Origin of the sequence: Rhodococcus sp. 15-2388-1-1a, from assembly GCF_002259145.1 — a bacterium.
GTDB lineage: Bacteria > Actinomycetota > Actinomycetes > Mycobacteriales > Mycobacteriaceae > Rhodococcoides.
In genome coordinates, this window is the sequence record NZ_NPFP01000022.1 from 55,839 (window position 1) to 171,181 (window position 115,343).

The window sequence follows — 115,343 nt, forward strand, 5'->3', positions numbered from 1 at the left end:
GTGACTCGGGCCAGTCGCGTGCCTACCCCGTACTCGACGAGGTAGATGGCGACGAAGATGCCGATCGGGATGGAGATGACGGCGCAGAACAGTCCTTGCAGGAGCGTTCCGACGATGGCGTGGTACGCACCGCCACCTGCGATGAACTGGGTGACGCCTGCTTGCGAGTTCTGCCACCAGGTGGGAGAGACCACTGCCGACAGGCCGCGGGAGACCACCGTGTACAGCACCCAGACGAGAGGCACGAGTGCGACGAGAACCGAGAGGCTCACGAGGATCGTCGCCGAGAGGTTGGACGCCTTACGCCGAGCGCTGACGCCCTGGAACGTGGGTTCCTTGACGGGCTTGTCCATCGTTGCGGTCATGGGTCAGTCCTTCTTTCCGGCGATGGCGGCGCGGGCACCGGCGTTGACGACGAAGGTGAGGATGAAGAGCACCAGACCTGCAGCGATGTAGGCGCCGGCTTGGAGCGGGTTGTTGAATTCGCCCGCGGCCAGCGCGATCTTCGTCGCAAACGTGGAACCGCCGTCGAACAGCGTTCCGCCGAAGGTTGCCTGAGTGCTGCGGATGATGATGTACAGCGCGATGGTCTCACCGAGTGCGCGACCGAGACCGAGCATGGAGCCACTGACGTAACCGGACTTGCCGAACGGAATGACCGTGGTGCGCACGACCTCCCAGCGGGTGGCTCCGAGGGCGAGAGCTGCTTCGATCTGCCCCTTCGGCGTCTGCATGAAGACCTCGCGGGTGACTGCGGCGATGATCGGCAGGATCATGACCGCGAGCACGATGCCGCCGGTGAAGATGGTGCCGCCGCCGGCGATGGAGACCGAGCCGGTGCTGAAGAGCGGGAACCAGCTCAAGGACGAGTTCAGCCATTCCGCGAATGGGCTGATGGCGGGCGCGAGGACGTACAGGCCCCAGAGACCGAAGACGATCGATGGGACCGCGGCCAGCAGGTCGATGACGTAACCGAGCGGTCCCGCTACTCGCTTGGGAGCGTAATTCGTCAGGTAGATGGCGATGCCGAGTGCAACAGGCATCGCGAGGACGAGCGCGAACAGAGACACCGTGACGGTGACCAGGAACAGATCGAGAACACCGAACGCCATGGCGGAGGTGTTGGACGTGTCCCAGGCACCGTTGTAGGTCAGGAAGTTGACCGTGTTGTTCGACAGCGAGGGAATGGCACGCCAGACCAGGAAGATACCCACGGCGGCGATCAGGGCGATGATGAAGATGCCCGAGCCCGTGGCGAGGCCGGAGAAGATCCGGTCACCGGGACGTGTGACGGTCCCCGATTTTTTCTTGACTGACAATTGTGGTTCTTCCGGTTTGTGCGCGGAACCCGCGGAGGGCACGGTAGCCGCGGAGGGGACGCCGGTCATCGAGTGGGTGTCGCTCATACCGCTCACTGTCTCGTGTGGAGGTCGAGGACGGTCCTGCTTCGGCTCGCGTCACCACGAACCGAAGCAGGATCACGTCTCATCTAATCAGGCGATTGCTTCGATGGCGGTGGTCAGACGTTCCTTGAAGGACTCGGGGAGCGGCACGTAGCCGGCTTCCTCGAGGCCCTGCTGACCTTCGTTGGCTGCGCTGAGCAGGAACGACTTGACTGCTGCCGAGGTCTCGGGGTCGTAGCCGGCCGAGCAGACGATCTCGTAGGTTGCGAGAACCAGCGGGTACGTCTCGGCTTCGTTGCTGGCGTACAGCGCATCGATGTCGATGACGAGGTCGTTGCCCTCACCGGAGAACGTTGCCGCGTCGATCGCTGCGGCAGCCGACTCGGTGGTGAGCTCGACCGGTCCGTTGCCGAAGTCGACTGCAGCCGTGCCCAGGTTCTCCTGGTCGGCGAAGCCCTTCTCGACGTAGGTGACCGAGCCGGGAGTAGCTGCCACGGCCTGGGCTACGCCCGAGGATCCGTTGGCACCTTCGCCGACGCCGCCTGCCCAGTCGGAGCTGTGGTCCAGGGTCCACGCCTCGGGAGCCGAAGCGGCCAGGAAGCGCTGGAAGTTGTCGCTGGTGCCCGAGGAATCGGACCGGTAGACCGGGGTGACCGCGGTGGACGGCAGTTCGACGCCCTCGTTGAGTGCGGCGATGGCGGGATCGTTCCAGGTGGTGATCTGGCCGGTGAACATGCGCGCGATGACGTCCGGATTCAGCGCAACGCTGTCGACGCCGTCGAGGTTGTAGGCCACTGCGACCGGGCCGAAGACCAGCGGCAGGTTCCATGCCGGGTTGCTGGCGCAGCGGGTGGCTGCCTCGGTTGCCTGCTCGTCCTTGATCGCGGAGTCGGACCCTGCGAAGTCGACCAGTCCGGCGACGAACTGCGTGCGGCCGTTGCCCGAGCCGCTGGTGGTGTACTCGACGGCCTTGCCGGCGCACACGCCGGAGTAGATCGAGGTGAAGTTGGACATTGCGTTCTGCTGCGCAGAAGAGCCTTCGCCGGTCAGCGGAGACTTGCCCTCGCAGGTAGCCGAGGATTCGGATGCGCCGTCCGTGGTGGCGACGTTCGCGTCGCTACCGCATGCGGTCAGCAACATGGCACTGATGGCCACTGCACTCATGAGAGCACCGTTGCGCTTGAGGTTCACCTGTTTCCTCCGGGGAATCTGTAGGCCGTGTCCACGGCTCGGACCTGATCGGCCGCGCTGTGACTGTGTGGGTGCCGGCTCCTCGAGAGAACCTCGCACCAGGCGGCGCTGGTTGCCACCCATGGAGAAAGGTAAGGGCAGGTGGTAGACGTTTACCCCCGCGCGGGTGAACGGAAGATGAACACCCTGGCCGATATGTCCGTTCAGCTACTGCGCGCGTATGCGGCGTCCACGTGGTAATTCTCGAAACCCAGCTTGGTGTACGTGTGCACGGCAGCGGTGTTGTCGGCCTCGACGTAGAGCATGATCTGGCCCAGTTCTCTACCGCGCAGGTAGTGCAGGCCGGCCAGCGTGAGCACTCGACCCAGACCACGCCCCTGCGACTGCGGGTCGATCCCGACCACGTACACCTCGCCGATGGCCGGTTCCGAACCCTCGGCCGGGTGGACCTTCGTCCAGTGAAAACCGAGGAGGCGGTCACTGCCCTCCTCGAAAGCCAGGAACAGACCTGCCGGATCGAACCACGATTCGTCTCGTCGCGCGTCGATGTCGCGATCGGTCCAGCCACCCTGTTCGGGGTGCCAGGAGAAGGCCGCATTGTTCACGCGCAGCAGCTCGGCATCGTCCTGATGCCCCCGATAGGTTCGAAGTGAAACACCTTCCGGCACAACGACATCCGGAAGATCGGGACCAGCAGACGCGCGACGCATCTGCAGCAACTCGCGAACCACCTGCAACCCGAGGCGCGCCGCGACGGCCTGCGCAGCCGGCAGGTTGCCGTGCGCCCAGATTCGAGTCTCGGAGCCGATATCGAGTGCGCGAGAAACCAATTCACGTCCGACGCCGCGACCGCGGGCCGAAGGATCGACGACTGCCTCGGCCATCCCGTCGGCGATTCCGACGTAGCCCACGACACGATCACCCTCGGTCGCCACGAGACGAACGACCTCGTCACCGTCGTCGACGGCCTTCACGGCCTGCTCCGACAAAGGCGCGGTACCGTCGACTTCCGTTGCACGGGAGAGGATTTGATGAATCTCGTAGGACACACGGGAAGACGGTGCGCCGCCGTCGGTCGAATGGACGTCGAACGCAGGATCCGAACTCATCTACGAGAGAGTACTCTCTTGCTCGAACTCGAAATCCGCATCGTCGGAATCCCCACCGGCAGCGTCCGAGGCCACCGGTCCGCCCTTGGCGTTGCGCGCCGGCCGAACAGCCTTGTAGCCCACGTTGCGCACCGTCCCGATGAGCGACTCGTATTCGGTACCGAGCTTGGCGCGTAGGCGTCGGACATGGACGTCGACGGTGCGCGTTCCACCGAAGAAGTCGTAGCCCCAGACTTCCTGGAGGAGCTGGGCGCGAGTGAAGACACGGCCCGCATGCTGAGCCAGATACTTCAGCAGCTCGAATTCCTTGTAGGTCAGATCGAGTGGACGACCTCGCAGCCGTGCGGTGTAGGTGCCCTCGTCGATGACCAGTTCGCCGAGCGTGATCTTGCCCGAGGTCTCCGGGCTGGCAACTCCCCCACTACGGCCGACCAGCAACCGCAGTCGCGCGTCGAGCTCGGCGGGGCCGGTACCGGGGAGCAGGATGTCGTCGAGCCCCCAGTCGGAATTCACCGCGACGAGCCCGCCCTCGGTGAGCACCGCGACGACCGGGATGGCCGAGCCGGTACTTCCCAACAGGCGACACAGACCGCGGGCAGCAGCCAGGTCGGTGCGGGCGTCGACCAGTGCGATGTCTGCCGAACCGGCTTCGAGAAGCGAGGACACCTCGGTGGGCACCGGGCGTACGTGATGCGCCAGGAGAGCAAGGGACGGCAGAACGCCCTCCGGATTGGGATCGGAGGTCAGTAGTAGGAGCTCCACTGCGTCTCCATTCTTACTGCTGGCCGGTCCAGCCCAGGCTGGATTCGAGTGATCGTCAAGGACACAGACTAGCTTGTCCGTACAACCGGCCGAAGAGGGCAGTACGCGATCCGTCGGTCACAATGGACCGGTGCGCACACTTCTCATCGGACTCGCCAGCCTGCTGGCCCTCGCGCTCGTGGTGGATTTCGGCGCTGCGGCCTACTCGGAGTACCGAGTCTCCCGCGCGATCCGTGCCGGCGGCGAGCTCACCTCCGACCCTCAGGTGATCGTGCACGGCTTCCCGTTCCTCACCCAGGCGGCGGACGGCCGCTACCAGAACATCGAGATTCGAGCCCAGGACGTGCCGACCGAGTACGTCGGCTCGACGACGATCGAGGCCAATCTTCGCGGCGTGCACATCGAGCTGTCCGACCTGATCGACAACAACGTTCGGGCGATCCCGGTGGACGAACTCGACGGCCGCGTCCGTATCGAGGCGACGGACCTCGGCCGGTTCCTCGGCATCGTCGACCTGCAGGTTTCCGCGCCGCCGGCCGACAAGTCGGACGGTACCGGCGGTTCCGGTGGGTCGGGCAAGACCACGACCGGGGGCGTCGTGCTGACCGGAACGGTTCCGGTCGGCCCCCTCGAAACGACCGTGAGCGTCCAGGCCGACCTGTTGCTCGAAGGGGACGGCGTCGCCATCGTCGCGTCGGACTTCTATTTCGGCCCGGAGGGTCAAGCGGACTTCACGATTCCCGATTTCGCCAAGCCCACGGTGCTCGGTCTGTTCACCAGGACCATCGAGCGTCAGAGCCTGCCCTTCGGACTCCTGCCGACGGACGTCTACGCGGAGGGCTCGCAGATCGTCATCGAGGGCTCGGGCGAGAACGTGACCATCGACCTCAACGAGATCGAAAAGCCGTGACAGGGATCACAGTTCTGGTCGTCGTGGCGATCCTTGCCGTCGCTACCGGATTGTTCCTCCGCAGCCGATCCGGTGCCGTGCGGGCCGTACGGAACACCGACTCCGAGACCGACGCTCTGCACCCGCTCCTGCTCGACGCGGGTGCCACGACCGACGTCGCGACCGTCCTGCACTTCTCGGCGGACTGGTGCGGACCGTGTGCGGCCGTGCGACGCGTCGTCCAGCAGGTATTGAACGATCGAAGCGATGCCCGGGAGCTCGAACTCGACATCGACGCCCATCCGATCCTCGCCCGCGAACTGGGCGTGCTGTCACTGCCCACGACTTTTGTCCTCGACACCCGATTGCAACGACGCTCCAGAATCGCGGGTGTGCCGTCCGCGGCGGCGCTACGGTCGGCGCTCGACGCTCTGTGACCTCGCCTCTTCGGACCGGCGGTAGGACGCGCCGCTGGTAGAGGGTACGATGCTCTTCGTGTTCTCCCGCCGCGAGCTGATGCTCACCAGTCGTCGCACAGTTGATCTGTGCCGACTGGGCGGTTGTTGCTGTCGCTGCTGCTGATTTCCTTCTGCCGCCACGCCCATGCGTGATGTACGGCCCGATGATCGAAATCCACGTCCGAGCACTGCCGATGCGGCGTGCCCCGGCCTCGCACAGGAGTACCTCTCGATGTCGACACCCGACACCCGGATCACCACCCCCACTGCCACGATCGACCAGGTGGACGTTCGTGGTCCGCGCTTCGCAGCGTGGATCACCACCGCCGTTCTGGTCGTCGTTCTCCTCCTGACCACGTTCTCTGTCCCCGCGGCGGCAATCCTGCTCGGGCTACAGGCGATCGTCTTCGGAATCGGAGCCGTCCGCGGACCCAAGCGCAGTCCGTACGGCACGATCTACGCGACATTCGTCGCACCGCGCCTCTCCCCCACCAGCGAACGTGAGCCGGTGGCACCGTTGAAGTTCGCTCAACTGGTGGGCTTCGTGTTCGCCGCCGCAGGAGTTGTCGGCTTCGCGCTCGGCGCTCCGGTCGTCGGCACCGTGGCGGCAGGCTTCGCGTTGTTCGCGGCCTTCCTCAATGCCGCGTTCGCGGTCTGCCTCGGCTGCATGATCTACCCCCTCGCCGCGCGACTGCGCACCACTGCTTGACCCTCACCGATCCGTAAAGAAAGACCGAAAGGAACACCATGGCTCGCTCCGACGTCCTGGTCTCTGCCGACTGGGCCGAGCAGAACCTGAACGCACCGAAGACCGTCTTCGTCGAGGTCGACGAAGACGCAAGCGCCTACGACGGCGGACACATCGAAGGTGCGGTCAAGCTCGACTGGCGCAAGGACCTGCAGGACGCGGTTCGCCGCGACTTCCTCAATCAGGAACAGTTCTCGGACCTGTTGTCGGCCAAGGGCATCAGCAACGACGACACCATCGTCCTGTACGGCGGGAACAACAACTGGTTCGCTGCCTACGCCTACTGGTACTTCAAGCTGTACGGACACAAGGACGTCAAGCTCATCGACGGTGGCCGCAAGAAGTGGGAACTCGACGGCCGCGCGCTGTCCAAGGACGTCGTCAGCCGTGAGACCACGCAGTACCGCGCCGAGGCACCCGACCTGTCGATCCGCGCGTTCCGCGACGAGGTCATCGACGCCATCGGCAACAAGAATCTGATCGACGTCCGTTCGCCCGACGAGTTCTCGGGCAAGATCCTCGCCCCCGCTCACCTGCCGCAGGAGCAGGCTCAGCAGCGTGGCCACGTGCCGTCCGCGATCAACATCCCGTGGAGCACCACCGCCAACGAGGACGGCACGTTCAAGTCCGACGAAGCGCTCGAAGAGCTGTACAAGACCAAGGGCTACGACGACAGCAAGGCCACCATCGCCTACTGCCGCATCGGTGAGCGCTCGAGCCACACCTGGTTCGTCCTCAAGGAGCTTCTGGGCAAGGAAGACGTCAAGAACTACGACGGCAGCTGGGTCGAATACGGCTCTCTCGTCGGAGCACCCATCGAGCTGGAGGTTCACTGATATGTGTGGAGCACCCGTACAAGGCCAGACCATCCCCGCAGGCGTCGACGTCGAGAAGGAAACGGTCATCACCGGCCGTGTCCTCGCCGGCGACGGTGAGCCCGTAGCAGGGGCTTTCGTGCGTCTGCTCGACGGCAGCGGCGAATTCACCGCAGAGGTCGTCGCGTCGGGCACCGGTGATTTCCGGTTCTTCGCCGCTCCCGGACAGTGGACGCTGCGCGCACTGTCGGCATCGGGCAACGGCGACACCGTCATCGCTCCCGAGGGCGCAGGCGTGCACTCGGCGAACGTCACCGTCGGAGTCTGATCCGACCCGCTCGCATCGAACGAGACAAGAACCCCGCACCTGCTCGCCGGTGCGGGGTTCTTTCGGTTCGGTGGAGGCTGCTAGTTCGGGACGGGCACCGAGGCGCCGGGGTCGGGAACCGTCGAATATTGCGGCGGGAACATCCCTTCCGGTACCGGAATGCCCTGCGACTCGAGGAACGCTCCGAGATCGCTGACCCGAGTGACCGTTCCGGGCTCCGGCAGCAGGCGAGGTTCCGGTGCGGTCTCGGTCTCGGGGGCGGGGGTTTCCGGCGTCGACGTCTGTGGCCCGGTCGCGTTCTTCTTGTCGCGTTCGGTGCGTGCAAGGTCGGTTATCCAAGCGACCATCTTCTCGCTCTCCCACTCGTACCCGTCGTTGGGGTCGTTGTACCAGTACGACAGGTGCTGCAGGAAGCCGAGCGCCAGGTAGGGCCCGAGCACGACATCGGCGATGCCCTTGTTGTTCTCCTCGAACCCGGTGGCCTCGGCACGGAGCTTGGCTTCCACGGTCTCGGCACCGGGCCCCATCGCCCAGTTGAGATCGGCGAGGAGCTGCTCCGGTGTCAATGCGTCCACCGCCTGCTGATCAGCGACGGTGTAATCCACATCCGCCACCCTCACCAAGACCTGCAGCAGAGTCTCGTCGGAGGTGAACCATGATTTGTCGGTGGCGATATCGACGATCGCGCGCGAAGCAATGGTCGTCACTGCGCGCGCGAAGTCGGACACGGTCTGTACCGGGTTCAGGACGGTCAGCCGCATCTGCGAGATGACCTCGAGGGCGAGTTGCAGAAGTTCGATGTCGTCCGGAGCGTCGCATGCCAGATCCCACGGTCGGCACGACCAGGTGACCTTGTCGGTCAGCGTTCCGTAATCCCGCGGTGACTGGTCCATGAAGCCACCGAGCGATTCACCCGGCTCGTCACCGAAATTCGGCACACCGGCCGGGCGGTAAGGCGAACCGACCATGATCACGCCCGCGATGTCGTCGCCGTTCACCAGGGCACTCGAGTCACGCGCGCCGATCTCGGTGGACAAACGATCGAGTACCTCGCCGCCGACGCTGTATCCGAGGAGTACGAACTTGGTTCGGTCTCCACATTTGACCTTGTACTCGTCCATCAGACGATTGGTCGTTGCGACACCTTCCACGATCGACTCGTGGTAGGTCGGCACGTTGTCCAGAACGTCGAAGCCGTACGTCGAGGCGTACGGGACGTAGAGCCAGCCGACGGTGCCCGGGCTGTCGGCATTCGCCTCACCGACCGGGACCGTCACGTTCCCGACCCAGTTCGACGCGACCGTGGACGCCTGCTCGGCCAGAGGATTTCGGTCCGACGCCGAGTCGGTGGCACCGGACACCGCCAGCACCAGCACATCGGGGCAGTCCTGCGCGTAGTTGTTGGGGTCGATGTTCGGGCCCTGCGAAGACCCGAAGTCCGACGACCCCGAGTCGGAGGATCCCGAGTCCGCCGATCCCGAGTCCGGAGCGGCGAGCGCAGCTGCGGGAGCGGCGAGCGCCAACGCCAGAGTGACCACCCCGGACCTGAACAACACGGATCCGAACGACGATGTCAGAGCCCGTTTACGACGCAGCATTATTGCGGAGACCTCCCCAGCCTTCGTGACAGAACACAGTGAACAACGTCGGAAATTCACCCTCGAGCGCCCGACGCCCCCCGAAGAAGGTACCTGCTCTACGGGATTTTCCCACGAAGAAGAGTGATCCAGCGCACCCCCAGCCCTGAATTCGGTTATATGTCACCAAAGACACAGCCCGGATTCGGGCCGCTGTTCTCGACGACGATCGCAGCGGGTTAAACTCGCACTCGTGGTCATCTTCTTCGAGGTATTGCTGGCGCTTGCGGCAGTAGCCATCATCGCGTTCTCGCTGTATGTCGTCTACCGACTGGTCAACGACGAATCGTGACAGAACCGGTTGCGGGTCGACCCGGCAGTGCTGACGAGGGGCTCGACACCCCCGTCACCAGTGGCGACGAAGCAATAGCGGCTGCCGAGCAGAAGTTCGCCGACGCGTCGACGCGGAACGTTCCGGTCCTGCCGGACATCCCGCATCCCGACGACACGGCCAACCTCCGCCTCGGCCCCGATCTGCACCCGTCGATGCTCGCTCTGTTGCCGCTCGTCGGCGTGTGGCGCGGTGAAGGCGAAGGCCACGACCCCGAGTCCGGTACCGACTACCCCTTCGGTCAGCAGATCGTCGTCACCCACGACGGCGGTAGCTACCTGAGCTGGGAATCACGTTCGTGGCGACTCGATTCCGACGGTAACTTCGCACACCCCGATCTCCGCGAAACCGGATTCTGGCGCATGAGCGGTGGCAACGGGCTCAAGGGTTCCGAGGACGAAGAGGTCGTCGAGCTACTGCTGACACACAGCACCGGCGTCGTCGAACTGTATTACGGCCATGCACTCACCAAGTCGTCCTGGGAACTGGCCACCGATGTCGTCATCCGCAGCACATCGGGTGCGTTGGTCGGCGGAGCCAAGCGGCTCTACGGCATCGTCGAAGGCGGGGATCTCGCGTACGTCGAAGAACGCGTCGTCGCCGACGGCCCACTGGCACCGCGGTTGTCCGCGCGCCTGACTCGCTACATCGGCTGACTCTCTCTCACCACCCACTGCACGCGAACGGCCCCCGAGCCATACCTGATTTCAGGTCCCGACCGGACAGGTCGGGGGCTCGGGGGCCGGGTAGCTGCCTGGGATTCGCCTGCCGCTCGCGCGGTCTTCGCACTGAATCCGTCAGCGATTGCGGCTAGCTGACAGCCACCTCACGCGTCCTAGAGTTCATCAACTTCAGACCACCTCCTCTCTCGTGTACTTCACAACGTACGCCCGAGTTTCCGAGTCGGCAAAGGGTTTTTTCTCACGGTCCGAGCCGAGGTCGATCACCTGGTCGGCGTCGGTGTTCTCCGGTAGTTGATGGGTGACGACCACCACGGTTCGGTCGGCTCCGAACAATCCGCCGTCGGTGGTGAGCAGCTCGCGCAGTATCGATTCGCCGGAGATTCGGTCCAGATGCTCGGTCGGCTCGTCCAGCAGCACGATCGGTGCCGTACTGACCAGAGCGCGCGCCAACAGCAGTCTGCGGCGCTCTCCCCCCGAGACGGCCTGCGCGCCGCCGACCAGGGTGGTGTGAACGCCGAGAGGCAGGGTGTCGAGCCACGAGCCGAGGCCGACTTTCCGCAGCGCCTCTGCTGCTTCCTCCTCGTTCACGTCGCCGCGGACCACCCGCAGGTTCTCCAGAATCGAGGTGTCGAACAGATGCGCGTCCTCGGCGAACAGCGCTGCGTCCGAACCGCATTCCTCGGCGAACTCCCGCAGCATCGTGCTCTTGCCCGATCCGCTGGGCCCGATCAGTGCGCTTCGCGCAGTGGTGCGGTCGAGTGCCTCGGAGGGCACATGACCACGCCGCTGCGGCGGAGCCGCATCGAGCATCGCCATGATTCGGGTGGCCGCGATTCGGCCACGCATCAGGGCGATTGCCGCTCCGGGCAGTGCCGCGGTCGCCTCGAAGGCGGCCAGCGGAACCAACACGATGATCGCCAGGGCCATCGGTGTCATCCCGCCTACGGTGCCTCCGGTCGGTCCGTACAACCCGATGCCGACGAGCAAGGACCCGATAACCGATGCACCGATCGACAGCGGACCGGCGGCATCGGCCAGCGCCGACGGCCGCGCCGCGCGGTCGCGGGCAACCACCGAATCCTGTGCTGCCCCGCGGGCTTCGGTGAGCGTCGCGTCGAGGCGTCCGGCGACCCGCAGTTCTGCGGCGTGGTCGAGTGCCCGGACGGCTGTCTCGGCGAACCGCGCGTCGGCGTCGGCTCCGGCCTCCTCGGCGATCCTTGCGGCCCGCGCCGCCAGAGTCGGTGCGCCCACCCCGGCGATCAGCAACGACACCGCCAGGATCGACGCGGCAGCAGGCGCGATTCCTGCGAGCAGGCCCACGGCTGCGAGCATCATCACGACGCTGACGCAGATGGGCACGATCGCGCGTACGACGACGTCGCCGAGCACGTCGACGTCCGCTCCGGTGCGAGCCAGGACGTCCCCGCGCCGCAGTGCGAGCGCGCCGGGTCCGTTCGCCAGTTGCTCGTAGATCCGGGTGCGCGCTGCCGTCGTACCGCGCAGTGCCGCGTCGTGCGTGGTCAGTCGTTCGAGGTAGCGGAACACCCCGCGGGAAATGCCCAGCGCCCGAACGGCTACCACGGCGACGGTCAGGTCCATCACCGGAGGCATCTGCCAGGCTCTGGTGATCAGCCATGCCGACAGTGCGGCGAGGGCCAGTGCGCTGCCGAGGGTTGCCACGCCGGCCGCCACGGCCAGTGCCACCCGCCGCGGGGAGAGCTCGAACAGGGCCAGTGCGCGTCGTAGGTCAGACATGATCGAACTCCCGTACCACCGGTGAACTGCTTCGTACCTCGACCACGCGATCTGCGGCGTGCAGCACCGAGCGCCGATGACCGACCATCACCACGGTGACGCCTCGGTCGGCTGCGTCTCGAACGGCCTGCAGCACAGTCTGTTCACTCGCCGCATCCAGGTGCGCCGTCGGCTCGTCCAGCACCATCACCGGAGCGTCGGAGACAAAGGTTCTGGTCAGGGCCAGGCGTTGCAGTTCGCCGAGGGACAGCCCCACTCCGCCCTGCCCGACGCGAGTGTTCCAGCCGTTCGGGTGATCTCGCAGTACGGCATCGAATCCCGAAGCGCGGCAGGCTGCGTCCAGTGCATCGGGGTCGGGCACCCCGTGAAGGGTGACGTTCTCGTAGAGCGTGCCGGGAAGCAGTACCGGCCGCTGCGGCAGCCAGGCGACCTGCGCCCACCAGCGGTCGAGATCGAGATCGGCCACGGGCGCGCCACCGACGAGAACCGCACCGCTCGTCGGCGTCGTGAGTCCGAGAACCGCCTGCAGCGCAGTCGATTTCCCGGAGCCGTTGGGGCCGGTCAGTACCGTGATGGTGCCTGTTCGGCACAGCGCACTCAGTTCTGCCGGAGCGTGACCGTCCCGGCTCGCGACGGTGAGTCCGAAGAGTTCGATGTCCGCGGTCGTAGCGTCGACGGTCCGGCCACCGGTCGGCTGTGTGGTGCGCCGATCCAGGACTCGGAATGCTCGGTCCGCGGCCTCGACGCCGTCCTCTGCTGCGTGGAACTGGGTCCCCACGGCGCGCAGCGGAAAATACACCTCGGGGGCGAGAATCAACGCGATGATGCCTGCTTCGAGCGTCATCTCCCCGAAGACCAAGCGCAATCCGATGCCGACGGCCACCAGCGCGACACACAGGGTCGCAAGCAGCTCGAGCACCATCGACGAGAGGAAGGCAACCTTCAACGCGCGCATGGTGGTTCGTCGATGTGCGTCGCCCAGTGCGCGGATGCGAGCAGCCGGTCCCTGTTCGCGGCGCAGCGCGCGCAAGGTCGGCAGACCGGCCAGTAGATCGAGCAACTGCGCGGACAACCGGGTCATCGTGGTGAGCGTCGCCGCGGCTCGCCCCTTGGTCAGTAACCCGATCAGGATCATGAAGATGGGGATGAGCGGCAACGTCACCGCGATGATCACCGCCGAGGTCACGTCCTGGGTGACGATGACGACCAGAACGAGCGGGGTGACGATGACCGCGGACACCAGCGCCGGTAGGTATCCGGTCAGGTACGCCCGCAGCCCCCCGATGGCTCGGGTCACGACGACGGCCAACTCTTCCCGTTCGCGGTCGAGCTCCCGAGGCTCGAATCGAGTTGCTGCCGTGAGCACCTCGACCTCGAGCTCGGCAACCACACGCGACGCCGACCGGTGCGCGTAGCGGGACTGGGCTCCGGTGGCGAGCACACGTACGGCCACCGCGCCCGCCAGCACAGCCAGTTCCGTCGTCCACGCGGACAGTGATCTGGCCGTCGGGTCGGTGATGACGCCTGCCAGTACCCGGCCGATCGCAAGCGCGCCGACGATGATGCAGAGCGTGACGACGGTCGACAGAGCGACAGTGACGATCAGGTAGCCCCGCGCAGAGCTGGAGTATTTCCACAGGCGGGGATCGACCGGTCCCCGCGAACGAGCGGGCGCGGTCACGATTTCACCGTCAGTCCGATCGAGTCCGGGATCTGGGCACTCGAAATGCGCTGGCGGAAGACCCAGTACGTCCAGGCCTGGTATCCGAGGACAACAGGGGCGGCGAAGGCTGCAGCCCACGTCATCACCTTCAGCGTGTACGCACTGGACGACGCGTTCGCGATCGTAAGGTCGAAGGCGGCGTCGGTGCTCGACGGCATCACGTTGGGGAACAGGGAGGCGAACAGCAGCGCGACGACGGCCACGATGGCAATGCTGGTGAAGACGAATGCCCAGCCTTCGCGCACCTTCGCCGTCAGCGCGACGACGAGGAGCAGAGCGACAGCGGCCACCCCGACGAGTAGCCACGTCCACGTCTTGCCGTGTGCGAGCTGGGTCCACAGGGCAAATGTGCCGCCGACGAGAACTGCCGGAACGGACAGTCGCGCTGCGATTTTCGCCGAATCCTCGTGCACGTCGCCGGAGGTCTTGAGTGCGATGAACACGGCGCCGTGCAGGGCGAACACCAGCGCCATGGTGGCACCGCCGAGCAGGGCGTAGGGGTTGAGCAGGTCGAAGAAGCCTGCGGTGACCTTCTTGTTCTCGTCGATCGCGACGCCGCGCACGATGTTGGCGAACGCGACGCCCCACAGCACCGCTGGAACCCGGGACCCGATGCCGATGCCGATGTCGCAGCGTCGACGCCATATCGGGTCGTCGATCTTTCCGCGCCATTCGATGGCGCAGATACGCAGGATCAGGGCCACCAGGATCAGCAGCAGCGGGAGGTAGAAGCCGGAGAACAACGTGGCGTACCACTCCGGGAAGGCCGCGAACAGCGCGCCGCCCGCGGTGATGAGCCACACCTCGTTGCCGTCCCAGACCGGGCCGATCGTGTTCAGGACGGCACGCCTGCGCTTCTCCCCCGTGACAGCGTCGGGATGCCTACCCAGGATGGGCATGAGCATGCCGACGCCGAAGTCGAAGCCTTCGAGCACGAAGTAGCCGACGAAGAAGAAGGCGATGACGAAGAACCAGAATTCGGGCAGTGACATGGTTGTTCCCCTAGTACGCGAACGAGAGCTGTTTGGGCTCTTCGTCTTCCGATTCCGGTGGATCGACGTGCGGCTGCGCGTCGTGGTCGAGAGGTCCTTCGATGACATAGCGGCGAAGGAGGAAGAACCAGACACCACCGAGGGCGGCGTACAGCAGTGTGAACGTCACCAGCGAGGCGAGGACGAGGCCGACGGGATGGTCGGACACACCCTGGTCGACGGTGAGCCTGATCTGGTCGACGCCGGACAGGTTGGGTGCGACAACCCATGGCTGCCTGCCCATTTCGGTGAAGATCCAGCCGGCGCTGTTGGCCAGGAACGGAGTCGGGATGGCCGCGAGGCTCAGCCACGAGAACCACTTCTGGTCGGGTACTCGGCCGCCGCGGGTGACCCACAGGCCGGCCAGTGCCAGCAGAGCGGATCCGGCGGCCAGTCCGATCATCATTCGGAATGCCCAGTAGGTGACGAACAGGTTCGGCTTGTAGTTACCCGGCCCGAACTGCTGCTCGTACTGCTCCTGCAGTTGGTTGACGCCCTGCACGGTGGCACCGAAGTCGTTCTCCGCCAGGAACGAGGTGAGGCCGGGGATCGAGATGAGGTGCACCACGGACTCGCAGTTGTTGTGTGTTCCGACGGTCAGGAGCGAGAAACTGGCTCCGGTCTCGGTGTCGCACAGCGATTCCGCCGAGGCCATCTTCATCGGCTGCTGCTCGAACATGAGCTTGCCCTGGATGTCTCCGGTGATGGCCAGCGCGCCACCGGCGACGATCATGATGACGAAGGACATCCGGGCAGCAGGGCGAAACATGCTGCGCGAGTTGCTCTCCTGGAGTGGAGCCTGCGGATCGACCCCGGCCTTGTTCTTGCGGGCCTCACGGACCATCCACCAACCGGAGATTCCGGCCACGAAGGTGGCAGCGGTGAGGAACGCTCCGGCGACGGCGTGGGGAAATGCCGCCAGCGCTGTGCTGTTGGTGAGCAGTGCCCAGATGTCGGTCAGCTCGGCGCGCCCAGTCTCTTCGTTGTAGATCGCGCCCACGGGATGCTGCATCCAGGAATTGGCCGCGATGATGAAGAAGGCCGAGGCGTTGACGCCGATGGCGACGAGCCAGATCGTGGCCAGGTGAACCAGTTTCGGAAGTCTGCTCCAACCGAATATCCACAGTCCGAGGAACGTGGACTCGAGGAAGAAGGCAACGAGGCCTTCGAGTGCGAGAGGAGCGCCGAACACGTCACCGACGAAGCGGGAGTATTCGCTCCAGTTCATGCCGAACTGGAACTCCTGGACGATTCCGGTGGCGACGCCGAGGGCGAAGTTGATGAGGAACAGCTTGCCGAAGAACTTGGTCAGTCGATACCAGGAGTCCTTGCCGGTGATCACCCACATGGTCTGCATGGCGGCCACCATCGGCGCGAGGCCGATCGTGAGAGGTACGAGAATGAAGTGGTAAACGGTGGTGATACCGAACTGCCACCGCGAGACATCCAACGCGTCCATCGATACTCCGAACTCTCACACCCGAGCTGTGACGGGCAACACCGCAGGTCAGGGCGTTGGCCCGCGACAAACTCGAATGTACTACTACGAGTAGTAGTAGGGAAGAGTCTTTCGGCAGGGTCGTTCGGCTCCTATCGAGTTTCGACCGTCTCCACGGCCGCATCGACCATCGATCGAACATCGTCGGCACGCCTCTGAGTGCCGAGGGGAACGCCGTTCATCTCCGTGACCCGAGCCGCGAGAGTGACGCTCGAGACCAGCCAAACACCATCTGCTGCAATGAGATCCGCCGGATACAGGTTCCCGTGCTCGCACGTCCAACCGGCGGACTCGGCCACGGAGAACAACCCGGCGACCGTGGTTCCGGCCAGGATGCCCTGTTCCACCGACGGTGTGACGAGAGTCTTACCGCGCGCGAGCACCACCGTCGAGCGCGGACCTTCGAGCACCCGACCCTCACTGCTGAGATAGATCACATCGTCGACGCCCTGAGCGGCGGCGTGCCGCAGCGCGGCCATGTTGGTCGCATACGACAACGTCTTGGCCCCCGCGAGCTGCCACGGCGCTCCCGACGAGAAGTCCACCGAGTAGCCGCGATCGAGCGTGATCACCGACACCCCGTCGGCGCGCGCGGCCCGCACCCGCTCGGGCAGCGGTCCCACCGTCACGTACGCGGTGGGGTCACCACCGCCCTCGCGTCCGCGACTGAGGACCAGCCGAAGCACACCCTCGTCCTCGGACTCTCGCGCCCACAGACCGACGGACTGTTCGATCACAGTGCGCCACTGCTCGAGATCGGGAACCGGCAGGTCCAGTGCCCTCGCCGACGCCACCAACCGGGCCAGGTGCAACTCGACCGCACAGGCCGCGCCGCCGCGCACGAGCAGCGTCTCGAACACCCCGTCCCCGCGCACCGCGGCCAGGTCGTCGGCGAACAGCAACGGCCGATTCGCGTCGTGCACTCGGCCGTCCAACGTCACCACTACCGACTCCGACATGCCCGCCACCCTAGATGGGGGCGGACGCGTTCGATCAATCCGCTCGGTCGGCCGTGGCCATCGCGTCGGCGTACTCGTCGAGGTCGAGATCCTCCGCGACGACGACCTTGGTGCCGTTGTACACCTCGCGGTCGATCTCGTCGTCGGCGTTGGCGACGAGCATCGCGACGAACGTGTCTCCGTTGACGTTGAGGAAGGTGCGGAAGATTCCGGCGAACCAGTCCACGGCGATCAGCAGGCCGACGGCCTCGAAGGGAAGGTCGAGCGAGGTCGCGAGGAACATCGCGACGACGGGGAATCCGCCGGGCACGGTGATGGTGCCCATGTTGAGCAGAACCGCCAGGCCCATGCCCAACACGATCTGCCCGAGAGTGAGGTCGATGTCGCCCGCCTGCGCGAGGAACATCACCACGATCATGTAGTTGAGAACGGCACCGTAGGAGCCCATCGTCAACCCGATCGACAGCGTGAAGTTGGCGACCTTCTGACTGACGCCCACCTTCTCGACCGTGTTGCGCAGCACCGTCGGGAACGTGACGGCCGAGCTCGTGGTCGTCACCGCGACGGCCGTCTGTTCGGTGAGCTTGCTGGGCAGCTTCCACGGGTTCAATCGGGTCCGCATCGTCACGACCACGACGAAGAGCGCGAACAGAATCAACACCCCGAGCAGCGTCGTCCCGAGGTAGCTCAGCGCGGTGGACACCACGGAGAAGCCGACGTCTCCGGCGAGCGCGGCGAGCAGGCAGAACACACCGACCGGCGCGATGACCATGACGAGCCGGATCATCGTCAGGACGATCTGCTGAATCTGGTCCATGAACGAGAGCACCTGGGTGTTGCCGGTCTTGGTGATGTGACTGCGCAGCGCGATGCCGAAGAGCAGCGAGAAGACGATGATCGGCACCATCGTCGCCGTGGACATGGCGTCGAACACGTTGGTGCTGACGAAGTTGAGCAGCGTGTCCTGCCAGCCGAGTGCCTCGCTCGCCGACTCCTCGAGCGACGGATCGAGCTGCTGGGTGAACACCATGCCCGCACCCGGCCGAATGATGCTGCTCAGTACCCAGGCCAGCACCGCAGCGACGATCGAGAACCCGATCATCCACTTGAAGGTGCGAAACGCGATCTTGCCGGTTCCCGCCCCTGCCATCGATCCGGTTGCGACGATGACCGAGGCCATCACCAGCGGAACGATCGACATCTGGATCAGTCGGATGAACAGATCGCCGATGAACTTCAGGTTCGCGGCCCACTCGCCGACCACCAACCCGAACACGATGCCGCCGATCGCCGCGAGGCCGATCTGCGCGGCCGGATGCGCCAGTTTCTTCATGGATCGAAACGCTAGGTCCGTGTCGTCGCAGCGCCGTGTCGTCGTCGTTTCGAGGGTGTAAAGGGACCGGTCGCCGAGTTGCTGCGCCGACGGGCTCCTACTATGGGGTGGTGTCCGATTCCGTGACGATCAGCCCGAGTCCTCTTCTCACTCTTCCCAACGCAGTACCGTCCCCGGACGACAGCATCGACGCCGGGGTGGCCTGGCACTACGGCAATCCGTTCGGCGAGCAGCGGGACGCCGCGAGCGCAGCTGCCGTCATCGATCGGTCGCACCGGTTCGTCCTTGCCATCAGCGGAGACGAACGCCTGAGCTGGCTGAACACGATCTCGAGCCAGCTCGTCTCGAACCTGCCCGACGGCAGCTCCGCCGAGAACCTGAGCCTGGACGTCAACGGCCGTATCGAGCATCACTTCGTGCAGACCGATATCGACGGCGTGACGTACATCGACACCGAACGTGCAGCCGGACCCGGTCTGCTGTCGTTCCTGCAGAAGATGGTGTTCTGGGCCAAGGCCGAACCCCGCCAGGCCGACGAACTCGCCGTTCTCACCGTGCTCGGATCCGACGCGGCGGCGGTGCTCGCGAAGGCCGGCCTGCCCGCTCCCGGCGAGATCTACGGGGCGTCGCCGATAGACGGCGGCGGTTTCGTTCGGCGGATGCCCTGGCCGGGCAAGAATTCGTACGACGTGATGATCCCCCGCGCGAACTCGACCGACTGGTTTCTCCGACTGCGTGACGCCGGTGCCACCCCGGCCGGAACCTGGGCGTTCGACGCGTTGCGGGTGGAATCGCTGCGTCCGCGAGTGGGCGTGGACACCGACGAGAAGACCATTCCGCACGAGGTTCGCTGGATCGGCAGCGCCGCCGAGTTCGGCGCGGTGCATCTGGAGAAGGGCTGCTACCGCGGGCAGGAGACGGTCTCGCGCGTACACAATCTCGGTCGCCCGCCCCGGCATCTGGTCCTGCTGCATCTCGACGGTTCCGCGGACGGTCGACCCAACACGGGTGACGCGGTGACCGCGGGCGGACGGTCCGTGGGGCGTCTGGGCACCGTCATCGATCACTTCGAGCTCGGGCCCATCGCTCTGGCGCTGGTCAAGAGATCCATTCCGGTGGACACCGCCCTGGAGGCAGGTCCGTGTGCGGCGTCGATCGATCCTGATTCGATCCCGTCCTACGACGACGTCCAGGCCGGTCGCGCTGCGGTGGACCGCCTGCGCGGCCGGTGACCGGCACAGTTCTCGCTGTCTGCGTCGTGCACGCCGATGTTCCGTTCGGACGCCGCGCGGTGGTCGACAGCGGCATCGACAAGCGACCTGTCGACGGGCCGGTGGATGTCCACGAGCTCGGCGTCGGCGGCGATCACTGCCGGGACACGAAGTTCCACGGCGGACTCGATCAGGCCGTCTACGCCTACGACGAGAACGAAGCGCGGTACTGGGCCGATCAGCTGGGGACACCCGTTCCTCCCGGACGGTTCGGCGAGAACCTCCGTACCACCGGCGTACCGGTGACCGACGCGGTGATCGGTACGCGGTGGCGAGTGGGCAGTGTGGAGTTGGAGGTGACGATCGCTCGCAAGCCCTGCGGCACGTTCGCGCGGTGGATGGCCGAGCCCGGGTGGATCCGTCGATTCACCGCGCGCGGTGATGTGGGTGCGTACTTCCGAGTTCTCGAACCCGGGGTCTTCGGCGCCGGGGACGCCGTGACTGTGACGTCGGTCCCCGAGCACGGGGTGACGGTGCGGATGCTCTTCGAGGGGAGGGACACAGCTGCGATGCAGACTCTGCTGGACGCGCCGGGATTGGCGCCCAAGGTCTACCGCGATGCGGCGGCAGCGCTGAAATCCTCGCGCAACTGACCCCGATGAGCTCCGGTCCCCATGACGCGCAGCACGTAGTTCTCGTGTCGTGGAACGAAGATAGTTTGCCTGTGCACGGATATCTGCAGGTACAGGCAGCGCCGACCCCTACCCCGGGCGTGTCGCGCCGGTGCGCCCGCCACCGACACGTGGTGCCGTATGCGCATCGCGGCGATTCGCGCGCTAGAGTGTGTGCCAGGAAGAAATACCAACTCTAACGGGGCCGCCAAATTTCCCCAGGCCGCCCCGCAAGTCCGCGAGGGGGCACCGCCATGGGCCGAGGCAGGGCTAAGGCAAAGCAGACAAAGGTCGCTCGTGAGCTCAAGTACAGCTCGCCGACAACGGACTTGGAGAGTCTGCAGAAGGAACTCTCCGGTGGTTCGTCCAACTCCCATCGTGGCATCCACTCTGACTCGGATGTGCATTCCCGAGTCGAGGAAGACGAGTACGAGGACTGGCGACGCTAGTACTGTGCACTGAACGACTGAGGGGGAGCCGCGGTGCGGCTCCCCCTCACTTGTTTGCCCGGTGCTCGGGCGATCAGAACCTCGGGTGGTTACCCAGCAACAGCGCACGCTCGTCGGCGACATCTTTACCGGTCGCCTTCTTCACCGTGCCCAGCGTCCAGCAGTCGATGTGGCGTGCGGTCAGCACAGCGAGTGCTCGGTCGACGTCCTCGGGTGCCACGATGGCGACCATGCCGACACCCATGTTGAACGTCTGCTCCATCTCGGCCCGCTCGACGCGTCCGCGCTGAGCGATCAGCGAGAAGATCGGAGCCGGGCTCCACGTGGTGCGGTCGAGTTCGGCGACCAGTCCCTCGGGCATGACCCGTGACAGGTTGTTTGCCAGTCCGCCGCCGGTCACGTGGCAGAAGGTGCGGACGTCGGTCTCCGCAGCGAGCGCGAGGCAGTCCTTGGCGTAGATCTTGGTGGGTTCGAGCAGTTCCTCACCGAGAGTGCGGCCGAACTCCTCGACGTGTCCGCCGAGGTCCATGTGGTTGATCTCGAGCAGCACCTTGCGAGCGAGGGAGTAGCCGTTGGAGTGCAGGCCCGACGATCCCATGCCGATGACGACGTCACCGGGACGCACCCGCTCGGGTCCGAGGATCGAATCCGCCTCGACGACGCCGATGCCGGTGGCCGAGAGGTCGTAATCGCCGTCGGCCATCAGCCCCGGGTGCTCGGCCGTCTCGCCGCCGAGCAGTGCGCAGCCGGCGATGATGCAGCCTTCTGCGATGCCCTTGACCAGCTCGGCGACCTGCTCGGGAACCACACGGCCCACGGCGATGTAATCCTGCAGGAACAGCGGCTCGGCACCACAGACGACGAGATCGTCGACGACCATGGCGACCAGGTCCAGGCCGAGGGTGTCGTGCTTGCCGAGGGCCTGTGCCACGGCCACCTTGGTGCCGACGCCGTCGGTCGAGGCGGCCAGGACGGGCTCGCGGTAGTCGCCCTTGAGCGCGAAGAGACCGGCGAAACCACCGAGACCGCCCATGACCTCGGGCCTGCTGGCCTTCTTGGCGAGCGGCGCGAACAGTTGCACTGCTCGATCTCCTGCGGCGATGTCGACCCCGGCCGCCGCGTAGGAGGCACCGCCCGAGTGAGTTGCGCTCGTGGGTTGGGATTCCTCGGTCATTCGGCTCCAGCCTGTGTACTCGATCATGTCAGCGCCCATAGCGGCGCAGATAGCGCCCTAACGGTACCGGAGTGCCCGGTGGCGAGAAGAATTCACGTGTGCAGCCGCTTTCCCGGGATCGCCGCCAACAGCTTCTTGGTGTAGTCCGCCTCCGGCGATCTCAGGATCTTCCACGGTGTCCCCTCTTCCACGATCGCCCCGTTGCGCAGCACCACCACGCGGTGCGCAACGCGGTCGACCACGGCGAGGTCGTGGCTGATGAACAGGCACGCGAAGCCGAACTCCTGCTGCAGTGCCTCGAACAGGTCGAGCACGGCTGCTTGCACCGAGACATCCAGTGCGCTGGTCGGCTCGTCCGCGACCACCAGATCGGGTCCCAGCACCAGTGCCCGCGCCAGGCTGACGCGTTGCCGCTGCCCACCCGAGAGCTCGTGTGGGTAGCGCTTGTCGGTGCCCGACGGCAGTTGCACGGCGTCGAGCAGTTCGGTCGTCCTCGCGGCGATCGCGTCCTTGGAGCCGTACTTGTGCACGATCATCGGCTCGGCGATGCACTGTCCGACGGTCAGCCGGGGGTTCAGTGAGGCCGACGGGTCCTGGAAGACGAACCCGAATCGCTTGCGCAGCGGCTTGAGCTTGCGTTCGCTCACCCCCGCGATGTTCTGCCCCATCACCGTCACGCTGCCGCTGGTCGGCTTCTGCAGTGCTGCGACGCATCTGCCGATAGTGGACTTGCCCGAGCCGGATTCGCCCACCAAACCGAGGGTTTCGCCGCGGTGGATGGTCAGCGAGACGTCGTCGACCGCCCGGAAGGCGGGCGAGCCGACGCCGCCGGAGAACTGCACCACCAGACGTGAGACGTCGAGTACCGGTTCGCCCGAGGTGTCGACGGTCTTGTCGGACTCCACGGCGGCGAGAGTGGGCACCGCGGCCAGCAGCTTCTTGGTGTAGTCGTCCGCGGGTGCGTCGAAGAGCTGCGCCACCGGAGCTTCCTCGACGACGCGACCGTTCTGCATGACGACGACGCGGTCCGCCAGATCGGCGACGACGCCCATGCTGTGGGTGATGAGCACGACGGCGCAGCCGAGCCGGTCCTTGAGATCGCGGAGCAGCTCCAGGATTTCGGCCTGCACCGTGACGTCGAGGGCCGTGGTCGGCTCGTCGGCGATGATGACTTTCGCCTCGCACGAGATGGCGATCGCGATCATGACGCGTTGCTTCTGCCCACCCGAGAGCTCGTGTGGGTAGTACGAGAAGCGCTGCTCGGGGTTGGGCAGACCCACCATCGTCAACAGTTCGACGGCCCGCGTCTTGGCATCCTTCGCGGACATCCGCTTGCCGTCACTGCCCGAGTGCGCGCGCAACGCTTCGACGATCTGATACCCGATGGTGAAGAGCGGATCGAGGGCGCTGCCCGGCTCCTGGAACACCATCGAAATCTTGTTGCCGCGCAACTGCGCCCACGCCTTGTTGCTCAGCCTCGTCACGTCCTGGCCACCGAGCACCACGTGGCCCTCCACGCGTGCGGTGTCGGGTAGCAGTCCGATGGCGGATCTGACGCTGACGGATTTACCCGATCCGGACTCGCCCACCACGGCCAGGACTTCACCGGGATACACCTCGAACGAGACCTCGGTGACGGCATCGACCTCGCCGGCATCGGTGAGGAACGTGACGGACAACGACTTCACCGACAGTGCCGACTCGCGTGGAGTTGCAACGCTCGATGTCATACCTTCACCGCCTTCTTGAACTTCTTGCGGGTGCGCAGCAGCGGATTGAGTGTCTCGCTTGCACTTTCGCCCACCATGGTCAGGCCGAGCACAACGAGCACGATGCCAAGGCCGGGGAACACCGACGTCCACCAGATGCCGTTGGAGATATCGGGCAGCGCCTTGTTGATGTCGTATCCCCACTCCGAGGCGGAGGTGGGCTCGATGCCGAATCCGAGGAATCCGAGTCCGGCGAGGGTCAGGATGGCCTCGGCACCGTTGAGGGTGATGATGACCGGCAGCGTCTGCACCACGTTGGCGAGGATGTGGCGGAACAGGATTCGCGGAGTTCCGGCCCCGGTGACCCGTGCGGCGTCGACGTACGGTTCGGTCTTGACCGCCACAGTGGCGTTGCGTACCACGCGGAAGTACTGCGGCACGAAGATCGCCGTGATGGCGATTGCCGCGGACGCGATACCGCCGAAACTGGACGACTGTCCGCCTGCGACGACGATCGAGATGACGACCGCGAGGAGCAGCGATGGAAAGGCGTACATCGCGTCCATGAACAGCACGAGCACGCGGTCGAACCAACGGCCGATGTAGCCCGAGGCGAGGCCGAGCGGAACGCCGATGATGAGCGAGAGAATCAACGACGACGCGATCACCATCAATGCTGTTCTCGCACCGTAGATCACGCGCGAGAACACGTCCTCGCCGCGGACCGAGGTGCCGAACCAATGCTGCGCGGACGGGGCTGCCTGGCGGGCGAAATCCTGCCCGGCATCGCTGGTCTGCGAGAACCCGTACGGCGCGAGAAGCGGAGCGAACACTGCCGCGATCACGAACCCCACCATCAGGGCCAACCCGACGATCAGGGTGACGCGTTGCAAGCCCGACGTGGACTTGACGAACGCGACGCCGGGAAATCCCCGACGGTGCGGGCGGGTCGGAGGAACGTCGGACAGCACGACTTCGGTGCTCATCAGAACCTCACTCTCGGGTCGATGAGTGCGACGATCGCGTCGGTGACGAAGCTGACGACGGCGACCACCACGGCCAGGAACGTCACGATGCCCTGCACCGCAACGAAATCGCGAGCCTGCAGGTATCGGGCGAGTTCGTAGCCCAGGCCCTGCCACTCGAAGGTCGTCTCGGTCAGCACCGCGCCGCCGAGCAGTACGGCGATCTGCAGACCGATGACGGTGACGATGGGAATCATGGCGTTGCGGAACGCATGCCGTCGCGTCACCGTGCCCTCGCTCAATCCGCGAGCGCGCGCGGCGTCGACGAAGGGTGCCTGCAGGGTCTGAATCAGGTTGACGCGCACCAGTCTCAGGAACACTCCGGCCGTCAGCAGACCCAGGGCGAGAGCGGGAAGTACCGCATGCTCGAGCACGTCCACGATGTAGCTCGGCTCGCCGTACAGGAACGAATCGACGATGAGAATGTTGGTCTTGGGCGAGACGTTCTGCAGTGCCAGTTCCACATTCGTGCTCGCTCGTCCCGCCACCGGCAGCCAGCCGAGCTTGACCGCGAACAGCAACTTGAGCAGCATGCCGACGAAGAACACCGGAGCCGCGTACGCCAGGATCGCGAAGATCCGCAGCGAGGCGTCGCCGAATCGGTCCCGATGGGTGGCGGCGAAGAAGCCGAGCGGGATGCCGACGGCGAAGGCGACCAGCAGTGCCCAGAACGCCAATTCCAGTGTGGCAGCGCCGTTGACGAGCAGAACGTCACTGATTGCGCGATTGTCGGTGGCCGAGCGGCCGAAATCGCCGCGCAGCAATCCGGTCAGGTACTCCCAGTACTGCGTCAGGATCGGCCGGTCGTACCCGGCCTCGGCCTTGCGCTGAGCGATCTGTTCGGCGGGCAGGCGGCCACCGAGGGCCGCGGTGATCGGATCACCGATCACCCGCATGAGAAAGAACACGACGGTGACGAGAATCCAGGCGGTCGGAATGATCAGCAGAAATCTGACCCCGAGATAACGGGCGAGCGCGCCGTACCGTGACGGCGCGCTCGCCTGCTGTGCTTGCTTCTCGCCCTCTACCGTCGTGCTGTCGGTAGTGGGCACGCCGTCAGCTCTTGGCGAGAGTGACGAAACGGAACTTGAACGAGGCGTCGAGAGTCTCGTCCACACCGCTGATCTCGTCGGTGGCGACGGCGATCTGCTTGCCTTCCAACAACGGAAGCGTCGGCAGGAAGTTCGTCGCGAGCTCGGTCTGAATCTGCCCGATGATCTGCATCCGAGCATTCTCGTCGGCGGTCGTGCGTTCGAGATCGAGCAGCGAGGTGATGGCCGGGCTCTCGAAGTGCGACTGCAGGAAGTTGTCGGGCCCGAAGAACGGCGTCAGGTAGTTGTCTGCATCGGGGTAGTCCGGGAACCAGCCCAGCTGGTACACCGGGTAGGCGTCGGCGACGCGTTCCTTGGTGTACGTGCTCCACTCGGTGGACTGCAGGTTGACATTGAACAGGCCCGTCGCGTCGAGCTGGCTCTTGATCGCGGCGTATTCCTCGCTCGAGCTCGAACCGTAGTGGTCCGGGTTGTACTGCAGGTTGAGCTGCACGGGAGTGGCGATGCCTGCGGCAGAGAGGAATCCGGCCGCCTCGTCACGATTGGGCGTGGTGCCGTAGACGTCGCCGAAGGCGGTGTTCGCGCCGGCCAGACCGGTGGGGACCACGGAGTACAGCGGGGTGTACGTACCCTTGTAGACGCCGTCGGACAGCGCCTGACGATCGACCGAGGCCGCAATTGCCTTGCGCACGGCCAACTTCTGCTCCGGGGTGTCGCCGGGCATCGTGTTCATGTTGAACACCATGTAGCGCGATTCACCGCCGGGTCCCTCGTGCACCGTCAGACCGTCCACGCTGCCGAGCGATTCGACGTCCGTCGGGGTCAGCGAGCGCCATGCGACGTCGATGGCCTTGTTCTGCACGTCGAGCTTGAGGTTGTCGGAGCTGGTGTAGTACTTGACGTTGATCGACGACGTCTTCGGGGCTCCGAGAATTCCCTGATAATCGCCGTTCGCGGTGAAGCTGACGAGGGAGTTCTTCGCGTAGCTCGCGATGGAGTACGGGCCCGCGAACGGCGTTGCAGCCACGATGGCGTCGTCGTCGAGAACGGAGTCTGCCGGGAACACGGTCTGATCGACGATCGGGCCTGCCGGAGTCGCCAGAATCTGCGGGAACGTCTGGTCGTTCGCTGCCTTCAGCGTGAACTCGACGGTCTTCTCGTCCGGCGTCGCGATGCTGTCGAGGTTCGTCAGCAGCGATGCGGGCCCGTTGGGATCGTTGATGGCGACGATTCGATCGAAGGAGAACTTCACGCTCTCGCTCGTCAGCGGGTTGCCGTTCGCGAACTTCAGATCGTCCTTCAGCGTGCACGTGTAGACGGTCGGCTCGGCGAAGTCGCAGCTCTCGGCGACGTCGGGCTCGAGCTCGGAGCTACCGGGCGCGAAGTTCATCAGGAAGGGATACGTCTGGTTCATCACCATGAACGAGCCGTTGTCGTACGAGCCGGCCGGGTCCAGTGACGTCACCTGGTCGGTGGTGCCGACCGTGATGGTCTCGCCGCCGCCGCTGTCGCCGGATCCGCCGGCGTCGTCGGTGCGGCCCGAGCCACAGGCTGCCGCAGTCAATGCGAGTACCGACAGTGCTGCCACTGCAGCGGTCTTCTTGCCGTGCTTGCGCACGGCCCTGATGGGTCCAGCGGTCTTCGATGCCGCGCTGTAGCGCTGCATGCGTCCGTCGTCGGGCGACAGGGTCATCTGAAAGCCTCTATCCAATCGGTGTGTCCTATGTAACTCGGGACAGTACCGACGGACTGTTTCCAATATGTGGCATTGAGAAAACCCCGCTGTTCCCTCGCGGGAACGCCCAGCTCACGGACGACTCAGAGCACTCACATTCGCGTCGTTGTCCACCGGCTGCCCGGCGGCCGAAGCCAGCAGACCCTCGAGAACGTGCTTGCCGAGCGCATTGTCGGCAGGCAGATCGATCGGGTACTTGCCGGTGAAACATGCTGCACACAAGCGCGATTCAGGCTGCTCGGAGGCAGCGATCATGCCGTCGATGGAGATGTATCCCAACGAATCGGCTCCGATCGCCTGCCGAACGCCCTCGAGAATCCCGTCCTCGGAGTCGACACCGTTGGCGATCAGCTCTGCGGGAGAAGCGAAGTCGATGCCGTAGAAGCAGGGCCAGCGCACCGGTGGCGACGCGATCCGCACGTGAATCTCCAGCGCACCGGCCTCACGCAGCATCCTGATCAGGGCGCGCTGAGTGTTGCCGCGAACGATCGAATCGTCCACCACCACCAGCCTTTTGCCCCGAATGACCTCTTTGAGAGGATTGAGTTTGAGCCGGATGCCGAGCTGGCGAATGGTCTGCGACGGCTGAATGAACGTGCGCCCCACGTAGGCGTTCTTCATCAGGCCCTGGCCGTAGGGGATGCCGGAGCCCTGCGCGAAACCGACCGCAGCGGGAGTTCCACTCTCGGGCACGGGGATAACCAGGTCGCCCTCGGCCGGATGCTCCTTCGCGAGGCGTCGTCCGATCTCGACTCGCGTCGAGTGCACCGAACGACCACCGATGACGCTGTCGGGCCGAGCGAGGTAGACGTACTCGAACACACAGCCCTTGGGCTCGGGGGCTGCGAATCGCGAGGACCGAACACCGTCGGCGTCGATCGCGAGCAGTTCACCCGGCTCGATGTCGCGGACGAACGCGGCACCGACGATGTCGAGTGCCGCCGTCTCGCTGGCAACCACCCAGCCGCGATCGAGGCGGCCGAGGCACAGCGGGCGCACGCCGTGCGGGTCACGCGCGGCGTAGAGGGTGTGCTCGTCCATGAACGTCAGACAGAAGGCACCCTTGAGCAGCGGCAGCAGTTCCATCGCCGCCTGCTCGATGGTGCAGTCGGCAGCCTTGTGCGCCAGCAGCGCGGTCACCACGTCGGAATCCGACGTGCCGTTGCCCTGCAGCCGGTCGCTGATCAACCCTGCGTCGCGCGCCTTGGTGGCGAGCTCGGCGAAGTTCACCAGATTTCCGTTGTGGCCGAGCGCAATCCCGGTGCCGGCGGTGGTGGTGCGGAAGATCGGCTGCGCGTTCTCCCACGTGACCGATCCACTGGTGGAGTAGCGGCAGTGTCCGATGGCGACGTGCCCGGGCATCGCGCCGAGTGTCTGCTCGTCGAACACCTGGCTGACGAGACCGAGATCCTTGAACACCAGCACCTGGGAGCCGTCGGACACTGCGATGCCTGCAGCCTCCTGACCACGGTGTTGCAGCGCATAGAGACCGTAATAAGAGAGCTTGGCCACATCCTCGCCCGGTGCCCATACTCCGAACACTCCGCACTCCTCGCGCGGCTCGTTCTCCGGTTCGTCGAGCGGTTTGCCTACCAGAAGATTCGGACTGTCGACCGACAAATCGGCGTTGGTCACGGGCATTGCTCCCTTGGGGGTACGGGGCGGGGGGCCGTGCCCGAGTCTACGGGCACACGGCCGGAGTCAACGCATCGTGTGTACGGGAGATTCCCAGCAGGTGAACCCGTGTCCGATTTCGAGCGAATCACCTGATGGACAACAGTGGCAGCCAGCGACCCACTTCGGCTGCTCTGCTGCCCGACGCATCGATCGAACCGTCGGCGAGAGCCTCGGCGAAATCGCGGATTCCGGTGACCACCTGCAGCCACGTCAGCGCATCGGTTTCGACCACGTTCGGCGGGGTTCCCCGCGTGTGTCGCGGCCCCACGATGCACTGCACCGCGACGAACGGCGGCACCCGCACCTCCACCGAGGATCCGGGCGCATTCTGGCCCAGAGTTCTGGCCGTGGTGCGCACCGCGGCGGCGATCTGTGCCCGCGCCGGCTTGTCCGCCTCACCCCTGATCCATTGCTCGACGGCCAGAACGGCGTCGCGCACCTCGGCGGGGCCGACTTCCTTGTGCGGTGGCATGGTCGATCAGCCCCTCTCTTCGTCGACGGACGCCAGATGCGCCAGCACGGCACCGCTCGCGTTGAGAAAGTAATGCAGCAGCGCCGGGGCGAGCACACTCCCGCTGCGGGCTCGCAGCCACGAGAACACCACACCGGCCGCCGCCGTCGCCGCGACCGTTCCGAGCACGGTGTCACCCGCAGCACGAGCGGGGTGAATGTGCCAGAGTCCGAAGAAGATCGGCGACAGAGCAGGGGACGCGGCGTCGAGCACACCGCGGAAGAGCAACTCCTCGGTGACGACGGTCCCCACCGGAATCCGAAACAGGACCCACTCGGCCAGTTCGTCCTCGGACGGCCGGACCCGGCGTCGCAACGCGGGAACTGCGGCCACGACGGCGGATCCGAGCACCGGCACCGCCGCCGCCGCAGCGCCCCACTTCAGGCCGGCGGCAGTGTTGCGCAGACCGAGTTCCGCCGCGCTCGTTCGGGACAGTGCAGCAACACCGACGGCGAACGAGGCGTTGGCCACCGCCCGCCGACGTGCGTCGAGACCGAGCGCGGGAAGGAGGTAGGTACTCCACGCCGTCGTCGCGAGTCCGATCAGAACGGGTCGTCCCGCAGGCTCAACTCCGGCCGTCAGTGCGGTTCTCACTTCTCCGGACCGTCCCGGCCGGCGAACTGCTCCATGACGCCGCGAACTCGTTCGGTGTCGCGCTCGGTCCACCCCTCGGGCGCGGCGACGGCCACCCAGCCGTCGAGCACGAGGGTTCCGTAGTTGTGGCCGTGCCCGTCGGGGACGCCTGCGGCGTTGGTCAGATCGGCGGCCACCTGCCAGAAGGTGACGACCGGGAACCAGCGCATGCTCGGCAGCCGGTCCGGTCCCGGTGGCTCGGACAGCCAGTCGGGGCGCTCGAACAGCAGGTCCGGTGACCACCACACCACCGGATCCGACGCGTGCTGCACGTACAGGATTCGCGGCTCGTACCAGGGCTGATCCTCCGGCGGGATGCCCGACGAGTTGTCGGCGAATCGGACCGTCAGTCCTTCGGAGTAGACCGGCCGAACCTCCGGGCTTCCCGGGTCGCGTCGGCTGACGAACTGACTCCAGATTCGGTTGTTGTTCGGCGGCCCCACCCACAGCACGCCGTCGGCGGTGGCCCTGATGTCGGCCAAACCGTCGAAAGCGCCCTCCCCCGCCTGGGTACCGAGGCTCTCGCCGTAGACGTAGAACTTGGGGCGAGTGGACTCGGGTTCCTGCAGCCACCGGTCGTGCACCTTGTCGATCAGCGCTCTGCCTGCCTGCGCGGCCTTGTCCCCCTCCGCAATGAAGGAGATCCAACTCGGCAGGTACGAATACTGGGATGCGACGGTGGCGACATCGCCGTCGAACATCAGCTCTTCGGCTTCGATGGCGGTGGGATTGACCCATCCGGTTCCGGTGGTCGGGACGACCACGAGAGCCGCTCGCTGGAATGCCCCGGTGCGTTCGAGTTCTGCGACCACGATGTTCAGTCGCTCGTCCTGGGTCTCTGCGGTTTCCAGGCCTGCGTATGCCCTGATCGGCTCGAGGCTCGGACGGCCCGTGGCCCGCTCCATCTCGTCGGCACGCAGCCCGCTGGAGACGAAGTTGCGACCCTCGAACCCGAGGGTGTCCCACGGTGCCAACGAGTTCGGGCTGCCGGAACGTTCGTCGGCAACGGGTTGCTCTGCGCCGTCCCGGGTTTCGTCGTTCTGCAGACTGAACGCGGAATTGGTGACCTCGGAGACCGCGCGCAGCAATACGCCCTGGACCAACGCGACGGACAGCACCACGAGGACGACGACCCCGAGCGCATTGGCCACTTCGCGTGGCATCTTGACGATGCGGTTGATCTGACGGGCGAGCAGGCGAACGAGGTCACGCAACACCCGCCACACCGAAATCAACAGCGCCGCAATGGCGATACTGAGCGCACCGGTGCGGAAGTACCCCGTCGTGGTGGTGCCCTCCGCGTCCATCAGTGCCGCCAGCTCACGCTGCCATTCCGCCGAGATCGCCAGCATGATCATCGATGCCGCGATCGCCAGGACGGGTACGGCGACCTTGACGGCCAGCTCGACCTTGCGCGGCAACGGCCACCACGATCGGGACGAGAGCCACCAACGGGTCACGGCCCAACCCACCGCGACGCCGAATGCGTAGCCGATGGCCGCGTTGATACCGCCGATGATGCCCTGGAACAACCATCCGCGAGGGAGCAGGGACGGAGTCAGCGACCAGCAGAAGAACAACGCGCTGAACGCGATTCCGGTGAAGTCGAGGCGCAGCAGGCCCCAGGCCCACATGACGAACGGGTGCTTGGCGGATGAGGGGACGGAGAACTCGACCGAGGGCAGGTGGTACCGATGATGCTGGTCCTGCTCGAGTGTCGCGTCGACCTCGCCCCGGCGCTGCTCCGATGTGCGTCCCCCCACCTCGGTCAGCCGAAGAGTCTGGGAAGAGTGCTCTCGAACGTCTCGCGCAGCTCCGTCATCGGGACGGAGAACTGCCCTTGGACCTCGATCGAATCCGAGCCCTCGTCGACGACGCCGATGCGCGCCCACGGCAGACCGCGGGCGGTGCACATGCCGGTGAAGCGAGTTTCTTCCGTGCGCGGAACGGCGACCAGTACGCGACCCGAGGACTCGGAGAACAGCGTCACGAACGGATCGGCACCCTCGGGAAGGATGATGCGGCAACCGGTTTCACCGGCCAGAGCAGCTTCGACGACGGCCTGCGCGAGACCACCCTCGGACAGATCGTGTGCCGCCGAGACCAGTCCGTCACGCGAAGAGGAGAGCAGAATGTCTGCGAGCAGTTGCTCGCGAGCGAGATCGACCTTGGGCGGAACGCCGCCGAGGTGATCGTGCTCGACCTGCGCCCAGATGGATCCGTCGAACTCGTCGTGGGTGTCGCCCAGCAGAATCAGCGTCTCGCCGGGTTCGAGGCCGAGACCGGTCGGGATGCGGCGATGCACGTCGTCGATGACGCCGAGAACACCGACGACGGGCGTCGGCAGGATCGGCTCGGCACCGGTCTGGTTGTAGAAGCTGACGTTGCCACCGGTGACGGGAATGCCGAGGGTGACGCAGCCGTCGGCCAGGCCGCGCACGGCCTGCTGGAACTGCCACATGACGCCCGGATCCTCGGGTGAGCCGAAGTTCAGGCAGTTGGTGACGGCCTTGGGGGTCGAGCCGGTGACAGCGACGTTGCGGAACGCCTCGGCCAACGCGAGCTGCGCACCCTGATACGGGTCGAGTGCGGTGTAGCGACCCGATGCGTCGGTGGCCAAAGCGATTCCGCGACCGGTCTTCTCGTCGATGCGGATGACGCCGGCGTCGGCGTTCTCGGCGAGGACGGTGTTGCCGCGCACGTAGCGGTCGTACTGCTCGGTGATGAAGCGTCGGCTGCACAGCTGCGGTGAGCCGATCATCTTCAGCAACGTCGCCTTCAGCTCGTCACCGGTTTCCGGACGCTTCAGCGACGCCGTGGTGTTCGCGACCAGATCGTCCTGGGTGGCAGGTCGCTGCACGGGACGGTTGTACACCGGGCCCTCGTGCGCGACGGTCTTCGGCGGAACGTCGACGACGGTGTCGCGGTGCCAGGTGATCTGCAGGTGCTCACCGTCGGTGACCTCACCGATGACCGTGGCCAGAACGTCCCACTTCTTGCAGACGGCCATGAATGCATCGACGTTGTCGGGAGTGACCACCGCGCACATGCGCTCCTGGGATTCGCTCGACAGCACCTCGGCAGGAGTCATGCCGGTGGCGCGCATCGGCACCTTCTCCAGCTCGATGTGCATGCCGCCACTGCCCGCGGACGCCAGTTCCGAAGTGGCACAGGACAACCCGGCGCCGCCGAGGTCCTGGATACCGACGACGAGCTTGTTGGAGTACAGCTCGAGGCAGGCTTCGATGAGCACCTTCTCGGTGAACGGGTCGCCGACCTGCACGGCCGGCAGCTTCTTGCGGCCCCCGCCGGTCTCGTCTCCGTCGAAAGTCTCCGACGCGAGTACGGACACGCCGCCGATACCGTCGAGACCGGTGCGTGCACCGAACAGAATGATCTTGTTGCCCAGGCCCGACGCGAACGCGAGGTGCATGTCCTCGACGCGCATGACGCCGGCACACAGAGCGTTCAGCAGAGGGTTACCGGCGTAGGAGGCGTCGAACACCGTCTCGCCGCCGATATTCGGGAGGCCGAGGGAGTTTCCGTAGCCGCCGACGCCTGCGACGATGCCGCTCAGGACGCGGCGCGTGTCGGGTGCATCGGCAGCACCGAATCGCAGCTGGTCCATGACGGCGATCGGGCGCGCGCCCATGGCCATGATGTCGCGGACGATGCCGCCGACACCGGTGGCTGCACCCTGGTAGGGCTCGACGTACGACGGGTGATTGTGGCTCTCGACCTTGAACGTGACGGCCCAGCCGTCGCCGACGTCGACGACGCCCGCGTTCTCACCGATACCGGCGAGCATGGGCTTACGCATCTCGTCGGTGGTGGTCTCACCGAAGTACTTCAGGTGCACCTTCGAGGACTTGTACGAGCAGTGCTCGCTCCACATGACGGAATACATCGCCAACTCGGCGTCGGTGGGCCGACGGCCGAGGATTTCCTTGATGCGGACGTATTCGTCGTCCTTGAGTCCGAGTTCCTTGTACGGCTGCGCTACGTCGGGGGTGGCGACGGCGTTGGAGACAGTGTCTGTGGGTACAGAGCTAGCGGACACGAGGAATAGGTCCCTTCGATGGAGCGAAATGCCAGGGAGAGTCTATCGGGACCCTGCGACATGTACGGCATCGGTCGTGCAGGGCTGTGATTCGTTCGTGCGAACATCACCTGATGGACATCGCGCTGACCGAGAACGATCTGGACGAAACGGGCGTCATCGACCCGTCGATGGTGGCCAAGGGAGTCGACGTACCACCCAAGGCCGTCGTCTGTTTCTTCTCCGAGGTGATCGACAGCATCTGCGCGAAGGGCGACGCCAGAGTCGTCTCGATCATGCGCTCCGAGCACGGCGAACACCCCGTCTACGAGATCGAACGGAACGGGGAGAAACTTGCCGTCTTCCACCCCGGCGTCGGCGCTCCGCTGGCCGCACTGTTCCTCGAAGAGGCCATCGCGATGGGATGCACCCAGTTCGTGGCCGTCGGCGGCGCGGGGGCACTGTCCGACGACCTGGGCATGGGACACGTGATGGTGGTCGACAGCGCCGTCCGCGACGAGGGCACCTCGTTCCACTACCTGCCGCCGGGACGGGTCGTCGACGCCGATCCCGCCGGCGTGGCCGTGCTGCAGTCGGTGCTGACCGACGCCGGAGTCGACTTCGTCACCGGCCGCTCCTGGACGACCGATGCCCTCTACCGCGAGACCCGTGCCCGCGTTTCCCGCCGCGTCGACGAAGGCTGCCGAACGGTCGACATGGAAGCCTCGGCCTTCTGCGCCGTCGCCCGATTCCGCGGCGTGCGATTCGCGCAACTGCTGTACGCGGGTGACTCCCTCGCCGCCGACTGGGATCACCGCGGCTGGACCAAGGCCACGACAGTGCGCGAACAATTGTTCTGGCTCGCGGCCGATGCATGCCTGCAATTGAGCCCGGTCTAGCCGAGCTCGGGTCTTCGATATACGGGTTCACGGATCCCGGGTCACTGGCTCACCCCCCTCCGGCCCCGCAAACGCGCGCGCGTTTGCCATACGCGCGCGAAATCGCCCCCGCACAGGTCACGAATCCACGCGCACCTGACGAATGCGCGCGCGTTTGCGATCGCCGATCGGACTCAGGCAGGGGCGAGGAATGCCGCCAGCGCGTCGGCGTAGGACTTCACGTCACTGGCTCCCATCAACTCTCGCGACGAGTGCATGGCCAGCTGCGCTGCTCCGACGTCCACCGTCGACAGGCCGGTGCGCGACGCGGTGATGGGTCCGATGGTCGAGCCGCAGGGCAGATCGGCGCGATGTACGTAGCGCTGCAAGGGAACTCCGGCCTGATCGCAAGCGAGCGCAAAGGCACCGGCACCCGCGGAATCCGTTGCGTAACGCAGGTTCTGGTTGACCTTGAGCACCGGTCCCCCACCGAGTTCGATGCGATGCGCGGGCTCGTGCCGGTCCGGGTAGTTGGGATGCGTCGCGTGCGCCATATCGCCTGAGGCACAGATGGATCCGGCCATCGTGCGGAGGAAGTCCTCACGGCCACCGCCGCGTCCGAGCACGATGCGCTCGAGCACGGTGTTCAGCAGATCCGAGAACGCGCCGCGATCGGACATGCTGCCGACTTCCTCGTGGTCGAACAGTGCCAGCACCGGCGTGACAGCGGTCGGATTCTCCACTGCCGCAAGCAAAGCCTGGGTCCCGGCATAGCAGGTGCCCTGATTGTCCAGACGCGGCGCACTGACCAATTCCGACTCGACACCGACGACGGCACTGGGCGCGAGATCGTGCGTCATCAACTCCCAACCCAGTACCGAATGCGGGTCGACGCCTTCTCGCTCGGCGACGTATGCAATGAACGATTGTGGCGAATTACCGACGCCCCAAATGGCATTGACGTGTCGCTGCGGGTCCAGGGTGACGCCCTTGCGATCCTCGGAGAGGTGGATCGCGAGCTGCGGAACTCGCAGAATCGGCTCGTCGACCTTCACCAGTACCTCGCGCACCGCGTTTCCGTCGCGCACACTCAGCCGGCCGGAAATACCCAGATCGCGATCGAGCCAGGAGTTCAGCCAGGCACCGCCGTACGGTTCGAGGCCGACCATCTGCCAGCCCGCGGATTGCAGATCGGGATGTTGCTTCACGCGAAGGTTGGGGCTGTCGGTGTGTCCGCCGACGATACGGAAAGGGCCATCAGGAGTGGAGCCTGCGGAACGACCCGAATTACTGCTCTCGGTACTCCATGCGACCAGCGATCCGCCGCGAACGAGGTAGTAGCGGCCCGGCTCCGTCGGCCAGGCATCGGTCTCCTCGAGGCGCACGAAACCGGCGTCCTCGAGTTGCACCGAGACCGTGTTGCAGACATGGAACGGAGACGGCGAGACGTCGACGAAGTTGCAGAGACCGGTTGCGGAGGCGTGAGTCGACATGGGAACCATTGTGGCAGCCGCCGCGTCGAACACCTCGAGAGCACACACCGACCGGGGGGACAACGTCATGAAATTTCATTCTTCACCTGACTACGGCGCAGTTCATGCGACCACATTCGCCATCGTGCGGATGAAGACGATCGAAGCATTTCGCAAGCGCGGGGTGGTGGTTCACCGCGAGGACGCGACGACTTTGGCGGTGGGCTCGGGCGTTCGCATGTCACTGAACAATGTGTTCGCCCGGTGCTCCGGGGTGAGTCGATCGGCGTGGGACGGCATCATCGCCGGCCATGTCGATCTCATGATCGAGACGATGCGCGAGGCGGATCCCACGTTCATCACCGGACTGTCGGACGACGAGTTCCACTCGAGGCTGCGCGAGCGCGTCATCGCTCCGTCTGCCCTGGCGGCCATGGGTGAGCGCGAGTACGAGTATTCCGTCCCGCTACTCGACGTGCCGGGCGCACCGCGACGGGTACTGAACCTGTCTTCTCCGAATCGCGCTGTGACACTGGCAGATCGGCATCTCGTCGGCCGAGACCTGAACGCCGCCTGGGCAGCCGGCCGAAGGAACACCGCAGCGCTGAAGTTCGAGGACGGCCGAATTCTCAGCAGAAACAGCATCGACATCGAGGTCCTCAGCGGCGATTCGATCTACCTCGCGTCGAAGGTCGCCGATATGTCCACGCTGATCTCCGCACACCTCGGCGAATGTCTGTACGGCGTAGTGTTCGTCGTTCCCAATGCCTATGAGTTCATTTTTCACCGGCCGCGCAACGCCGACAGTGCACTCACGGCAGCGGCCGCACTCGCCGAACTGGCGGACGTGTTCTCACGTGACACACCGAGCCCACTGTCACGCTCGGTGTTCTTCTGGCGAGACGGCGAGTACTGCGACGTATCGCACGGCCCAACGGGCATCTTTGCCTCTACCTTGGCGGAGCTGCGAGCGTGTGCGGCCTGACCGCGATCACGTGCCGGTAGACCCGCTATTCGGGCGGCGGAGTGGTGGGCCGTCCGGCGGCAGCGTCGCGAATCCAGTCGGGGACGGGTTGATGATCGCGTTCGGCCATGGTGATGTACGCGCGGGCAGCGGCAGCGGCGACCGTTGGACGTGGTGCTTTGATGTTGCGTTCGTCGGTGGTGGTCATCGCGGGTCCTCCTGCTCGCTCTCGCCGTCAGTGTCCTCGGTTTCGCGCGGTTGCGCCAGTGCGCGACGTGCAGACCGGCCCGCAACGGCCAGTAGCACCTTGCGTTCGGTGCTGGTGATGAGCGGGGAGTCGGTGACCGTCGCAAAGACGTCCCAGCCGAGTTCCGCTTCGTCATCACTGTCACTGACGGTGTGGTCGAGGCACCAGGCGATCCGCTGCCAGGCCTGGGCCCGTTTGTCGGCGACGGTGCGCTGACGAATGGTGAGAGCGACTCCGACGACGGCGAGGACTCCCACGACGAGAGTCACCCACGCTTGGGCGGGCATCCGCTACTCAGTGCGAACCGGACACGCAGAACACGTTGCCGTCGGGATCGGTCAGGGTCACCCAGCGAAAGTCGCCCATGGTGTGTTGCGCAACCTCACGTGCACCCGCCTCGATCAGGCGCGCGACCTCACCGTCGAGGTCATCGGTAGTCATGTCGAGGTGGACGCGATTCTTGCCGTGCGTCGGGTCGTCGATCTTCTGGAAGGCCATTCGATATGGTGCCGCAGCGAGCGCGACGACGTAGAACCAGCCGTCGTTCTCCTCCACGATCGTGCCGTCGACCTGCGCCGCCCACCAGTGAGCGAGTGGTCCGGGATCGGTGGTGTCGAACGTGATCATGCCCAGCGTCAGTGTCATGGCGGCACGATATCGGCGACCACCGACAGGTTGGGGTCAGGCGTTGACAATCGTGTCCAGTGCCGAGTAGAAGATGCCAATGCCGTCGTCGCTCGGTCCGGTCAGTGGCTCGGTGGCGTGCTCGGGGTGCGGCATCAAACCGACGACCCGGCCGTTGGCCGAGGAGATGCCGGCGATCCCGCGCTGCGATCCGTTCGGGTTGCTGCCGCTGTATCGGAAGACGACCCGGCCCTCACCCTCGAGCTCGTCGAGCACGTTCTGCGGTGCCTGGAACCGACCTTCGGCATTCTTGACCGGGATCAGAATCTCGGCACCGGGCTCGTATCGCGACGACCACGCGGTATCGGTGTTCTCCACTGCCAGCCACTGATCACGGCAGACGAAGTGCAGGCCTTCGTTGCGAGTCAGCGCGCCGGGGAGCAGTCCCACCTCGCAGAGAACCTGGAATCCGTTGCAGATACCGAGAACCGGCATACCGCCTTCGGCAGCCTTGACGACGGACTCCATCACGGGGGCGAATCGGGCAATAGCACCGGCTCGCAGGTAGTCACCGTACGAGAATCCGCCCGGGACGACGATCGCGTCGACGTTCTTCAGGTCGGCGTCGGCATGCCACAGGCTGACGGCTTCTCCGCCGGCGAGGGCGACCGCGCGGGAGGCGTCGACGTCGTCGAGGGTCCCGGGGAAGGTGATGACCCCTACGCGGGCGCTCATGCGGCGGGCTCTACCGACACGCGAGTGACCGTCCAGTCCTCGATGACCGTGTTGGCCAACAGCGATTCGGCGATCTTCTCGAGCTCGGCATCGTCGACGGTGTCGTCGACCTCGAGCTCGAAACGCTTGCCCTGACGGACGTCGGACACGCCGGAGATCCCCAGACGTCCGAGCGCTCCTGCGATCGCCTGACCCTGGGGATCGAGAATCTCGGCCTTGGGCATGACATCGACAACGACTCGGGCCACGAAAGCGCTCCTTGAAATACGTACAGCAAGACAGTTACCGGCAGGTGGGAGTCTACGCAGCCCTGGCGGGAGGCGCGAAACCGCGCTTACTGTGGAGCCCATGCGGCTGACACACTTCGGACATTCCTGCGTTCTCGTCGAACTCAACGGCACCACCGTGCTGTTCGATCCCGGCACGTTCTCCCACGGGTTCGAGGGCATCACCGGACTCGACGCGATCCTTGTCACCCATCAGCACCCGGATCACGTCGATCTGCAACGTCTTCCCGCTCTGGTCGAGGCAAATCCGCGAGCGGCACTGCATGCCGATCCGATGACCGCGGGCCAATTGGGCGGCCAGTGGGCGGCAGCTCCCGCAGGCAAGGCATTCACTGTCGGCGGCATCACGGTCACCGGCGTGGGCGGCACCCATGCCGTCATCCATCCCGAACTGCCGGAGATCGACAACACCGGGTACCTGCTCGGCACACCGGAGAATCCGGGCCAGCTGTTCCACCCGGGTGACTCGCTGTTCGTCCCCGAGCATCAGGTCGAGGTTCTCGCGCTGCCCGCAGCCGCGCCGTGGTCGAAGCTCTCCGAGACAGTCGAATTCCTGCGTGCGGTAGCGCCGAAGATGGCGTTCCCCATCCACCAGGCCATCGTCGCGGAGCAGGCGAGGGGCATCTACTACGGCCGCTTCAAGGAGATGTCCGACGCCGAAATCCGCGAGCTTCCCGAAGAATCGTCCGTCTCGATCTAGCCGGTGACCTCGGGCGGAAGGGTGCCGATCATGGTCACCTGCGTCCCGTCCCACGCGTAGTCGATCGTCACCGGGCCGCCGGTGGGATTGGCATTCGCATCGTTCGCGAGCGGCCAGCGGTAGTTCACCGTGACGGTGTCGGCGGATTGCGCCGCAACAGAGGTGAATCCGTACGGCTCGAGCGTGGCGGTGCCCAAGTACTCGGCGTCGTGGAAGAAGAGAAGGTGCGTCGGCGAACTCACCGTCGCGCCGTACGGCAGGGCTTCGACCCAGGTGAACGACGCACACGGATCACCCATGTCGGTGGCGACCCACGGTGAGTCGGCGAACACGAGCGGCAGCGAGTCCACGGCCCGTGTCACCGGTGCCGACGCCAGATCGAGGCACTGCGGCTCGGCGTCCGTCGGGCCCATCGGAACCAGGTCGCCGGCCTCCTCGGGTGGGGTCCGCTGTGGCTGCGTTCCTTCGGTGACGGTGGCCGGGTCGGGTGTCACCGGTGCAGGGCTTGCCGCCGTGGTCGCCGGAACGGCCGAGGACGGTGCTGCCGAGGGCGTTCCTTGCTCCGCTCCCCCGCAGGCGACGAGGGCCGATGCACCGAGAGCGAGGAGCAGAAGTCGTTTCATGAAGACCGCCTGGTTCGTATTGTCCGACGCCAGGTATGTCGCCCGCAAACGTGTTCCGTTACATCACGTTTCAGTCAAGAGGGCGTTACCTTCGCAGCGACTGCATTTTTCGCACCACTACGCGCACTTTTGCGACATTCCCGCGGATATTCCGGCACCGTGGCGCACCAGCTGCGCACTGGAGCGCGCGTCATTCAGGCCAGCCGATGTCGAGCCGAACCAATTCACGAATTGCCGACTCGTCAACCGTGTCGAGTCCGTCGAGGAACGCGGCTGCGAAAGACCCCGGCCGCGACGTCGACCGGGCCGCGATCTCCGACGCGACCGCGACGTGCGCGTGCGCCGCGACGGCACCGATCAGTGCAGTCGGTGACACCGAGCAGTAGGCAGCCGTCAGTGCACCGAGCGCACACCCGGTAGCCGTAACCCGTTGCAGCAGTGCGCTTCCGCCGCCTACCTTCACCATGCCGTCGGGGCCGAGAATGTGATCGGTCTCCCCCGATGCCGCCACGACCTCGGCCCGGTCGAGCAGCGACCGGGCCGCATCGACCGAATCTGCTACGTGTGCAGACGAATCCACCCCACGCGATCCACCTTCGGCACCCGCCAGTCCCATGACTTCCGACGCATTTGCACGAATAACGCTGGGCCGGTTGGCAAGTAGCTCAACGGCCACCTGGGTTCGCCACGGCAGACCGCCGGCTCCCACCGGATCGAGCACCCACGGCTTCCCCGCTGCCCTTGCTGCGGCCGACGCCAATCGAGAACTCTCCACCTGGGCAGCTGTCGGAGTTCCGAGATTGACCAGGACCGCGTCGGCGATCTCGGCGAACCCTGCCGCTTCCTCGGGGTTGTCCACCATCGCCGGCGCGGCACCCGCGGCCAACAGTGCATTGGCGACGAACTGCACCGACACCGTGTTGGTCAGACACTGCACCAACGGATTGCGTTCGCGCAGAAGTCGATGTGCGGCAACGATGTCGTCCAGGGTCACAGTCGAGGCACTCATTGTTGCGAGTCTACGACCGCACTCACCCCGTTCGCGTCAATGGACCACTGCATACGTCTGAGCGGTGCAATGGCACATTCACGCCGCAACCCCGTACGCGTGAATGGCGCATTGCATACGTCTGAGCCGTGCAATGGTCCATTGACGCGGGGCGGGTGGGGGTGCAGCGAGGAGCTAGGCCACGCGGGATTTGGTTCGCGGGATCCATTCGTACACGCCCGCCTCGGCTCCGTGGTGCAGGGAGAGGTCTATGGCGTCGAGGATTGCCTGTCGCGGTCCGGGTCGTCCCAGTTGCTTTGCACTGATGGCCAGGCGCACCACTCCATCGCGTCGGGCCGTGCGGCCTGCGCCGAGTACCAGTGCCTTGAACCACCAGGGCTCGGCTTTGAATCCTTCGCCGATTCCCCACACTCGGGCGCGGACGACGCCGTCGCGTTCGAGGTCGTGAATGCCGTTGAGTGCAGCCAACATTCGGAAGCCCGCGTCGGGGAGGGCTTCGACGGCACCGGGTGAGGCGATCCAGCGCGGAGCGGCGAAGATGCGGGTGCGCAGGCCGGTCTGTTCCATGACGCGGTCCGCTGCCATCAGTCGCAGTCGGGCTTCGTGACGCGGCAGTGCGGAGAACTCGGAGCGTCGACGCTTCGTCGCGGCCTGGTCGTAGCCGTGCAGAACGATCGCGTCGCCGCCGTCGCGCCGCGCCCGCAGCCATTCCTGGGTCGGCACGTCCGCTGCGAGTCGGTATTTGTCCTTCAACCGAGGTGCGACGAGCAACGACAGCGGGACGCCACGTCCGTCGAGGATGCGCGCGAAATCGGCGGCATGCTCGTAGGTGTCGTTCTTGATTCCGCTCACCGACACGATCAGGCGTCCAGACATGACTCGAGCCTCGCACACCAGCGTGAACGAGGCTCGAAGTCGATGCAGACAGAAGCTAAACGGCCATCGTTTCCTTCGGCAGGATCTTGTCGATAGCGGCGAGCACCTCGGGTGCGTCCGGCTCGGTGCGCGGACGGAAACGATCGGTGACGACGCCGTCGGGCGAGATCAGGAACTTCTCGAAGTTCCACTGGACGTCTCCGGCCTTTCCGTCGGCGTCCTCTGTCTTGGTCAATTCGGCGTACAGCGGGTGCCGGTTGTCACCGTTGACGTCGACCTTCTCGGTCATCGCGAACGTGACGCCGTACGTGGTGGAGCAGAACGTTTCGATTTCTTCGGCGGTGCCGGGCTCCTGGCCACCGAACTGGTTGCACGGCACGCCGACGACCGACAGGCCACTGGCCGCGTACTCGTTGGCGAGCTTCTCGAGCTTTTCGTACTGCGGGGTCAGTCCACACTTGGAGGCGACATTGACCACGAGGATGGCTCTTCCGGCGTACTCGTCGAGCGAGGTGGGCGCACCACCCAGGGTGTTGATGCCGATGTTCTGAACTTCAGTCATCACCCGAACTTACCTGTGAGTACCGACAGAATGGAACCGACGTACAAAAGCAAGTACGACCCCGCTGGTGGCGGGGTCGTACTTGCGTTTTTCCGAACCGGGCGACGGGGGGATGCGCGGCGCCCGGCAGGCACTACGCCTTGGCGGCGTGCTTTTCGATGATGACCTGCTTGTCTGCAGGCCGATCGTCCTCGGGGAGGTGGTCGTCGACCATGGTCTCCTCGTCGAACGGCAGGTTTCCGTCGAGGACGGTGTTGACCCGGTCCTTGTCGATCGTCTTGGTCCAGGTGCCGACCAGCAGAGTGGCGACGGCGTTACCCGAGAAGTTGGTCACTGCGCGGGCCTCGGACATGAACCGGTCGATGCCGATGATGAGGCCGACACCGTCGAGCAGCTCGGGACGATGGCTCTGCAAGCCACCGGCCAGGGTGGCCAGGCCGGCTCCGGAGACTCCGGCTGCACCCTTGGAGGCGATGATCATGAACAGCAACAGCGAGAACTGCTCGGGGAGCGAGAGCGGCAGGTTCATCGCGTCGGCGATGAAGATCGAGGCCATCGTCAGGTAGATCGCGGTGCCGTCGAGGTTGAAGGAATAGCCGGTGGGGACGACGATGCCGACGGTGGTGCGCTCGACGCCGACGTGTTCCATCTTGGCGATCAGACGCGGCAGGGCCGACTCGGAGGAGCTGGTGGCGACGATGAGCAGGTATTCACGGGCCAAGTACTTGACCAGTTTGAAGATCGAGAACCCGGAAACGAACTTGAGGATCAGGCCCAGGAAGAAAAAGACGAAGATGAAACAGGTGATGTAGAAGGCCAGCATCAGGGTGCCGAGCTGCACGACGGCATTCCAGCCGGTTGCGCCTACAACGCCGGCGATGGCACCGAAGGCGCCGATCGGAGCGACCCACAGGATCATGGTCAGAACGCGGAAAACGAGCTTCTGTACAGCGCCGATGCCCTTGATGATGCCCTCGCCGCTCTTGCCCATGGCCTGCAGCGCGAAACCGACAAGGATGGCGACGAACAGCGTCTGGAGCACGGAACCCGCCGTCAACGCGGACACCAAGGTCTCAGGGATGATTCCTGCAATGAAGTCCATGGTCCCGCCTGCACCCTCGGCCTGGTCCACGTACTTGTCGACTGCGCCGGAGCTTGGGATGTTCAGCCCCGTACCCGGTTGAATCAGGTTGCCGACAACCATGCCGATACCCAGAGCGATGGTCGACATCGCGATGAAGTAGCCGAGAGCAAGGCCACCGACCTTGCCGACACTGGCCGCAGCCCGCACCGCACCGATGCCGAGGACGATCGTGCAGAAGATGACCGGGCTGATCATCATCTTGATCAGGCTGATGAACAGCGTGCCGAGCACCGCGAGTTCCTTGCCGACACCCGGAGCGGTCAGTCCTACGATGACGCCGGCGACGACGGCGATGATCACGGCGATGTAGAGCCAATGAGTCTTGTCGCGCTTCTTCTTGGGCTCGGTGGGCGGATTGTCGAACCGCTCCGCATCGATGGTTGTCATGAATGTTCCTTCTGGGTTCCGGTGAAGCGCGAGTCGAACTGCGGACTTCGTGACTACTGGGAGTGGAGTGAGGTGGATCACCCCTGCTGAGAGATGATGTTGCTGCACCGGGTGACAGGAGTCACCTATACGTTCATTTCGTTCACGTCCGATGTATTGCACGAAGGGATTGCGTTGTCCTCGAAGCGCCCACTGAGCGTCGCCGGCCAGGTGTTGGTGCTGCAGCTCGTCGTCATGGCGGTCGTCGTGTTCGCCGGCGGCATCCTGACGGTGCTCAACGAACGGTCCAACAGCGACGACGCCACCCGACGCGAAGTCACGGCGATCGCGGTGAGCATCGCCAACGAACCGTCGACGCCCATTGCGATCGAGTCCGACGACCCGACGTCACGTCTGCAGCCGGAAACGGAGAAGATTCGTCAGGTCACGGGTGTCGATTTCATCGTCGTCATGGCACCGGATCGCACCCGATTCACGCACACCACCGTCGACCTGATCGGTAAGCCGTTCAGCGGCAATATCGACCGCGCCTTGCTGGGCGAGACGTTCACCGAGACGTACGTGGGTTCTCTCGGGCCGTCGATCCGGTCGGTCACGCCGGTCACCGATTCCTCGGGCGAGATCGTCGGCCTCGTCTCGGCGGGCGTCACTCGCCAGAAGATCAGTGATCAGTTCTTCCAAGGCTTGCCTCTCATCATCGCGGTGGTGCTCGCCGCCTTCGTCGTCGCCGCAGCGGGATCGACGTTGCTCAGCCGTCGGCTCCGGCGTCAGACACTGGGAATGGCACCGGCGGAACTGCGCACCATGTACGAGCATCACGACGCCGTCCTGCACTCGATCGGCGAGGGACTGTTGGTGTTCGGCCGCGGGGACGAGGCGGAGTTGGTCAACGACGAGGCCCGACGCCTCCTCGATCTACCGGAGGGCCCGGTCTCTTTCGAGTCGTTGCCGGAGTCGATGCAGCAGATGGACACCGGCATAGTGCGTGGCGAATTGCATCTGACGAAGGATCGCGTACTCGTCGTCAATCAGGATCCGGTGATGTGGGAGGGCCGACGCCTGGGCAATGTGCTGACGATTCGTGATCAGACCGAATTGCGTTCGTTGATGGGTGAACTGGACTCGGTGCGCAGTTTCGCGGAGTCGCTGCGTTCGCAGGCTCACGAGTCGGCGAACAGGCTGCACACCGTCATCACGATGGTCGAGCTCGGCCGACCCGAGGAGGCCGTCGAGTTCGCGACGGCCGATCTGGAACTCTCGCAGGCGCTCATCGACCGTCTGATGAACGCGGTCAGCGAACCGGCACTCGCTGCGCTGCTGCTGGGCAAGGTCAGTCAGGCCGCCGAGCAGGGCGTGGAGCTGACGATCACCGACGACACAGCGATGGAGCACGAGGGTGTGCTCACTGCGCGTGAATTGGTCACGCTGGTAGGCAATCTGATAGACAATGCCATCGATGCCTCGAAAGAATCCGACCAGCCGTGGGTCGAAGTGACGGTCCGCGACGCCGATGGTGAACTCGTCGTCAGGGTCGCCGACAGTGGTCCCGGAATGCCACCGGAGACGCTCAAAGCCGCTCTGCGGCGCGGCTACTCGACCAAGTCCGGCTCACGCGGCCTCGGCCTCGCCCTGGTGACTCAGGTGATCGGTCGCCATCGCGGCACCTTGACCTCGGAAGTGACGTACGGGTCGGTCATGGTTGCCACCATCCCTGGATCGGCGTCATGATCCGCGTCCTGATCGTCGACGACGAACCACTGATCGCCGAGGCACACAAGACGTACGTCGAGCGCACCCCGGGCTTCGAGGTGGCCGGGGTGGCGCACACCGGAGCGTCGGCCATGCGTTTCGCCAGCACCGAAGCCGTCGATCTGGTGTTGCTCGATATCGGTCTGCCCGACGCGAGCGGCATCGACGTGGCAGCAGCTCTCGGCGGTCTACGGCCGAGTCCCGACGTCATCGCCATCACCTCCGAGCGGGATCTGTCGGTGGTGCGTTCGGCAGTGGCGCACGGCATCGTGCTGTATCTGCTCAAGCCCTTCACGTTCGCCGCGTTCCGCGACAAGCTCGAGCGCTATCGCGAATTCCACGCTGCGTTGCCGGCCGGGGAGAACGCGTCGAGTCAACGCGACATCGACCGCGCCATGGCGCACCTACGGACGGCCGACGAACGCGTCTCGACACCCAAGGGTATTGCCCCGCAGACGATGGACGGCATCACCGCGAGCATCAAGGAAGCGGCCGACGGACTCAACGCGTCCGAGGCCGCCAAGGTCGTCGGGGTCTCCCGAGTGACGGCCTGGCGATATCTCGAGCGACTGGCCGACGACGGCCTGGTCACCCGGCACACCGAATACGGTAAAGCCGGGCGACCGCAGGTCCGTTACATGTGGCGTTAGAGCGCCGCCGCCGCACCGGTCTTCTCGACGATCCACGCGTACTCGAAGGCCGCTTCCTTCCACTTCTCGTAGCGCCCGCTCACTCCCCCGTGTCCGGCGCTCATTTCGGTCTTGAGCAACAGGTCCGAGTCACCGGTCTTCGTTGCTCGCAGTGCAGCAACCCATTTCGCGGGCTCGACGTAGAGGACGCGAGTGTCGTTGATGGACGTGATCGCCAGGATCGACGGGTAGTCCTCGGCTTCGACGTTCTCGTAGGGGCTGTACGACTTCATGTAGTCGTATACCTCCTTGTCAGCCAACGGGTTTCCCCATTCGTCCCATTCGATGACCGTCAGCGGCAGTGACGGATCGAGGATGGAAGTGAGCGGATCGACGAACGGAACGTTGGCGAGGATGCCGTTGAACAGCTCCGGAGCGAGGTTGGCCACCGCGCCCATCAGCAGTCCACCCGCACTGCCGCCGTCGGCGACGAGGTGCTTCGGCGAGGTGCGTCCGGTGTCGATGAGATGCTGTGCGGCAGCGATGAAGTCGGTGAAGGTGTTCTTCTTCTTCAGCGTCTTGCCGTTGTCGTACCAGTGCCGACCCATTTCGCCGCCGCCGCGAACATGTGCGACGACGAAGACGATGCCGCGATCGAGGAGCGAGAGCCGCGCCACCGAGAACGACGGGTCCATCGACGCCTCGTACGATCCGTAGCCGTACAGCAGCGTCGGCGCGGGGCCGTCGGGCACGTCCTTGCGCGCGATGACCGACAGCGGAATGTGCGTGCCGTCCGGCGCGGTGGCCCATTCGCGGTGCTGCACATAGTCACCGGCATCGAACTTGCCCAGAACCGGCTGTGATTTGCGGAGCAGCAGTTCGCCATTGGCGATGTCGAGGTCGTAGACCTGGCCGGGAGTGATGAACGAGGTGTACACCATCCGCAGCAACGGCTGATCCCACTCGGGGTTCGAGCCGGCTCCTACCGAATAGAGCTCCTCGTCGAACTCGAGCTCGCGGTATTCGCCGTATCCCTCGTCGGTCAGCGGCCAGATCGCCATGCGGGTCAACGCTTCTCGTCGGTACGTGAAGATCAGGTGGCCGGCGAAGGCGTCGATGTCCTCGACGCGGACGTCGTCGCGATGCGGAACCAGAGTGCGCTGATCGAGTGGGTCCGAGACCGGTGCCTCGGCGAGCAGGAAGTTCTCGGCCTTCTCCCCCTCGGTGCCCCAGCCGTTGACGGAGCCGTTGTGGGTGATGAGGAAGCGATCCTCACCGGCCACGACGGCATGTTCGATGCTGTATTCGACGCCGTCCGTGCGCGGCAGTACGACGCGGAACTCGCCCTCGGGATCGGTGGATTCCAGAACGAGGCATTCGGAGGTGATCTTCGAGCCGACCCAGATCATCAGGTACTTCTCGCTGCGGGTGGAACCGAAGCCGACCCAGTAGCTCTCGTCTGGTTCGTGGAAGACCTTGACGTCTCCGGACTTGCCGAGCGTGTGCCGCCAGACGGTGTCGGGACGCCAGGATTCGTCGACCGTCAGGTAGAACACGTGGGTGGCGTCGGCCGTCCAGGTGGCCCCGGGCGCGACGTTCTCGATGGTGTCGGCGAGCAGCTCGCCGGTCTCGAGGTTCTTGAAGCGCAGTGTGTAGCGCTCGTCGCCCTCGGTGTCGGTGGAATAGGCCAGCAGCGTGCCGTCGAGGCTGATGGAGAACGCGCCGAGGGAGAAGAAGTCGTGTCCCTTCGCTTCTTCGTTGGCGTCGAGCAGGATCTGCTCACCGGGGACGTCCACGTCGGACGACAGCGTCGGCGGAGTCCAGTCGTCGGGAGAGTCGACGGGGCAACGGCATTGGAGACCGTACGACTTGCCCTCGACGGTGCGCGAGTAGTACCACCACTGCCCCATGCGCGTCGGCACGGACAGGTCGGTTTCCTGGGTTCGCGACTTGATCTCGTCGAAGATTTTGCCGCGCAACGACTCCAGGCCTGCGGTCTGCTGCTCGGTGTAGGCGTTCTCGGCTTCGAGGTAGGCGATCACCTCGGGATCTTCCTTGGCGCGCAACCACTCGTAGTTGTCGATGAAGGTGTCGCCGTGATGGGTGCGCTCGAGTGGCACCTTCTTGGCAACGGGTGGGGTGATCGTCATGGCGTGACCCAATCGTCGAAGTTCAGGCCCGAGATGCGCTCGTAGGCCTCGATGTAGCGGCTGCGTGTGGCTGCGACGATGTCGTCGGGCAACGGTGGTGGCGGGGTGTCGGAGTTGCGGTCCCAGCCGGATTCGCCCGTCAGCCAGTCGCGGACGAACTGTTTGTCGAAGCTGGGCTGGACGCGACCTTCCTCATAGGAATCGGCAGGCCAGTAGCGCGAGGAATCAGGGGTGAGCACCTCGTCGGCGAGCACGAGGTTGCCGTCTGCGTCGGTACCGAACTCGAACTTCGTGTCCGCGAGGATGATTCCGCGTTCCAGAGCGAAGTTGGCAGCGCGTGAGTAGATCTCGATGGTGTCCTCGCGCAGCTTGAAGGCGAGTTCGGCACCGATCTTCTCGACGACCTGATCGAAGGTGATGTTCTCGTCGTGGTCGCCGAGCTCGGCCTTGGACGCGGGCGTGAAGATCGCCTGGCCGAGCTTGCTTGATTCGATCAGCCCCGGCGGGAGTTCGACGCCGCACACCTTTCCGGTCGCGTTGTAATCCGACAGACCCGAACCGGTGAGGTAGCCGCGTGCGACGCATTCGATCGGCACCATGTTCAGCTTCTTCACCACCAGGGCGCGGCCGAGCAGTTCGGCGGGAATGCGTTCGTCGAGCGGATCACCGGCCAGGTGGTTGACGCCGCCGAGCTCCTCGAAGAAGAACACGCTCATGGCCGTCAACACGCGTCCCTTGTCCGGGATCGGGGTGTCGAGGATGTGGTCGTAGGCCGAGATTCGGTCGCTCGCGACGAGCAACAGATGCGCGTCGTCGATCGTGTAGAGATCGCGGACCTTGCCGCCGGCCAGATGCTCGTAGCTACTCAGTGATGGTCGCACGGTGTTCAACACTATCTGGGCCGGTGGCGGCGGGGGTGCCGGCAGGCATCAGACTGGTAGCCGTGGCAACGAACAACACGACGTCGGCTGTCGGATTCCGCTCCGAACGCGGGCCGATACTGATTGCGTTGATGCTCAGCACGTCTCTGGTCGCCCTCGACGCGACCATCATCGCGACCGCGGTGCTGTCCATCGTCGACGACCTGGGCGGGTTCACGCAGTTTCCGTGGCTGTTCTCCATCTATCTTCTGGCGCAGGCAGTATCGGTGCCGCTGTACGGAAAACTGGCCGACCTGTTCGGCCGCAAGAAGATCATGCTGTTCGGCATCGCGGTGTTTCTGCTCGGCTCGATACTCTGCGGCCTGGCCTGGAGCATGCCCGCCCTGATCGCCTTCCGGGCAGTCCAGGGGCTCGGCGCGGGTGCCGTGCAGCCGATGGCCATCACCATCGCCGGCGATATCTACACCCTGGCCGAGCGCGCCAAGGTGCAGGGCTACCTCGCCAGCGTGTGGGCGATGTCCTCGGTACTCGGCCCGGCCCTCGGCGGTATCTTCTCCGAGTTCCTGACGTGGCGTTGGATCTTCTTCGTCAACATTCCGCTGTGCGCGCTGGCCGCGGTGATGCTGTGGCGCAAGTTCGACGAGGGAGCCGTGGAACGCACCAAGCCCAAGATCGACTACCTCGGTGCCGGTCTGCTGACGGTGGGCGCGGCGATGGTGCTGCTCGGGCTGCTCGAGGGCGGACAGTCCTGGGCGTGGAACTCCCCCGTCAGCATCGCCATCTTCGTCGCCGGACTCTCGCTGCTCGCCGCTTTCGCAGTGGTTCAGACCAGAGTCGAAGAGCCGATCCTGCCGTTGTGGGTGTTCACACGTCGAGTCCTGGTGGTCAGCAGTTTCATCTCGCTGCTCGTCGGTGCGTTGATCCTCGGCCTGACGTCCTACGTTCCGACGTTCGTGCAGGGCGTGCTCGGCACCGGCGCGATCGTCGCAGGCTTCGCACTGTCCACCCTCACACTCGGCTGGCCCATCGCGGCCTCCCTCTCCGGGCGGGTGTACCTCCGGTTCGGTTTCCGCACCACCGCGCTGATCGGTGCCTCCATCGCGGTCGTCGGAGCGGCATTCGCCACTGGCCTCGGTTCCGGTTCCCAGGTATGGCAGGTGGGCGCGGTGTGCTTCGTGATCGGTCTCGGTATGGGCCTGATCGCGAGCCCCACCCTCATCGCAGCCCAGTCGAGCGTCGAATGGTCCGAGCGCGGCGTCGCCACCTCGACCAACATGTTCGCCCGCTCCATCGGCAGCGCAGTCGGGGTCGCGGTGTTCGGTGCGATCGTCAACTCACGCATCTCCGACGACCCGAGTCCCGAACAACTGTCCGACGCCATCCACCCGGTCTTTCTGGGTGTCCTGGCGGCAGCAGCGGTGATGGCCGTCGCGGCACTGTTCATGCCCAAGCGTGCCGCGGAATAGGGTCGGGCCTGCCGAACCGAATTCGAGGAGGTGACGCCGGTGCCGTCGGTCGGGTCCGAGGGCTACTCTTCCGTGCTCCGAATACCCTGGGCTCGCGGAGTTTTCGCAGCAGCCCTGCTCGGTAGGTTCGCCTTCGCGCTGATTCCGCTGTCCGCGGTGTTCACCTTCCACGAACGAACCGGGTCTTTTTCGACTGCCGGTCTCGCGATCGCCGCCTATGGCCTCACCACGATCACGCTCCCGTTCAAGGCTCGTCTGGTGGATCGCCACGGCCAGTTCCGGGCTCTCCTGCCGTTGGCTGCGCTCTCTGCGCTGTGCATCGGTGGCGCGGCCTCGATCACCGGTTCTACCGACTTCCCGGTACTGCTATCCATCGCCCTGTTCGTCACGGGTGGAGCAGCCGTGCCGCCGTTGGGCCCGGCGATGCGGTCGAACTGGCGGGCGATGACCGCTGACTCCCCCGACCGCAAGCAAGCGGCCTACGCCCTCGACTCGACGTGCGAGGAGGTGTTGTTTCTCGCCGGCCCGCTCACCGTCGGAATCCTCATCACGGTGCTCCCCGCATGGGTCGGTCTTGCCGGTGCAGCGGTGGTGCTGGTGGCGGGCACCTCGGCGATGATCGCAGCCGAACCGATAAGACGGGGCACGTGGGAAGTCCACGACACCGCGCCGACGCGCCGTCGAATTCGCACCGTCACGGCCCGCCCGATCCCGGGACTGTTCGCGGTCCTGGTCGCGATATCGGCACTCGCCGCCGGAGTGAGCATCGTCTACATCAGCGTGGCCGAACTTGCCACCGCACAGGGCCACCCCAGCGCGGCGGGATATATCGAGTCCGGCATGGTCGCGGCCAGCGTTGTGGGCGGGCTGATCTGGGGAAAGCTGAACCTCGCTACGTCGTCGCGGCCGGTTCAGCTCGGCAGTCTGTCGGCCGTGCTGGCCGTCGCGGTATCGGGAACGGCAGCCCTGGCAGACACGCTCTGGGGAGTGGCCGCCGGGTTGTTCGTCGCCGGTCTCGCCGTCGCGCCCTCGTTCATCACCGCATACCTGGCCGCCGACGAACTCGCTCCCGAAAGCCGACGCTCCGAGGCGAGCAGCTGGGTCAACACCGCCTACAACCTCGGCGCTGCATTCGGTGCGGCTGGGGCCGGTCTGCTGGTCGACAGGGTCGGTGGACAGTCGGGATTGGTGCTCAGCGCGGCGATACTCGTAGTCGGTGTACTCGCCCTGACGCTGTTGTCGACGCCCGGACGGTGGTGATTTCGGTAGCCGCGTCACTCCGCCGAATCCGGAAACCAATGCACCGGAGACGTCACGGAAACGTCGACGGCGGTACCGGGGGCGAATCGGTCCGCGGTTCGGGCGATGGCTCGAAGCCGCAGCCCGGTGCCACTGTGCCGCAGGGTCACCGAGGATTCGGGGCCGGTGAAGAACTCGTGCTCGACGACGAATGCGCCGTCCTCGCGCTCCGAGACCGACAGCTGCTCGGGACGGAGCAACGCCTGCCCATTTCCCGTCGCTCGGGTGGTGGATTCGAGACGCCCGAGGACGGTGTCGACGTGGCCGCCCTGTGCTGCAGCGTCTATGAAGTAGGCGTCGCCGACGAACCGCGCGACGGCTGGTGTGGCGGGTCGCTCGTACACCTCACGCGGAGTGTCGATCTGGGCACAGCGACCACCCAGCAACACGGCGACCCGATCGGCTGTTCCGAGCGCTTCGGCTCGGTCGTGGGTGACGAGGATAGAGGCGGTCTTGCTGGACTGCAACAACTCTCGCACGTCCTGCCGGATCGAGGTACGCAGCCCCGCGTCGAGGGCGGCGAACGGCTCGTCCATCAACACCACCGACGGAGCCGGTGCGAGCGCTCGCGCCAGCGCGATGCGCTGCTGCTGACCGCCCGAGAGTTCGCTGGGCTTCACCCCGCCGGCATCGGGTAGTCCGACCAGCTCGAGCATCTCGTCGACGCGTCGGGTGCGCTCTGCGTGACCGGACAGGTAGGGCCGCAGAAACCCTGTACGCAAACCGAATTCGATGTTCCTTCGCACCGTCAGGTGTGGAAACAGTCCACCTTCCTGCGGCATGAGGCCTATCCCTCGCTTCTCCGGTGGCACCTGAATCTGCCCCGCAACCGAGATGTCCCGCCCGTCGGAGGTGATCCGGCCCGCGTCGATGCGATGCAGTCCCGCGATGGATCGCAACAGGGTCGTCTTACCGCAACCGGAGGGGCCGAGAACAGCAAGCATCTCGCCGTCACCGAGGTCGAGATCGATCCCGTGCAGGACCGCCGTACTGCCGTACGAGGCAACGAGACCGGAAATCACCATGCTCATGGCAGTGCTACTCGCTTCCGCGTCGTGCGCCCCAACGCTCGTGTCAGAACGACCGTCGGGACCACCGAGATCAGGATCAGGGCCAGGGCGTAGGGAGCCGCCTCGCCGTATCGGAACGCCTCGGTGGTGGACCACAGCGTGGTCGCGAGCGTGTCGACTCCCCGAGGGCGCAGCATCAACGTCGCAGGCAGCTCCTTGGCGACGGTCAGGAAGACCAGCGCGGCCCCGGCTGCGATGCCGGGTACGGCGATCGGAATGGTCACTCGGAGGTCGGTGCGCAACCGGCCCGCGCCCAGGGTCCGTGAGACATCCTCGAGGACAACGGGAGTGGCGTCGACGACCGCCCTCGTACTGCCGACGGCCAACGGCAGGAACAGCACCACGTACGCCAGCACCAGCAGAACCGCCGTCTGGTAGAACGACGGCAGAAACCTGATACCGAGAAAGACCGTGGCGAGCCCGACGGTGATACCCGGTAGTCCGTGCGCGATGTAGGTGGACAACTCGGCACCGCGGGCGGCCCTCGACGTGGATCGGGCCGCGAACAGCGCGACCGGCAACGCGAGCAAGGCCACCACAAGAGCGGCCGTCGCGGAGTACTGGACGGTCTTGGCCGTGACGGCCAGTACGTCCGCCCAGTCGACGGTGAAGCGCAGCGATCGACTCAGCCACCGTGCCAGGGCCAGAATCGGTACCAGCACCGAAACACCGAGAGCAGCAACGACAACGGCCAGAGCAGGCACGCGCCACCGGCCCAGCACCACAGGCTCGGCCATTCGGTCGGTTCCCGATCCCACCCTCGCCGTGGCGCCGCGTCGGGCACGCCGTTCGAGGAGGGTGAGCACCAACGCGCCCACCACGAGCACCAGCCCGAGGACTGCGGCCGCGGTGCGATCGAGTCCCCCGCGGTACGCGCTGTAGATGCCGAGCGTGAAGGCGTCGTATCGCATCAGAGCAACCGCCCCGAAGTCACTGATGGTGTACAGCGCGACCAGAAGTGCGCCCGCCGCCGCGGCCGGAACGACGCGACGGCACTCGACGGTCAGCGCCGTGCGTACAGCGCCTCGACCGAGGGTTCGCGAGACCTCGGCCAACGAAGGGTCCGCGGTGGCGAACGCCGCCGATACCGGCAGCATCACCAGCGGGAAGCAGGACAACGTGAGCACCAGCGCTGCACCGGAAAAGCCGGCCAGCGAGGGGAATTCGGCGATCCACAGGTACCCGGAGACGTAGGACGGGATGGCGAGTGGGGCTGCGAGGACCATCGCGAAGAAGCGTCGCCCCGGTAGATCGGTACGGACGGTCAACCACGCCAGCAGCGTCCCGACCACCACCGACGCGACGAGCACGGTGAGAGTCAGTGTTGCCGTACGGACGGCGAGGTCGAGTGTGCGTTGCCGCAGGAGCAGTCGCAGAACCTTCTCGGTTCCTCCGTCGAACGCTCGAACGAACAGGTACACCAAGGGTGTCAGCGTCAGCGCTCCCACGCACAACGCGGTCGTCCCGAGAACGGGACGACCGCCGAAGTGACGCCGCCGAAGCGGCTGGAGTGCAGACACGAGCACCGACTAGATGATTCCGACGTCGGTGAGGAGGGTCTGGGTGGCCTCGAGAGACGAGAGCCGGCCCAGATCGAGATCGGTCGAGCCCAGCTCGGACAGCGGCGGCAGGTCGTAGTCGGAGGTGACTCCATCGATGACGGGGTATTCGGCTGTCTCGTTCGCGAAGTACGTCTGCGATTCGGTCGAGAGCAACTCGCGCACGAAATCGAATGCCGCTTCCTGGTTGTCCGAGGCAGCGAGCACACCGGCACCGGCGACGTTGATCAGCGCGCCGGGGTCGCCGGGCTCGAAGTAGTGCAATTCGACCGGGGCATCGGCACCGTTCTCGTCCTTGAAGGGGTACCAGTAGTAGTGGTTGAGCAGGCCGGTGGCGACCTGTCCGTCGTTGACGGCGGTCAGCAGCGGACCGTTGCCCTCGAAGGCGACCGGCTCGTTGGCGACGAATCCTTCGAGCCAGGTGCGAGCACCGTCCTCGCCGCGCTGCACCCGCAGAGCGGTGACGAAGGCCTGGAACGACGCGTTGGTCGGTGCGTAGCCGATCTGTCCGCGCCAGCGCGGGTCGAGCAGTCCGTCGATACCGGTGGGCAGGTCTGCTGCCTGCACCGAATCGGAGTTGTAGGCCAACACGCGGGCCCGCGCCGAGGTGGCGACCCAGGTGCCGTCGGTCCCGCGGTACTGCTCGGGAACGAGGGAGAGGATGTCCTCGGGCAGCGGTGCGAGAGCGCCCGCTTCGTCCAGGGCACCGAGTGCGCCCGCGTCCTGACCGTAGAAGACGTCGGCCGGGGTCGCGTCGCCCTCTTCGAGGATCTTTGCGGCCTGTGCGTTGGTGTTGCCCGAGTAGTCGACCTCGATACCGCCACCGATTCGCTCGATCAGCGGGTCGACGAGCTCTTCACCGCGGCCGGAGTACACCACGAGTGCGGACTCCGAGGTGGCGGACTCGGAGGTGGACGTGCCTTCGTCGGACGAGCCGTCCGAGCTGCATGAGACGAGACCGAGGGCGAGGGTTGCGCTGAACGAGAGCAGCGCCAGACGGCGAACGGTGAACACGGTTCTCCTGACGAAAACGGGTCATTCGGACAATTCGATGAAAGTACACCACAAAGGTGAGGCTCAGCTACTTTCCCTCCGGGATTGAACGGCCGGACGCTCGGGCACTCCCACTCCATGACTTCTCGTGTACTCGTCACCGGTGCGAGCATCGCCGGTCCCACCGCGGCGTTCTGGCTGGACCGAGCCGGCTTCGAGGTCACCGTCCTCGAACGCTCACCGCAACTGCGACTCGGCGGCCAGAACATCGACGTTCGCGGCTCCGGCCGCGAGGTGCTGCGTCGCATGGGTCTGGACGCGACCCTCCTCGCGAACGGCACCACCGAGAAGGGCACCCGATTCGTCGACGACGCCGACGCCACCATCGCGGCCTTCCCGGCCGGCGACGGAACCCACGACGGACCTACGGCGGAGTTGGAGATTCTGCGCGGCGAGTTCGCCCGGATCCTCGTCGAATCCGCCGGACCGCGAACCGAGTATCGCTACGGCGATCGCGTCGTCGGCGTGGCCCAGGATGCCGACGGAGTCGATGTGACGTTCGCGTCGGGACCGGCCGAGCGGTTCGATCTGGTTCTCTTCGCCGACGGAATCCGCTCCAGCAGCAGGGAACTGGTCTTCGCCGGGGAGGCCGAGACCACACCCGTCGGCCTGTACACCGCCTACGGCGTACTGCCGAAGGGACCGAGCGACGACGGGTGGTGGCGTTGGTTCAACGCCCCCGGATCTCGCGTGGCGAATCTACGACCGGACAACCTCGGCACGACGCGATTCAGCCTGTCCTGGGTGTCCGACGACAGCGGCTACGAGGGCGCGTCCACCGAACGCGTCGTCGCCGCCCTGCGTTCGACGTTCGCCGACGTCGGTTGGGAAGTGCCCCGGATCTTGGACTCGCTGGGACCGGACTCGGAACTGTACGTCGACTATCTGGCGCAGGTGAAGGCCCCGCGCTGGTCCGACGGCAGAATCGGCATGCTCGGCGATGCCGCCTGGTGCGCAACGCCGTTGAGCGGCATGGGCACCACGCTGTCGGTCACCGGCGCGTACGTTCTCGCCGGCGAGCTCGCGCGAGCGAGTGATCATCGCGCCGGGTTCGAGGCCTTCGAGGCGCGTATGCGTCCGTTCGTCGAGCAGGCTCAGAAACTCCCACCCGGGGTGCCTCGCGTCGCCCATCCGAAGACCTCGGCGGGAGTGGCCGCGTTCCGCACCGTACTTCGCCTGGCCGGATCGAAGCCCGTACAAGCCGTGACCAGCAAGCTCCTCGGCCCCGACGCAGCGACACTGGAGCTGCCGGACTACGAGTTCGACAACGCCGGCTAGAGCCCTACCCGCTCGAGCAGCGCATCGAATGCCTCGCTGGCTTCTTGCTCGGAGCGGCCGGATTCGATGACGCCGTTGTACACCGCCAGCGCCTCCTCCTGGTACTGCTTGTATTTCTCGAGCCACTTCTCGGAGTCGGCGCGCCAGTATCCGATGATGTCGAAGTACGCGATGTCGTAGCCCAATTCCTTGCGGAAGTACTTGCGCACCCGACGTGAGGACGACGCCTCGCCTGCGAACCACACGTACCCGCGGCCCTCCGGCAACGGATACGCCAATGCTGCATCGTCGAGAACGCTTGCGCTGTCGCCGTTTCCGGATCCGATGCGCCAGTCGAACGTGACGTCGGCCTGGGTCTCGAAGGATTGGATGTCGCCGCGTTCGAGAACCTCGACGATCGCGTGGGCCTTGGCCCCCGCCGGCAACTGTTCGACGAGTCGGCCGAGCGCGGGCAACCCGGTCATGTCCGCGATCAACAGCAGCCATTCGACGTCGGCGGGCGGTGAATACCAGGATCGTGGGCGGGTGAACAGCACCGTCTGCCCCGGGACGGCCTGTTGAGCCCAGGTGGATGCAACACCGCCCTCGTGCGCGAAAAAGTCGATGGTCAGCTCACCACGCTCCGGGTCGAGGCGACGAACGGTGTAGTTGCGGCCTTCGGGGGCATCGTCGAGACCGTGGAACCACCAGAACCCGTCGACCTCGGTCATCGGCGGCGGGATCACCTCGCCTGCCCTGGGGAAATAGACTCCGACGCATTCGTCGGGCACCCCGAGCGTGCGGTAGTGGGCGACGTGCTCGCCGCCGAAGGTCACACGCACCATGTGCACCGTGAGTCGTTCCACCGCAACGACATCGGCGTAGTAGTAACCACGCGGTTGTTGGTTCATCTCGATCCTCGATGCATATCTCGTCGTAACTCTTGCGAGAACGTTCTGGCCGCCTCGGCGGCCACTCTCCCCCGATTCTAAACTAAGGCTTGCCTAGCCTGCGACCGACCACCTTGGGGATCACCAACGGCGTGTGCGATTCCGGATCGTCGATGATGCGGCACGGCAGCCCGAAGACCGCCTCGACCAGCTCGGCGGTGACGACGTCGGCGGGCGCGCCCTCGGTGACCACCGCGCCGTCCTTCATCGCGATGATGTGATCGGCGTACCGGCAGGCGTGATTGAGGTCGTGCAACACGGCGACGAGAGTGCGGCCGTTCTCGCGGTTCAGCGTGGCCAGCAGGTCGAGAAGCTCGATCTGGTGGGCGATGTCGAGGAAGGTCGTCGGCTCGTCCAGCAGCAACAGCGGCGTCTGCTGCGCGAGAACCATTGCCACCCAGACGCGTTGCTGCTGTCCGCCGGACAGTTCGTCCACCGGACGGGCGGACAGCGACGTCACTCCGGTGGCGTTCATGGCCTCGATCACCGCAGCCTCGTCCGTCGTCGACCACTGCCGGATCAGCTTCTGATGCGGATAACGGCCCCGCGCAACGAGATCGGCCACCGAAATACCGTCGGGCGCGATGGAGGTCTGCGGGAGCAGGCCGAGGCGTCGGGCAACTTCCTTCGCCGGGTACGAGGAGATCGCCTTCCCGTCCAGCAGAACGGTTCCGCGAGAAGGCTTCAGCAGCCGCGAGAGTGCCCGCAGCAGAGTCGATTTACCACAGGCATTCGGTCCGACGATGACGGTGAACTTGCCGTCGGGAATCTCGACGGTCAGGTTCTCACTGACGACGCTCCTGTCGTATCCGACTGTGATGTCGTCGGTGTGCAATCGAGGCTTCGTCACTGCTTCCTGCCTTCCCGCGCCAACAACCACACGAAGTATGCGCCGCCGACCGATACGGTCACCACACCCACCGGCAGCTGTGTGGGTGCGAAGACGCGCTGCGCAGCAACGTCGCTCACGACCAACAGCAGCGCCCCCATGCACGCGGCAGGCACCATCGCCACTCCCGACGTGCCGGTGAGGCGGCGCGCCAACTGCGGCGCGGCCAGCGCGATGAAGGAGATGGGCCCTGCAGCCGCGGTGACCATTGCGATCAGCGCAACCCCCAGGAACACCAGCATCAGCCGGGTCGGCTCGGCGCGCACACCGAGCGCCCTCGCCGCATCGTCCCCCATCTCCAACATCGGCAGCCGACGCGAGAGCACCGCCGAGCACGACGCGATGACGACCGACACGGCCAGCACGGGTCCCACCTGCGACCACCCCAGGCCGTTGAGGGTGCCCGCACCCCACACGGCGGCCGCGATCGCGTCGTCCAGGTCGGCTCTGATCACGAGCCAGGTGTTGACGGAGGCCAGAACGGCGCTGACGGCGATCCCGACGATGATCAACCGAAAGCCCTGCACCCCGCGCCGGTACGCGAGCAGGTAGACCACAGCAGCCGTCGCGAGTCCACCGATCAGCGCGCCCGCTCCGGTCCGGTAGTAGCCACCACCGAGAGTGAGGATGACCACGAGCGCACCGGTGTACGCGCCGGTGCCGAATCCGATGATGTCCGGGCTGCCCAAGGGATTTCGCGTCAAGGATTGAAAGACCGCGCCCGATACCCCGAGGGCGGCTCCGAACAGGAAGGCCAGTGCCACTCGGGGAAACCGCCACTCCATCACCACGATCTCGGTCAGGCGTGGCGCGTCGCCGAATACCGCGGCGAGCACCTCGTTCGGCGGAATGTAGTAGTCGCCGGTACCGACCGCGACGACGGAGACCACCACCGTCACGAGGAGCAACGCCCCGCAGACGCCCACCGTTCGGATGTCGATGCGGCCGTCCACCCGATCCCGCATGCGCACGACCCACAGCTTTCGGCCGAAATCGATGTCGCCGCCGCGTTGTCCACGGGTCACAGTCCGCTCGCCTTCTTGCGGCGAACCAGCACGATCAGCACCGGCGCACCGACGAACGCGGTGACGATGCCGACCTGCAGCTCCCCCGGCCTGATCACGATGCGTCCGACCACGTCCGAGAGCAACAGCAGGCCCGGTGCCGCGAACACCGTGTAGATCAGAATCCAACGCTGGTCCGGTCCGACGAACCACCGCACCATGTGCGGAATCATCAATCCGACGAATCCGATGGGCCCGGCCGCCGCCGTCGCAGCACCGGCGAGCAGAGTCACAGCAACGACGCCGACGATTCGCGTACGAATCACGTTCGCCCCCAACGACTGGGCCAGATCATCGCCGAGTGCGATCGCATTGAGGGGACGAGCGATCAGGGCCGCCAGGAAGACTCCGAGCGCGATGAACGGGGCGACTTCGGATGCGATGTCCAGACCTCGACCGGCCAACGACCCCGCTCCCCAGAACCTCATCCTGTCGAAGGCATCCGGATCGAGCAACAGCATGCCCGAGGTGACGCCGCCCAGTACCGCACCGAGCGCAATTCCGGACAGTGTCAACCGGATCGGAGTGGCTCCCGCTCGCCCCAACGACCCCAGCGCGTACACCACGATCGTGGCGACCACCGCCCCGGCGAACGCGAACCAGATGTAGGACCGAATGTCGGTGACACCCAGCACGCCGACGGCGATCGCGACGAAGAATGCCGCCCCGGCATTGACGCCGAGAATTCCCGGGTCGGCCAGCGGGTTCCGCGTCATCGCCTGAATCAGTACACCGGCAACACCGAGGGCGATTCCGACGAGCAACCCCAGAACGGTACGCGGAAGCCGTAGTTCGCGGACGATCACGGATTCGGTGGATCCGTCGGCGACGAACAGCCCGTGCCACACCTCACCGATCGGGATGTACTCGGTGCCCACCGAGATGCTCACCAGGCACAGCGCTGCCAGAACACCGAGGACGACGAACAACCCCGCGGCCCGACGCGCATCGGTGCGAGCGAGACCACCGACTTCGGCCGGAACATCTCGCTGTTCCGGCTCGTCGCCCGTCCTCGTGCTCACCCGATTCACACCACCGATCGCACCCTCGCGCTCACAGCGGACTTCACGATCTCACCGCTGCGAACAGCGATGTTCGACAGCAACGACGAGGTCAGGCCGTGCGTGTGTTCCGTGCCGCCCTGCAGGTAGATCGAACCCGCGCTCGGTTCACGCGTCACGAGTCGGTAGTCACGCGTCACGCGAGGACCGCGAGAGTCGTATTCGACGGCGTCGAACAGCGGACCGAGGATCTCGGGTAGATCGAGGGACGTGAAGCCGGTGGCATAGACGACAGCGTCGCACAGTATGTCCTCGGCCAGACCCGTCGGGCCGTGCTCGACGGAGGCACGCACGCCCGTCGGCTCTTCGGTGGCTCCGATCAACCGGGTTGCTCCGTGCACGAACAACCGTCGCTGCCCGCTGACCCGCTCGGCGTACTCGCGGGCGTACAGCTCCTCGATCAGAGGCAGGTCGACGGCGGAGTAGTTGGTGCCGCGGTGATACTGCAACAGCTGCTCGCGCAGAGTGTGCGACGACGAATAGAAGTCGTCCACGGCCGTCGGATCGAAGATGCGGTTGGCGTAGGGGCTGTCGTCGGCCGGGCTGTACCCGTACTTGCGCAGCACCGCGTGCACCGACGCATCGCTGTACGTCGAGTGCAGGTAGTCCACCACCTCGGCGGCGCTCTGCCCGGCACCGACGACGACGAACGTGCGATGCGACCGCGACGGCAACCGATCGAGATGGCCGAGGAGATCGTGGTTGTGGAACTGCCGCGCCGACGCCGTGACTCCGTCGGGCAGGGTGGCGGTCAGCCCTCCGGCAAGCACGATGTTGCGCCCCCGCACGGTCCCGGTTCGTCGGCCTTCGGTTCGGACGCCGTACCCGTCGCCGGTGTCGACGACGTCCACCGCCCTGGTGCCGTAGTGCACCATCGCGTCGACCTTGCCGGCGGCCCACGCCAGGTAGTCGTGGAACTCGAGCCTGCTCGGGAAGAACGTCTGCAGGTTGATGAAGTGATTGAGCCGGCCCTGCTCCGACAGATAGGCCAGAAAGGTGTACTCACTGCTGGCGTTGCGCTGGGTCGCCAGGTCCTTGAGGAACGAGATCTGCATCGACGTCCCCGGCAACAACATGCCGGGGTGCCAGGCGAACTCGCCCTTGGACTCGACGAAGCAGGCCGTCAATCGTTCTGTCGGAGTGCAGGTTCGGTTGTGCTCCTCGATCGCGATGGCCAGTCCCAGATTGGAGGGCCCGAATCCGACACCGACGATGTCGTACTCGCAGTCTTCGGTGAGGTCGTATTCTCGCGAGTTGTCGTCGACAGTCATCGTGCAAGCGCTCCTGACAGTGAATGGGTCCATGACCGCGTTTCTGCGCGCAACGAAAGTGCCTGAGCATCCGCGCACGCCTTCGGTAGGCAACGCTAACCTAACCTTTAACGCAGCACAACGACTCGATCGGTGTCAGGGAACACGTTGTAGATCGAACTCGATCTGATTTTCCGTTGTCGGCCAGCCCCGTTGACGCACTGCCCACGGTCCCCGAGGTCGACGACATCACGCGCGACCGTGCCGCACATTCTGAAGCTAGGCTAGGCTACCCTCGCTGAGGCGTCGGGTCCGTCTGTTGCATGAACATTCGTGGCCGGACTCCCGTGACCGACGTTCGATGTAACCGTTCCGAGGAAAGGCTCGTCATGCGAGTGGTGATGTTCGGCTATCAGACCTGGGGTCACAAGACTCTCCAGGCGCTGATCGAGTCGCGGCACGAGGTGGTGGGCGTGGTAAGTCATCCCACCAGTGATCAAGCGTACGAAAGCATTTGGGCCGACTCGGTCGAGGACCTGGCCCGCCGACACGACGTACCCGTACATCTGGCCCGACGGCCCGACGACGCGCTGATCGACCGGATTCACCGGTGGGCCCCCGACATCATCGTGGCCAACAACTGGCGCACCTGGCTTCCGCCGGAGATCTTCGATCACCCGCCCCACGGAACGCTCAATCTTCACGACTCGCTCCTTCCGAAATTCACCGGATTCTCACCCATCGCATGGGCCCTGATCAGCGGCGCACCCGAGGTGGGTCTGACCGCCCACCGCATGGACGGCGAACTCGACACCGGCGACATCCTCACTCAGGCCGCAGTGCCGATCGGCCCCCGTTCCACCGCGACGGAGTTGGTGCTGGCCACGATAGATCTCATTCCCGAGGTCCTTCTCGAGTCACTCGACAGCATCGAAGCGGGCACAGCCGGGTGGCGCCCACAAGACCTGTCGGAGCGCACGTTCTTCCACAAGAGACACGAGACCGACAGTCTGATCGACTGGTCCTGGGACGCGACCGACATCGACCGGTTGATTCGAGCGATGTCCGACCCGTACCCGAACGCGTTCACGCATTATCGCGGCGAACGCATTTCCGTCGTGGAAGCTCATGTGTCACAGGGGATCTACGGAGGCACTCCAGGCCGAGTGTTCATTCGCGAAGGCGACGGCATGGCCATCGTCGCGGGCCCGAATGCCCACCGCGGCACAAATCGGGCACTCGTCATAGACCGCGTCCGAACCGACGACGGCACCGATCACGCTGCTCTGGAGTACTTTCCGAGCGGTGGCGGCTACCTCACCACCACCCCGTGACCGCCCTCACCGCGCAGGCGAACCCCGCAGCACCGTTGACCGCGCGCCGCATCGTTCGTCGCACACTGACCCGCAACAGAGGACGACTCGCAGTCGGAACTGTCCTGCTGTGCGCGCACCAGATCGCCGAGACGGCAGTGCCGTTGGCCCTCGGCGTGATCATCGACCGCGGGATCGCCGAACGCGGGCCGGTGCAACTGGCCTGGTCCATCGCCGCCCTGGCCGTGCTCTTCATCGCACTCACGACGGCGTTCCAGGTCGGCATGCGCCAGCTGAACCTGGCCCTCCAGCGCGAAGCACACCTGGTGCGCATGGAGGTGTCCGGTCGCGTCCTGTCCACCTGCGGGGTGCGCACTCCGTTGTCCGACGGCGAGATGCTCACCGTGTCGAGCAGCGACGCCGAACAGGCAGCGTGGTTCCTCGATCTCTTTCCGCGCATGGCAGCAGCAGCAACTGCGGTTCTCGCGACAGCCGTCGCCTTGTTCGTCATCGACGTCCCACTCGGCCTCGCGGTACTGCTGGGCACACCCCTGTTCATGGCACTGCTCCGACTCGCGACGCCGCTGATCACCGCACGCACGGTGCAGCAGCAATCTCGCGTGGCCAAAGCAACCGCGATGGCCGGTGATCTGGTCGTCGGCCTGCGGTCTCTCCAGGGAATCGGTGCCCAACATGCCGCGTCTGCTCGTTACCGCGCGGCGAGCACAACAGCACTGAACGCAGCCCTCGCCACCGTCCGGTCACTCGCGCTCCAGCGAGGTGTCACGACGACCGTGAGTGCGCTGATCGCTGCCTGCGTCGCATCGTTGGCCGGATGGTTCGCACTCGACGGGCGGATCTCCATCGGGGAGCTGATCGCGGTGGTCGGTCTCGCCCAGTTCCTCATCGAGCCGCTCACCCTGCTGACCTCCGCGCCCGCAGTGGTTGCGCGTGCGCGCGGTTCCGCAGAACGCGTGTCGACCGTGCTCTCGGCCCCTTCCCTTCTGTCCGACGGACCCGAATCGGTACCGGTGCCGACGGGTTTGTCGGTGCGGAACGTGACCTTTCGATCTCTTGCCGGCATCGACATCGACGCCCGTCCAGGCGAATTCGTCGCGGTGATCGCGCTCGATCCCTCGGATGGAGACGCTCTTGCCACCGTTCTCGGCGGCCAAGTCGCCTCCGACGAGTACTCGGGGGACGTGATGTTCGCCGGTGTGTCCATGCGCGAGGTCTCGCGCGAGTCGTTCCGGACGAGAGTGCTGGCCGAGCCGCACACCACCGATCTCTTCGCCGGCTCGCTGATCGAGAACATCGTGGGATTCGAAACCGACACGGATCGAGGGCACCTCGACGCGGTGCTGTCGGCTTCGGCTGCCGACCAGGTTGCCACCGTGCACCGGGACGGACTCGAGCACCGAGTGAACGACCGGGGACAGAATCTGTCCGGTGGGCAGCGCCAACGCCTGGCACTCGCCCGAGCGCTGTATGCGCGTCCACCCGTGCTCGTGCTGCACGAGCCGACCACTGCAGTGGACGCCGTGACCGAACAGGCCATCGCCGACGGCATTCGAGGAGTGCGACATTCGGCAGATCGTGACGACGTCACTGTCGTCGTCACGTCGTCACCGGCGCTGCTCGCAACGGCAGACGTCGTCGTCGTATTGCGCGACGGGCACGTGAGCGACACCGGGACACACGCCGATCTGATCGCAACCAACGCCGAGTACGCAGAGGCGGTTCTACGATGAACGCGAACGTGCAGGATCGACACCGCTTGCCGATCGCGGAGGCCCGTCGGTCCCGGCAGTGGCTCGGCGCACGGATTCGTCGGCATCCCGGCGCTCTCGTCGGTGCCCTCGTGACCGGGATCGTGTCCTCGCTGGCCGCTCTGGTGCCGTTCTTCGTTCTCGGTCGACTGGTGGACGAAGTGACCGACGGCGGCACGCCTCGGTCCATCCTCCCGATCGTGGCCATCCTCACGGTGGCTGCAGTACTGGCCGGAACGTTCTCCGGTGGGACGAGTTATGCCGTCTCCCGGCTCGGCGAGACCATCGTTGCGGGACTTCGTGAATCGGCTCTGGAACGTGTTCTGAACCTTCCCCCCGTCACGGTCGAATCAACCGGGCGCGGCGACCTCCTGTCTCGGATCGGAGACGACGTTGCTCGGATCACCCGTGCTGCCGGAGACGTTGTCCCGTCGATGATCTCGGCTGCTCTGCTCGTCGCGGTATCGGTGGTGGCCATGTTCGGTCTCGACTACCGCCTCGGTCTCGCCGGAATGCTCGCACTGCCGCTGTATCTGCTCGCACTTCGCTGGTACCTGCCGCGGAGCGGCCCCCTGTATGCCGCCGAGAGGGCGGCGATGGGCGACCGATCGGAAGCACTCACCAGCAGCATTCACGGACTTCGCACGGTGCGGGCATACGGAACCGAGAACATGCGGCTCGCCGAGATCGAATCGGCATCGAACCAGGCACGCACACTGGCCATTTCGGTCTTCCGATTGTTCACACGCTTCGTCGGCCGAGAGAACCGAGCCGAGTTCTTCGGCCTGTCGATCCTGCTCGTCGTCGGATATTTCTTGTTCTCACGTGACGAAGTGACGATCGGTGCCGTCACCACGGCGGTGCTGCTCTTCCACCGGTTGTTCAACCCCCTCGGCACCATCCTGTTCCTGTTCGACGAAATCCAATCCGCGGGTGCAAGTCTGAATCGACTCGTCGGAGTCGTGGACATCGCTCTACCCGATCGCCCACAGGTTGCCGCCCCATCGGAGTACACGCTCACCCTCGACGGGGTTCGGTACTCGTACGTCTCCGGCGACGAAATTCTGCACGGCATCCGCCTCACGGTGCCCGCCGGGACATCGCTGGCACTGGTCGGTTCCACCGGTGCCGGCAAGACCACCGCTGCACTCGTCGCAGCGGGATCCATCGAGCCGGACTCGGGAACGGTGACCATCGGCGGAGTGCCGCTGCACGATCTCGGGACAGCGAAACTGCGCCGCTACGTGTCGATCCTGAGCCAGGACGTCCACGTCACCGCCGGGCCGTTGATCGACGACCTCCGTCTCGCGCTCGGTGACGTCCACGACGACGACAGGATCTGGAACGCACTCGACGTCGTCGGTGCGGCGTCGTGGGTGCGCGAACTACCGGACGGCATCGACACCGTCGTCGGCGACGACGGGTATTCGCTCACCGCTCATCGCAAGCAACAGTTGGCCCTCGCCCGACTCGTGTTGGTCGATACCCCGGTCGCCGTCCTCGACGAGGCCACGGCAGAAGCAGGCAGTTCGGGAGCGCGCGCACTCGAACGAGCCGCGCACGCCGCAACGCGCGGGCGAACGACACTCGTCGTCGCCCACCGGCTCACTCAAGCCGCCGCAGCCGATGCCATTGCCGTCCTCGACGCGGGGCGGGTGGTGGAACACGGCACCCATGAAGACCTGGTGAACGCAGGTGGGCCGTACGCACAACTCTGGCGTGCGTGGAAGGGCTCGGACGCGGTCGGGGTGCAGAACCCGGGCTGACCGACTCCCGAGATCAACAGTCCACCGGATCTACAATGTCGAGGAGCACACCGAATGCACAGCGCCCGTGGAGAATCGCTGGACCTGACGCCGTCGCAGCTGGACGTGTGGACGGCCCAGCAGCTGCGCCCGGACAGCGCGGAGTTCAACATCGGTTGGGTCGTGGACCTGATGGAGATGTCCGACGCCGATGCGGCGCGATTGGTGCACAGCATCGACACGGTGCTCCGCGCGGCCGACAACCTGCACGTGCTGTTCACCGACGACGGGTCGCAGGTTCGTCGGATTTCCACACCTCCGACGGTGAATGTCCAACGCGTCGAATGTGATCCGGCCGCCGCCGACGAGGCGATCCGATCCGACCTCGACACGGTCAGATCGCTCGACGGCCCATTGTTCACGCACACGGTGTTCGATCTGGGCGACGGCCACCTGCGCTGGTATCAGGGCTACCACCACATCGTCGTCGACGCGTATGCGGTGCGCGCACTCACGCGCGCGGTCGCGGACGTGTGGAACGGCGGTAAGACTCCGACGTGGTCGTCGAGGATGCTCCTGGACGAGGAACTGGAGTACCGCGGTAGCGACCACGCGCGCATCGATTCCGAGGAGATCGCACGTCGAGCCGATCGCGTCGAGAACGCCGTGGCCCTGGCGGACAAGGCAGATCCGACGGAAACAGGGTGTTCCACCTTGGATTTCGCACAGTCGGACATCGATCTACCCGCCGACGCGCGCACACTGACCGCGGCGGTCCTGATGTACGTGTACCGAGTGTCGGGCCGCAGAACCGTCACTGTGTCGACGGCTCTGCACACACGGTCCAACTCGGTCCGGCGAGAGCAGCTGGGAATGCTCTCCCGTACCCATCCGATGCGCGTGACGATCGAGCCGTCCGACCGGCTGTCCGACGTCGAAGCAGGGCTCATCCCCGAACTCGACGCGTTACGCGCTCATGGTCGAGCGGCAGGCTCGCCCACACACTGCGCGAGCATCAACATGATGGTCTGGAAGAGTCCGATCTCGTTCGGTGATCAGCAGATTCGGATGCGTGGAGTCCGCCTGGGCCCGGTGGACGACATCGACTTCGCCGTCGAGAGCGAGCCGGGTCTCGGCACCGTGATCGACGTACGGGGTCCGCGAGCCGCGGCGCGAGTACACCGTGATCGGCTCCGGTCGTTCCTGCGCACCTTTCGGTCCGACACTCCCGTGTCGGCACCGAACATTCTGTCCGACACCGAATACGAGTCTGTCGTGCACTCGTTCAACGACACGGCGGAGCCGACGCAGGAGCGTACGGTGCCCGCCGTGTTTCGCGAATCCGCGCGTCTGCACTCCGAGTCGGTCGCGGTGGTGGACGGCCCCCGCCGTATCACCTACGCCGAACTGCAACGACGGGTCGACGAGTTGGCGACCGAATTGTCCGCCCGTGGACTGACATCGGAACAGACGGTCGGTATCGGCATCGCCCGCTCCGCCGAGACCGTCGTCGCGGCCCTCGCGGTGATGACAGCGGGCGGAGCCTTCGTACCGGTGGATCCGTCGTGGCCCCTGGCCAGGCGCCAGGATGTGGCCGCGCAGGCCCGAATCGGCCTCCTGTGCATCCGGTTCGACAGCGATGCGCTCGACTCCGTCGCATCGGTGCCCGTCGATCTCGAGAACTGGGTGCACGCGCACCACGCACACACGATGCCCGAGGCGGACATCCACGGATCTTCGTTGGCGTACGTCATGTTCACGTCGGGATCGACTGGAAAGCCCAAGGGCGCGATGATCCGCCACGACGCAATCTGCGCTCGGATGGACTGGCAGATGAATCGACTGCTGAACTTCCGGAGCGACGACGCTGCCCTGTTCAAAGCACCACTGTCCTTCGACATCTCGGTCAACGAATTCTTGCTTCCGCTCGTCAGCGGTGGACGGGTGGTCATCGCAGGCCCAGGTGACGAACGCGATCCGGACAGATTGCTCGACCTGATCGCGAACGAGCGCGTGACGTTCGTGTACCTCGTGTCGTCGATGCTCGACGTCCTGCTCGACATCGACGCCTCCGCCACCGGAGACCGTGCGGGGCGGCTGACTGGACTGCGGCACGTCTGGTGCGGCGGTGAGGTGCTCACGCCCTCACTGTTCGCGCGCTTCAGACAGCAACTGGACACCACCCTGTACCACGGGTACGGGCCCGCAGAAGCGACGATCGGCGTCTCGCACGTCGTGTATTCCGACACCGCCGACCGGATCGCGACATCCATCGGTGCACCGAACCCCAACACTGCGCTGTACGTGCTGGGCGAGGACCTTCGCCCGCTTCCGATCGGGACCGACGGCGAATTGTACGCAGCGGGTTACCTTCTGGGCCGCGGCTACGTTCACGCCCCAGCGTCGACCGCGTCCCGCTTCGTCGCGAACCCGTTCTGCGACAACGGCAGCCGTCTCTACCGCACCGGCGACAGGGCACGCTGGACGCCGGAGGGCACTCTCGAGTTCGCGGGCCGCGTCGACAACCAGGTCAAGATCCGCGGGATGAGACTCGAGCTGGAGGACGTCGAGTCGGTTCTCGCCGGTCATCCGGACGTGCGCCACTGTGCGGTCACGGTGCGCACCACGCCCGCGGGTTCGGCCTACCTTGCTGCATACGTGGTCCCCGTCGCCGGAGCCGAAACCGACGCGCAGCGAATTCGATCCTGGGCCGCGGACAATCTGCCCGAATACATGGTTCCGAGTGGAGTTCTCGTTCTGGAGTCATTCCCTCTGACTGCGAACGGAAAGCTCGATCGTCGTGCGCTCGGGGAACCGGAACTCGCCGGAAGCGAGGACTACCGCGCTCCGTCCACCCCGCGTGAAGCGACGGTGTGCAGTGCGTTCGCCGATGTGCTCGGTCGAGATCGGGTGGGAGCCGACGACGACTTCTTCTCCCACGGCGGCGACTCGCTTCTCGCGGTGCGCCTCGGCCAGTCGCTGGCACGACGCACCGGTCAGAGCGTCCCCATCAGTGCCGTGTTCGATCACCGGACCCCGTCAGCGCTGGCTCGTTGGCTCGTCGACGCGGCACCCGCGACCGTGCCGCTCATGCCGAGAGACGCTGTGTCCGAACCGGTTCTGTCGGACGCACAACGCAGAATGCTGGCCCTGCATCAGTGGGCACCGCACAGCGCGTCGTACACGGTTCCTGTCGAGTGGCAGTTCGACGGCCCGATCGACAGCACGGCACTCGGTGCGGCTCTGCTCGACGTGGTGAATCGACACGCGATACTCAGAACCGTCTACCCCGATCACGAACGGCCGGTCGTACTCGACACGGTCGATTCCGTGCTCGACGTCACCGAGGTGTCCCCGGCACCCGAGTCGATCGTGTTCGACGTGACCGAGGAGCCACCCGTCCGAGCCTGGTGGAACCGGACGAACAACCGCCTCACCGTCGCGTTCCATCACATCGCCACCGACGACCGATCCGAATCCGTCTTCCGCTCCGATCTCGCAGCCGCATACGCCGCGAGAGCGAACGGCGTAGAGCCCGAGCTACCTACGCTCGCAGTGCAATACGACGACTTCGCCTCCTGGTCGCGCGACGTGCTCGGGACGTCCGACGACCCCACGTCCACGGCGTCGCGCATGCTCGCGCACTGGAAGCGGACCTTGGCCGAGCCCCCGGTGTCGCCGCTGGCACGAACCGGAGCGGTGGGTGACGCCGGCGAGACGCTTCACTTCGCACTCTCGTCCGCAGACGCGGATGCTCTCCGCCGTGCTGCAGCCGACGCAGGAGTGAGCCTGTTCATGATGTGCCACGCGGCCACCGCACTTGCGGTGTCCGCCATGACCGGTGCCACCGACATCCTGGTGGCTGCTCCCGTGTCGCTACGCACCGATTCCGCGCTCGACGCCTCGATCGGATGTTTCCTCAACACGCTGATATTGCGCACCCGGATGGTCGGAGACGAGACTCTCGATCGATTCCTGCACGGCGTCCGATCCGCGGATCTCTCCGCCTTCGATCACCAGGCACTCGCGTACGAGGACGTCGTCTCGCAGTGCGGACTCTCGGACACCACGGTCCCGTCGGTCATGACGGTCCTCCTCTCCGACACCGGTGAGGACACCCGCCTACAGCTGGGCACGCAGGCCGGTCGCCGGGAGGCACCGAGCACCGCGACCGCCAAGTTCCCGATCACGTTCACCGTCGACGATCGCGGATCGTCGATGGCGTACTCGGTCGAATATGCAACCGCCGTACTGGACGCGGACCTCGCAGAACAGTACGCGCGCAGCTTCTCCCACGCTCTTCGCACACTTGCGGACGATCTGTCGGTCCCGGTGTCGAGACGCACCCTCACCGACCCCTCCGTCACCGGTCTCGTGGCCGACACCTGGGCACACGGTGAACCCGCACCGCTGGCTGAATCCGTGCTGCCCCAGCTCGTTTCCGACACCATCCGCACACACCCCGATCGCGTTGCGGTGGTGCACCGTGATCGCACGGTCGATTTCGCGCAACTCGACCGCGATGCCGATGCACTCGCAGGCGCGCTCCTCGACGCAGGTGTCGGACCGGACGACGTGGTGGGGGTTCATGTGCCGCGCTCGTACGAGCTGGTGCTGTCACTGGTGGCCGTGCACCGCGCGGGCGCTGCATATCTTCCGCTCGACTCGGGGTTGCCCGAGGAGCGGCTGAGATACATTGCCGCGGATGCCCATCCACGCGTCGTCCTCAGCACCGAACTTTCGCTTCCGTTCACCGACGTCGCCGCCCTCGACCCGTCGAACACATCCGCCACCGGCACCCGGCCGGTACCTGCACCGCTGCGACCGGACAACACGGCCTACGTCATCTACACCTCCGGTTCCACCGGAAAACCGAAGGGCACCGCGGTGTCTCATCGCGCGGCGGTGAACAGACTGGAGTGGATGCGCGATCGATACGACGTCGGAATCGACGACCGCATTCTGCAGAAGACGCCTGCCGGTTTCGACGTGTCGGTGTGGGAGTTCTTCCTGCCCTTGATCACCGGCGCGACCCTGGTCGTCGCCGATCCCGACGGTCACACCGATCCCGAGTATCTTCATCGCCTCATCGACGATGCCGGGGTCACCATCGCCCATTTCGTTCCGTCGATGCTCACCGAGTATCTCGCCGGTACTCCCCTCGACAACGCGCCCAACCCCACACTTCGCCTGCTCGTGTGCAGCGGAGAAGCTCTGCCGCGCAGCACTGCCCGACGGGCTCTCGACGCACTGCCGCACGTCAGGTTGGACAACCTCTACGGCCCCACCGAAGCTGCTGTCGACGTCACGGCGCACCGGGTACGCCGTGACGACGAGGCCGCGTCGGTGCCGATCGGAGCGCCGGTGAGAAACACCGGCACGTACGTCCTCGATCACGCGCTGCGACCGGTTCCACCCGGCGCACCCGGCGATCTCTATCTCGGTGGAGTACAGCTGGCACGTGGCTACACCGGTGCGCCTGCCCTGACCGCCGGGCGATTCGTCGCCGACCCGCACTCCGAAGACGGGCGCAGGCTGTATCGCACAGGCGACCGTGCCCTCTGGTCGGCCACAGGTGAATTGGTGTACCTCGGACGGGACGACGACCAGGTCAAGTTGAACGGCATGCGGGTCGAACTCGGCGAGATCGTGGACGCGTTGGTGACCGTGCCCGGGATCGACAATGCTGCCGTGCTGGTCCGTGACGGCTCGCTGATCGCGTACGTGGTCACGAGTGCGGGTGCCGATCTCTCCGACGGCGACGTCGTCCGATCGTTGTCCACCACGCTTCCGCGACACATGATTCCAGCCACCTGTGTGCGTCTCGATTCGCTTCCGACGACCTCGAACGGAAAGCTCGACCGGCGTGCGTTACCCGACCCGGTTCGGGTCGAGGCCGCCGACGAGCCTGCTCGAACCGAGACCGAGAGGGCGGTGGCGGCGGCGTTCGCCGACGCACTGGGCATCCACAGCGTCGGTCGCACCACCGACTTCCTGGCTGCAGGCGGTCACTCGATGGGTGCCATCGCCGTGCTCGGCCGAATCCGCCGAGAACTGGGTGTTCGGATTCCTCTGGGCGGGTTCATGTCCGAGCCGACCGTGCACGCCGTGGCCCGGTTGTGTGAGTCCTCGTCGCCGTGCGACATCCGGACGACCGAGAACGTCGCCCGGCGTGATCGATCGGCGCTCACACCGGGCCAGTTCCGCATGTGGATGGACTGGAACGTCCGTGGCACCGGAGCGACCTACAACGTTCCACTCGTGTGGCGCAGATCCGAGTCGGTCGACACCGGGGCGCTCGGTGCGGCGCTGCGAGACGTGGTCGAGCGGCACGAGATTCTCAGGACGGTGTATCCGAGTCCGGCCGGAGAGCCCACTGCGAGGATCGTGCCGGTACCCGAGACCATCATGGTCTCCACCGAGGAGAGCGTCACCGATGTCGTGCGGACGGCGTTCGACCTCGGTACCGACATCCCGATCCGCGCATTCACCACCGCTGAGCACTTCGTGATCGTGGTGCACCACATCGCATTCGACGAGTGGTCACGTGATGTGCTGCTCGACGACCTGACGTTCGCGTACTCGGCGCGCTCGGCGGGACACCGTCCCTTGTGGCACTCCGACGCCACCCAGTACGCGGACGTCGAAGAACACGTCGACATCGATTCCGGACTCGACTCGTGGATGCAGGTACTGAACGGGGCACCCGAATCGACCGAACTGCCCCTCGATCGGCCCAGACGAGCTCGCCGAACCGACACCCGAACGGCGGGCAGCGTGCAGCGGCACCTGCCTCGGGGCGCAGTTGCGGGTCTGAAGTCCGTTGCGGTACGAACCGGTACGACGATGCCGATGCTCACCTCGGCCGTGGTTGCAGTGACTCTCGCCGGCAGTGGGGCCGGTGACGACGTCTGCATCGGTCTGCCGGTATCCACCCGCGCCGGCGCTCCGGACACCATCGGCTACTTCCTCAACACCGTCGTCCTCCGCGTCGACCTGTCCGGATCACCGAGCCTTCGGACCGTCGTCGACCGTGTGCGCGGCGCAACGCTGAACGCATACGACCTCGCTCATGTGCCGTTCGAGCGCGTGGTCGCCGCATCCGGCTCCGAGTCACTGTTCGACGTGATGGTGGTGCACCAGGTGCCACCGCGGAGGTCTTCCGAACTGACGCTGGGAGATTCGGTACTGGAACCGGAGGCCGTGTCGACGCACACCGCCAAATTCGACGTGCTGGTGGAGTTCGCCGAGAGCGTCGACGGCCTTGCCGTGACGATCGACTACGCCACCGACGTGTTCGACGACGACACTGCCCTCGCTCTGCTGGAACGGCTGGTGAACAACGCCACCGCTCTGGCAACCGATCCGGCGGTCTCGATCGCCGAGTTGGGCGGTCCCTCGACCGCCGAGGCAGACGCCGTCGCGCACTGGAACGACACCTCGTTCCCGACCGACGACGCCACCCTGATCGATCTGCTCGACGGCGGTGCAGCACACCGGCCGGACGCGGTGGCAGTTCGGTTCGCCGGGATCGACCTGACATTCCGTGAACTGACCGATCGCAGTGAGGCTCTCGCGCGTCGACTGTCCGAGTTCGGAGCGCGGCCCGGCTCGGTGGTCGCCGTCGCCGTTCCCCGATCGCTCGAACTGGTGGTCTCGATCATGGCCGTGATCCGTTCCGGGGCGGCGTATCTGCCTCTGGACACGAGCTACCCCGAGGACCGGCTTCGCTTCACCGTCGAGGATGCTCGGCCGATAGCGATCGTGGGCCGACCCGGCAACGTCGAGTTCGCAGACGGCACAACACCGGTGGTGGATCCGCTCGATTCCTCGACCGCAATGCCGTCGACGACGCTTGTTCGCCCGGCACCCGACGATGCCGCCTACGTCATCTACACCTCGGGGTCGACGGGGCGCCCGAAAGGCGTTGTCAACACACATCGGGCCATCGTCGGACACCTTCGATGGATGCAGGACGAGTACCGGCTCGGCCACGACGACGTGGTTCTGCAGAAGACTCCCGCGGGCTTCGACGTGTCGGTGTGGGAATTCTTCCTCGCTGCGACCGTCGGTGCATCGACCGTGGTGGCCGAGCCCGATGGGCATCGTGATCCGCAGTACATCGGCCGGGTGATCCGAGAAGAAGCGGTGACCACCATCCACTTCGTCCCGCCCATGCTCGACGCGTTTCTCTCTGCCACCGATGCGTCCGCGTGCACCTCGCTTCGTCGGATCATCTGCAGCGGAGAAGCATTGCTCCCGGATCTGGCGCGTCGCGCTCGGGAAGCTCTTCCCGGCGTACGACTGGACAATCTGTACGGCCCGACGGAGGCCGCGATCGACGTGACCGCGTACACCGTCGCCGACGTGGACCCCCGGTCCTCGGTCCCGATCGGAACGCCGGTGTACAACACAGGTATTCGTATTCTGGACTCTCATCTTCGGCCGGTTCCTCTCGGTGTGGCGGGAGATCTGTACATCGCGGGGATACAACTCGCGCGGGGATATCACCGTCGCCCGTCCCTCACCGCATCGCGATTCGTCGCCGATCCACACGGGTCACCGGGTGTTCGGCTCTACCGCACGGGTGACATCGCCCGGTGGCGGCGCAACGGGGACATCGAATTTCTCGGGCGAGCCGACGACCAGATCAAGATTCGCGGCCAGCGGGTGGAGCTCGGCGAGGTTGCCGCCGCCATCACCGACGAATGCCCCGACATCGAGTCCGCGGTAGCCGTGGTGCGCGACGGTTCGATCGTCGCGTACGTGGTGGCTCGCGTATCCGGCTCTCTGCCTGTCGATATCGACGATCGACTCCGGCAGCGTCTGCCCGAGCACATGGTTCCGGCAGCGATCGTCCCGCTCGGTGCGATACCCGTCACCGTCAACGGCAAGCTGGACCGCCGCGCGCTTCCGGAGCCGGCCGTCGAAGCTCGTGATCATCGCGCACCCGATACCGATGCCGAACGCGCACTGCTGCACATTGCCGAGAACGATCTGGGCCTGCGTATCGGCCTCGACGACGACTTCTTCCGATCGGGCGGAGACAGCATCAGCGCGGTTCTGCTCGCCGCCAAAGCAACTCGAACGGGTCTGACGTTCACCGTCCGCGATGTGTTCGAACTCCGCACGTTGGCCGACATCGCCCGGCGCAGCGCTGCATCCGCGCAGTACCGCTCCCCCGCACGCACAACGACGGCATCGCCGGGTACCCCGGTGCCACTGCCCACCGGGGTACGCGCAGCGAAGAACGCCGGGATCGTCGAACACGTGCACACCGTCAGCACGCCCGTTGCCCGCCCGCTGTCCGCCGACGACCTCGTCGAGATCGAACGGTCGCTTCGGGAACGCAACGAAGGGCTGCGGTTGGCGATCGACACACGGCGAAAGACGTTGTGGCGCGCCCGTATCGTGCCGCCGGACGGACCATCGGCCGAACCTCTCGACACGTCCTCGGGACGGGGATACCGCATCGAGTCGGTGGCCTCGTCCGACGGCCCACACGTCGAGGTGACGGTCCACGCACTGATCGGCGACGACACCACAGCGCGCGACCTCGCCGCGGCCGTGGCGGCTGTGGCCGCCGGCCGGTCGCCCGAGGACATCCGCTCGCACCACCGCCCGACCTCCGACGAAGGAGCTCAACTCCGTGCATGACACCACCTACGCAGCTCGTTCGGTCGGCACGACACTGTCCGCCGCACAAACGGACATGTGGATAGCGCACCAGGCCGACCCGACCAGCGCCGCATTCAACATCGGCTTCGAGATCTCCTTTCCCTCGGACCTCGACGTCGACAGACTGCTCACGTCCATCGATTCGGTCCTCGACCGATACCGAGGCGGACGGTCCCGCTTCACCACCGATCACGACGGCAGGCCCGTCCGCATCTCGTCCGACGCTCGAATCGTCACCACGCTGGTCGACGGACGTGGACAGGATGCAGTAGCGACGACGGCGGTCCTCGCCGCGAAGGATCTGAGCACCCCGCTCGATCTCGAATTCGATCAGCTGATGAGCTCGGTACTGGTGTCGAGCGACAACGGTCACGTGTGGTACTTCCGCGCACACCACATCGTTCTCGACGCTGCGGGTGCGGTGCTGCTCGCGACCGCTGTCACCGACACGTACGTCCACGGCGGCACCGACCGCAGCCCCTGGCTCGCCGACAGTGCTGTGGCCGAGGATCTCTCGTACCGGGAGTCCGAGCAGTTCCTGTGCGACCGCGAGTTCTGGCGCACGCGGCTCGCAGCGGCCGCACCTCCGATCACGTTGCTACCGATGCCTGCAGCCCCCACCGGGTCGGTGTACGAGAGAAGGACGGACCTGTCCGCCGACCTGGTCGGTGCGCTGGGCGGCCTCGCCGAATCCGCTGGGGTACGGCCGACGCACGTCTATCTCGCCGTCTACGCGGCGTTCGTGCACCGCTGGTCGGGAGAACGAGACGTGACCCTGACGTTGCCCACCGCTGCACGGACCACGGACCTGTTGCGCTCCGAACCGTGCACCGTCTCGACGACTCATCCGTTGACGGTGCGTATCGAGCCGCTCGACAGCGTCGCCGACGTCGCACGAAAAATCAGGAGTTCGCTGGCCGAATCGCATCCCCACCGCCGCTACCGCGGCGAGGACATGATCCGCGATCGCGCGCTCGGACAGCCGAGCACAGCCGGACGCTCGTTCGGTCCTGGCGCGAACATCATTGTCGGGGAGGTCGATTCGCACGGTATCGGCTGGTCGGGACAGGCACTGAGCGTAGGGCCGTTCAACGACCTCGAGTTCGTTCTGACCTGCATCGGGCCGTCCGCGCCCGTCACGGTTCAGATGCGAGGGGACCGCGCCAGTGCCTCCGATATCGACACGCGCTTCGACGCACTGGCCGTTCTGCTGGCCGCGATCGGTGCCGCACCCGATCGGCCGATCAGCGAACTGACGTTGGTCGACGAACCGACCGGATCACGGATCGTCCACGCCTTCAACGACACCGACTCCGTGATCGACCGCACCCCGGTACCCGACATGTTCGCCGAGCGCGTGCGTGATCGTCCCGGCAGCATCGCCATCGTCGACGGTACGCGCCACATCACCTACGAGCGTGCCGCCACGATGGTCGCGCAGCTGGCGTCCACGCTCGTCGCGAACGGCCTTCGCGCCGAGGACGTCGTGGCCCTGAGCATGCCGCGCTCGGCGGAAATGGTGATCTCTCTGCTGGCCGTCCTGCGGGCAAGCGGCGCGTTCGTACCGTTGGACCCGTCCTGGCCACGGGACCGACGAGAACGAGTACTCACCGATTCCGGCACGCGAGTCGTTCTCTCGCATCCTGATTCGGCGCACCTCGACGATTCCTCCGTCGTGCCGAACGAGACGGTCGTGAACCTCGACGACTGGCAGTTCGATCACCCGGCGGTCCGCTGCGAATTCGAGACCATCTCGGCCGATCGGCTGGCCTACGTCATCTTCACGTCGGGATCCACCGGCCGACCCAAGGGTGCCATGATTCGACACGGTGCGATCTCCGAGCGCCTGAACTGGCAGCGGACGGACATCCTCGGTTTCGGCGCGGACGACGCCGCACTGTTCAAGGCACCGTTGGCATTCGACATCTCGATCAACGAGATCCTGCTGCCGCTGGTGTGCGGTGGCCGCGTCGTCGTCGCGAAGGACGGCGGCGAGCGGGACCCGTTCTATCTCCTCGACACCATTGCCCGCGAACGCGTGACGTTCGTCTACCTGGTGTCGTCGATGCTCGAGTCACTGCTGCACCTCGACACCGACAACGCCCTGTCCGGGTTGCGGCACGTCTGGTGCGGCGGAGAGGTCCTCACCCCTGACCTGTTCTCCCGCTTTCGGGATCGACTGGACACGACCCTCTACCACGGTTATGGGCCGGCCGAGGCGACCATCGGTGTCTCCCATGTGATCTACCACGACGCGGACGACCGAATCGCCACTTCCATCGGTCGACCGAACCCCAACACTCAACTCTACGTTCTCGATTCACGACTTCGCCCGGTCCCGATTGGGTGCGGCGGCGAACTCTACGCAGCAGGGGCGCTGCTCGGACGCGGATACCGCAACGCGTCGGCGCTGACCGCGGCACGATTCGTGGGCAACCCGTTCGCAGCCGACGGCTCGGCGATGTACCGGACCGGCGACCTCGCCCGGTGGCGGTCGGACGGCTCACTCGACTTCCTCGGTCGGGCCGACAACCAGGTCAAGATTCGCGGCATGCGGTTGGAATTGGAAGACATCGAATCGGCACTGTCCGACCACCCCTCGGTGCGCTACGCCGCGGTCACCGTCCTGCACCGAGAGTCGGGAGACGTGCTGAGTGCGTACGCGATCCCCACGGATCGCGACGGCATCGATCGCGAACAGCTGCAGACGGTCCTGACGTCGTGGTTACAGAGCAAGCTCCCCGAGTACATGGTCCCCACATACATGACCATCCTCGACGACGTCCCCGTCACCGCGAACGGCAAGCTCGACCGCAGAGCGCTCCCGGAACCGACAGCGAACCCCGCGGGTCGCGACGCTCCTCGCACCGGGATCGAGAAGCGTCTGTGCCGGGTCTTCGCGGCGGTGCTGTCCGTGCCGAACATCGGTGTTTCCGACGACTTCTTCTCTCTCGGCGGTCATTCGCTGATGGCGCTACGACTGGCGGTTGCACTGCACGCCGAGTTCGGTGTCCGCGTCGGTTTGCCCGTGTTGTTCGATCATCGGACGGTCGCCTCACTCGGCGCAGCAATCGATTTCACTGCAGGTGCTCAGGTCGGCAGGCCAGGTGACCATTCGGACGCCGACGGGGCACCCGTGTCGTTCGGGCAGGAACAACTACTGTTCCTGGAGAGCCTGTCCGGCCCGTCCACGGCGTATCTGCTCACGCTCGATCTCGAACCGGACGAGCCTCTCGACCCCGTCGCCCTGCACCGAGCCGGCGTGGAACTCGTTGCGCGACATCCCATTCTGCGCACCGTGTATCCGGCCGGTTCGGGCGACTGGACCCAACACGTTCTGTCGGTCGACGAGGCAGCCGACAAGTTCCGCGTCGAACCGACAGTCACGGTGCCGACGCCCATCGATCTGCAGTCCGAGCTGCCGATTCGGCTGTCCTGCGACGCGACCCGATTACGCATCACGCTGCACCACATCGCGTGCGATCAGGAGTCGGTGAAGATTCTGGTCGACGAGCTCGCCGCGGCGTACGGGCGCTCTCTCGGCAACGCCGCAGACCCACTGCCGTCGACGACGCACACCGCCGCGACGTACGCGCAGTTCGCGCGGTGGCAGCGTGAGACTGCAACCGATCGGTCCGACCTCGACTTCTGGGTCGAGCGACTCGGCCACGTTCCGCCGGTCACTGCGCTCCCGCACGACTTCGAGCGCAGGGCCGACGCCGGCGGCACCGGAGAACTGGTGACCGTTCCGTTGTCCGACGAACTGTCGGACGCCATCGATCGATCCACGAGCGAAAATGCGGTCACCCCACTCGTACTGCTGCACACTGCCGTCGCAATGGTGTTGCGAGCCAGAGGTTCCGGTGACATCGTCCCGATCGGCACCGCGGTGGACAGTCGCAATGATGCGCAGTTGGCAAGCACGGTGGGCTTTTTCGTCAATACTGTCGTGCTCTCGGCATCGGTCGACGACGCGCTGACGTTCACCGAGTTGGTCGATCGAGTGCGCTCGAGCGATCTGGAGGCGTACGACCACCGCGACGTGCCGTTCGAAGCAGTCGTCGCGACCCTCGACCCGCCGCGGACACCGGGTGTCAACCCGTTGTTCCAAGTCATGATCGCGGACGTCGACGATCGCCCGATCCGTCCGAACTTCGGACACGTCGGCACCCGTTCGGCTTTCGGGGGCGGATCGCTGGCGGCGAAGTTCGACCTGACGTTCGGAATCGGGTTCACCGCCGAAGGCCGACGCTCGCTCACCCTCGTGTACGACCGCGACCTCTTCACCGAGACGACCGCGCGGACGCTGCTCTCCGGGGTCCACGCCGTCCTCGTGCAGGGCACTCGTCATCCGCGACTCGTGGTGGCCGAGATCGCTGTACCGACCACCCCGGGATCGTCCGGCACCGCCCGGCTCGCACCGGCGCAACTGAGGATGCTCGATGCCGGAATCTCGGACGACGCCTGTGTCGAATGGACGGTGCCGGGCGGGTCGCCGGCCACCGCCTACCGTCTGATGGCGGAATTCGACGCTCTGCGGATGACCCTCGTTCGCGACGGCGACGGTGGGCGGCACATCGCGATCGCCTCGGTGGACGATGCCATCGCACGCCCGCTCGATGGGACCATCGACGTCGGTTCGAGACCGGTCACCGCAACCGAATGCGAGTCCGGCACCGTACTACGCGCCCATCCGTTGTTCGTCGATGCCGAGTCGTGGCCACCCGTCGCGGTGGACTCGACTCTCGACTTCGCGGACTACCTGCGCGAGTTGGATTCTCGTGCGACGGATCTCGGGATCGTCGAGCATGCAGAAGCCTGGCTGGACTTCGGCGACGACGTGCTGGAAACCACCGTCACCGAGTTCGCGGCCGGAGAACCTGGAACGGCCGATGCAGACGTGTGGGACACCGCGGATGCGCTGGATACCGACCGCACCCGCGCTGCCGCACTGATCGCCCTGGCGCGCACTCTCACCGATCTCGGTGCCGGCGAGGCGTGGCTGGTCGAGATCGACGAACCCGACCGGGATGGACACGCTCGTACGATCGGGCATCTGCGCAGACGGTATCCGTTCTCTCTGAGTTCGGCGGATGCCCAGAGGAGCATCGACGAATTCCTGAATGCGCACAGGGACGATCCGGACCCGTCGACCTACGACGTGGCCGCATACACGAGCGAACACACGGTCGGTGTGTTCGAGGAGATGCCACGAGCAACCGTCGTTCTCGTCATCGGCCGATCTCCACAGTTCACGGAGATGCGCAGCTCTGCACCGACGTTCGCGTTGACAACGGGCTCGTCGATCCGCGCTCGTGTGACGGCGGCGGACCGTGCTCTCGGCGGCCTACCGGTAGCGGATGCCGCTCGAACCTGGGCCTTACACTTGCGGACCGCGCTCACCGATGCGCGGCGCAACGGGGATTCGGCGGACCTCGTTCCACTGCTGTCGGACGTGGATGCGGCTCGGTTGCGGCGGAGTTTCGGACCGGTGCGGCACGTGTGGCCGCTCTCGCCCCTGCAGACCGGCCTGTTGTTTCACCTGCTCGCCGGGAGCGAGGGCGAGGCGGACGTCTACGTCTCGCAGACCGTGGTCGAGCTGTCGGGACACATCGATCGAGACCGCCTCGCCGCGGCAGCGAGGGCATCGATCGACAAATTCCCCAACGTTGCAGTGGGTTTCGCCGAGATCGGTGATCGCGCGGTGCAGGTGGTTCCGGAGACGTTCGATGTTCCGTGGACGTACCGCACCGGCAGTGATGTCGACGGGTTCACCCGCGAACAGGCGTCGATACCGTTCGACGCCTCGAACCCGCCGCTTCTTCGCTTCGGTCTTCTGTCCGACGGACCCACCCATCATCATCTCGTCTTCACGGCGGAGCACATTCTGCTCGACGGGTGGTCGATCTGGCGATTCCTGATGTCCGTCCTCGACAGCTACACCGACGAGGACGCCGAACGGAGCAGATCCACAGCATCTTTCGGTACCTACCTGGCGTGGCTCTCTCGACAGGACCTGCCCGCAGCCGAGCGTGAATGGCAGAGATATCTCGGAGGGATAGACGAGCCCACCCTCGTCGCTCCGCGCCGCCGATCGCTCGGTGCGACGTCGTCGTCGAACTCTCGGGATCTACGCGTCACCGTGGATCCCGTGGTGTCCCAGGGTCTGCTCGAGGTCGCTGCCACCGCGGGCGTCACCCTCTCGACGGTGTTCGAGGCGGCGTGGGGAATGACACTGCGTCGCATTCTGGGCACCGACGACGTGCTCTTCGGATCGGTGGTGTCGGGACGCCCACCCGAGATCGACGGAATCGACACCACGATCGGGTTGCTGTTCAACACTCTTCCCACACGATTCACCTCGAACCCGTCGCACACGGTGACCGAGATGCTGCAGAAAGCCCAGCAGGACAAGCTGCTTCATCTGACGCACCCGTACGTCACCCTGTCGGCGCTGCTGCAGATGTCGGGACACCGCGCACTGTTCGACACACTGTTCGTCTTCCAGAACACCCCGGTGATCTCACCGGAAACACCGTTCGGTCCGCCGGGCAGCCGGGTGCGCGTCGAGAACGTGACGCTGCGCGACGCGACGCACTACCCGCTGTCGATAGTCGTCGACCCGGACGCCGGGTCCACCTCGGCCCCGACTGCCGGGTTGCGGGTGATGTTCCAGGAGGACGTCGTCGACGAAGTGACGGTACGCGAGTGGATCGACACCTTCACCCGGACGCTCGACGCGATCACGAAGAACGTCGACGGTCTCGTCGCACGCTGCGACCCACTCACCGACGCGCAACGCGACCTGCTGGTGCACCGTTTCAACGACACGGCGCGTGCTGTCCCGGAGTTGTCCGTCTACGACCTTCTGCTGCGCCAGGCCGAGAGTTCTGCATCGTTTCCCGCGGTTCGTGCAGGCGACACCGTCCTGACCTATGCAGAGCTGGTCGAGCGAGCGAACCGAACCGCCCGTGTCCTGCTGTCGCTCGGAGCGGGGCCGGACCGTCGGGTCGCGTTGTTGCTCCCCCGATCCGAGGACATGGTGGTCGCGTTGTTCGCGGTGTTCGCGGCACACAGTGCGTACGTGCCGATCGACCCCGAACACCCGCAGGACCGGATCGGTCACATGCTCGCGGTGTCCGAACCCGCGGTGATCCTGACGGATTCGTCTCTCGTCGATCGGCTTCCCGAGCATCTTCGGACTGCGCCGAGCACGGTGCTGCTGGATCTGTCGCGTGAGGCGATCGACGACGCATCCGGCGCGGCCGTGACCGACGACGATCGCGGCGCACACACCGATCTCGACCAACTCGCGTACGTCATCTTCACGTCCGGTTCCACCGGGCGCCCCAAGGGTGTGGCCGTGCCGTACCGAGGTCTGACGAACATGTTCTACAACCACGAGGCCGCCATCTTCGAGCCGGTTCTTCTCCGTCAGGGCGGCCGACGGATCAGGATTGCGCACACCACGTCGTTCTCGTTCGACGCCTCCTGGGAGCAGCTGCTGTGGCTGCTCGCGGGCCACGAGGTGCACGTGATCGACGAGGATCTGCGACGCGACCCGGAACAACTGCTCGAGTACTACGACGAGCACCGGATCGATGCATTCGACGTGACGCCCACGTACGGAGAGCATCTCGTCGATCAAGGACTGCTGGACCGCGAGCGTTGCCGGAATTCGGCATCCGGGTCGGTCGATTCCGGAGCGACGGGCGTGGTGTTCGTCTCGCTCGGCGGGGAGGCCGTCGGAGACGGGCTGTGGGATGCGTTGCGCTCCGCCCCCGGTGTGGACGGCTACAACCTCTACGGGCCGACCGAGTACACGATCAACGCACTCGGTGCCGATGTCGCCGACACCGAGCGGCCGAGCCTCGGGCGACCGATCGCGAACACCGCGGCGTACGTACTCGATTCCACACTGTCACCGGCACCCATCGGCGCTGTCGGCGAATTGTATTTGGCCGGAGCGGGATTGGCACGGGGATACTTCGCGATGCCGGCCATGACCTCGGACCGTTTCGTCGCCTGCCCGTTCGGTGCACCTGGTGCACGGATGTACCGGACCGGTGACCTGACGAGGCGTCGCCCCGACGGCACACTCGACTACCTCGGTCGAGCCGACGATCAGGTCAAGATTCGCGGTCATCGCATCGAGCCGGCCGAGATCGCGAACGTCTTGACCGCGCAGGATCGTGTCGCTCGCGCCGCGGTCGTCACCGTGACCGGATCGGCCGGAGATCGCGCACTGGCCGCGTACATCGTCCCCGAGAAGGGTGCCGCGATCGACGTTGCGATCGTCAAAGCCGCTCTGCGTCAGCAGCTTCCCGCGTACATGGTTCCGTCCGCCATCACGGTGGTCGACGATGTACCACTGACCGTCAACGGCAAGTTGGATACCCGTGCACTGCCTGCACCGGAGTGGGATGCCGCGGCGGCAGATTCGGCCGACGCGGAAAACGCACTCGAACAAGCGATCGCAGACATCTTCGTCGAGATTCTCGGAACCACGCGGGTAGGCCGTGACGACGACTTCTTCGCGCTCGGCGGGCACTCGTTGCTCGTCGTCCGGCTGACGCGTCGACTCGAGTCCGTGCTCGGCCGATCCGTCGGAGTTCGAGACGTCTACGCCAGGCCGACGCCTGCCGCACTCGCCGAAACCGCCGCGTCGGGATCGGAATCCGGAACGATGCTCGATCCGGTGTTGCGGCTGCGCGACGCAGGGCCGAACACGGTGTTCTGCTTCCAGCCCGCAGGTGGCCTGGCGTGGTCGTACATGGGCCTGGTGCGTTTCCTTCCCGCTCCCACTTCGGTAGTGGCACTGCAGGATCCGTACCTGTCCGATGGCGAGATCGAACTCGACACGTTCGACGCCCTGGTCGACGACCAGTACCGCCGAATGCGCGAGGTGTCGCCCTCCGGCCCCTATCATCTGCTCGGGTGGTCGTTCGGCGGCCAGATCGCCCACGAGGTGGCCGCACGGCTCCACGCTGCGGGTGAGACCGTTGCGTCGCTCGTGCTGCTGGATTCGTTCATCGTTCCGTCCGACGCACCGGCACAGGAGCAGCTGGAGTCCCAGCGCGAGGACATCGCGGCCTACGTACGCAGCGACTCGCTCCTCGGTGCGCTCGACGACACCACCAGAGAGCGACTCGTGTCGGCTCACGTACGCCACCTCCGGTTGACGGCCTCGGCAGACCCCGCACCGTTCGACGGCGACGCACTCCTCGTGTCCGCCACCGAAGGGCTCGATCCCGACTTCGGTGCGCAACGAGAGACGTTGTGGCGGGAGCGAATCCGCGGTGAACTTCGGGTGGATCCCTATGATCTGCCGCACCTCGCACTCGGGCAGGCACGCGGATGGAATGCCATCGGCCCTGCCGTCGCCCAGTACATCCTCGAGAGGAGTAGATGACCCCCTTCGACACGTTCCACCATCCACGATCGACTACGAAAGCAGACACATGATCGACTCCCGAGCCCACACTTCGAGCAGATTCCGATCCGCACCCCGCGCCCTCACAGGAGGTATCGCGGTTCTCGTGCTCGCCGCTGCCGCAGCGTGCAGCAGTGGCACCGCCGACACCGACGATGCCGGCACCCAGGTCGTCGACCTGAACGCGAACCCGGCCGCGTGCAGCGAGAACGACCGCGTCGACACGGTCGACCGCGCGTCAGGACCGTTCACGTACACCGACGGCCGCGGACGGACCATCTCCCTCGATTCACAACCGAGCAGAATCATCGCCGACGAGGAATCGGCCGCAGCGCTGATGTCGTACGGAATCAAGCCGATCGCCATCTGGTCCACCACGCCGATGGGGACAAGCCCGATTCTGAGTTGCTCCGACCTGTCCGGCATCGAATCCGTCGGCGACAGCTGGGGGACATTCGATTTCGAGAAGGCTGCGAGTCTCGACCCGGATCTTGTCATCGGCGAGTTCAACCCCCGCTTCGGACAGTTCGGCAAGCTGACCACCACCGCCGATTCGTCCAAGGCCGACACGATCGATCAGCTCGCTCCCACCCTCGGGGTCACCTTGGACACGACGTCGACGGCCAAGACCATCGAGAACTACGCGGGGCTTGCCTCGTCACTCGGAGTCGACCTCGACACTCCGCAACTGGCAGACATCAAGGCCGACTACGACGCCGCCGTCGCGAATTTCGAGAAGGTTGCCTCCGAGCGCCAGGACCTCACCGGCGTCGGAGTGTGGCCACTCGACGTCGCGTACGTCCTCGATCCGTCTGCGGATCCGGACTTCAGCGATTACCAGCGCTGGGGACTGAAGATGTACACGCCGGACGGTACCGATGACGGGTACTGGAAGAAGGTGTCGTGGGAGAACGTGTCGAGTGTCGATGCCGACGTCGCGTTCGTCTATCACGACGTCGCCAACGCCGCCGACGTGAAGCTCGCCGATATTCCGAGTCGCTACCCGGCCTTCGACACGATCGCCGCCGTCGACAAGCAGCAGATGGTGTTGTGGGACTACGGCGCCAACAAGAGCTACAGCCGCTACACCAAGACAATCGACATCTATGCCGACGCGCTGTCCAAGGCGCAGAAGGTCACGCCCGAGTAATTCGGCGGACCGTGAGCTACGGGGTCACCGGCAGACGTCTGCCGGTGGCCCCGTAGTTCGTCGAGGCGGCGCCTACAGCGCGGCTGCGATCTCTCCGGCCTGCCGGTCCAGTTCGGCTCGTTGCGGAGACGACGGCCGAGCACGGAGGCCGAAGCCGTCGCCGATCATCCGTGGGATGACGTGCAGATGCACGTGGAAGATTTCCTGACCGGCCACCGTGCCGTCGGCGAGAAAGAAGTTGACGCCGGCGACACGCGGATTGCTGGCACGCACAGCGGCGGCCACCTTCTGCCCCACCACGAACAGGTGCGCGCCGATCTCCGGCGGCAACTCCGCCAGCGTCCGATACTGCTCCTTGGGCACCACCAACACATGTCCGCTGGTGAGCGGCCTGATGTCCATGAACGCAATCGCTGTCTCGTCCTCGTGGACGCGAGAAGCCTCGGCCGTCCCGGCAATGATCTCGGCGAAAATCGTATAGGGGTTCACAGCCACCGAGCGTAGGCGCTCGATGCTCTGACGCTGCGGGGCCCGGACCCGGAGACTACTGTTTGCCGATGAGCATCGGCGGGGTTCTCTTCGACATCGACGGCGTCCTGGTGTCGTCGTGGCAGGCGGTGCCAGGGGCAGCGGCCACTCTGAAGTACCTGGACAGCAAGGACATTGCGCGCGCGTTCCTGACCAATACGACGTCGAAGACGCGTGAGCAGATCGCTACGGCACTGCGCGACGTGGGGCTGGACGTGCATTCGGACGAGATCGTCACGGCCGCGTCACTCACCGCCGATCATCTCCGGGAGAACTATCCGGATGCGCGAGTGGTCTTGATCAACAACGGCGAGATCGCAGGCGACATGCCGGGAATCGAGTTCGTCGACGAGACGTCCGAGGATCCCGACGTCGTGGTCGTCGGCGGAGCAGGCCCGGAGTTCACCCACGAGCGACTCAGCCGCGTCTACGACTGGCTGTGCCGGGGCATACCCGTCGTCGCGATGCATCGATCGCTGATGTGGAGCACCGGAGCCGGACTGCGCATCGACACGGGCATGTACCTGGGCGGCATGGAGCAGGCGTCGGGACACACCGCGAAGGCCATCGGCAAGCCGGCTCCGCTGGGATTCCGGACCGCGTCCGAGCGGATGGGTGTCGACCCGGACGACGTCGTCATGGTCGGCGACGATCTCGACAACGACGTCCTCGCCGCCCAGGTCGTCGGCATGACGGGAGTGCTCGTCCGCACCGGGAAGTTCCGTCAGGACGTGCTCGATCGACGCAGCACCGACGAGTTCGCGATGGAACCCGACCACGTGATCGACTCGGTCGCCGACCTGCCCGACGTCCTCGGCGACTAGAGAATCGGCGACGGCGTGTACGACGCCCCGGCCGGGAATTTCGCGATCAGACGCTCCACGGCCGAGACGACCGCCGCGACCTGAGCGTCGGCGGCACCGACGAAGGCCGTCTTGTCCGCCAGCGCGGCGTCGAGGGCGGCGCGATCGAGGGGAAGACGATCGTCGGCGGCCAGGCGATCGAGCAGGTCCGGTTCGAGGCCCTGCTCACGCATCGCGAGCGCGACGGCGACGGCGTGTTCCTTGATCGCCTCGTGTGCGGTTTCGCGTCCGACGCCCGCGCGCACGGCGGCCATGAGCACCTTGGTCGTCGCGAGGAACGGCAGGTAGCGGTCGAGTTCCTTGGCGATGACGGCCGGGTAGGCACCGAATTCGTCGAGCACGGTCAGGAAGGTCTCGATGAGTCCGTCGATGGCGAAGAAGGCGTCGGGCAGCGCGACGCGACGCACGACGGAACAGAAGACGTCGCCCTCGTTCCACTGCGCTCCGGCGAGCTCGGCAGCCATCGAGCCGTAGCCGCGCAGCACCACCTGCAGGCCGTTGACGCGCTCGCACGAGCGGGTGTTCATCTTGTGCGGCATCGCCGACGAGCCGACCTGGCCCGCCTGGAAGCCCTCGGTGACGAGTTCGTGGCCGGCCATCAGGCGGACGGTGTGCGCGAACGAGGACGGTCCGGCACCGATCTGGACCAGCGCGGAGACGACCTCGTGATCGAGCGAACGGGGATACACCTGGCCGACGCTGGTGAGTGTGTGCCGGAAACCGAGGTGATCGGCGACGATGCGCTCGAGCGCGACGAGCTTGGCGGAGTCGCCGCCGAACAGGTCGAGCATGTCCTGCGAGGTGCCCATCGGGCCCTTGATTCCGCGCAACGGGTAGCGGGCGATCAGTTCTTGCACCCTCGACAGCGCCAACAGCAGCTCGTCTGCGGCAGAGGCGAAACGCTTGCCCAGCGTGGTGGCCTGAGCTGCGACGTTGTGGCTGCGACCGGCCATGACCAGCGAGGAGTACTCGGCGGCGCGCTCGGCCAACCGCTTCGCGACGGCGACGCCGTGCGCGTGGACGTGTTCGAGCGAGCGCAGGATCTGCAGCTGCTCGACGTTCTCGGTGAGGTCGCGGCTGGTGAGTCCCTTGTGGATGTGCTCGTGGCCGGCGAGGGCGTTGAACTCCTCGATGCGGGCCTTGACGTCGTGGCGGGTGACGCGCTCGCGCTCGGCGATCGACGCGAGATCCACCTGGTCGACGACGGCTTCGTAGTCCGCGATGGCCGCGTTGGGGACGTCGACTCCGAGGGAGGACTGCGCACGCAGCACGGCGATCCACAGTTGACGTTCGAGGGCGATCTTGTGCTCCGGAGACCACAGCTCCACCAGTTCGGGGCTTGCGTAACGGGTGGCCAGGACATTCGGGATGCTCACGAGCGTCCAGCTTACGGGGCGCCGTTGTCGGTCTCGGAAGACGACTGCACTGTTTCGAGAGTGGACTGCACCACCGACCTCCCGCGATCGCACCCGCGTGCCGGCTCGCCGCGCGGAATAACCGCGGCGCGTTCCGATGTTGCAGCCGCCGTGAGCCGAACAGTGAAGGTCGACATCTGGTCCGATATCGCGTGCCCGTGGTGCTTCGTCGGCAAGCGTCGTTTCGAAGCAGGCGCTGCGGAGTTCACCGCCGGGGGCGGAACTCTGGAGGTGGAGTTCCACTCGTTCGAGCTGGCACCCGACACACCTGTCGACTTCGACGGCAGCGAGGTCGACTTCCTCGTCTCTCACAAAGGAATGCCGGCCGCCCAGGTCACGCAGATGTTGGGGCAGATGACCGAGCTGGCCGCAGGCGAGGGGCTCGCATACGACTTCGACGCCTTGCAGCACACCAACACCGTCAAGGCGCACGAGCTCCTGCACTTCGCCAAGTCGAAGGGCAAGCAGGTCGAGATGAAGGAACGGCTCCTGGCGGCCTATTTCGAGGAGGGCCGCCACGTCGGCCGCACCGATGACCTCGCCGACCTGGCCGCGGAGGTCGGCCTCGACCGTGACGAGGTGGTCGAGGCACTGAAGTCCGAGCAGTTCCTGCCGGCAGTGCGCGCGGACAAGGAACAGGCCATCGCCTACGGGATCAGCGGTGTGCCGTTCTTCGTGATCGACGGACGGCTCGGTGTGTCGGGCGCGCAGGCCCCGTCGGTATTCGCCGACGTCCTGCAGAAGGCCGCTGCCGACTCATGAGCGGTCCTTTGGAGATGGTCGGCGACGACCACGGCCCCGTCTGCGAAGACGGTGTGTGCGAGGTGCCGCCGATCCGAGACGCAGACTCCGGCGAGACCGACTAGCAGTTCAATCGGCCGGCACCTGTTCCGCCGGTGCCACGATGTCGATGACGGCCAAGAGCATGCTTCGCGCCATGTGGCGCGGGTCGGGGTCCACTTCGCTGAGCGCTCCGACGACGGCCCCGTCGACCACTGCCACGAGTCGTCTCAGTTGCTCTTCCTGCACGGTTCGGCCCGATCTGCGCAGCACGTCGGTGAGCAGGTCGTCGATCTGGGCGCGCAGCCGCAGTTGCACTTCTCGCAGTTCGGGATGCCGGGCCGAGGCGATGAAGCGTTCGTATCTCGCGATCAGCTGCTCATGGCCGTCCTGGGGCCCGATGAGCAGGTCGACGATGAGGTCGACCGTCGACTCCATCTCGTTCGAGCACTTGCCCTCGTCGTCGATGCGACCGCGCATGACGTCGATCTCGCGCGTCCCGACGACGTCGACCGCCGCGGCTACCAGGTCTCCGAGGGACTCGAAATAGTAGGTGGTCGACGCCAGCGGCAACCCCGCTCGTGCGGCCACCGATCGGTGCCGCACCGCGTCGAATCCGCCCTCGACGAGAAGGTCCGCAGCGGCCGACGCCAATGCCTGGCGGCGGCGCACCCCCTTCGGAGTCGCACCCGACACCTTGTGCTGCGACTCGGTCGGACCTGCGGACATTCAAGTCATCGTGCCAGCTCGAGGCCATTCGTCGGACTGCTTTCGCGCTATGGAATTGTCGTCACTCGTGGCACATCGAACGATCGACCTTCGCTCCGACACCATCACCCGACCCGATTCGGTCATGCGAAAAGCCATGGCCGACGCCGAAGTGGGCGACGACGTCCTCGATCACGATCCGACGATGGCGGCGCTGGAAGAAGCAGTGGCAGGGTTGCTCGGGTTCGAGTCGGCACTGTGGGTGCCGTCGGGCTCGATGGGCAACATCATCGCGCTGATGCTGCATCTGCAACGCGGCGATCGCTTCCTGGCCCCCGAGCATGCGCACGTGCTGGGTTCCGAGCTCGGCACCGCCGCATGGCTGGCAGGCGGGATGCCCGACGCCCTCCCCCACGACGGCGGCCCCGGACGCCCCCTCGCGTCGACGGTGCGTGCGAAAGCGGGCGGTGCCGGACCGTACTTCTCGCTGCGGACGACGCTGCTGTCGCTCGAGAACACCCACAACTTTGCCGGCGGTGCCGTGTTCGGCCCGGACGAATGGTCCGAACTCGTTGCCACGGGCCGTGACTCGGGTCTGAAGATTCACCTGGACGGCGCGAGACTGTGGAATGCCGCTGTGGCCCTGGATGTTCCGATCGCGTCGCTCACTGCGGGCGCCGACACGGTGCAGGTCTGCCTGAGCAAGGGCCTCGGTGCACCCGTCGGCTCGATGTTGGTCTCGGACTCCGCACGTATCCACGAGGCGCGACGCGTCCGAAAGATGTTGGGCGGCGGCGTCCGTCAGGGTGGCGTGTTGGCCGCCGCCGGGCTCGTCGCATTGGGTCGCATCGGTGACCTGGCCGAGGATCACGCCAACGCGTCCGCACTCGCGTCCGGCCTGCGCGAGCGAGGCTGGGAGGTAGCGGAACCGGAGACCAACATCGTCCTCGCAACGGTTCCCGACCCGGCGACGACGGTCACCGAGCTGGCCGAGCTGGGCATCGCCGCGGTGACCGTCGCGGGCAAGGTGCGCTTCGTGACCCACCGCGACGTCGACGCCGCCGATATCTCCGAGGTACTGGAGCGGCTGCGCCGCAGGTGAACGCCGTGCCTTCCTGTCGTTCCGCAGCGGAACGACCCCAAGGCACCTCACTCACATGCGACGAAGTCGCTCCAACGCCTCCTCGACGTCGGACGTGGTGCCCGCGAACGAGAATCGCACCGTGTGGTTCCCGCGGACGGTGTCGAAGTCGACCCCGGGTGCCAACGCGACACCGGTCTCCCCCAGCACTCGGGCGCACCAACCACGCGAGTCGTCGGTGAGGTGCGCGATGTCGGCGTAGACGTAGAAGGCACCATCGGCCGGTGCGAGATCGGTGATGCCCATGGCCGGCAGACCGTCGAGCAGAATTCGGCGGTTGACGTCATAGCGCTCGACGTGTGAATCCAGCTCTCGGCGTGATTCTTCGGTGAACGCGGCGATGGCGGCAACCTGAGAGATCGCCGGTGGGCATACCGTCATGTTCGACGCCAATCGTTCGACGGCCCTGCGCAATCGGGTCGGCAGCAGCATCCACCCCAGCCGCCATCCGGTCATCGAGAAGTACTTCGACACCGATCCGATGGCGACGGATTCCGTGGAGGTCTCCCAGGCGCTCGACGTGCGCGCGTCCCCGTAGGCGATGCCGTGGTAGATCTCGTCGGAGATCAACAGAGTTCCGTGCTCGTCGCACCAGCGCGCGATCGCAGCCAGCTCGTCGGGGTCGATGATCGTGCCGGTGGGGTTGGCGGGGCTCGCGATGATCAGACCCGCGGGCGGCTCGGGTAGTTCGTCGAGCATGGCGACGGTCGGTTGGAACCGCGTCTCTTCCACGCAGTCCAGTTCGACGACGCGGCAGCCCAACGCGGCCAACGTGTTTCGATATGCCGGATAGCCAGGCCTCGCCATGACGACGGTGTCGCCGGCGTCGAACGCAGCGAGGAACAGCAACGTGAACGCGCCCGACGACCCGGTGGTGATCACCACGTCCGCGGCGTCGACGGTGATGCCGTACCGCGCGCTGTGGTACTCGGCGATCGCGCGACGCAGCGGCAGAATCCCGAGCGTCTCGGTGTACCCGAGCAGGTGCGCATCCAGGGCCTCGCGGGTAGCGCGCAAGACTGGCTCGGGTGCCCGGGTGGAGGGTTGACCTGCAGCAAGCGAGAGCACGTCGCCGTGAGTGCGCGCCCGCTCGGCCGCTGCGGCGAACACATCCATCACATGGAACGGCTCGACCTTCGATCGCTGCGATTCGTTGTGCATTGTTTCGACCCTACCGATCCTGGGACGCTCGGTAACTCAAGCTTTCGCAAACGCGCGCGCATTTGCCATGTGCGCGCAAAACCGCGTCGTTTCGGAGGCGATTCTGCGCGCATCCGACGAATGCGCGCGCGTTTGCCCCCGACGACCGGCCTCGACAAACCCGGCCGACGCAGCGCACCTACAGCGCGATTCGACCCTCCACCGCAGCCAGGCCGATGTCCGTGCGAAAGTGGCTGCCCGGCAATCGGATTCCCGCGATACGGGAGTAGGCATCGTCTCGGGCGGCGGTGAGGTCGAATCCGGTGCCGACCACGCTCAGCACGCGTCCGCCCGCAGAGACGACCGCGCCGTCCTTCACCGCGGTGCCGGCATGCAGGACGCCTGCGCCGTCGGAGCCGAGGATTTCGTCACCGGTGCGCGGTCGACCGGGATAGTTCTCGGCGGCGATGACGACGGTGACGGCAGCACCGTCCTTCCAACGCAGCGGCGGAAGTGACGCAAGCGTGCCGGTTGCGGTCGCGTTCAACACCTCACCGATGGGTGAGTCGAGCAGCGCGAGCACCGCCTGGGTCTCGGGATCGCCGAAGCGACAGTTGAATTCGACGACCGCCGGGCCGTCGGCACCCATCGCCAGACCGGCGTACAGCAGACCGGAGAACGGCACGCCGCGCTGCACCATCTCGACGGCAACGGGCTTCACGACATCGCGGACGATCTCCTCGACGGCGCCCTCGGGCAACCACGGCAGCGGGGTGTACGCACCCATGCCACCGGTGTTGGGTCCGGTGTCCCCGTCGCCGACGCGTTTGTGGTCCTGCGCGGGCAGCAGCGGCACCACGGACTCGCCGTCGACGAGGCAGAACAGGGACACCTCGGGGCCGTCGAGGAACGACTCGAGCAGAACCGGGTGGCCGTTCTCGAGGAGCTCCGCCGCGTGATCGCGAGCGATGAGGCGATCGGTGGTGACGACGACACCCTTGCCTGCGGCCAGGCCGTCGTCCTTGACCACCCAGTTGGGGCCGAAACGGTCGAGGGCTGCGTCGAGCAGGGCGGGCGAATCGACGATTTCACTGTGCGCGGTCCGCACACCGGCCGCGGCCATGACGTCCTTGGCGAATGCCTTGGACCCTTCGATGCGGGCGGCCTCGGCGGAGGGACCGAACACGGCGATGCCGGCCTGACGGAGGGCGTCGGCCACGCCGAGGACCAGCGGGACCTCCGGTCCGATGACGACGAGATCGGCTTCGATCTTCTTCGCCAACGCGGTCACCGCCTCACCGGAGGCGACATCGACCGCGTGCTGCTCGGCGAGCTTCGCGGTACCTGCGTTGCCGGGAGCCACGAAGAGCTTCTCGACCGACGGATCGGCCTTCAACGCAAGAAGGAGGGCGTGCTCACGAGCACCGGAACCTATGACTAGTACGCGCACAGTGCATCAGACTATCTGCTCGACGCGAAAGCGCCCCGCACCTGTCACGGCGCGGGGCTCTTTCGTGGTGGTCCGGTGTTACTGGGTGAGGTCGTAGAACGTCACGTTGTCGACCGTGGTCGCGGTGAAGTTCTCGGTGACCCAGGCGGAAATTTCCGCCGAGGTACCCGACTCCATGCCCGGCATGCCGCCGCCTCCGATGAAGTAGTGGATCTCTCCGTCGGCGACGTACTGCTGGAATTGGGCGAGGGTCGGCGAGGGGTCGGTGCCGTTGAATCCACCGATCGGCATGACGGGATCCTCGGTGGCCAGTTGGTAGCCCGCCGCGGTGTTGGCTCCGATGGCCGCTGCCACCCAGGTGTAGGAGTCGGCGTCCTGCTCGAGCATCTCGGTGATGGCCGCGGTCGGTGCACTGCCTTCGAGCAGACCACCCATACCGCCACCCATACCGCCGCCCATACCCCGAGCCGTTCCGCCCATCTCGGCCCCGCCGTCGCCGCCGGCAGCCCCCGCCTGACCCGGGAAACCCGCAGGCGGTTGCATTCCGGCAGGCAACTGAACCCCGGCAGGCAGCTGCATACCGCCGGGCATTCCGCCCGGGCCGCCCCGACCTTCGCCCATACCGCCGAATCCGCGCATACCGGTGTTCGGACCGGCCGAGACGATGGCACCGGTGTGCGGAGTATCGATCGTGTCGACCGCGTAGGCCGTCGGCCCGGCGAGTCCGGCGAACATCACCGCCAGGATCGACGCCGCCGCCAGCCTGCCGCGGGTCAGCGCAGGAACGAGCAGTGCTACCGCTGCCACAACTCCGACGACGACGATCGCCCACTTCAGCCACGGCACGAAACTCTCACTGCGACCGAGCAACACCCACGCCGTCACGACGGTCGACGCCACCGCGACGGCCATCGCGATGCGTACCCAGTACATGTCGCGCCGACGCCACAGCACCACACTGCCGATGCCGATCAGCGCGGCAACGGCGGGTGCGAGCGCAACGGTGTAGTACGCGTGGAAGATTCCGGCCATGAAGCTGAACGTCAGACCGGTGACGAGAAGCCACGATCCCCAGACGATCAGCGACGCGCGTTGCCCGTCGGTTCGAGGTGACCTGCCGCGCAACACGAGTCCGACGACGAGCAGGATCAACGCAGCCGGGATCAGCCAGGCGATCTGGCCACCCTGGGAGGAGTCGAACATGCGGAAGATTCCGGTTTCTCCCCAGATACCACCGGGCATCCCACCCGCCATTCCGCCGGGCATGTCCGCGCCCATACCGCCGCGCCCGGGGGTGACACTTCCGGTCTCGTCGCCACTGAGGCGACCGAATCCGTTGTACCCGAGCGTGAGTTCCAGAATCGAATTGTTCTGCGAGCCACCGACCCACGGCCGGGAGGACGCCGGCCAGAATTCCACGATCAGAATCCACCATCCCGCCGAGACGAGCATCGCGCCCAGCGCGCCGAAGAGCTGCCACAGCCGGGTGAGGAACTTCGGCGGCCCGGCGATCAGGTAGGTCAGAGCCAGCGGCGGTACGACGAGCATCACCTGGAGTTGCTTGGTGAGGAAGCCGAATCCGACGAACATGCCGGTGATCAACAGCCACTTGGTCTTTCCGGTCTCGACGCCTCGCAGCAACGCCCAGACCGAGGCGATCATCAGCAGCACCAGCAACGCGTCGGGATTGTTGAACCGGAACATCAGTGCGGCAACCGGAGTCACGGCCAGTACCAGGCCGGCGAGCAGACCCGCCGCTCCGCCGAAGCGCCGCTTGACGGTCGCTCGCAGCAGTGCCACGGAGGCGACGCCGAGGAGCGCCTGCGGCACCAGCATCGCCCAGGTGTTGAGTCCGAAGATGCGCACCGACAACGACATCAACCACAGCGACATCGGGGGCTTGTCGACGGTGATCGAATTGGCCGCGTCGGAGGAGCCGAAGAAGAAGGCCTTCCACGACACCGAACCCGCCTGTATCGCAGCGGAATAGAAGGAGTTGGCCCAGCCCGACGCGCCGAGTCCCCAGATGTAGGCAACGCCGGTTCCGAAGAGCAGAGCCACCAGCCCGATCAGTTCCCAACGCGGGGACGTCACCGGTGTGGAATCGGCAGCCGCGGAGGGCCGCTCGATCGTCGTCGTCACAGGCTCTTCTCCGAACTCGCGGACTCCGAGCCTGCGTCGGAGGAGCTACGGAAGACCCACCGCAGGGCGACGAATCGGCACACGGTGGCAACGAGATTGGCGACGATGAGGACGGCGAGTTCGACGTGCCGGGACACATCGGGCACCCAGGCATGCAGTACCGCGAGCGATCCACTGGTGACAAGCAGGGCGAAGCCGAAGATGGCCAGTCCCTGCAGTTGGTGCTTGCCTGCACCATCCGATCCACGGACGCCGAAAGTGAAGGCGCGGTTGGCCGCGGTGTTGAGCACCGCGGTGATCAGCAGTCCGAAGAAGTTCGCGGCCTGCGCGCCGATCAACGAGTGCAGCACGAGGTACAGCAGCGCGTAGGCGATGGTGCTGGCGATGCCGATGATGCCGAATCGCACCATCTGACTGATCATTCCGTGCGGTACTCCGGGCACGAGCGGCTCCCGTCCCAGGCTTCGACGCAGTTCGGCGACGGGCAACACTCCGGTGGCCAGGGCGCGGCCGACGCGCCAGCATCCCTGCAGGTCCTTGACGGCGGTATCGACGATGTTGACGCTGCTGTTCGGATCGTCGACCCAGTCCACCGGGACCTCGTGGATACGCAGGCCGACTTTCTCGGCGATGACGAGCAGTTCGGTGTCGAAGAACCATCCGGTGTCTTCGACGAGCGGCAGCAGTTGCCGGGCCACATCGGTGCGCATGGCCTTGAAACCACACTGCGCATCGGAGAATCGTGCTCGCAGCGAGGTCCGTAGAATGAGATTGTAACTGCGCGAGATGAATTCACGCTTCGCACCGCGGACCACCCGGGACGATCGGTTGAGCCGAGATCCGATGGCGAGGTCCGAGTGACCGGACATCAGCGGCGCGATCAGCGGCATCAGAGCGTTGAGGTCGGTGGAGAGATCGACGTCCATGTAGGCCACGACATCGGCGTCCGATGCCAGCCAGACGGCCTTGAGCGCTCGTCCGCGACCCTTCTCGTCCAGGTGATGGACCTGAACTCCCTCGATCTCGTCGGCGAGCCGATGTGCCACCGCGAGGGTGCTGTCGGTACTGGCGTTGTCGGCGATGGTGATTCGCGACCGGAACGGGATCCGCTCTTCCAGATGCTCGTGCAGACGACGAATGCACTGTTCGAGATCCGCCTCTTCGTTGTATACCGGGATGACCACCTCGAGAGTGGCCGTGGCGTTCGAGCCGGGCCGCTGGCCTGCTGCTCGTGCGAGGGAATTCGTTGTCATGACGACAACGATCGGGCCCGGACCTTGAATCGCCCTGCGACCGACCTGGCAATTATCTGGGAGCCACGACCACTGGTAGGGCCCCGGTCGAGTCGGGTAGGGCATCCTGTTCCCATGGCTTCCATTTTCAGCAAGATCATCGCCGGTGAGATTCCCGGACGTTTCGTCTGGCAGGACGACGACGTGGTTGCGTTTCTGACGATCGCGCCGGTCACGCAGGGGCACACGCTGGTGGTTCCGCGTGAGGAGATCGACCAGTGGCAGGACGTCGACGGTGCCGCGTTCGCCAAGATCACCGCCGTCGCGCAGATCATCGGCCAGGCCGTCCGGACCGCGTTCGACGCACCGCGCGCCGGTCTGCTGATCGCCGGGCTGGAGGTTCCGCACCTGCACCTGCACGTGTTCCCGGCGTACGACATGGGGAACTTCGACATTTCGGGTGCCGATCCGAATCCGTCGGCGGAGTCGCAGGACGAGGCCGCGGCCAAGCTCCGAGCAGCGTTACGCCACCTCGGGCACGAGGCTCACGTCCCGGACTGATCCATCTCGCTCACCGCAGCGGCACCAACAGCCGTCGACGCGTCCTGAGCTGCATGGACACGTCGTCCGATCGGGTGTCGGGGTCGTAACCAGGGCCGATGTCGGTGTCGATGTCGTGCGGTCCCGGCGCGAGCCCGCATTCGGGGCACATCCCCAGTGGTCCGAGGTCGGTTCCGCAGGGCGCGTGGATGAATCGTCGACGCTTCCCTGCGGGTTTCGCGGTCTGTTCCTCACCCCAGTAGCTCAGGGCGAAGACGGCGGGCCAGAGACCTTCGAGGGCGGCGGTCGGGACGTAGTTCTCGCGTCCGCCCTCCGATACACGAAGTCGTTCGAGCAACCCGGCGTCGACCAATGCGCCGAGTCGCTGAGCGAGGACGGCCTTGGAGATGTCGAGGTGGACCTGGAAATCACCGAAGCGTCGAACGCCGAAGAAGCAGTCGCGAACGATGAGCATGGTCCATCGCTCGCCGACGAGTTCGAGGGCACGGGCCAGGGAGCAGTCCTGGCGGGCGTAGTCGATTCCGAGTGCCATGCCGCGATAGTACAGTCTGTTGACCGAACCAAGTCGGGCGTTTACAGTTCGATCACCAGACCACAAGGACAACGATGACCGATACTGCCCCCTCGCCCGCCGGCACTGCGAACAGCACCCGCGCACTCACCATCGCAGCGCTCGGCACCCTGCTGACTCTGATGGCGTTCACCGCACCGCTCGCGACCATCAACAGCACCGCGGCAGACCTGATGTCCGACGCCGCAGGACGCACCTGGATTCTCAGCTCCATGAGCATCGGCCTCGCCGCGGCCCTGCTCACCACCGGTACCGTCGCCGACGACTTCGGCCGTCGACGCACGTTCGCAGTCGGTGCAGCCGTCCTCGCCGTCGGCGCGATCGCCTGCGCAGTCTCGCCGAACACGCTGATCTTCGTCGTGGCGCGCATCGTGCAAGGCCTCGGCGGCGCGGCCGTCATCGCGTCGAGTCTCGGCATCATCGCCCACACCCACCCGGCCGGTCCGGTGCGCGCGAAGGCCAGCGGCGTGTGGGGCGCGAGCGTGGGTGCCGGAATCGCGCTCGGGCCCTTGCTCGCCGCACTATTGGATCGCTGGGCAAGTTGGCGTGAGGCCTACGTGGTGCTCACGATCGCCACGCTCGCGCTGGCCGTCGCCGCACACCTGCTCGTCGAAGAATCCAGGTCCGACGCCCCGCGTGGCCTCGATCCGATCGGCGCGCTGCTGTTGGCGACGGGCATCGCCGCGTTGCTGGCCGCGCTGGTCGAGGGCAGGCAGGGCTGGACAGCCGTCACCCCGATCGTGCTGTTCATCCTCGCGGCCCTGTTGCTGGCCGCTTTTGTGGTCCTCGAATTACGCAGCGCCACAGCGATGCTGGATCTCGCCCTCTTCCGACACCCCCCGTTTCTGGCCGCCACGGTCGCCGCGCTGGCCACCGGCGGCGGAATCATCGCTCTCATGTCGTACATGCCCGGATTCCTCGGAACCGTACTGGGAATCGATGCGCTCGGTGCCGCTCTGCTGCTGTTCGGCTGGTCTGCCACGTCCGTCGTCACCGCTCTGCTTGCCCGCAGGCTGCCGGCGTCGCTGAGCGGTCGAGCGCAACTCGCCGTCGGTCTGGTGGGCGTCGCGATCGGCATGGTGATGCTCACGGGGTTGTCCGAGACCGCATCCTGGCCGCGACTGTTGCCGGGACTGCTGGTGGCAGGCGTTGCCAGTGGGGTACTCAACGCCGCTCTCGGACGCGAGGCCGTGGCCAGTGTTCCCGCCGGGCGCGGCGGCATGGGCAGCGGGGCGAACAACACTGCGCGCTACGTCGGATCCGCCATCGGGGTCACCGTCGTTGCGGTGGTTGCCGTTCCGGCCGGCGACCACAGCGCGACTGCTCTGACCCAAGGCTGGAACACGGCCGCTCTGGTCACTGCCGCGATCTCGGTTCTCGGGGCCGTGGTCGTGGCGGCCTCACGCTCCCGGCGGTAGCGAGTACTCCTGCTCCGGCCTCCCGGTCGATCCGTAGCGCAGCTGCATGCGCAGTCGCCCCTTGGACACCAGGGTTGCCAGATAGCGCTGGGCCGTCGCGCGTGAAATGCCGATGGCCGCAGCAACTTCACCCGCGGACATCGGCTCGGCCGTCGTGCGCACCGCGTCGAGCACCAGATCACGGGTGACGGACTGCGAGGACGGCAGCGGTGCCGCAGCGCGCGGTCGGAGCGCATCGAGTCCGCTGTCGATGTCGACCTGGCTCAGCTCGTCCGAACGGTCGAGTGCGCCGCGGTACGTCAGGTATCCGGTGAGGCGATCGACCAACGCCGAGCGCGGAAACGGTTTGATCAGATACGTCCAGGCACCCGCGGTCATTGCCGAGCGAACCGTCTGCTGATCCGCCGCAGCAGAGAGCACCACTGCGTCGCACTCGAGTTCGCGCAGCAGGTCGATTCCCGATCCGTCGGGCAGATAGACATCGACCAGCGCCAGATCGAACGACTGCGTCGATGCCAGCTCCCGAGCCTGGGCGATACTCGTCGCCACCGCGGCCACCTCGTAGTTGTCCAGCGAATTCACCAGTGCGGCATGCAGATCCGCGACCCGGAAATCGTCGTCCACGACCAGTACTCTCATTGCGACACCTCGTCGGTCAGTAGTGCATCCGGGATCGACGCGATGAACACTGCGCCTCCTCGTTCGTTCTCCTCGGTGATCTGCCCACCGACATCGGCCAGCGTCACGTCGCCGCCGCGGGTGCGCGCGATCTGCCGACTCAGCGCCAGTCCCACTCCTCGACCGCCGGGCGAGTCGGCTGTCGACTTGGTCGAGACTCCCTCCACGAACACCTGATCGAGCTCCAGGTTCACCCCGTCGCCGGAATCGACGACCACGATGTGCAGGGTCGAACCGTCCTGCACCAGTTCCACTTCCACCTCGGCCGGCCGCCTGACTCCCAGCCTGGCAGCGTCGATCGCGTTGTCGACGAGATTGCCCAGCACAGTCGTCACGTCGACCGGAACGGCCACCTCTCCCCCGACCCAGGTGTTCTCGCCCAACACCATTCGGACTCCGCTCTCGCGGGCGTGCGCGGCTTTGGCCGTCAGGAACGACCGCAGATAGGCGTCGGCCACGGCATCGATACCCTCGACGGTTTCCGATCTCGGCCCCACCCCGAGAATCTCGTCGATGTACTGCGACGCACGGTCGGGGTGACCCTCGTGCAGTAGCCCGCTGACCAGGTGCATCCGGTTCGCGAACTCGTGGCGTTGGGCGCGCAGCACCGCCGACATGGACTGCACCGCGTCGAGCTGACGCGTCAGTGTCTCCACGTCGGTCCGGTCACGCACGGTCAGCACCGTACCCAGATTGCGATTGTCACGCAGCACTTTTCGGGCGGAGGCGATGACGACCACCTCGTCCACGGCGGCGAGTACCGGCTCGGACGTCGGGGATTCGATGACTTCGAGCAGCCTCGGGGTCAGGCCGATGTCCTCGATGCGCATCCCCGGCTTACCATCGATCGAGAGCAGGCTACGCGCCTCGTCGTTGACGACCGTGACGACTCCGTCGGGGTCGATGGCGACCACGCCCTCGCCGATGCCGTGCAGCACGGCTTCTTGTTCACGGACCAGTTCGGCGAGCTCCTCCGGCTCGAGCCCCAGCGTCAGCCGCTTCCACCTGCGCGCAAGCAGAGTCGAGCCGATCAGCCCGAGCAGCAGCACGGCACCGGTCACCAACGCGCCGTTGATCAGATCCTTCACCAGCTCGGTGCGCACGGCCGTGGTCGAGATACCGACACTCACTTCGCCGATCACCAGGTCGGTCGAACCGAGCGCCAGCACAGGCACTTTCGCGCGTACGGAGTCACCCAGAGTGCCGCGCTCCTGCTCGACCACCTCGTTGCCGGCCAACGCCCCCGACGGATCGGTGCTCACCCGCTGACCGAGCACCGTCGGATCGGGGTGCGCCAACCGCAGACCCCGATCATCGGTGATGACGACGAACAGAGCGTCGGTGCGATTTCGGGCCCCCTCGGCCGCGCGCTGCAACGCCCCGCCCGCCAGCACTCCCGCGGGCGCGGCATCGGTGCCCGCGGTGTCGACCGCCGAGAACTGCTCGACGAGCGAGCGCACCTCCGGGTCCGACGCCACCGTCCGGGCGACCGCGAGCGCACGTTCGCCGTACTCCTCGCTCGCCTGCCTGCCACTGCTGATCGCGAACACCCCGAACGCCACTGCCAGGGCCACCGCCACCAGCGCTGCCTGCAACAACAGCACCTGGGTCCTCAATCGCACCCACCCAGGCTATGCGTCGGGCGGGCTCGAGCACAATGCGCAAAAGGCTCTTTACGTTGCTTGCGCGGGTAGTGCGCACAACAGCGACCCTGTGATGCCGGTTACGTAACTTCAGTCACACACGCAGTCCAACCGGACCCACCTCACACATTCGAGAAGGAGTGCACGATGTTGGTGATACTCGGCTTCCTCATGGTAGCCGCCTTCATGTTCTTGATCTTGACCAAGAGAGCCACGCCCGTCGTCGCACTCACCCTCGTACCCGTCATCTTCGGCCTGCTGGCAGGCGCTGGGCTCGGCATCGGTGACATGATCACCGACGGCATCAAGTCCCTGGCCCCCACCGCGGCGCTGCTGTTCTTCGCCATCATCTTCTTCGGAATCATGATCGACGTCGGACTGTTCGACCCACTGGTGCGCGGCATTCTGCGCCTGGTACGCAACGACCCGATGAAACTCGTTGTCGGAACTGCCATTCTGGCCATGGTCGTCTCGCTGGACGGCGACGGGTCCACCACGTTCATCATCGTGACGTCCGCCCTGCTGCCGCTCTATCTCAAACTCGGTGTCAGCCCGGTGATCCTGACGGTCGTCGCCGGTCTCGCCAACGGCACGATGAACATCATTCCGTGGGGCGGTCCGACGGTTCGCGCTGCTTCCGCTCTCGGCATCTCCCCCTCCGACGTCTTCGTTCCCATGGTCCCCTCGATGATCGTCGGCCTGATCATCGTGCTGCTCTTCGCCGTTCACCTGGGCATCATGGAGCGCCGTCGCATCGGCAAGCTGATCTACGAACCCGAACTGGTGGCCTCCGGTGGCGGCGGCAGTATCCGTAAGGGCGGCAAGGGCGGCAGTGGCTCCGGCACCGGCGGATCGAACGACTCCGGCGAATCGGGTCAGTTCTTCGACGGCCTCGACCCCAATCGCGACACCCTGCGTCCGAAGTTGCTGTGGTTCAACGCCGCTCTGACGGTCATCCTGCTCGTCATCCTCGTCATGGACATCCTGCCCATCCCGGTGCTGTTCATGATCGCCGCCTCCATTGCGCTGACGGTCAACTTCCCCAAGGTCAAGGAGCAGGGCGACGCGATCGCCCGGCACTCGTCCTCCATCGTCTCGGTGGTCGCCATGGTGCTCGCCGCGGCAATTCTGACGGGTGTGTTCCAGGGCACCGGCATGGTCGAGGCCATGGCCGAGTGGTTGCTCAACGTCATCCCGTCCGGCATGGGCCCGTACCTGGCCGTCATCACCGGCATCCTGAGCATTCCGCTGACGTTCTTCATGACCAACGACGCCTTCTACTTCGGCATCCTCCCGGTGTTGACCGAGACGGCGAGCAAGTACGGCATCGACCCGGTCGAGATGGCCCGTGCATCGATCACCGGTCAGCCCGTCCACCTGCAGAGCCCGCTGGTTCCGGCCATCCTGCTGCTCGTCACCCTCGCCGGAGTGTCGCTGGCCGATCACCACAAGAAGGTCCTGTGGCGAGCGGTGGTCGTCTCCCTCGCGATGCTGGCCGTCGGCATCGTCCTCGGCCAGATCCCGTTCGGCTGATCCCCCACCCCACCTCGCGTAGGAGAAACCGTCATGACTGTCGGCGTACTGCACAACAATTCACCCGAGGGCCGCGCAGCACTGGCGGCCGCCGTTCGAGAAGCACGCATCCGTGAGACGGACCTCGTCGTCCTGCACGCGCTGTCGGGGTCGGCCGAACCGTCCGCCGAGGCGGCCGAGACGCAGGCAGTGTCCACGTCGGTGGAGACCGCTCTGGCCGACATCGACCACGCCGACACCGTCACCTGGACCGTGGCAGTGGGCAGGCCCGATCCCGATGCAGTCAACACCCTGCTGACACTGGTCGAGGAGCAGAAGTCCGAGATCCTCGTCGTCGGGTCGCGCCACCGTTCGGCCGTCGGCAAGTTCCTGATGGGACAGACGATCCAGCGTCTGCTGCTCGAGATCCCGGTCCCGGTTCTGCTCGTCAAGTCCGGAGCGTGAGCGTCTCCGACCGGGCTACGACAGTGTTGCGGCACAGCCTCCGATGGATCGGCCTCGCGGCCGTATCCGTCGGGGGCTGGGCCCTTTTCGCGTCGCTGGGACTCACGGCACCGTCACTGTTCGCGGCTCTCGTCGTCGCAGTGATCTTCGCGCTCACCGGCCTCGGACCCGCGGCCGTCCCCCGTCCGTTGTCGATGGCTGCGCAGGGGACCCTGGCGGTGACGATCGGTCTGATGCTCGACACCGAGACACTCGGTGCGTTGGGCGAGAACTGGATTCCCGCCGTTCTCGTCGGCGCGGGGACGCTGGTCGTCAGCGCCGGCTGTGGCGCTCTGCTCGCTCTGCATCGCGATGTCGACCCGGTCACCGGAGCCTTGTCCCTGATCGCCGGTGGCGCAACCGGTCTGGTCTCCATCGCCCGTGAACTCGGCGGCGACGAGCGGATCGTCGCAGTGGTCCAATACCTGCGCGTTGCACTCGTGGTGGTCACGATGCCCCTGATCGTCACGTTCGCCTTCCACACCGACACCGGCGGTGCGACCGGCTCGACGGATCAGTCCACGACGCCGTGGTATCTCGGTACGGCGTTTCTGCTCGGAGCCGTTGTCGTCGGAATAGTGCTCGCGCGTCTGATCAGACTCCCGGCACCGGCGACACTCGGACCGCTGATCGTGGCGGGCGCATGCGAACTGCTCGGGTGGCCCGTGGACATCTCGGTGCCCACGGTCCTGCTGCCGGTGGCGTTCATCGTCATCGGATGGCAAGCGGGACTTGCCTTCACGACCGCGAGCCTGCGCGCGATCGGTCGCATCTTTCCGTGGGCGGCGCTGTTGGTTCTCTCGATCGGCCTGGTGTGCGCGCTGTTCGGTTGGGCGCTCTCCGCCATCACCGGCGTGAGCATGCTGACCGGTTACCTGGCCACCACACCCGGCGGGTTGGCCGCCGTGCTCGCGGTGTCTGCGACAACCGGATCGGACGTCACCTTCGTGGCCTGCGTTCAGGTGATTCGGCTCGTGTCGATGCTCGTCGCCGCGCCACTCGCGGCAGCCGCGTACACGAAGCTGGCCGAACGCAAGAAGGCCAGGACGACCAGTGAATCAACCGTCGGAGCGGGGTAATTCGACCCGGAAGGTCGCGCCCTGCCCGGGGACGCTCTGCACGCGTACGGTGCCGCGGTGAGCAGCGACCAGCGCCGCGACGATCGACAAGCCGAGTCCGCTGCCGCCGCTCTCCCTGGTCCGCGAGGAATCGGCTCGATAGAAGCGCTCGAAGACGTGCGCAGCCTCCTCCTCTCGCAGACCCGGTCCGGTGTCCTGCACCTCGAGCAGCACCGAAGACTGGGTGGTCCCGACACACACGGTGATCGACGCGGATTCGGGCGTGTGCCGAACTGCGTTTCCGACGAGGTTCGCGAGCACCTGCCGCAGCCGGGCATCGTCACCGTCGACCTCGGGAATCCCCGGTCCCGCCAACACTTTCAACGAGATGTCTCGCTGGGGTGAGACCGCCTTCGCATCGTGCACGGCATCGGCGGCGATGGTGAGCAGATCGACTCGGCGGACCTCGAGGGGTCGTTGGGCGTCGAGGCGCGCGAGCATCAGCAGGTCTTCGACGAGCAGTCCCATGCGCGCCGACTCGCCCTCGATTCGGTTCATCAGCAAGGCGATGTCGCTCATCGCACCTTGTCGGTACAGCTCGGCGAACCCGCGGATGGTCGTCAGCGGCGTCCGTAGTTCGTGACTGGCGTCGGCGACGAAGCGGCGCATCCGATCCTCGGACGCACGTGCCGCCTCCTCCGAGGCCGCGGTTGCGGCGAAGGCCCGCTGGATCTGCGAGAGCATGCCGTTCAGGGCCGCCGACAGCCGGCCCACCTCGGTCTTCTCACTCCATTCGGGCACTCGGCGATGCAGATCCCCGGCAGCGATGGCCGCGGCAGTCGTCTCCACCTCCCGCAGCGGTCGCAGACTGCGCCGCACCACGAAGTAGGCGATCACGGCCAGGGCGAGCAAGACCGCCGCGCCGATGTAGAACTGGAGTACCACGAGCCTGCTGACGGTCTGCTGGTTGGCGTTGAGCGACATTCCCACGGTGGTGGAGCCCTCGTTGTTGGTCACCGTGATCACCCGCCACTCCTTCGCCGCGTCACCCTCGGAACCGACGGTCGTCGGGACTGCCGACGGCGTGCCCGACAGATCCGGAACATCCTCGGCCACATCGTTGATCGGGCCGCGGACGGTACCGTCGTTGGCCACCGAGCGAACGAAGAAGTTGGACGGCGGACGGCTGGGGTTCGGCTCGTCCACGGGTGGGAGCGGGCGGGCGTCGGGTTGCGCCCACCCACGGGACGCCTCGATCAGTTGACTGTCCAGGCGACGCATCAGTGACGTCTCGAGCGACGACGTGACCGCCACTCCCGACGCCAGCAGACCCAGCCCGACCAGGAGCAGCAGCGCTGCCACCAAGGTGAAACGCAGCGGCAGACTTCGAATCCGACCTCGAATGGCCGTCACCGCGGCTGGCGCATCACGTAGCCGACTCCCCGCAGCGTGTGGATCAACCGGGTGTCGCCCGTGTCGACCTTGCGACGCAGATACGACACGTACGACTCCACCACTCCCACTTCACCGCCGAAGTCGTAGTGCCACACGTGATCGAGAATGCGCGGCTTGCTCAGCACGGTGCCCGCGTTGACCATGAAGTACCGCAGCAACGTGAATTCGGTGGGCGAGAGCGAGACCGGCTCGCCCGCCTTCCACACCTCGTGAGTGTCGTCGTCGAGTTCGATGTCCGCGAACGCAACTCGTGACGGCTGCATATCCTCGCTCTTGCCCGATCGACGCAGGATGACCCGGAGCCGGGCCACCACCTCTTCGAGCGAGAACGGCTTGGTGACGTAGTCGTCCGCACCGAGGGTCAGTCCGGTCACCTTGTCCTCCACCGAGTCTCGCGCGGTCAGGAACAGGGCGGGCGCATCGATTCCGTCCGCCCGCAGCCGGCGAAGCAGACCGAAGCCGTCCATGCCGGGCATCATCACGTCGAGGATGAGAGCCTCGGGCCTGAAGTTGCGCGCCTTGTCGAGTGCCTCGGGACCGGACGACGCCGTCGCCACCTCGAATCCCTGGTACCTCAGGCTGACCGACAACAGCTCGACGATGGTCGGTTCGTCGTCGACGATCAGGACTCGGGCCTCGGGTGTCTCGCTCACGGTGTCCATCATCGCGCGAAAGGCTGCTCGATCGCTGCACTCTCGCTGTGAGGTTGCTGTGAGCCACCGATGAGGGGGCATGATGGCAGCGATGCTCGACGCGAAGACGGACGGCCGAATCAGGACTCGGCCTCCGGTGTCATCCATGCACGTATTCGCAACTCTGCTCGTGTTGGGCATCGTCTTCGGTCCCGACGTCGCCCGGTGGGTCGACTCGTCCCCCGCGCTGCAGACCGGCGCGACGGTGTTCACCGGGATCTTCGTGCAGGCCACACCGTTCCTGGTGCTCGGTGTACTCGTCAGCGGAAGTATCGCCGCGTTCGTCTCGCCCGGTGTGCTGCGGAAGTTGGTGCCGAAGAACGCCACCGCTGCTGTCGGAGTGAGCGGTCTCGCGGGAATGGCGCTACCCGGTTGTGAGTGCGGTGCCGTTCCCGTCTCGCGGCGGCTGATGGATCAGGGTGTTCCGACGTCGGCAGCTCTGGCGTTTCTGTTGTCTGCACCGGCGATCAACCCCGTCGTCCTGGTGTCCACCGCTGTGGCCTTTCCCGGTGAACCGGCGATGGTTCTCGCACGGTTCACCGGCTCGCTCGCCACCGCCCTGGTGATGGGCTGGCTGTGGACCAGGTTCGGCAAGGCCGAGTGGATCACCGCTCGACTCGTCGATCGCGGACACGACCATGGTCACTCGAAGTGGGTGACGTTCCGCGAATCGGCTCGTGCGGACCTGCTCCAGGCCGGTGCCTTCCTCGTGTTCGGTGCCGCGGCCGCCGCGCTGCTGCACCTGGTGGTTCCCGACTGGGTGTTCGCCCATCTCGCCGGGCAGTTGCTGCTGTCGATCCTGGTGATGGCCGTCCTCGCGGTGATCCTGGCACTGTGCTCGGAGGCCGACGCATTCGTCGCGGCGAGCATGTCGATGCTGCCGCTGCTGCCGCGGTTGGTCTTCCTGGTGGTCGGACCTGCCGTCGACGTGAAGCTGATGGCGATGCAGGCGGGCAGTTTCGGACGCGGGTTCGTCGCACGCTTCGCCCCGCTGACCTTCGTCGTCGCGATCGTGTGCGCCTCGGTGAGCGGCTACGTGTTCCTGGGTGCGCGATGAAGCGCGAGGTGCAGAATCTGCTGCTACTCCTCCTCGGCGGAGCCATGGTCAAGATCTCGTGGGACGGCAGCTTTGTGCGATACGTCAAACCGTCGCTGCATCCGTATCTACTGACCGCCGGGGTGCTGATCGTCGCCCTGGCGATCGCGTCGATCGTTGCCGACATCCGCCGCGGTGGGCCCGGCGACGACGGTCATGATCACGATTCGCGTCCGTACTGGCTGCTCTTGGTCCCGCTCGCGGTCATCCTGTTCGTCGCACCGCCCGCCCTGGGGGTCTCGGCAGTGAGCGATCGTTCCGTCACGTCGGCGGCCGATCGTCAGAGGACAGCGTTTCCACCCCTACCGGACGAGCGCGTGCCCGAGGTTCCACTGCTCGATGTCGTACAACGCGCGGTCAGGGACACCGAAGGCAGCCTCGACGGACGGGAGATTCGCGTCACCGGATTCGCGGTCGCCACCGCGAACGGAGGCTCGCCGCGGGCCGACGGCACGAGAGACGGCCTCGACCTCGCCCGCATTCTGATCATCTGTTGCGCGGCCGACGCCAGGTCCGTCCGAATCCATCTCGACGCAGGTAGCGCAGTTCTCGACGACATTCCGGACGGCACGTGGCTGCAGATCTCGGGAACCGTCGATGCTGCCACGGCGACCGAGGACACCGCATTCACACCCACGATGACCGTGTCGACGGTCGAGCGAATCGAGGCACCGGCGAACACGTACGCCTACTGACAACCCGAAACCCGTGGCCACCACCGGCCGAAATTGGTACGATCGTACAAGTCACTTCCGACAATCGGACGAGCGCACCGTACCCGAACAGCGACAAGACGGTGCAAGGAGTGATCTCTCATGGCTTGGCTCATTCTCGTCGTCTCCGGCGTCCTCGAAGCGGTCTGGGCGACAGCGCTCGGTAAGTCCGAGGGCTTCACCAAACTCGGACCGTCCGTCGTCTTCGGAGTCACGGTGGTGCTCAGCATGATCGGACTCGCGATCGCGATGCGATCGCTGCCCACCGGCACCGCCTACGCCGTCTGGGTGGGAATCGGTGCCACCCTCACCGTCACGTACGCCATGATCACCGGGGCCGAATCCGCCTCGCTGCTCAAGGTTGCGCTTCTGGTCGGCATCGTCGGATGCGTCGTCGGACTGAAGGTTCTTCACTGATTTTCCGAGCTACGAGCAGTTACAGTAAAACGATGAACTGGGTGTCAGCGATCACACTGCCTGCGCGCGCCGGAATTGCCATCGCCGAGCAGGCGATCGGCGTCGCGGAGGTCGCGTTGGCGACCACCAGGATGGCGTTGGCCACCGGTGCGTCCGGCACCGCAGGTGTCGCCTCGCTCGCCAACCCGCGCGGCGGCACGATGCAACTGCTCGCCCAGCTCGGCCAGCTCACCTCCGACGACCGCGCCCTGGGCAACGCACTCAAGGAAGGCGGTCCGCTCGATCGCCTGCTCGCCCAGGGAGGCGTCGTCGATCGCCTCACGTCCGAGGACGGCACTCTCGAGCGACTGCTGTCCCCGGGCGGGCCGGTCGAGCGCATCCTGGCTCCCGGCGGGCCGTTGGACCGACTGCTCGCCGAGGACGGCCCGCTCGAACGACTGCTCGCCGAAGGTGGTCTGCTGGACCGCATCACCGCCACCAACGGACCGCTCGAACGACTGACGGCCAAGGACGGTCCGCTCGAGGTGCTCACGCGTCAGGACGGACTCATCGAGCGGGCCATCGCCGAGGAGGGCATCCTCGAAACACTTCTCGCCGAGGACGGTGCCATCGAGCGACTGACGGCCAAGGGCGGTCCGCTCGATCAGTTGGTCAAGCTGTCGGAAACGCTGACGTCGGTGGCACCGAACATCGAGCGGATGAGCATCTCGATCGACATACTGCAGGATTCCGTCGAGATCCTCTCGGCTGCGGTTCACCCGCTGGGAGAGTTGGTCGGACGGCTTCCGAGTCGTTGGCTCAAGAGCGGTAAGCAGTCGGTTCACGAACTGCACTGACGTCCCCGCCGGGCCTCTGAGATCGCGCCCTCTCGGGCTCGTGGCGGCGACGCATTGTTAGCGCTCACACTGGTGAGCGGGGTTGCGGAAAATAATCTTTGACATTGCCGATGTTATCGCTCACACTTTCGTCTTGATGTGATGTGAGGCACAGACGAGGTCTCTCTCCACCACTTTCGAGATCTGATTTCACCGAGCAGGGAGAAACGATGAAGTTTCGACATCTACCCATGGCCGCGGCCGCGGTGGCACTGGCCATCACGGTCACCGCATGCGGATCGAGCACCAAGACTGCAGACGTCGAGCCGGCAGACGGAGGGAGCACGGCGGGCGCGCTGATCGGCGTGACGATGCCGACGAAGTCCTCGGCTCGATGGATCGCCGACGGCGACAACCTCAAGAGCGCGCTCGAGGGCCAGGGTTACAAGGTCGATCTGCAGTACGCAGAGAACGACATCCCCACTCAGGTCAACCAGATCGAGAACCAGATCACCCAGGGCGCAAAGCTACTCATCGTGGCCTCGGTGGACGGCACGGCCATCACCACGCAGTTGCAGGAAGCCAAGGACAACGGCATCGGCGTCATCGCGTACGACCGCCTCATCCGTAACTCGCCCAACGTCGACTACTACGCGACGTTCGACAACTACAAGGTCGGCGTCGACCAGGCCACGTCGCTTCTGGTCGGTCTCGGCCTGAAGAACGAGGACGGCACCGACAAGGCCGACGCCCCCGCGGGCCCGCTGAACATCGAGGTCTTCGCCGGTTCGCCGGACGACAACAACGCCACCTTCTTCTTCGACGGTGCCATGGAAACCCTGAAGCCGTACCTGGACAAGGGAACTCTGAAGATCGGCAGTGGCGAGTCCGATTTCGAGACGGCTGCAACACTGCGCTGGGATCCGGCTACCGCCCAGAAGCGCATGGAGGATCTGCTCACCAAGACGTACTCCTCGGGCCAGAAGGTGCAGGGCGTGCTCTCGCCGTACGACGGCCTGTCGATCGGAATCCTCTCCGCGCTCAAGAGCAACGGCTACGGAACGGCCGGTCAGCCTTACCCGATCGTCACCGGCCAGGACGCCGAGGTTCCGTCGGTGAAGTCCATCATCGCCGACGAGCAGTACTCCACGATCTACAAGGACACCCGTGAGCTGGCCGCAGTCACGATCTCGATGGCTCAGTCCATGCTCGACGGTCAGACGCCGGAGACGAACAACACGACGGACTACGACAACGGCGAGAAGGTCGTTCCCGCGTACCTGCTGCAGCCGGAGATCGTCAACAAGGGCAACTACGAGCAGCTGCTGGTCGAAGGCGGCTACTACACCGACGATCAATTGAAGTGAGTTCTGCGATGACGAGCCAGATTCTGGAGATGCACGGCATCACCAAGACGTTTCCCGGAGTGAAGGCGCTCCAGGACGTCACGCTCACGGTGGAGCGCGGCGAGATCCATGCGATCTGCGGTGAGAACGGCGCCGGAAAGTCGACTCTCATGAAGGTGCTGTCGGGTGTGTATCCGCACGGAACTTTCGACGGAGAGATCGTGTTCGACGGTCAGCCGTGCGCGTTCTCCGATATCAGGAGCAGCGAATCCAAGGGCATCGTCATCATTCACCAGGAACTCGCGCTGAGTCCGCATCTGTCCATCGCCGAGAACATCTTTCTCGGCAACGAGCGGTCCAGACGCGGGTTCATCGACTGGAACCGCACCAACTCCGAGGCCGCAGCCCTACTGAACCGGGTAGGGCTGCGGGAGAACCCCGTCTCCGTCGTGGGCGATCTCGGCGTCGGCAAGCAGCAACTCGTCGAGATCGCGAAGGCACTGTCGAAAGACGTGACGCTGCTGATCCTCGACGAACCGACTGCGGCACTGAACGATTCGGACTCGTCTCATCTTCTCGACCTGCTACGCGGTCTTCGAGACGAGGGAATCACGTGCGTGATCATCTCGCACAAGCTCAACGAGATCGCGGCCATCGCAGACCGGACGACGATCATTCGCGACGGCCGAACCATCGAGACGTTGGACATGCGCAACCCGGAGGTCACCGAGGATCGCATCATCTCACTGATGGTCGGCCGCGATCTCGAGCACAGGTTCCCGCCCCACGAATCCACTGTGGGAGAGGAAGTTCTACGCATCGAGGACTGGACCGTACACAGCCCGACCCAGCACGGCCGGACCGTCGTGGACGGGGCGAATCTGACGCTGCGCCGTGGTGAGATCGTCGGCCTGGCGGGCCTGATGGGTGCCGGACGCACCGAGTTGGCCATGAGTGTCTTCGGACGCAGTTACGGCATCGACATCTCGGGGCGTCTGTACAA

91 protein-coding genes, 2 pseudogenes and 1 riboswitch (2 of these 94 cut by a window edge) are annotated in these 115,343 nt (G+C 65.7%); of the genes and pseudogenes, 38 read left to right on the forward strand and 55 right to left on the reverse strand.

Features of this window, described 5'->3' with window-relative positions; genetic code table 11:
* The 5 genes from pstA to CH302_RS14880 form a co-directional block, all read right to left on the reverse strand.
* A protein-coding gene (gene pstA, locus CH302_RS14860) for a phosphate ABC transporter permease PstA (RefSeq protein ID WP_037194616.1) crosses the window boundary here: on the reverse strand, positions 1-365 show its 5' end (the start). Its footprint begins 544 nt before the window's first position; the window shows 365 of its 909 coding nt (coding positions 1-365); it begins with the start codon at positions 363-365; its stop codon lies beyond the left edge, outside the window.
* A gap of 3 nt (positions 366-368) precedes the next feature.
* Positions 369-1,406 carry a phosphate ABC transporter permease subunit PstC gene (gene pstC / locus CH302_RS14865; RefSeq protein ID WP_037194615.1) on the reverse strand — a complete coding sequence of 346 codons (1,038 nt, stop codon included), beginning with the start codon at positions 1,404-1,406 and terminating at the stop codon, positions 369-371.
* 87 nt (positions 1,407-1,493) lie between these two features.
* The gene (gene pstS / locus CH302_RS14870) at positions 1,494-2,594 is read right to left on the reverse strand and encodes a phosphate ABC transporter substrate-binding protein PstS (protein ID WP_037194613.1); all 1,101 of its coding nucleotides are present in this window, start codon (positions 2,592-2,594) and stop codon (positions 1,494-1,496) included.
* A gap of 203 nt (positions 2,595-2,797) precedes the next feature.
* Complete coding sequence (gene mshD / locus CH302_RS14875; protein ID WP_037194611.1) at positions 2,798-3,703, reverse strand: mycothiol synthase; 906 nt, start codon at positions 3,701-3,703, stop codon at positions 2,798-2,800.
* On the reverse strand, positions 3,704-4,465 hold the full coding sequence (locus CH302_RS14880; protein WP_037194609.1) for a winged helix-turn-helix transcriptional regulator: 762 nt from the start codon (positions 4,463-4,465) through the stop codon (positions 3,704-3,706). It lies immediately after the preceding gene.
* A 130-nt stretch (positions 4,466-4,595) separates the two neighbouring features.
* Between CH302_RS14880 and CH302_RS14885 the strand changes: the two genes are divergently transcribed.
* The 5 genes from CH302_RS14885 (at position 4,596) to CH302_RS14905 (ending at position 7,703) form a co-directional block, all read left to right on the forward strand.
* Positions 4,596-5,375 (forward strand): LmeA family phospholipid-binding protein, encoded by a 780-nt coding sequence (locus CH302_RS14885; RefSeq protein ID WP_037194774.1) that lies wholly within the window; start codon positions 4,596-4,598, stop codon positions 5,373-5,375.
* On the forward strand, positions 5,372-5,791 hold the full coding sequence (locus tag CH302_RS14890; RefSeq protein ID WP_037194605.1) for a thioredoxin family protein: 420 nt from the start codon (positions 5,372-5,374) through the stop codon (positions 5,789-5,791). Before CH302_RS14885 ends, CH302_RS14890 begins: the two co-directional genes overlap by 4 nt.
* A gap of 253 nt (positions 5,792-6,044) precedes the next feature.
* Entirely contained in the window at positions 6,045-6,521 is a 477-nt protein-coding gene (locus tag CH302_RS14895; protein WP_052048007.1) for a DUF4395 domain-containing protein, read from the forward strand.
* Between the two features lie 38 nt (positions 6,522-6,559).
* The gene (locus CH302_RS14900; RefSeq protein ID WP_037194603.1) at positions 6,560-7,396 is read left to right on the forward strand and encodes a sulfurtransferase; all 837 of its coding nucleotides are present in this window, start codon (positions 6,560-6,562) and stop codon (positions 7,394-7,396) included.
* A 1-nt stretch (position 7,397) separates the two neighbouring features.
* A complete protein-coding gene (locus CH302_RS14905) occupies positions 7,398-7,703 on the forward strand; it encodes a DUF1416 domain-containing protein (protein WP_037194601.1) in 306 nt (101 codons plus the stop codon).
* A gap of 80 nt (positions 7,704-7,783) precedes the next feature.
* On the opposite strand, the gene CH302_RS14910 is transcribed toward CH302_RS14905, so the two are convergent.
* On the reverse strand, positions 7,784-9,301 hold the full coding sequence (locus CH302_RS14910) for a cutinase family protein (protein WP_037194600.1): 1,518 nt from the start codon (positions 9,299-9,301) through the stop codon (positions 7,784-7,786).
* 405 nt (positions 9,302-9,706) lie between these two features.
* Here CH302_RS14910 and CH302_RS14915 point away from each other — a divergent pair, with 405 nt between their 5' ends.
* A complete protein-coding gene (locus CH302_RS14915) occupies positions 9,707-10,327 on the forward strand; it encodes an FABP family protein (RefSeq protein WP_170945745.1) in 621 nt (206 codons plus the stop codon).
* Between the two features lie 195 nt (positions 10,328-10,522).
* On the opposite strand, the gene CH302_RS14920 is transcribed toward CH302_RS14915, so the two are convergent.
* The 6 genes from CH302_RS14920 to CH302_RS14945 form a co-directional block, all read right to left on the reverse strand.
* On the reverse strand, positions 10,523-12,109 hold the full coding sequence (locus CH302_RS14920; RefSeq protein ID WP_082323818.1) for an ATP-binding cassette domain-containing protein: 1,587 nt from the start codon (positions 12,107-12,109) through the stop codon (positions 10,523-10,525).
* Positions 12,102-13,790: a thiol reductant ABC exporter subunit CydD gene (gene cydD, locus CH302_RS14925; RefSeq protein WP_037194596.1), complete on the reverse strand. Its 1,689-nt coding sequence runs from the start codon at positions 13,788-13,790 to the stop codon at positions 12,102-12,104. Before cydD ends, CH302_RS14920 begins: the two co-directional genes overlap by 8 nt.
* Entirely contained in the window at positions 13,787-14,824 is a 1,038-nt protein-coding gene (gene cydB / locus CH302_RS14930; RefSeq protein ID WP_037194593.1) for a cytochrome d ubiquinol oxidase subunit II, read from the reverse strand. Before cydB ends, cydD begins: the two co-directional genes overlap by 4 nt.
* Positions 14,825-14,834: 10 nt before the next feature.
* Positions 14,835-16,322, reverse strand: coding sequence for a cytochrome ubiquinol oxidase subunit I (locus tag CH302_RS14935; RefSeq protein WP_037194591.1), 1,488 nt, complete (start codon positions 16,320-16,322; stop codon positions 14,835-14,837).
* Between the two features lie 131 nt (positions 16,323-16,453).
* Complete coding sequence (locus CH302_RS14940) at positions 16,454-17,320, reverse strand: aminodeoxychorismate lyase (protein ID WP_037194589.1); 867 nt, start codon at positions 17,318-17,320, stop codon at positions 16,454-16,456.
* Between the two features lie 34 nt (positions 17,321-17,354).
* Positions 17,355-18,653 carry a dicarboxylate/amino acid:cation symporter gene (locus CH302_RS14945; protein WP_037194587.1) on the reverse strand — a complete coding sequence of 433 codons (1,299 nt, stop codon included), beginning with the start codon at positions 18,651-18,653 and terminating at the stop codon, positions 17,355-17,357.
* 110 nt (positions 18,654-18,763) lie between these two features.
* Here CH302_RS14945 and ygfZ point away from each other — a divergent pair, with 110 nt between their 5' ends.
* The 3 genes from ygfZ (at position 18,764) to CH302_RS14960 (ending at position 20,984) form a co-directional block, all read left to right on the forward strand.
* Positions 18,764-19,885: a CAF17-like 4Fe-4S cluster assembly/insertion protein YgfZ gene (ygfZ, locus tag CH302_RS14950; RefSeq protein WP_037194768.1), complete on the forward strand. Its 1,122-nt coding sequence runs from the start codon at positions 18,764-18,766 to the stop codon at positions 19,883-19,885.
* Complete coding sequence (locus tag CH302_RS14955; protein WP_037194586.1) at positions 19,882-20,517, forward strand: MOSC domain-containing protein; 636 nt, start codon at positions 19,882-19,884, stop codon at positions 20,515-20,517. Before ygfZ ends, CH302_RS14955 begins: the two co-directional genes overlap by 4 nt.
* A 272-nt stretch (positions 20,518-20,789) precedes the next feature.
* The gene (locus CH302_RS14960; protein WP_008719426.1) at positions 20,790-20,984 is read left to right on the forward strand and encodes a DUF3073 domain-containing protein; all 195 of its coding nucleotides are present in this window, start codon (positions 20,790-20,792) and stop codon (positions 20,982-20,984) included.
* 73 nt (positions 20,985-21,057) lie between these two features.
* On the opposite strand, the gene purM is transcribed toward CH302_RS14960, so the two are convergent.
* From purM to purL, 10 genes are all read right to left on the reverse strand, one after another.
* Positions 21,058-22,158, reverse strand: coding sequence for a phosphoribosylformylglycinamidine cyclo-ligase (purM, locus tag CH302_RS14965; protein ID WP_032376541.1), 1,101 nt, complete (start codon positions 22,156-22,158; stop codon positions 21,058-21,060).
* 92 nt (positions 22,159-22,250) lie between these two features.
* The gene (locus CH302_RS14970; RefSeq protein WP_037194583.1) at positions 22,251-23,888 is read right to left on the reverse strand and encodes an ABC transporter ATP-binding protein; all 1,638 of its coding nucleotides are present in this window, start codon (positions 23,886-23,888) and stop codon (positions 22,251-22,253) included.
* Positions 23,885-24,853: an ABC transporter permease gene (locus CH302_RS14975; protein ID WP_037194582.1), complete on the reverse strand. Its 969-nt coding sequence runs from the start codon at positions 24,851-24,853 to the stop codon at positions 23,885-23,887. The genes CH302_RS14970 and CH302_RS14975 overlap by 4 nt, the downstream gene beginning before the upstream one ends.
* The gene (locus CH302_RS14980) at positions 24,853-25,839 is read right to left on the reverse strand and encodes an ABC transporter permease (RefSeq protein WP_170945747.1); all 987 of its coding nucleotides are present in this window, start codon (positions 25,837-25,839) and stop codon (positions 24,853-24,855) included. The genes CH302_RS14975 and CH302_RS14980 overlap by 1 nt, the downstream gene beginning before the upstream one ends.
* 109 nt (positions 25,840-25,948) lie before the next feature.
* Positions 25,949-27,637, reverse strand: a complete 1,689-nt coding sequence (locus CH302_RS14985) for an ABC transporter substrate-binding protein (protein WP_094633014.1) — start codon at positions 27,635-27,637, stop codon at positions 25,949-25,951.
* A 114-nt stretch (positions 27,638-27,751) separates the two neighbouring features.
* Positions 27,752-29,314 carry an amidophosphoribosyltransferase gene (gene purF / locus CH302_RS14990; protein WP_037194761.1) on the reverse strand — a complete coding sequence of 521 codons (1,563 nt, stop codon included), beginning with the start codon at positions 29,312-29,314 and terminating at the stop codon, positions 27,752-27,754.
* 127 nt (positions 29,315-29,441) lie between these two features.
* A complete protein-coding gene (locus CH302_RS14995) occupies positions 29,442-29,828 on the reverse strand; it encodes a sterol carrier family protein (RefSeq protein ID WP_037194580.1) in 387 nt (128 codons plus the stop codon).
* 6 nt (positions 29,829-29,834) lie between these two features.
* Complete coding sequence (locus CH302_RS15000; protein ID WP_230596431.1) at positions 29,835-30,461, reverse strand: CPBP family intramembrane glutamic endopeptidase; 627 nt, start codon at positions 30,459-30,461, stop codon at positions 29,835-29,837.
* The gene (locus tag CH302_RS15005) at positions 30,458-32,185 is read right to left on the reverse strand and encodes an alpha/beta hydrolase (RefSeq protein WP_255138268.1); all 1,728 of its coding nucleotides are present in this window, start codon (positions 32,183-32,185) and stop codon (positions 30,458-30,460) included. Before CH302_RS15005 ends, CH302_RS15000 begins: the two co-directional genes overlap by 4 nt.
* A gap of 83 nt (positions 32,186-32,268) precedes the next feature.
* Complete coding sequence (gene purL / locus CH302_RS15010; RefSeq protein WP_037194575.1) at positions 32,269-34,560, reverse strand: phosphoribosylformylglycinamidine synthase subunit PurL; 2,292 nt, start codon at positions 34,558-34,560, stop codon at positions 32,269-32,271.
* Positions 34,561-34,673: 113 nt separating this feature from the next.
* Between purL and CH302_RS15015 the strand changes: the two genes are divergently transcribed.
* On the forward strand, positions 34,674-35,438 hold the full coding sequence (locus CH302_RS15015; RefSeq protein ID WP_230596429.1) for a nucleoside phosphorylase: 765 nt from the start codon (positions 34,674-34,676) through the stop codon (positions 35,436-35,438).
* Between the two features lie 173 nt (positions 35,439-35,611).
* Here CH302_RS15015 and CH302_RS15020 read toward each other — a convergent pair whose 3' ends face one another.
* A complete protein-coding gene (locus CH302_RS15020) occupies positions 35,612-36,919 on the reverse strand; it encodes a M18 family aminopeptidase (RefSeq protein ID WP_037194573.1) in 1,308 nt (435 codons plus the stop codon).
* Positions 36,920-36,977: 58 nt separating this feature from the next.
* Here CH302_RS15020 and CH302_RS15025 point away from each other — a divergent pair, with 58 nt between their 5' ends.
* Complete coding sequence (locus tag CH302_RS15025) at positions 36,978-37,874, forward strand: hypothetical protein (RefSeq protein ID WP_037194755.1); 897 nt, start codon at positions 36,978-36,980, stop codon at positions 37,872-37,874.
* 25 nt (positions 37,875-37,899) lie between these two features.
* On the opposite strand, the gene CH302_RS30090 is transcribed toward CH302_RS15025, so the two are convergent.
* Genes CH302_RS30090 through purS form a run of 5 tightly spaced genes read right to left on the reverse strand, consistent with a single transcriptional unit; the run spans position 37,900 to position 39,707 of the window.
* Entirely contained in the window at positions 37,900-38,061 is a 162-nt protein-coding gene (locus tag CH302_RS30090) for a hypothetical protein (RefSeq protein WP_155288495.1), read from the reverse strand.
* Positions 38,058-38,387, reverse strand: a complete 330-nt coding sequence (locus CH302_RS15030) for a hypothetical protein (protein ID WP_037194571.1) — start codon at positions 38,385-38,387, stop codon at positions 38,058-38,060. The genes CH302_RS30090 and CH302_RS15030 overlap by 4 nt, the downstream gene beginning before the upstream one ends.
* A gap of 7 nt (positions 38,388-38,394) precedes the next feature.
* Positions 38,395-38,745, reverse strand: coding sequence for a VOC family protein (locus CH302_RS15035; RefSeq protein ID WP_037194569.1), 351 nt, complete (start codon positions 38,743-38,745; stop codon positions 38,395-38,397).
* A 36-nt stretch (positions 38,746-38,781) separates the two neighbouring features.
* Positions 38,782-39,459 (reverse strand): phosphoribosylformylglycinamidine synthase subunit PurQ, encoded by a 678-nt coding sequence (purQ, locus tag CH302_RS15040; protein WP_094649967.1) that lies wholly within the window; start codon positions 39,457-39,459, stop codon positions 38,782-38,784.
* Positions 39,456-39,707: a phosphoribosylformylglycinamidine synthase subunit PurS gene (gene purS, locus CH302_RS15045; protein ID WP_032395924.1), complete on the reverse strand. Its 252-nt coding sequence runs from the start codon at positions 39,705-39,707 to the stop codon at positions 39,456-39,458. The genes purQ and purS overlap by 4 nt, the downstream gene beginning before the upstream one ends.
* Before the next feature lie 100 nt (positions 39,708-39,807).
* On the opposite strand from purS, the gene CH302_RS15050 reads away from it, so the two are divergent.
* Positions 39,808-40,446 (forward strand): MBL fold metallo-hydrolase, encoded by a 639-nt coding sequence (locus CH302_RS15050; RefSeq protein ID WP_037194564.1) that lies wholly within the window; start codon positions 39,808-39,810, stop codon positions 40,444-40,446.
* Here the strand turns inward: CH302_RS15050 and CH302_RS15055 are convergent.
* The 5 genes from CH302_RS15055 to CH302_RS15075 all read right to left on the reverse strand — a co-directional run bounded on the left by CH302_RS15055 (position 40,443) and on the right by CH302_RS15075 (position 45,047).
* A complete protein-coding gene (locus CH302_RS15055; RefSeq protein WP_037194562.1) occupies positions 40,443-41,069 on the reverse strand; it encodes an LppP/LprE family lipoprotein in 627 nt (208 codons plus the stop codon). The two genes, CH302_RS15050 and CH302_RS15055, sit on opposite strands and share 4 nt — an antisense overlap.
* A gap of 190 nt (positions 41,070-41,259) precedes the next feature.
* Positions 41,260-42,078, reverse strand: coding sequence for a hydroxyethylthiazole kinase (gene thiM / locus CH302_RS15060; protein ID WP_037194560.1), 819 nt, complete (start codon positions 42,076-42,078; stop codon positions 41,260-41,262).
* A gap of 174 nt (positions 42,079-42,252) precedes the next feature.
* A complete protein-coding gene (locus CH302_RS15065; RefSeq protein WP_037194753.1) occupies positions 42,253-42,954 on the reverse strand; it encodes a DUF2334 domain-containing protein in 702 nt (233 codons plus the stop codon).
* Between the two features lie 55 nt (positions 42,955-43,009).
* On the reverse strand, positions 43,010-43,519 hold the full coding sequence (locus CH302_RS15070; protein ID WP_371828292.1) for a glutathione peroxidase: 510 nt from the start codon (positions 43,517-43,519) through the stop codon (positions 43,010-43,012).
* Between the two features lie 130 nt (positions 43,520-43,649).
* Positions 43,650-45,047 carry a cation:dicarboxylate symporter family transporter gene (locus tag CH302_RS15075; protein WP_037194558.1) on the reverse strand — a complete coding sequence of 466 codons (1,398 nt, stop codon included), beginning with the start codon at positions 45,045-45,047 and terminating at the stop codon, positions 43,650-43,652.
* Between the two features lie 234 nt (positions 45,048-45,281).
* On the opposite strand from CH302_RS15075, the gene CH302_RS15080 reads away from it, so the two are divergent.
* Positions 45,282-46,775 (forward strand): sensor histidine kinase, encoded by a 1,494-nt coding sequence (locus tag CH302_RS15080; RefSeq protein WP_230596436.1) that lies wholly within the window; start codon positions 45,282-45,284, stop codon positions 46,773-46,775.
* The gene (locus CH302_RS15085; protein WP_037194556.1) at positions 46,772-47,446 is read left to right on the forward strand and encodes a response regulator; all 675 of its coding nucleotides are present in this window, start codon (positions 46,772-46,774) and stop codon (positions 47,444-47,446) included. Before CH302_RS15080 ends, CH302_RS15085 begins: the two co-directional genes overlap by 4 nt.
* Here CH302_RS15085 and CH302_RS15090 read toward each other — a convergent pair.
* Complete coding sequence (locus tag CH302_RS15090) at positions 47,443-49,575, reverse strand: S9 family peptidase (RefSeq protein ID WP_037194554.1); 2,133 nt, start codon at positions 49,573-49,575, stop codon at positions 47,443-47,445. The genes CH302_RS15085 and CH302_RS15090 overlap by 4 nt on opposite strands.
* Positions 49,572-50,456 (reverse strand): phosphoribosylaminoimidazolesuccinocarboxamide synthase, encoded by an 885-nt coding sequence (locus CH302_RS15095; protein ID WP_037194748.1) that lies wholly within the window; start codon positions 50,454-50,456, stop codon positions 49,572-49,574. Before CH302_RS15095 ends, CH302_RS15090 begins: the two co-directional genes overlap by 4 nt.
* 62 nt (positions 50,457-50,518) lie before the next feature.
* Between CH302_RS15095 and CH302_RS15100 the strand changes: the two genes are divergently transcribed.
* Positions 50,519-51,922 (forward strand): MDR family MFS transporter, encoded by a 1,404-nt coding sequence (locus CH302_RS15100; protein WP_037194746.1) that lies wholly within the window; start codon positions 50,519-50,521, stop codon positions 51,920-51,922.
* A gap of 72 nt (positions 51,923-51,994) precedes the next feature.
* On the forward strand, positions 51,995-53,182 hold the full coding sequence (locus CH302_RS15105; RefSeq protein ID WP_155292949.1) for an MFS transporter: 1,188 nt from the start codon (positions 51,995-51,997) through the stop codon (positions 53,180-53,182).
* 14 nt (positions 53,183-53,196) lie between these two features.
* Here CH302_RS15105 and CH302_RS15110 read toward each other — a convergent pair whose 3' ends face one another.
* Genes CH302_RS15110 through CH302_RS15120 form a run of 3 tightly spaced genes read right to left on the reverse strand, consistent with a single transcriptional unit; the run spans position 53,197 to position 56,864 of the window.
* Positions 53,197-54,252, reverse strand: coding sequence for an ABC transporter ATP-binding protein (locus CH302_RS15110; RefSeq protein ID WP_037194552.1), 1,056 nt, complete (start codon positions 54,250-54,252; stop codon positions 53,197-53,199).
* Positions 54,249-55,811, reverse strand: coding sequence for an ABC transporter permease (locus CH302_RS15115; protein ID WP_230596428.1), 1,563 nt, complete (start codon positions 55,809-55,811; stop codon positions 54,249-54,251). The genes CH302_RS15110 and CH302_RS15115 overlap by 4 nt, the downstream gene beginning before the upstream one ends.
* Before the next feature lie 9 nt (positions 55,812-55,820).
* Positions 55,821-56,864, reverse strand: a complete 1,044-nt coding sequence (locus tag CH302_RS15120; protein ID WP_052048004.1) for an iron ABC transporter substrate-binding protein — start codon at positions 56,862-56,864, stop codon at positions 55,821-55,823.
* A gap of 117 nt (positions 56,865-56,981) precedes the next feature.
* Between CH302_RS15120 and CH302_RS15125 the strand changes: the two genes are divergently transcribed.
* Positions 56,982-58,181, forward strand: coding sequence for an FAD-dependent monooxygenase (locus CH302_RS15125; RefSeq protein WP_037194549.1), 1,200 nt, complete (start codon positions 56,982-56,984; stop codon positions 58,179-58,181).
* Here CH302_RS15125 and CH302_RS15130 read toward each other — a convergent pair.
* From CH302_RS15130 to CH302_RS15150, 5 genes are all read right to left on the reverse strand, one after another.
* A complete protein-coding gene (locus CH302_RS15130; protein WP_037194547.1) occupies positions 58,178-59,071 on the reverse strand; it encodes a siderophore-interacting protein in 894 nt (297 codons plus the stop codon). The two genes, CH302_RS15125 and CH302_RS15130, sit on opposite strands and share 4 nt — an antisense overlap.
* Positions 59,072-59,153: 82 nt before the next feature.
* A complete protein-coding gene (locus CH302_RS15135) occupies positions 59,154-59,960 on the reverse strand; it encodes an ABC transporter ATP-binding protein (protein WP_037194544.1) in 807 nt (268 codons plus the stop codon).
* Positions 59,957-60,964, reverse strand: coding sequence for a FecCD family ABC transporter permease (locus CH302_RS15140; protein ID WP_052048017.1), 1,008 nt, complete (start codon positions 60,962-60,964; stop codon positions 59,957-59,959). Before CH302_RS15140 ends, CH302_RS15135 begins: the two co-directional genes overlap by 4 nt.
* Before the next feature lie 56 nt (positions 60,965-61,020).
* Entirely contained in the window at positions 61,021-62,085 is a 1,065-nt protein-coding gene (locus CH302_RS15145; protein WP_037194737.1) for an iron chelate uptake ABC transporter family permease subunit, read from the reverse strand.
* Between the two features lie 5 nt (positions 62,086-62,090).
* Positions 62,091-63,395 (reverse strand): lysine N(6)-hydroxylase/L-ornithine N(5)-oxygenase family protein, encoded by a 1,305-nt coding sequence (locus tag CH302_RS15150; protein ID WP_037194735.1) that lies wholly within the window; start codon positions 63,393-63,395, stop codon positions 62,091-62,093.
* 368 nt (positions 63,396-63,763) lie between these two features.
* Here CH302_RS15150 and CH302_RS15155 point away from each other — a divergent pair, with 368 nt between their 5' ends.
* From CH302_RS15155 to CH302_RS15180, 7 genes and pseudogenes are all read left to right on the forward strand, one after another.
* On the forward strand, positions 63,764-64,708 hold the full coding sequence (locus tag CH302_RS15155) for a methionyl-tRNA formyltransferase (protein ID WP_037194540.1): 945 nt from the start codon (positions 63,764-63,766) through the stop codon (positions 64,706-64,708).
* Positions 64,705-66,438 (forward strand): ABC transporter ATP-binding protein, encoded by a 1,734-nt coding sequence (locus tag CH302_RS15160; protein ID WP_255138231.1) that lies wholly within the window; start codon positions 64,705-64,707, stop codon positions 66,436-66,438. The genes CH302_RS15155 and CH302_RS15160 overlap by 4 nt, the downstream gene beginning before the upstream one ends.
* Positions 66,435-68,222 carry an ABC transporter ATP-binding protein gene (locus CH302_RS15165; protein ID WP_037194538.1) on the forward strand — a complete coding sequence of 596 codons (1,788 nt, stop codon included), beginning with the start codon at positions 66,435-66,437 and terminating at the stop codon, positions 68,220-68,222. The genes CH302_RS15160 and CH302_RS15165 overlap by 4 nt, the downstream gene beginning before the upstream one ends.
* A 54-nt stretch (positions 68,223-68,276) precedes the next feature.
* Entirely contained in the window at positions 68,277-77,858 is a 9,582-nt protein-coding gene (locus CH302_RS15170; RefSeq protein WP_037194536.1) for a non-ribosomal peptide synthetase, read from the forward strand.
* Positions 77,851-80,955: pseudogene (locus CH302_RS30995) on the forward strand (non-ribosomal peptide synthetase); the annotation flags it as partial. The gene CH302_RS15170 and the pseudogene CH302_RS30995, both read left to right, overlap by 8 nt.
* Before the next feature lie 63 nt (positions 80,956-81,018).
* Positions 81,019-87,291, forward strand: a pseudogene (locus tag CH302_RS15175) (amino acid adenylation domain-containing protein); the annotation flags it as partial.
* Positions 87,292-87,340: 49 nt separating this feature from the next.
* A complete protein-coding gene (locus CH302_RS15180) occupies positions 87,341-88,462 on the forward strand; it encodes an ABC transporter substrate-binding protein (RefSeq protein ID WP_037194532.1) in 1,122 nt (373 codons plus the stop codon).
* 72 nt (positions 88,463-88,534) lie between these two features.
* On the opposite strand, the gene CH302_RS15185 is transcribed toward CH302_RS15180, so the two are convergent.
* Positions 88,535-88,951, reverse strand: a complete 417-nt coding sequence (locus CH302_RS15185) for an HIT family protein (protein WP_037194529.1) — start codon at positions 88,949-88,951, stop codon at positions 88,535-88,537.
* Between the two features lie 68 nt (positions 88,952-89,019).
* On the opposite strand from CH302_RS15185, the gene CH302_RS15190 reads away from it, so the two are divergent.
* Complete coding sequence (locus CH302_RS15190) at positions 89,020-89,814, forward strand: HAD-IIA family hydrolase (protein WP_037194526.1); 795 nt, start codon at positions 89,020-89,022, stop codon at positions 89,812-89,814.
* Here CH302_RS15190 and purB read toward each other — a convergent pair.
* Positions 89,811-91,229: an adenylosuccinate lyase gene (gene purB, locus CH302_RS15195; protein WP_037194525.1), complete on the reverse strand. Its 1,419-nt coding sequence runs from the start codon at positions 91,227-91,229 to the stop codon at positions 89,811-89,813. The genes CH302_RS15190 and purB overlap by 4 nt on opposite strands.
* A gap of 150 nt (positions 91,230-91,379) precedes the next feature.
* Here purB and CH302_RS15200 point away from each other — a divergent pair, with 150 nt between their 5' ends.
* Complete coding sequence (locus tag CH302_RS15200; RefSeq protein WP_037194731.1) at positions 91,380-92,030, forward strand: DsbA family oxidoreductase; 651 nt, start codon at positions 91,380-91,382, stop codon at positions 92,028-92,030.
* Between the two features lie 108 nt (positions 92,031-92,138).
* Here the strand turns inward: CH302_RS15200 and CH302_RS15205 are convergent, their stop codons facing one another.
* The gene (locus CH302_RS15205; protein ID WP_052048002.1) at positions 92,139-92,777 is read right to left on the reverse strand and encodes a TetR/AcrR family transcriptional regulator; all 639 of its coding nucleotides are present in this window, start codon (positions 92,775-92,777) and stop codon (positions 92,139-92,141) included.
* A 67-nt stretch (positions 92,778-92,844) separates the two neighbouring features.
* On the opposite strand from CH302_RS15205, the gene CH302_RS15210 reads away from it, so the two are divergent.
* Positions 92,845-93,858: a GntG family PLP-dependent aldolase gene (locus tag CH302_RS15210; RefSeq protein ID WP_230596424.1), complete on the forward strand. Its 1,014-nt coding sequence runs from the start codon at positions 92,845-92,847 to the stop codon at positions 93,856-93,858.
* Positions 93,859-93,909: 51 nt separating this feature from the next.
* Here the strand turns inward: CH302_RS15210 and CH302_RS15215 are convergent, their stop codons facing one another.
* From CH302_RS15215 to CH302_RS15230, 4 genes are all read right to left on the reverse strand, one after another.
* On the reverse strand, positions 93,910-95,058 hold the full coding sequence (locus tag CH302_RS15215; protein ID WP_037194521.1) for a pyridoxal phosphate-dependent aminotransferase: 1,149 nt from the start codon (positions 95,056-95,058) through the stop codon (positions 93,910-93,912).
* Between the two features lie 178 nt (positions 95,059-95,236).
* Positions 95,237-96,487 (reverse strand): phosphoribosylamine--glycine ligase, encoded by a 1,251-nt coding sequence (gene purD / locus CH302_RS15220; RefSeq protein ID WP_037194518.1) that lies wholly within the window; start codon positions 96,485-96,487, stop codon positions 95,237-95,239.
* 78 nt (positions 96,488-96,565) lie between these two features.
* Positions 96,566-98,629 carry an ArnT family glycosyltransferase gene (locus CH302_RS15225; protein WP_037194516.1) on the reverse strand — a complete coding sequence of 688 codons (2,064 nt, stop codon included), beginning with the start codon at positions 98,627-98,629 and terminating at the stop codon, positions 96,566-96,568.
* Positions 98,626-99,882 carry a bifunctional glycosyltransferase family 2/GtrA family protein gene (locus CH302_RS15230; protein WP_037194514.1) on the reverse strand — a complete coding sequence of 419 codons (1,257 nt, stop codon included), beginning with the start codon at positions 99,880-99,882 and terminating at the stop codon, positions 98,626-98,628. The genes CH302_RS15225 and CH302_RS15230 overlap by 4 nt, the downstream gene beginning before the upstream one ends.
* A gap of 114 nt (positions 99,883-99,996) precedes the next feature.
* On the opposite strand from CH302_RS15230, the gene CH302_RS15235 reads away from it, so the two are divergent.
* Positions 99,997-100,422, forward strand: coding sequence for an HIT family protein (locus CH302_RS15235; protein WP_037194512.1), 426 nt, complete (start codon positions 99,997-99,999; stop codon positions 100,420-100,422).
* Positions 100,423-100,432: 10 nt separating this feature from the next.
* On the opposite strand, the gene CH302_RS15240 is transcribed toward CH302_RS15235, so the two are convergent.
* Complete coding sequence (locus CH302_RS15240) at positions 100,433-100,954, reverse strand: winged helix-turn-helix transcriptional regulator (RefSeq protein ID WP_037194510.1); 522 nt, start codon at positions 100,952-100,954, stop codon at positions 100,433-100,435.
* 74 nt (positions 100,955-101,028) lie between these two features.
* Between CH302_RS15240 and CH302_RS15245 the strand changes: the two genes are divergently transcribed.
* Positions 101,029-102,411, forward strand: coding sequence for an MFS transporter (locus CH302_RS15245; RefSeq protein ID WP_037194508.1), 1,383 nt, complete (start codon positions 101,029-101,031; stop codon positions 102,409-102,411).
* On the opposite strand, the gene CH302_RS15250 is transcribed toward CH302_RS15245, so the two are convergent.
* Both CH302_RS15250 and CH302_RS15255 read right to left on the reverse strand, forming a co-directional pair.
* The gene (locus CH302_RS15250) at positions 102,394-103,050 is read right to left on the reverse strand and encodes a response regulator (RefSeq protein WP_037194505.1); all 657 of its coding nucleotides are present in this window, start codon (positions 103,048-103,050) and stop codon (positions 102,394-102,396) included. The genes CH302_RS15245 and CH302_RS15250 overlap by 18 nt on opposite strands.
* Positions 103,047-104,711, reverse strand: a complete 1,665-nt coding sequence (locus CH302_RS15255; protein ID WP_037194503.1) for a sensor histidine kinase — start codon at positions 104,709-104,711, stop codon at positions 103,047-103,049. Before CH302_RS15255 ends, CH302_RS15250 begins: the two co-directional genes overlap by 4 nt.
* A gap of 168 nt (positions 104,712-104,879) precedes the next feature.
* Here CH302_RS15255 and CH302_RS15260 point away from each other — a divergent pair, with 168 nt between their 5' ends.
* From CH302_RS15260 to CH302_RS15270, 3 genes are read left to right on the forward strand one after another with little or no spacing between them, the layout of a single operon-like run.
* Complete coding sequence (locus tag CH302_RS15260; RefSeq protein WP_037194501.1) at positions 104,880-106,265, forward strand: CitMHS family transporter; 1,386 nt, start codon at positions 104,880-104,882, stop codon at positions 106,263-106,265.
* Positions 106,266-106,298: 33 nt separating this feature from the next.
* A complete protein-coding gene (locus tag CH302_RS15265) occupies positions 106,299-106,709 on the forward strand; it encodes a universal stress protein (RefSeq protein WP_037194499.1) in 411 nt (136 codons plus the stop codon).
* A complete protein-coding gene (locus tag CH302_RS15270) occupies positions 106,706-107,827 on the forward strand; it encodes an AbrB family transcriptional regulator (protein ID WP_052048001.1) in 1,122 nt (373 codons plus the stop codon). The genes CH302_RS15265 and CH302_RS15270 overlap by 4 nt, the downstream gene beginning before the upstream one ends.
* Here CH302_RS15270 and CH302_RS15275 read toward each other — a convergent pair.
* Together CH302_RS15275 and CH302_RS15280 are read right to left on the reverse strand one after the other, a co-directional pair.
* Complete coding sequence (locus CH302_RS15275) at positions 107,807-109,189, reverse strand: sensor histidine kinase (RefSeq protein WP_094649971.1); 1,383 nt, start codon at positions 109,187-109,189, stop codon at positions 107,807-107,809. The genes CH302_RS15270 and CH302_RS15275 overlap by 21 nt on opposite strands.
* Positions 109,190-109,215: 26 nt before the next feature.
* Positions 109,216-109,923, reverse strand: a complete 708-nt coding sequence (locus CH302_RS15280; RefSeq protein ID WP_037194723.1) for a response regulator transcription factor — start codon at positions 109,921-109,923, stop codon at positions 109,216-109,218.
* Positions 109,924-110,059: 136 nt separating this feature from the next.
* On the opposite strand from CH302_RS15280, the gene CH302_RS15285 reads away from it, so the two are divergent.
* The 6 genes from CH302_RS15285 to mmsA all read left to right on the forward strand — a co-directional run.
* Entirely contained in the window at positions 110,060-111,010 is a 951-nt protein-coding gene (locus CH302_RS15285; RefSeq protein ID WP_230596418.1) for a permease, read from the forward strand.
* On the forward strand, positions 111,007-111,744 hold the full coding sequence (locus tag CH302_RS15290) for a TIGR03943 family putative permease subunit (RefSeq protein WP_037194496.1): 738 nt from the start codon (positions 111,007-111,009) through the stop codon (positions 111,742-111,744). The genes CH302_RS15285 and CH302_RS15290 overlap by 4 nt, the downstream gene beginning before the upstream one ends.
* A gap of 45 nt (positions 111,745-111,789) precedes the next feature.
* Positions 111,790-111,852: riboswitch (guanidine-III (ykkC-III) riboswitch) on the forward strand.
* 12 nt (positions 111,853-111,864) lie between these two features.
* Positions 111,865-112,179, forward strand: coding sequence for a DMT family transporter (locus tag CH302_RS15295; protein ID WP_037194494.1), 315 nt, complete (start codon positions 111,865-111,867; stop codon positions 112,177-112,179).
* A gap of 32 nt (positions 112,180-112,211) precedes the next feature.
* Positions 112,212-113,015 (forward strand): hypothetical protein, encoded by an 804-nt coding sequence (locus CH302_RS15300; protein WP_037194493.1) that lies wholly within the window; start codon positions 112,212-112,214, stop codon positions 113,013-113,015.
* 209 nt (positions 113,016-113,224) lie between these two features.
* Positions 113,225-114,361 (forward strand): multiple monosaccharide ABC transporter substrate-binding protein, encoded by a 1,137-nt coding sequence (gene chvE, locus CH302_RS15305; protein WP_037194490.1) that lies wholly within the window; start codon positions 113,225-113,227, stop codon positions 114,359-114,361.
* Positions 114,362-114,369: 8 nt separating this feature from the next.
* Positions 114,370-115,343 carry the 5' portion of a multiple monosaccharide ABC transporter ATP-binding protein gene (gene mmsA / locus CH302_RS15310; protein WP_037194720.1) on the forward strand. 565 nt of this gene lie beyond the right edge of the window, so 974 of the gene's 1,539 nt are visible here — the first part of the coding sequence; it begins with the start codon at positions 114,370-114,372; its stop codon lies beyond the right edge, outside the window.

Bases quoted from the DNA above. Each gene is read 5' to 3' on its own strand.
- pstC (WP_037194615.1), bottom strand. From the start codon at position 1,406: ATGAGCGACACCCACTCGATGACCGGCGTCCCCTCCGCGGCTACCGTG.
- mshD (WP_037194611.1), bottom strand. From the start codon at position 3,703: ATGAGTTCGGATCCTGCGTTCGACGTCCATTCGACCGACGGCGGCGCA.
- CH302_RS14895 (WP_052048007.1), top strand. From the start codon at position 6,045: ATGTCGACACCCGACACCCGGATCACCACCCCCACTGCCACGATCGAC.
- CH302_RS14900 (WP_037194603.1), top strand. From the start codon at position 6,560: ATGGCTCGCTCCGACGTCCTGGTCTCTGCCGACTGGGCCGAGCAGAAC.
- CH302_RS14905 (WP_037194601.1), top strand. From the start codon at position 7,398: ATGTGTGGAGCACCCGTACAAGGCCAGACCATCCCCGCAGGCGTCGAC.
- CH302_RS14910 (WP_037194600.1), bottom strand. From the start codon at position 9,301: ATGCTGCGTCGTAAACGGGCTCTGACATCGTCGTTCGGATCCGTGTTG.
- CH302_RS14920 (WP_082323818.1), bottom strand. From the start codon at position 12,109: ATGTCTGACCTACGACGCGCACTGGCCCTGTTCGAGCTCTCCCCGCGG.
- cydB (WP_037194593.1), bottom strand. From the start codon at position 14,824: ATGTCACTGCCCGAATTCTGGTTCTTCGTCATCGCCTTCTTCTTCGTC.
- CH302_RS14935 (WP_037194591.1), bottom strand. From the start codon at position 16,322: ATGGACGCGTTGGATGTCTCGCGGTGGCAGTTCGGTATCACCACCGTT.
- CH302_RS14940 (WP_037194589.1), bottom strand. From the start codon at position 17,320: ATGTCGGAGTCGGTAGTGGTGACGTTGGACGGCCGAGTGCACGACGCG.
- CH302_RS14945 (WP_037194587.1), bottom strand. From the start codon at position 18,653: ATGAAGAAACTGGCGCATCCGGCCGCGCAGATCGGCCTCGCGGCGATC.
- CH302_RS14960 (WP_008719426.1), top strand. From the start codon at position 20,790: ATGGGCCGAGGCAGGGCTAAGGCAAAGCAGACAAAGGTCGCTCGTGAG.
- purM (WP_032376541.1), bottom strand. From the start codon at position 22,158: ATGACCGAGGAATCCCAACCCACGAGCGCAACTCACTCGGGCGGTGCC.
- CH302_RS14970 (WP_037194583.1), bottom strand. From the start codon at position 23,888: ATGACATCGAGCGTTGCAACTCCACGCGAGTCGGCACTGTCGGTGAAG.
- CH302_RS14975 (WP_037194582.1), bottom strand. From the start codon at position 24,853: ATGAGCACCGAAGTCGTGCTGTCCGACGTTCCTCCGACCCGCCCGCAC.
- CH302_RS14985 (WP_094633014.1), bottom strand. From the start codon at position 27,637: ATGACCCTGTCGCCCGACGACGGACGCATGCAGCGCTACAGCGCGGCA.
- CH302_RS14995 (WP_037194580.1), bottom strand. From the start codon at position 29,828: ATGCCACCGCACAAGGAAGTCGGCCCCGCCGAGGTGCGCGACGCCGTT.
- CH302_RS15015 (WP_230596429.1), top strand. From the start codon at position 34,674: ATGGACATCGCGCTGACCGAGAACGATCTGGACGAAACGGGCGTCATC.
- CH302_RS15020 (WP_037194573.1), bottom strand. From the start codon at position 36,919: ATGGTTCCCATGTCGACTCACGCCTCCGCAACCGGTCTCTGCAACTTC.
- CH302_RS15025 (WP_037194755.1), top strand. From the start codon at position 36,978: ATGAAATTTCATTCTTCACCTGACTACGGCGCAGTTCATGCGACCACA.
- CH302_RS30090 (WP_155288495.1), bottom strand. From the start codon at position 38,061: ATGACCACCACCGACGAACGCAACATCAAAGCACCACGTCCAACGGTC.
- CH302_RS15030 (WP_037194571.1), bottom strand. From the start codon at position 38,387: ATGCCCGCCCAAGCGTGGGTGACTCTCGTCGTGGGAGTCCTCGCCGTC.
- CH302_RS15035 (WP_037194569.1), bottom strand. From the start codon at position 38,745: ATGACACTGACGCTGGGCATGATCACGTTCGACACCACCGATCCCGGA.
- purQ (WP_094649967.1), bottom strand. From the start codon at position 39,459: ATGAGCGCCCGCGTAGGGGTCATCACCTTCCCCGGGACCCTCGACGAC.
- CH302_RS15050 (WP_037194564.1), top strand. From the start codon at position 39,808: ATGCGGCTGACACACTTCGGACATTCCTGCGTTCTCGTCGAACTCAAC.
- CH302_RS15055 (WP_037194562.1), bottom strand. From the start codon at position 41,069: ATGAAACGACTTCTGCTCCTCGCTCTCGGTGCATCGGCCCTCGTCGCC.
- thiM (WP_037194560.1), bottom strand. From the start codon at position 42,078: ATGAGTGCCTCGACTGTGACCCTGGACGACATCGTTGCCGCACATCGA.
- CH302_RS15065 (WP_037194753.1), bottom strand. From the start codon at position 42,954: ATGTCTGGACGCCTGATCGTGTCGGTGAGCGGAATCAAGAACGACACC.
- CH302_RS15075 (WP_037194558.1), bottom strand. From the start codon at position 45,047: ATGACAACCATCGATGCGGAGCGGTTCGACAATCCGCCCACCGAGCCC.
- CH302_RS15080 (WP_230596436.1), top strand. From the start codon at position 45,282: ATGGCGGTCGTCGTGTTCGCCGGCGGCATCCTGACGGTGCTCAACGAA.
- CH302_RS15085 (WP_037194556.1), top strand. From the start codon at position 46,772: ATGATCCGCGTCCTGATCGTCGACGACGAACCACTGATCGCCGAGGCA.
- CH302_RS15090 (WP_037194554.1), bottom strand. From the start codon at position 49,575: ATGACGATCACCCCACCCGTTGCCAAGAAGGTGCCACTCGAGCGCACC.
- CH302_RS15110 (WP_037194552.1), bottom strand. From the start codon at position 54,252: ATGAGCATGGTGATTTCCGGTCTCGTTGCCTCGTACGGCAGTACGGCG.
- CH302_RS15125 (WP_037194549.1), top strand. From the start codon at position 56,982: ATGACTTCTCGTGTACTCGTCACCGGTGCGAGCATCGCCGGTCCCACC.
- CH302_RS15130 (WP_037194547.1), bottom strand. From the start codon at position 59,071: ATGAACCAACAACCGCGTGGTTACTACTACGCCGATGTCGTTGCGGTG.
- CH302_RS15140 (WP_052048017.1), bottom strand. From the start codon at position 60,964: ATGCGGGATCGGGTGGACGGCCGCATCGACATCCGAACGGTGGGCGTC.
- CH302_RS15150 (WP_037194735.1), bottom strand. From the start codon at position 63,395: ATGACTGTCGACGACAACTCGCGAGAATACGACCTCACCGAAGACTGC.
- CH302_RS15155 (WP_037194540.1), top strand. From the start codon at position 63,764: ATGCGAGTGGTGATGTTCGGCTATCAGACCTGGGGTCACAAGACTCTC.
- CH302_RS15165 (WP_037194538.1), top strand. From the start codon at position 66,435: ATGAACGCGAACGTGCAGGATCGACACCGCTTGCCGATCGCGGAGGCC.
- CH302_RS15170 (WP_037194536.1), top strand. From the start codon at position 68,277: ATGCACAGCGCCCGTGGAGAATCGCTGGACCTGACGCCGTCGCAGCTG.
- CH302_RS15180 (WP_037194532.1), top strand. From the start codon at position 87,341: ATGATCGACTCCCGAGCCCACACTTCGAGCAGATTCCGATCCGCACCC.
- CH302_RS15190 (WP_037194526.1), top strand. From the start codon at position 89,020: ATGAGCATCGGCGGGGTTCTCTTCGACATCGACGGCGTCCTGGTGTCG.
- CH302_RS15205 (WP_052048002.1), bottom strand. From the start codon at position 92,777: ATGTCCGCAGGTCCGACCGAGTCGCAGCACAAGGTGTCGGGTGCGACT.
- CH302_RS15215 (WP_037194521.1), bottom strand. From the start codon at position 95,058: ATGCACAACGAATCGCAGCGATCGAAGGTCGAGCCGTTCCATGTGATG.
- CH302_RS15230 (WP_037194514.1), bottom strand. From the start codon at position 99,882: ATGACAACGAATTCCCTCGCACGAGCAGCAGGCCAGCGGCCCGGCTCG.
- CH302_RS15235 (WP_037194512.1), top strand. From the start codon at position 99,997: ATGGCTTCCATTTTCAGCAAGATCATCGCCGGTGAGATTCCCGGACGT.
- CH302_RS15240 (WP_037194510.1), bottom strand. From the start codon at position 100,954: ATGGCACTCGGAATCGACTACGCCCGCCAGGACTGCTCCCTGGCCCGT.
- CH302_RS15245 (WP_037194508.1), top strand. From the start codon at position 101,029: ATGACCGATACTGCCCCCTCGCCCGCCGGCACTGCGAACAGCACCCGC.
- CH302_RS15250 (WP_037194505.1), bottom strand. From the start codon at position 103,050: ATGAGAGTACTGGTCGTGGACGACGATTTCCGGGTCGCGGATCTGCAT.
- CH302_RS15260 (WP_037194501.1), top strand. From the start codon at position 104,880: ATGTTGGTGATACTCGGCTTCCTCATGGTAGCCGCCTTCATGTTCTTG.
- CH302_RS15265 (WP_037194499.1), top strand. From the start codon at position 106,299: ATGACTGTCGGCGTACTGCACAACAATTCACCCGAGGGCCGCGCAGCA.
- CH302_RS15280 (WP_037194723.1), bottom strand. From the start codon at position 109,923: ATGGACACCGTGAGCGAGACACCCGAGGCCCGAGTCCTGATCGTCGAC.
- CH302_RS15285 (WP_230596418.1), top strand. From the start codon at position 110,060: ATGCACGTATTCGCAACTCTGCTCGTGTTGGGCATCGTCTTCGGTCCC.
- CH302_RS15290 (WP_037194496.1), top strand. From the start codon at position 111,007: ATGAAGCGCGAGGTGCAGAATCTGCTGCTACTCCTCCTCGGCGGAGCC.
- CH302_RS15295 (WP_037194494.1), top strand. From the start codon at position 111,865: ATGGCTTGGCTCATTCTCGTCGTCTCCGGCGTCCTCGAAGCGGTCTGG.
- CH302_RS15300 (WP_037194493.1), top strand. From the start codon at position 112,212: ATGAACTGGGTGTCAGCGATCACACTGCCTGCGCGCGCCGGAATTGCC.
- chvE (WP_037194490.1), top strand. From the start codon at position 113,225: ATGAAGTTTCGACATCTACCCATGGCCGCGGCCGCGGTGGCACTGGCC.